General features: G+C 53.8%; 90 protein-coding genes and 1 pseudogene (1 of these 91 only partly in view). 51 read left to right on the top strand and 40 right to left on the bottom strand.

From position 1 onward, the window contains the following. Window positions 1-269 precede the first annotated feature (269 nt). On the top strand, window positions 270-1,673 hold the full coding sequence (gene mdtD, locus ACCW76_RS10530) for a multidrug transporter subunit MdtD (protein WP_436338494.1): 1,404 nt from the start codon (window positions 270-272) through the stop codon (window positions 1,671-1,673). Here the strand turns inward: mdtD and rbsR are convergent. The 7 genes from rbsR to ACCW76_RS10495 all read right to left on the bottom strand — a co-directional run bounded on the left by rbsR (window position 1,670) and on the right by ACCW76_RS10495 (window position 8,031). Then, a complete protein-coding gene (gene rbsR, locus ACCW76_RS10525) occupies window positions 1,670-2,653 on the bottom strand; it encodes a ribose operon transcriptional repressor RbsR (RefSeq protein WP_436338499.1) in 984 nt (327 codons plus the stop codon). The two genes, mdtD and rbsR, sit on opposite strands and share 4 nt — an antisense overlap. A 13-nt stretch (window positions 2,654-2,666) precedes the next feature. Then, complete coding sequence (gene rbsK, locus ACCW76_RS10520) at window positions 2,667-3,596, bottom strand: ribokinase (RefSeq protein ID WP_436338493.1); 930 nt, start codon at window positions 3,594-3,596, stop codon at window positions 2,667-2,669. 64 nt (window positions 3,597-3,660) lie between these two features. After that, window positions 3,661-4,536, bottom strand: a complete 876-nt coding sequence (gene rbsB / locus ACCW76_RS10515; protein ID WP_034830075.1) for a ribose ABC transporter substrate-binding protein RbsB — start codon at window positions 4,534-4,536, stop codon at window positions 3,661-3,663. A gap of 27 nt (window positions 4,537-4,563) precedes the next feature. Further along, window positions 4,564-5,535 carry a ribose ABC transporter permease gene (gene rbsC, locus ACCW76_RS10510; RefSeq protein WP_034830072.1) on the bottom strand — a complete coding sequence of 324 codons (972 nt, stop codon included), beginning with the start codon at window positions 5,533-5,535 and terminating at the stop codon, window positions 4,564-4,566. Further along, window positions 5,532-7,040, bottom strand: coding sequence for a ribose ABC transporter ATP-binding protein RbsA (gene rbsA, locus ACCW76_RS10505; protein WP_436338492.1), 1,509 nt, complete (start codon window positions 7,038-7,040; stop codon window positions 5,532-5,534). Before rbsA ends, rbsC begins: the two co-directional genes overlap by 4 nt. 7 nt (window positions 7,041-7,047) lie before the next feature. Next, window positions 7,048-7,467 carry a D-ribose pyranase gene (gene rbsD, locus ACCW76_RS10500; RefSeq protein ID WP_038643989.1) on the bottom strand — a complete coding sequence of 140 codons (420 nt, stop codon included), beginning with the start codon at window positions 7,465-7,467 and terminating at the stop codon, window positions 7,048-7,050. Window positions 7,468-7,635: 168 nt separating this feature from the next. Next, window positions 7,636-8,031, bottom strand: coding sequence for a YgiW/YdeI family stress tolerance OB fold protein (locus tag ACCW76_RS10495; protein WP_038643988.1), 396 nt, complete (start codon window positions 8,029-8,031; stop codon window positions 7,636-7,638). Window positions 8,032-8,202: 171 nt separating this feature from the next. Here ACCW76_RS10495 and qseB point away from each other — a divergent pair, with 171 nt between their 5' ends. Together qseB and qseC are read left to right on the top strand one after the other, a co-directional pair. Next, complete coding sequence (gene qseB / locus ACCW76_RS10490; protein ID WP_436338491.1) at window positions 8,203-8,865, top strand: quorum sensing response regulator transcription factor QseB; 663 nt, start codon at window positions 8,203-8,205, stop codon at window positions 8,863-8,865. Then, on the top strand, window positions 8,862-10,193 hold the full coding sequence (gene qseC, locus ACCW76_RS10485; protein WP_436338490.1) for a quorum sensing histidine kinase QseC: 1,332 nt from the start codon (window positions 8,862-8,864) through the stop codon (window positions 10,191-10,193). Before qseB ends, qseC begins: the two co-directional genes overlap by 4 nt. Before the next feature lie 12 nt (window positions 10,194-10,205). On the opposite strand, the gene kup is transcribed toward qseC, so the two are convergent. Continuing rightward, entirely contained in the window at window positions 10,206-12,074 is a 1,869-nt protein-coding gene (kup, locus tag ACCW76_RS10480; protein ID WP_038643983.1) for a low affinity potassium transporter Kup, read from the bottom strand. A gap of 299 nt (window positions 12,075-12,373) precedes the next feature. On the opposite strand from kup, the gene ravA reads away from it, so the two are divergent. The 24 genes from ravA (at window position 12,374) to ACCW76_RS10360 (ending at window position 39,192) form a co-directional block, all read left to right on the top strand. Further along, the gene (gene ravA, locus ACCW76_RS10475; protein WP_436338489.1) at window positions 12,374-13,870 is read left to right on the top strand and encodes an ATPase RavA; all 1,497 of its coding nucleotides are present in this window, start codon (window positions 12,374-12,376) and stop codon (window positions 13,868-13,870) included. Next, complete coding sequence (viaA, locus tag ACCW76_RS10470; protein ID WP_436338488.1) at window positions 13,867-15,327, top strand: ATPase RavA stimulator ViaA; 1,461 nt, start codon at window positions 13,867-13,869, stop codon at window positions 15,325-15,327. Before ravA ends, viaA begins: the two co-directional genes overlap by 4 nt. Window positions 15,328-15,393: 66 nt before the next feature. Next, the gene (ovoA, locus tag ACCW76_RS10465; protein ID WP_436338487.1) at window positions 15,394-17,520 is read left to right on the top strand and encodes a 5-histidylcysteine sulfoxide synthase; all 2,127 of its coding nucleotides are present in this window, start codon (window positions 15,394-15,396) and stop codon (window positions 17,518-17,520) included. A gap of 108 nt (window positions 17,521-17,628) precedes the next feature. Then, window positions 17,629-18,090, top strand: a complete 462-nt coding sequence (gene asnC, locus ACCW76_RS10460; RefSeq protein WP_034830053.1) for a transcriptional regulator AsnC — start codon at window positions 17,629-17,631, stop codon at window positions 18,088-18,090. Between the two features lie 155 nt (window positions 18,091-18,245). Further along, window positions 18,246-18,686 (top strand): FMN-binding protein MioC, encoded by a 441-nt coding sequence (gene mioC, locus ACCW76_RS10455; protein WP_045833457.1) that lies wholly within the window; start codon window positions 18,246-18,248, stop codon window positions 18,684-18,686. Between the two features lie 441 nt (window positions 18,687-19,127). After that, window positions 19,128-21,017: a tRNA uridine-5-carboxymethylaminomethyl(34) synthesis enzyme MnmG gene (gene mnmG / locus ACCW76_RS10450; protein ID WP_436338486.1), complete on the top strand. Its 1,890-nt coding sequence runs from the start codon at window positions 19,128-19,130 to the stop codon at window positions 21,015-21,017. Window positions 21,018-21,064: 47 nt separating this feature from the next. Then, window positions 21,065-21,682 carry a 16S rRNA (guanine(527)-N(7))-methyltransferase RsmG gene (gene rsmG, locus ACCW76_RS10445; protein ID WP_038643976.1) on the top strand — a complete coding sequence of 206 codons (618 nt, stop codon included), beginning with the start codon at window positions 21,065-21,067 and terminating at the stop codon, window positions 21,680-21,682. A 713-nt stretch (window positions 21,683-22,395) separates the two neighbouring features. Next, complete coding sequence (atpI, locus tag ACCW76_RS10440) at window positions 22,396-22,776, top strand: F0F1 ATP synthase subunit I (protein WP_034830047.1); 381 nt, start codon at window positions 22,396-22,398, stop codon at window positions 22,774-22,776. A gap of 8 nt (window positions 22,777-22,784) precedes the next feature. Further along, entirely contained in the window at window positions 22,785-23,603 is an 819-nt protein-coding gene (gene atpB, locus ACCW76_RS10435) for a F0F1 ATP synthase subunit A (protein WP_038643975.1), read from the top strand. Between the two features lie 50 nt (window positions 23,604-23,653). Then, entirely contained in the window at window positions 23,654-23,893 is a 240-nt protein-coding gene (gene atpE, locus ACCW76_RS10430; protein ID WP_003849523.1) for a F0F1 ATP synthase subunit C, read from the top strand. 107 nt (window positions 23,894-24,000) lie between these two features. Beyond that, on the top strand, window positions 24,001-24,471 hold the full coding sequence (gene atpF, locus ACCW76_RS10425) for a F0F1 ATP synthase subunit B (protein ID WP_034830044.1): 471 nt from the start codon (window positions 24,001-24,003) through the stop codon (window positions 24,469-24,471). A 14-nt stretch (window positions 24,472-24,485) separates the two neighbouring features. Continuing rightward, complete coding sequence (gene atpH, locus ACCW76_RS10420) at window positions 24,486-25,019, top strand: F0F1 ATP synthase subunit delta (protein WP_436338485.1); 534 nt, start codon at window positions 24,486-24,488, stop codon at window positions 25,017-25,019. 14 nt (window positions 25,020-25,033) lie between these two features. Next, on the top strand, window positions 25,034-26,575 hold the full coding sequence (gene atpA, locus ACCW76_RS10415) for a F0F1 ATP synthase subunit alpha (protein WP_436338484.1): 1,542 nt from the start codon (window positions 25,034-25,036) through the stop codon (window positions 26,573-26,575). 52 nt (window positions 26,576-26,627) lie between these two features. Then, entirely contained in the window at window positions 26,628-27,494 is an 867-nt protein-coding gene (gene atpG, locus ACCW76_RS10410; protein ID WP_034830040.1) for a F0F1 ATP synthase subunit gamma, read from the top strand. A gap of 63 nt (window positions 27,495-27,557) precedes the next feature. Next, window positions 27,558-28,955 (top strand): F0F1 ATP synthase subunit beta, encoded by a 1,398-nt coding sequence (atpD, locus tag ACCW76_RS10405; protein WP_034830039.1) that lies wholly within the window; start codon window positions 27,558-27,560, stop codon window positions 28,953-28,955. 24 nt (window positions 28,956-28,979) lie between these two features. Beyond that, window positions 28,980-29,399, top strand: a complete 420-nt coding sequence (locus ACCW76_RS10400) for a F0F1 ATP synthase subunit epsilon (protein WP_034830038.1) — start codon at window positions 28,980-28,982, stop codon at window positions 29,397-29,399. 267 nt (window positions 29,400-29,666) lie between these two features. After that, entirely contained in the window at window positions 29,667-31,037 is a 1,371-nt protein-coding gene (gene glmU, locus ACCW76_RS10395) for a bifunctional UDP-N-acetylglucosamine diphosphorylase/glucosamine-1-phosphate N-acetyltransferase GlmU (RefSeq protein ID WP_436338483.1), read from the top strand. Window positions 31,038-31,279: 242 nt separating this feature from the next. Beyond that, a complete protein-coding gene (gene glmS, locus ACCW76_RS10390) occupies window positions 31,280-33,109 on the top strand; it encodes a glutamine--fructose-6-phosphate transaminase (isomerizing) (protein ID WP_436338482.1) in 1,830 nt (609 codons plus the stop codon). A 177-nt stretch (window positions 33,110-33,286) separates the two neighbouring features. After that, window positions 33,287-34,330 (top strand): phosphate ABC transporter substrate-binding protein PstS, encoded by a 1,044-nt coding sequence (pstS, locus tag ACCW76_RS10385; RefSeq protein WP_436338481.1) that lies wholly within the window; start codon window positions 33,287-33,289, stop codon window positions 34,328-34,330. 90 nt (window positions 34,331-34,420) lie between these two features. Continuing rightward, window positions 34,421-35,383 (top strand): phosphate ABC transporter permease PstC, encoded by a 963-nt coding sequence (gene pstC, locus ACCW76_RS10380; RefSeq protein ID WP_436338480.1) that lies wholly within the window; start codon window positions 34,421-34,423, stop codon window positions 35,381-35,383. Further along, window positions 35,380-36,267, top strand: coding sequence for a phosphate ABC transporter permease PstA (gene pstA / locus ACCW76_RS10375; protein WP_436338479.1), 888 nt, complete (start codon window positions 35,380-35,382; stop codon window positions 36,265-36,267). Before pstC ends, pstA begins: the two co-directional genes overlap by 4 nt. 44 nt (window positions 36,268-36,311) lie before the next feature. Then, entirely contained in the window at window positions 36,312-37,085 is a 774-nt protein-coding gene (gene pstB / locus ACCW76_RS10370; RefSeq protein WP_034830029.1) for a phosphate ABC transporter ATP-binding protein PstB, read from the top strand. 14 nt (window positions 37,086-37,099) lie between these two features. Continuing rightward, window positions 37,100-37,834: a phosphate signaling complex protein PhoU gene (gene phoU / locus ACCW76_RS10365; RefSeq protein WP_038643963.1), complete on the top strand. Its 735-nt coding sequence runs from the start codon at window positions 37,100-37,102 to the stop codon at window positions 37,832-37,834. Between the two features lie 119 nt (window positions 37,835-37,953). Further along, window positions 37,954-39,192 carry an MFS transporter gene (locus ACCW76_RS10360; RefSeq protein ID WP_436338478.1) on the top strand — a complete coding sequence of 413 codons (1,239 nt, stop codon included), beginning with the start codon at window positions 37,954-37,956 and terminating at the stop codon, window positions 39,190-39,192. A 224-nt stretch (window positions 39,193-39,416) separates the two neighbouring features. On the opposite strand, the gene yieH is transcribed toward ACCW76_RS10360, so the two are convergent. Further along, window positions 39,417-40,076, bottom strand: coding sequence for a 6-phosphogluconate phosphatase (gene yieH, locus ACCW76_RS10355; RefSeq protein WP_436338477.1), 660 nt, complete (start codon window positions 40,074-40,076; stop codon window positions 39,417-39,419). A gap of 150 nt (window positions 40,077-40,226) precedes the next feature. Here yieH and ACCW76_RS10350 point away from each other — a divergent pair, with 150 nt between their 5' ends. Next, on the top strand, window positions 40,227-41,540 hold the full coding sequence (locus tag ACCW76_RS10350; protein WP_038643959.1) for an NCS2 family permease: 1,314 nt from the start codon (window positions 40,227-40,229) through the stop codon (window positions 41,538-41,540). 31 nt (window positions 41,541-41,571) lie between these two features. Here the strand turns inward: ACCW76_RS10350 and ACCW76_RS10345 are convergent, their stop codons facing one another. Further along, entirely contained in the window at window positions 41,572-42,321 is a 750-nt protein-coding gene (locus ACCW76_RS10345; protein ID WP_045815082.1) for a 4'-phosphopantetheinyl transferase family protein, read from the bottom strand. A gap of 291 nt (window positions 42,322-42,612) precedes the next feature. Between ACCW76_RS10345 and ACCW76_RS10340 the strand changes: the two genes are divergently transcribed. Then, window positions 42,613-43,122 carry a flavin reductase family protein gene (locus tag ACCW76_RS10340; protein WP_034830017.1) on the top strand — a complete coding sequence of 170 codons (510 nt, stop codon included), beginning with the start codon at window positions 42,613-42,615 and terminating at the stop codon, window positions 43,120-43,122. A gap of 43 nt (window positions 43,123-43,165) precedes the next feature. Here ACCW76_RS10340 and ACCW76_RS10335 read toward each other — a convergent pair whose 3' ends face one another. From ACCW76_RS10335 to rpmH, 6 genes are all read right to left on the bottom strand, one after another. Further along, complete coding sequence (locus ACCW76_RS10335) at window positions 43,166-43,756, bottom strand: malonic semialdehyde reductase (RefSeq protein ID WP_038643955.1); 591 nt, start codon at window positions 43,754-43,756, stop codon at window positions 43,166-43,168. A 175-nt stretch (window positions 43,757-43,931) separates the two neighbouring features. After that, complete coding sequence (gene mnmE / locus ACCW76_RS10330; RefSeq protein ID WP_436338476.1) at window positions 43,932-45,296, bottom strand: tRNA uridine-5-carboxymethylaminomethyl(34) synthesis GTPase MnmE; 1,365 nt, start codon at window positions 45,294-45,296, stop codon at window positions 43,932-43,934. A gap of 277 nt (window positions 45,297-45,573) precedes the next feature. Further along, the gene (gene yidC / locus ACCW76_RS10325; RefSeq protein ID WP_045833465.1) at window positions 45,574-47,220 is read right to left on the bottom strand and encodes a membrane protein insertase YidC; all 1,647 of its coding nucleotides are present in this window, start codon (window positions 47,218-47,220) and stop codon (window positions 45,574-45,576) included. A gap of 2 nt (window positions 47,221-47,222) precedes the next feature. Next, window positions 47,223-47,480: a membrane protein insertion efficiency factor YidD gene (gene yidD, locus ACCW76_RS10320; RefSeq protein ID WP_007893564.1), complete on the bottom strand. Its 258-nt coding sequence runs from the start codon at window positions 47,478-47,480 to the stop codon at window positions 47,223-47,225. Then, on the bottom strand, window positions 47,444-47,803 hold the full coding sequence (rnpA, locus tag ACCW76_RS10315; protein WP_034830013.1) for a ribonuclease P protein component: 360 nt from the start codon (window positions 47,801-47,803) through the stop codon (window positions 47,444-47,446). Before rnpA ends, yidD begins: the two co-directional genes overlap by 37 nt. A gap of 14 nt (window positions 47,804-47,817) precedes the next feature. After that, complete coding sequence (rpmH, locus tag ACCW76_RS10310; RefSeq protein ID WP_000831330.1) at window positions 47,818-47,958, bottom strand: 50S ribosomal protein L34; 141 nt, start codon at window positions 47,956-47,958, stop codon at window positions 47,818-47,820. Between the two features lie 600 nt (window positions 47,959-48,558). On the opposite strand from rpmH, the gene dnaA reads away from it, so the two are divergent. The 4 genes from dnaA (at window position 48,559) to gyrB (ending at window position 54,756) form a co-directional block, all read left to right on the top strand. Beyond that, entirely contained in the window at window positions 48,559-49,959 is a 1,401-nt protein-coding gene (gene dnaA, locus ACCW76_RS10305; RefSeq protein ID WP_034830012.1) for a chromosomal replication initiator protein DnaA, read from the top strand. Between the two features lie 5 nt (window positions 49,960-49,964). Beyond that, window positions 49,965-51,065, top strand: a complete 1,101-nt coding sequence (dnaN, locus tag ACCW76_RS10300) for a DNA polymerase III subunit beta (protein WP_034830010.1) — start codon at window positions 49,965-49,967, stop codon at window positions 51,063-51,065. 179 nt (window positions 51,066-51,244) lie between these two features. Continuing rightward, a complete protein-coding gene (gene recF, locus ACCW76_RS10295; protein ID WP_034830004.1) occupies window positions 51,245-52,330 on the top strand; it encodes a DNA replication/repair protein RecF in 1,086 nt (361 codons plus the stop codon). A 17-nt stretch (window positions 52,331-52,347) separates the two neighbouring features. Continuing rightward, window positions 52,348-54,756, top strand: a complete 2,409-nt coding sequence (gyrB, locus tag ACCW76_RS10290) for a DNA topoisomerase (ATP-hydrolyzing) subunit B (RefSeq protein WP_034830003.1) — start codon at window positions 52,348-52,350, stop codon at window positions 54,754-54,756. Between the two features lie 47 nt (window positions 54,757-54,803). Here gyrB and ACCW76_RS10285 read toward each other — a convergent pair whose 3' ends face one another. Beyond that, window positions 54,804-55,109, bottom strand: coding sequence for a helix-turn-helix domain-containing protein (locus tag ACCW76_RS10285; protein ID WP_436338475.1), 306 nt, complete (start codon window positions 55,107-55,109; stop codon window positions 54,804-54,806). Then, window positions 55,102-55,458: a type II toxin-antitoxin system RelE/ParE family toxin gene (locus ACCW76_RS10280; protein ID WP_038643949.1), complete on the bottom strand. Its 357-nt coding sequence runs from the start codon at window positions 55,456-55,458 to the stop codon at window positions 55,102-55,104. The genes ACCW76_RS10285 and ACCW76_RS10280 overlap by 8 nt, the downstream gene beginning before the upstream one ends. 204 nt (window positions 55,459-55,662) lie before the next feature. On the opposite strand from ACCW76_RS10280, the gene yidA reads away from it, so the two are divergent. From yidA to ACCW76_RS10245, 7 genes are all read left to right on the top strand, one after another. Continuing rightward, on the top strand, window positions 55,663-56,472 hold the full coding sequence (yidA, locus tag ACCW76_RS10275; protein ID WP_038643948.1) for a sugar-phosphatase: 810 nt from the start codon (window positions 55,663-55,665) through the stop codon (window positions 56,470-56,472). A 287-nt stretch (window positions 56,473-56,759) separates the two neighbouring features. Continuing rightward, complete coding sequence (locus tag ACCW76_RS10270) at window positions 56,760-57,458, top strand: FadR/GntR family transcriptional regulator (protein ID WP_034829999.1); 699 nt, start codon at window positions 56,760-56,762, stop codon at window positions 57,456-57,458. Further along, window positions 57,455-58,330 (top strand): 2-dehydro-3-deoxygalactonokinase, encoded by an 876-nt coding sequence (locus ACCW76_RS10265; protein WP_200681070.1) that lies wholly within the window; start codon window positions 57,455-57,457, stop codon window positions 58,328-58,330. Before ACCW76_RS10270 ends, ACCW76_RS10265 begins: the two co-directional genes overlap by 4 nt. Beyond that, window positions 58,314-58,931 (top strand): 2-dehydro-3-deoxy-6-phosphogalactonate aldolase, encoded by a 618-nt coding sequence (locus tag ACCW76_RS10260; protein WP_045833469.1) that lies wholly within the window; start codon window positions 58,314-58,316, stop codon window positions 58,929-58,931. The genes ACCW76_RS10265 and ACCW76_RS10260 overlap by 17 nt, the downstream gene beginning before the upstream one ends. Continuing rightward, window positions 58,928-60,076, top strand: a complete 1,149-nt coding sequence (gene dgoD, locus ACCW76_RS10255) for a galactonate dehydratase (RefSeq protein ID WP_038643943.1) — start codon at window positions 58,928-58,930, stop codon at window positions 60,074-60,076. The genes ACCW76_RS10260 and dgoD overlap by 4 nt, the downstream gene beginning before the upstream one ends. 296 nt (window positions 60,077-60,372) lie before the next feature. Next, complete coding sequence (locus ACCW76_RS10250; RefSeq protein WP_436338474.1) at window positions 60,373-61,665, top strand: MFS transporter; 1,293 nt, start codon at window positions 60,373-60,375, stop codon at window positions 61,663-61,665. Between the two features lie 248 nt (window positions 61,666-61,913). Beyond that, window positions 61,914-63,176 carry a DUF3748 domain-containing protein gene (locus tag ACCW76_RS10245; protein ID WP_436338473.1) on the top strand — a complete coding sequence of 421 codons (1,263 nt, stop codon included), beginning with the start codon at window positions 61,914-61,916 and terminating at the stop codon, window positions 63,174-63,176. Here ACCW76_RS10245 and ACCW76_RS10240 read toward each other — a convergent pair. Continuing rightward, on the bottom strand, window positions 63,154-63,501 hold the full coding sequence (locus tag ACCW76_RS10240; RefSeq protein WP_045815074.1) for a YceK/YidQ family lipoprotein: 348 nt from the start codon (window positions 63,499-63,501) through the stop codon (window positions 63,154-63,156). The genes ACCW76_RS10245 and ACCW76_RS10240 overlap by 23 nt on opposite strands. Window positions 63,502-63,778: 277 nt before the next feature. Here ACCW76_RS10240 and ibpA point away from each other — a divergent pair, with 277 nt between their 5' ends. Continuing rightward, window positions 63,779-64,195, top strand: coding sequence for a small heat shock chaperone IbpA (gene ibpA / locus ACCW76_RS10235; RefSeq protein WP_034830093.1), 417 nt, complete (start codon window positions 63,779-63,781; stop codon window positions 64,193-64,195). A gap of 56 nt (window positions 64,196-64,251) precedes the next feature. Here the strand turns inward: ibpA and ACCW76_RS10230 are convergent, their stop codons facing one another. Genes ACCW76_RS10230 through ACCW76_RS10205 form a run of 6 tightly spaced genes read right to left on the bottom strand, consistent with a single transcriptional unit; the run spans window position 64,252 to window position 69,974 of the window. After that, window positions 64,252-65,157, bottom strand: a complete 906-nt coding sequence (locus ACCW76_RS10230; RefSeq protein WP_436338472.1) for an EamA family transporter — start codon at window positions 65,155-65,157, stop codon at window positions 64,252-64,254. A 23-nt stretch (window positions 65,158-65,180) separates the two neighbouring features. After that, window positions 65,181-65,681 (bottom strand): YbaK/EbsC family protein, encoded by a 501-nt coding sequence (locus tag ACCW76_RS10225; protein ID WP_038643934.1) that lies wholly within the window; start codon window positions 65,679-65,681, stop codon window positions 65,181-65,183. Between the two features lie 27 nt (window positions 65,682-65,708). Continuing rightward, on the bottom strand, window positions 65,709-66,509 hold the full coding sequence (locus tag ACCW76_RS10220; RefSeq protein WP_045815106.1) for a 2OG-Fe(II)-dependent halogenase WelO5 family protein: 801 nt from the start codon (window positions 66,507-66,509) through the stop codon (window positions 65,709-65,711). Window positions 66,510-66,514: 5 nt separating this feature from the next. Continuing rightward, window positions 66,515-67,225, bottom strand: coding sequence for a class II glutamine amidotransferase (locus tag ACCW76_RS10215; RefSeq protein ID WP_045815072.1), 711 nt, complete (start codon window positions 67,223-67,225; stop codon window positions 66,515-66,517). Further along, entirely contained in the window at window positions 67,213-68,490 is a 1,278-nt protein-coding gene (locus tag ACCW76_RS10210; protein WP_436338471.1) for an ATP-grasp domain-containing protein, read from the bottom strand. Before ACCW76_RS10210 ends, ACCW76_RS10215 begins: the two co-directional genes overlap by 13 nt. 17 nt (window positions 68,491-68,507) lie before the next feature. Continuing rightward, window positions 68,508-69,974 carry a hypothetical protein gene (locus tag ACCW76_RS10205; RefSeq protein WP_436338470.1) on the bottom strand — a complete coding sequence of 489 codons (1,467 nt, stop codon included), beginning with the start codon at window positions 69,972-69,974 and terminating at the stop codon, window positions 68,508-68,510. 182 nt (window positions 69,975-70,156) lie between these two features. On the opposite strand from ACCW76_RS10205, the gene ACCW76_RS10200 reads away from it, so the two are divergent. After that, window positions 70,157-71,605, top strand: a complete 1,449-nt coding sequence (locus ACCW76_RS10200; protein WP_436338469.1) for a PLP-dependent aminotransferase family protein — start codon at window positions 70,157-70,159, stop codon at window positions 71,603-71,605. On the opposite strand, the gene ACCW76_RS10195 is transcribed toward ACCW76_RS10200, so the two are convergent. From ACCW76_RS10195 to ACCW76_RS10155, 9 genes are all read right to left on the bottom strand, one after another. Next, window positions 71,602-72,852, bottom strand: coding sequence for a valine--pyruvate transaminase (locus ACCW76_RS10195; protein WP_038643928.1), 1,251 nt, complete (start codon window positions 72,850-72,852; stop codon window positions 71,602-71,604). The two genes, ACCW76_RS10200 and ACCW76_RS10195, sit on opposite strands and share 4 nt — an antisense overlap. A gap of 82 nt (window positions 72,853-72,934) precedes the next feature. Continuing rightward, window positions 72,935-73,909: a glyoxylate/hydroxypyruvate reductase GhrB gene (gene ghrB, locus ACCW76_RS10190; protein WP_436338498.1), complete on the bottom strand. Its 975-nt coding sequence runs from the start codon at window positions 73,907-73,909 to the stop codon at window positions 72,935-72,937. 66 nt (window positions 73,910-73,975) lie between these two features. Beyond that, entirely contained in the window at window positions 73,976-75,256 is a 1,281-nt protein-coding gene (locus tag ACCW76_RS10185; protein ID WP_436338468.1) for an MFS transporter, read from the bottom strand. A gap of 141 nt (window positions 75,257-75,397) precedes the next feature. Beyond that, window positions 75,398-76,339 carry a sugar kinase gene (locus ACCW76_RS10180; RefSeq protein ID WP_045815065.1) on the bottom strand — a complete coding sequence of 314 codons (942 nt, stop codon included), beginning with the start codon at window positions 76,337-76,339 and terminating at the stop codon, window positions 75,398-75,400. A gap of 7 nt (window positions 76,340-76,346) precedes the next feature. Beyond that, on the bottom strand, window positions 76,347-77,096 hold the full coding sequence (locus tag ACCW76_RS10175) for a sugar phosphate isomerase/epimerase family protein (protein ID WP_436338467.1): 750 nt from the start codon (window positions 77,094-77,096) through the stop codon (window positions 76,347-76,349). 156 nt (window positions 77,097-77,252) lie between these two features. Then, the gene (locus ACCW76_RS10170) at window positions 77,253-78,278 is read right to left on the bottom strand and encodes a LacI family DNA-binding transcriptional regulator (protein ID WP_200538330.1); all 1,026 of its coding nucleotides are present in this window, start codon (window positions 78,276-78,278) and stop codon (window positions 77,253-77,255) included. A 58-nt stretch (window positions 78,279-78,336) separates the two neighbouring features. Then, a complete protein-coding gene (locus ACCW76_RS10165; RefSeq protein WP_436338466.1) occupies window positions 78,337-79,341 on the bottom strand; it encodes a LacI family DNA-binding transcriptional regulator in 1,005 nt (334 codons plus the stop codon). Window positions 79,342-79,502: 161 nt separating this feature from the next. Then, the gene (locus ACCW76_RS10160) at window positions 79,503-80,165 is read right to left on the bottom strand and encodes an OmpA family lipoprotein (protein ID WP_045815063.1); all 663 of its coding nucleotides are present in this window, start codon (window positions 80,163-80,165) and stop codon (window positions 79,503-79,505) included. A 110-nt stretch (window positions 80,166-80,275) separates the two neighbouring features. Next, on the bottom strand, window positions 80,276-80,836 hold the full coding sequence (locus ACCW76_RS10155; protein WP_034829972.1) for a DNA-3-methyladenine glycosylase I: 561 nt from the start codon (window positions 80,834-80,836) through the stop codon (window positions 80,276-80,278). 142 nt (window positions 80,837-80,978) lie between these two features. Between ACCW76_RS10155 and ACCW76_RS10150 the strand changes: the two genes are divergently transcribed. The 4 genes from ACCW76_RS10150 (at window position 80,979) to ACCW76_RS10135 (ending at window position 84,190) form a co-directional block, all read left to right on the top strand. Next, entirely contained in the window at window positions 80,979-81,671 is a 693-nt protein-coding gene (locus ACCW76_RS10150; RefSeq protein ID WP_045815062.1) for an autotransporter outer membrane beta-barrel domain-containing protein, read from the top strand. A 92-nt stretch (window positions 81,672-81,763) separates the two neighbouring features. Continuing rightward, window positions 81,764-82,300, top strand: coding sequence for a primosomal protein DnaT (gene dnaT, locus ACCW76_RS10145; RefSeq protein ID WP_034829970.1), 537 nt, complete (start codon window positions 81,764-81,766; stop codon window positions 82,298-82,300). Next, window positions 82,300-83,040, top strand: coding sequence for a DNA replication protein DnaC (gene dnaC, locus ACCW76_RS10140; RefSeq protein ID WP_436338465.1), 741 nt, complete (start codon window positions 82,300-82,302; stop codon window positions 83,038-83,040). Before dnaT ends, dnaC begins: the two co-directional genes overlap by 1 nt. Before the next feature lie 16 nt (window positions 83,041-83,056). Beyond that, entirely contained in the window at window positions 83,057-84,190 is a 1,134-nt protein-coding gene (locus tag ACCW76_RS10135) for an ROK family protein (RefSeq protein ID WP_436338464.1), read from the top strand. Between the two features lie 21 nt (window positions 84,191-84,211). Here the strand turns inward: ACCW76_RS10135 and ACCW76_RS10130 are convergent, their stop codons facing one another. After that, window positions 84,212-85,675, bottom strand: a complete 1,464-nt coding sequence (locus tag ACCW76_RS10130; protein WP_436338463.1) for a sugar porter family MFS transporter — start codon at window positions 85,673-85,675, stop codon at window positions 84,212-84,214. A gap of 403 nt (window positions 85,676-86,078) precedes the next feature. On the opposite strand from ACCW76_RS10130, the gene ACCW76_RS10125 reads away from it, so the two are divergent. Both ACCW76_RS10125 and ACCW76_RS10120 read left to right on the top strand, forming a co-directional pair. Further along, window positions 86,079-87,071 carry a LacI family DNA-binding transcriptional regulator gene (locus ACCW76_RS10125; RefSeq protein WP_436338462.1) on the top strand — a complete coding sequence of 331 codons (993 nt, stop codon included), beginning with the start codon at window positions 86,079-86,081 and terminating at the stop codon, window positions 87,069-87,071. Window positions 87,072-87,148: 77 nt separating this feature from the next. Continuing rightward, window positions 87,149-87,613 carry an Rrf2 family transcriptional regulator gene (locus ACCW76_RS10120; protein ID WP_038643913.1) on the top strand — a complete coding sequence of 155 codons (465 nt, stop codon included), beginning with the start codon at window positions 87,149-87,151 and terminating at the stop codon, window positions 87,611-87,613. Between the two features lie 2 nt (window positions 87,614-87,615). Here ACCW76_RS10120 and ACCW76_RS10115 read toward each other — a convergent pair whose 3' ends face one another. Further along, on the bottom strand, window positions 87,616-87,993 hold the full coding sequence (locus ACCW76_RS10115; RefSeq protein ID WP_436338461.1) for a DUF1360 domain-containing protein: 378 nt from the start codon (window positions 87,991-87,993) through the stop codon (window positions 87,616-87,618). A 191-nt stretch (window positions 87,994-88,184) separates the two neighbouring features. Here ACCW76_RS10115 and ACCW76_RS10110 point away from each other — a divergent pair, with 191 nt between their 5' ends. Then, window positions 88,185-88,583, top strand: a complete 399-nt coding sequence (locus tag ACCW76_RS10110; protein WP_038643912.1) for a helix-turn-helix domain-containing protein — start codon at window positions 88,185-88,187, stop codon at window positions 88,581-88,583. On the opposite strand, the gene ACCW76_RS10105 is transcribed toward ACCW76_RS10110, so the two are convergent. The 4 genes from ACCW76_RS10105 to ACCW76_RS10090 all read right to left on the bottom strand — a co-directional run bounded on the left by ACCW76_RS10105 (window position 88,537) and on the right by ACCW76_RS10090 (window position 92,487). After that, window positions 88,537-89,388, bottom strand: coding sequence for a helix-turn-helix domain-containing protein (locus ACCW76_RS10105; protein ID WP_436338460.1), 852 nt, complete (start codon window positions 89,386-89,388; stop codon window positions 88,537-88,539). The two genes, ACCW76_RS10110 and ACCW76_RS10105, sit on opposite strands and share 47 nt — an antisense overlap. A gap of 288 nt (window positions 89,389-89,676) precedes the next feature. Further along, window positions 89,677-90,717 (bottom strand): RES domain-containing protein, encoded by a 1,041-nt coding sequence (locus ACCW76_RS10100; protein ID WP_436338459.1) that lies wholly within the window; start codon window positions 90,715-90,717, stop codon window positions 89,677-89,679. Window positions 90,718-90,721: 4 nt separating this feature from the next. Next, a complete protein-coding gene (locus ACCW76_RS10095; RefSeq protein WP_436338458.1) occupies window positions 90,722-91,639 on the bottom strand; it encodes a sce7725 family protein in 918 nt (305 codons plus the stop codon). Continuing rightward, window positions 91,624-92,487: a sce7726 family protein gene (locus ACCW76_RS10090; RefSeq protein WP_436338457.1), complete on the bottom strand. Its 864-nt coding sequence runs from the start codon at window positions 92,485-92,487 to the stop codon at window positions 91,624-91,626. The genes ACCW76_RS10095 and ACCW76_RS10090 overlap by 16 nt, the downstream gene beginning before the upstream one ends. Window positions 92,488-92,977: 490 nt before the next feature. On the opposite strand from ACCW76_RS10090, the pseudogene ACCW76_RS10085 reads away from it, so the two are divergent. Continuing rightward, window positions 92,978-93,148, top strand: a pseudogene (locus tag ACCW76_RS10085) (ogr/Delta-like zinc finger family protein); the annotation flags it as partial. A gap of 325 nt (window positions 93,149-93,473) precedes the next feature. Continuing rightward, on the top strand, window positions 93,474-94,371 hold the 5' portion of the coding sequence (locus ACCW76_RS10080; protein WP_436338456.1) for a hypothetical protein. Its footprint extends 272 nt past the window's final position; 898 of the gene's 1,170 nt are visible here — the first part of the coding sequence; the start codon lies at window positions 93,474-93,476; the stop codon falls past the right edge of the window.

The raw sequence follows: 94,371 nt of genomic DNA, 5'->3' as shown, positions 1-94,371 counted from the left end.
AGCCGTCTGCGTTGCCGCTTTGCCGTCTCAGTGGTGGCGCATTATAGGGAGTTATTCGGAGCTGACAAGGGTTTATTACAAAAAATTGACTGAGCGCTACTTTTTTAACCGAACAGGCTAAAAACAGACATTTCTCGATCAATAATCAGTCAAAAGCCCCCGTTAAGCGGCACAAATCAGCGTCACGCGTATAAGCACCAATGCTATTCTGTTAGTCCAACGCCGTTTTCTTTGTTGCAGACTGAACAATTATTAAAGAAGGACTTTCAATGATTCGCTCCGCGCGCAGTATGGCCGGCTTGCCCTGGATCGCCGCAATGGCGTTTTTCATGCAAGCCCTCGATGCCACCATCCTCAATACTGCGCTTCCTGCTATCGCCACCAGTCTCGACCGTTCCCCTCTTGCCATGCAATCTGCTGTGATCAGTTATACGCTCACTGTCGCCATGCTGATCCCGGTCAGCGGCTGGCTGGCCGATCGCTTCGGCACGCGCAAAGTCTTTATCGTGGCCGTTTCACTGTTTACGTTGGGGTCTTTAGCTTGTGCACTTTCGGGCTCGCTGAGCATGCTGGTTATCTCGCGCATTATTCAGGGTGTTGGCGGCGCGATGATGATGCCGGTCGCGCGCCTGGCATTGTTGCGCGCTTATCCACGCAGTGAATTGCTGCCGGTACTTAACTTTGTGACCATGCCGGGATTAGTTGGACCGATTCTGGGGCCGATGCTCGGTGGCCTGCTGGTCACCTACGCCAGCTGGCACTGGATATTCCTGATCAACATTCCCATCGGCATCGCGGGCATCTTCTATGCACGTAAATATATGCCGGACTTCACCACGCCTAAACGCCGCTTTGATTTTGGCGGCTTCATTCTGTTTGGCTTAGGTCTGGTGCTGATATCCGTCGGTATCGAACTATTCGGAGAGCGTATCGTGTCGCCGTGGCAGGCGGTGCTGGTGCTGTTAGCCGGTGTCGCGCTATTGCTTCTATATATAGTGCATGCACGCCGCCATCCTGCACCACTGATCAACTTACCGATGTTTAAGACCCGAACCTTCTCGGTCGGCATCATTGGTAATATCGCGGCACGTCTGGGCACGGGTTGTATTCCGTTCCTGATGCCATTGATGTTACAGGTGGGCTTTGGTTATCCCGCGCTGATAGCGGGTTGCATGATGGGGCCAACGGCGATTGGCTCGCTGCTGGCCAAATCAACCGTGACACAAGTGCTACGTCGCTTCGGTTATCGTAAAACGCTGGTCGGTATCACCATCATCATCGGCATTCTTGTCGCCAGCTTCTCACTGCAGACACCGGGTGAAAGTGTATTGATGCTGTTAGCCGCACTGTTTGTATTAGGTATGGCGATGTCGACACAATTCACCGCGATGAATACCATCACCCTGGCCGATTTGAATGATGAGAATGCCAGCGGTGGTAACAGCGTGCTGGCGGTAACGCAGCAGGTATCGATCAGCTTTGGCGTGGCCGTCAGTGCGGCGGTACTGCGTTTTTATCAGGATTTCGAGAGCACAACCGTGCAGCAATTCCACGCCACCTTCCTGACGATGGGAATGATTACCGTGCTGTCCGCGTTTGCTTTCCTGATGTTGCGTCCCGGGGATGGCCGCAATCTGATCGCCAATCGTGAGAAAAAGAAGAAAACCGCTTAAACCGAACCCCGTTCCACCAGCTCCGGCGTCAGTACCAGCGTTTGCTGACTGGCGTCGGGATCGCTCATACGGTGAATCAGCGTATCAATCGCCAGTTCACCCAATTCATCTTTAGGCTGATGGACAGTGCTGAGCGGCGGCGTGAGATAACGCGCCAGTTCGATATTGTCATAGCCCATCACCGCAATATCTTGCGGCACGCGTAAACCAGCCTGGAATAGCGCGTGATAAACACCCACAGCCATCGCATCGTTACTGGTGAAAACCGCTTCAGGCAGCAACTCTAACGTCAGCAATTGGTTCATCGCATTGAAGCCGCCCTGAAATTCGAAATCACCGTCAACCACATAACCCGGCAACACCGGCAATCCATTGCTGGTCATCGCTTTATGGAAACCCTCCAGACGCAAGCGCGCCGGGGTCTTATCCTGCGGGCCGGCAATACAGGCAATGCGCGTGTAGCCGCGATCGATGAGATGCTGCGTCGCCAGTTCACCGCCCAACAGCGCGTTGTCCTGAATAATGTCGCCACGCCCTTCAAACGGCGCCCAGTCCATCATCACCATGGGTACGGACGGATAACGATTGAGGATCTCCGCAGAGGGAAGGTGCGTCTCGGTGCACATCATTAATAAGCCATCGACACGCTTTTGCATCAGCGTTTCGAGGCTGCGATTCATGCGCTCTTCATCGCCTTCGGTATTGCACAGAATCAGGCTGTAGCCGCGCTCATAGCAGCTATTTTCTACGCCGCGCACCACTTCTGAATAAAATGGGTTACTGCTGGCCGTCAGTAACATGCCAATAGTGCAGGTTTGGTTGATTTTCAGGCTGCGTGCCAGCGCGGAAGGCGCGTAGTTCAGCTCACGGATTGCCTGCTCCACTTTTTCCCGCACCTGCTCGCTAACAAAGCGATTGTTATTGATGACGTGGGAAACGGTCGATGTTGAGACGCCCGCCAGGCGGGCGACATCTTTCATGGTCGCCAAAGGCTTAACCCTGTTGCTGCAGGAAGTTATCGATCTCAGTGCGCCACGGCACTGAGGGCTGCGCCCCCGGACGCGTCACCGCAATCGCGGCGGCGGCATGGGCAAAACGCACGGCATCATGCATTGCGACACCTTCCAGACGCGCGGTAATAAAGGCACCGTTAAAAGTATCGCCTGCTGCGATGGTGTCGATAGCCTGCACGGTGAAGCCCGGAATACGCACGCCTGCGCCCTGCTCGCTCAACCACACACCACGACGACCTAAGGTAATCAAAACGGTAGAGATGCCTTTATCATGCAACGCCTGCGCCGCACGTGCCGCATCTTCATCACTTTTCACCGCGATGCCGGTCAGAATTTCGGCTTCGGTTTCGTTCGGTGTGATGATATCGATTAAGGCCAGCAGCTCATCAGACAAATGAGTGGCAGGCGCTGGATTCAGAATCACTCGCGTGGCATTGGCACGCGCAATCTTCGCTGCCGCCAACACGCTTTCCAGCGGCGATTCCAACTGCATTAGCAAGGCCTCAGCATCAGCAATCACTTGCTGATGGCGATCGACACAGGCTGGCGTCAGCGCCGCGTTAGCACCGGAATAGATGCCGATATTATTTTCACCTTCGCCATTCACGAAGATCATCGCCACGCCGGTGGCTTCGTCTGCCACGATTTCTACCGGAGCAGTATCAATACGGTCCTGCTGCAGCTGCTGACGGATACGTTCGCCAATGTCATCTGCACCTACACAGGCAATAAAAGCGATATCCGCGCCAGCACGACCGGCCGCCACGGCCTGGTTAGCCCCTTTGCCACCAAAGGCAATCTGATACTGTTTGCCGATCACCGTTTCGCCCGGACGCGGAAAATGGGTGAGGTTCAGAATGTGGTCGGCATTGATGCTGCCAAGTACCGCCAGTTTTGCGCTTGTGTTCATAGGGAGTGATCCAGAAAGTTGCGCCACCAGGACGGTGGCGCGTTGCCATGCTTTTCTTTGTTTTTTATTTGGTGACCAGCTTCAGGTCAACTGGATTAACCGACTGTACTTTTTCGCCTTTCAGCACTTTATCGGCAGTGTCCACACCAATCACGCCAATTTTATCAGGCATCTGCGCCACTGTGGCAGTCAGTTTACCGGCTTCTACTGCTTTCACACCGTCAGCGGTACCGTCAAAGCCCACCACCAGCACATCGGTTTTACCGGCAGTCTGCAGCGCACGCAGTGCGCCCAGCGCCATTTCGTCGTTCTGAGCAAATACCGCCTGTACATCCGGATGCGCCTGCAGCAGGTTCTGCATCACGTTCAGACCTTTAGTACGGTCGAAATCTGCTGGCTGGCTCGCCAGGATATTAAATTTGTGCGCATCAGCAGCCTGCTTGAAGCCTTCGCCACGCTCGCGCGCTGCGGAAGTCCCGGCAATCCCCTGCAGCTCGATGATTTTTGCACCATCGCCCAGTTTCTTCGCAATGAAGTCACCGGCCATTTTGCCGCCGAAGCGGTTGTCAGAAGCCACGTGGCTCACCACGGTGCCCTGTGCCGCCACACGGTCCAGGGTGATCACCGGAATGTTAGCCTGGTTGGCCATCTTCACGGCGTTACCCACGGCATCAGAATCCGTTGGGTTAATCAGCATCAGCTTGGTGCCACGCACAGTCAGGTCCTGTACGTTCGCCAGCTCTTTCGCCGGGTTATTCTGCGAATCCAGCACCACCAGGTTATAACCCAGTTTGTCGGCTTCTTTCTGTGCGCCATCTTTCAGAGACACAAAGAACGGATTATTCAGCGTTGATACAACCAGCGCAATGGTGTCCTTAGCCATCGCGCCAGCACTGAGGGTGGCGCCAAGGATGACGGCCAATGCAGTTAACTTTTTCATTTATAGAGTCCTGTGTGAAGGTCAGAGTTATTTGCTGCTTTTGTTATCCACCAGCACCGCCAGCAGAATGACAACGGCTTTAACAATCATTTGGTAGTAAGAAGATACGCCCATCAGATTCAGGCCGTTGTTCAGGAAACCCAGGATCAGCGCGCCAATCAGCGTGCCCATAATGCGACCTTTGCCGCCCGCCAGGCTGGTTCCGCCTAATACCACCGCCGCAATCGCATCCAGTTCATAACCGGTGCCTGCCGTCGGTTGCGCAGAGGAAAGACGCGCGACTTCGATGGTGCCCGCCAGCGCCGCCAACAGACCACACAGCGAATAGACGATGATTTTGACGCGGTTAACGTTGATACCTGACAGACGTGTCGCCGCTTCATTGCCGCCTAACGCATAGATGTAACGACCGAGGCGCGTGTGATGCAGCATGTACCACGCCAGCGCGAACACCACTGCCATCAGCCACACCGGCGTTGGGATGCCCAGCGGACGACCAATACCAAACCAGCCAAACAGATCGGCGTTATCACTAAAACCGGTATTGATCGGGCTGCCGTTGGTGTACACCATGGTGACGCCGCGCAGCAGCAGCATCATGACCAGCGTGGCGATAAACGCCTGTACCTTGCCGCGCGCCACAATCACGCCGGTAATACCGCCAATTGCCGCACCCAGTGCCAGCGAAGCCGCTACTGCCACCAGCGCATTCACTTCCAAACCGACAATCGAAGCTGCGACCGCACCAGTGAGTGCCAGCAGCGAGCCCACCGACAGATCAATACCCGAAGTCAGAATCACCAGCGTCATGCCGACGGCCATAATGGCGTTAACCGAGGTCTGCTGCAGAATGTTGAACATGTTGGCAACGGTGAAGAAGTTCGGGCTTTGGCTCGCCACCACGGCAATCAGCACGATCAGCGCAATCAGCGATTTCTGCTCCAGCAGCCAGGCTTTGCTAAACCAGCGACGGCTGGCGGGTAAGGTTTGGGTGCTCATACAACTAACTCCTCGCTGTGTTGCTTACCGACTGCCGCCGCCATCAGGGATTCCTGGGTAGCCTGCTCACGGGAAAATTCGCCACTCAGATGGCCTTCATGCATCACCAGGATGCGATCGCTCATGCCCAGCACTTCCGGCATTTCCGATGACACCAAAATGATGCTCAGCCCTTCGGCTTTAAACTGGTTAATTAACTGATAAATCTCTTTTTTCGCACCCACGTCCACGCCACGCGTCGGCTCATCCAGAATCAGTACGTTCGGGCGCGTCATTAATCCGCGCGCAATCGCCACTTTCTGCTGATTACCGCCCGACAGCAGGCCAATCGGCTGCTCCATTGAAGGGGTTTTAACGTTGAACAAACGGATGAAGTCACCGACGGCTAACTGCTCTTCGCTGTGTTTGAGATTACCGGTGGCATGGCTGAAGTAACGCAATGCGGTCAGCGACATGTTCTCTTTCACTGACATGCCGAGCACCAGGCCATCGCGCTTACGGTCTTCGGAGATGTAAACAATGCCGTTGGCGAGGCCATCCTGAGGTGATCGGGTGATGATTTCGCGGCCATTAAGTGTCACCGTGCCTTTGCTGCGCGGCAGTGCGCCGTACAGCACTTTCATCAATTCGGTGCGTCCCGCGCCCATCAAACCGGAAATACCAAGGATTTCCCCTTTGCGCAGAGTAAAGCTGACGTTACCCACGCCCGGCCCGCTGAGATTTTCAACAGTTAAACGAATATCGCCTGGCGCCTGATCGATATGCGGATATTGATCTTCCAGCTTACGACCCACCATCATCTCGATCAGACTCTCTTCGCTGAGATCGCTCACCGCGCGCTCGGCAATAAATTGCCCGTCACGAAACACAGTGACGTCATCGCAAATCTCGAAGATCTCTTTCATGCGGTGAGAGATGTAAACAATGCCGCAGCCCTGCGCTTTCAGTTCATTGATCACGCGGAACAGCGACAGGGTTTCGGTATCGGTCAGCGCATCGGTCGGTTCATCCATAATGATGACCTTCGACTCGAAGCTAAGTACTTTGGCGATCTCAACCATCTGCTGATCGCCAATGGATAAATCGCCCACCAGCTTATGGCTGTTGAAGCGCAGGTTCAGACGATGTAATAAGGCATCCGCCTCGGCGTACATCCGGTTCCATTCGATGCGGCCAAAGCGGTTAACAAATTCGCGACCGAGGAAAATATTCTCCGCAACGGTCAATTGCGGAATCAGGTTAAGTTCCTGATGAATAATGCCAATGCCCGCCTCCTGCGACGCTTTCGGTCCAGAAAAAGCCACATCCTTGCCCAGCCACTGCAGTGAGCCCGCATCCATGCTGTAAATGCCGGTTAGCACTTTCATCATGGTGGATTTCCCCGCGCCGTTTTCACCCACCAGCGCCATCACACGCCCCGGATAAACAGCCAGTGAAGCGCCATTCAGCGCTTTTACGCCGGGAAACGACTTTTCAATCCCTTTGAGTTGCAATAACGGTTGCATAACGACCTCAGAAGGTTACGCCAGCGCTCAGGATGACATTCGCATACGGAGAACACTCTCCGCTGCGAATGACCGCCTGACTACGCTGCGTTTCTTGTTTGAACTGTTCATGGCTGGTGTAACGGATGGTGATGACATTCCCCTGGTGCCGTTGCAAGGCATCGAGCACGGCGAGCAGTGCGCTGTGGAGTTGCGGATTGTGTTGCTTGATCTCCTCCGCCATCAGGGCGCTTTCGACTTGCATCTCCTGAGTGACAACATCAACCACCTGTAAAAATTCGGGCGTTCCCGGCGTCAACGCCAGATCGATTCGCTGTGGTCCGGCCGGAATCGGCAAGCCCGCATCCGCAATCGTCAGCGTATCGGTGTGCCCCAGGCGGGCAATCACATGAGAGAGTTCAGCGTTTAACAAGCGACCTTTTTTCATTTCTTCCACTCCACAGCGAAACGTTTCGCTGAGCGGGAGTGTATTAAATGTGCGCGCCAACTCAATGACGTCATCACGGAAATGTGATCGCCATCGAAACGTTTCGCTTGTGCCGGGGATAATTTGAGTTTGGGGGGATGCGAGCCGCCTGAGCGGCTCTGAAGAGTGTTATGGCAGCTTGCGAACCTGCTTAACGTCCAGCTCGATGGAATTAAAGTCCTTATCCAGCTCGCCGGTCAGTTCAACCTGATCCTTCGGCGTGATGGTCTGTCCATGCCAACGCTTATGGTCGATTTCGACTTTCATGTTGCCACTGCTGTCGCGGAACAGATAATCCTCATCACCGATTTGCTTATCCAGATAACCGCGCACAGTAATCCAGCTATCATCCTTCATCTCTTCTGCCTGCTTCACCGTCACGACACTGGTGTTATCCGCCTGGAAGCCACCTGCGTGAACCTGAGCCTTTGGCGCATTCGGGTCAACAAAGCCACCTTGTTGCGCGGCCAGAACCGGCGTGGAGGCCAACATCACAATTGCGATTAGCGCTGCACTCTTTTTCATTTTTCACCTCTGTTCCATGAATGTGTGGGATACGGAGGCTATTACAGCATAGGGTTCTTAACAGGATCTTAAGGGGTAAAAAAACACGAAAAATAGCCAATCTGCGGCGATTGACGCTGTACAAGCCGGTTTTTGCTTCGTATAACGACTCTTGCACTTAAGGAGAAACGCATGCGCATATTATTGATCGAGGACGACACGCTGATTGGCGATGGCCTGAAAGTCGGGCTAACGAAACTCGGCTTCAGCGTTGACTGGTTCGTGTCAGGCGAAGCGGGATTTCAGGCTCTATCGGCCGCACCGTGGGATGCCGTGGTACTGGATCTTTCGCTGCCCGGGCGCGATGGGTTGGAGATCCTGCTTAAATGGCGTGAGCAGGGCGCAGATGTACCCGTGCTGATCCTCACCGCACGCGATGCGCTCGATCAGCGCGTACAAGGATTACAGTCAGGCGCTGACGACTATTTGTGTAAGCCCTTCGCGCTCGCTGAAGTCGCCGCGCGTTTACAGGCGCTGATTCGCCGCCGTCATGGACAACTACAGCCCGAGTTGAAACACGGCAAGGTGGTGATGTCGCCTGGCAGCCACAGCGTCTGGATTGATGGTGAAGCCATCAGCCTGAAGAGCCGGGAGCTGGCGCTGCTGGAGCTGTTTATGCGCAATCCGGGTCGCGTGCTAACCCGCAGCCAGCTGGAGGAAAAACTCTACAGCTGGGATGACGATGTCTCCAGCAACGCCGTAGAAGTGCATATTCATCATCTGCGCAAAAAGCTCGGCACCGCGTTTATTCGTACCGTGCACGGCGTGGGTTATACCCTCGGTGCGGCAGAATGAGTCTGTTTCTACGACTCGCCATCGGCTTTGTGCTGCTGATTGTGCTGTGCGGCGGCGTGGCCAGTTACAGCGCCTGGCATCAGACCCGCGACACCGTTAATGAGCTATTTGATACCCAGCAAATGCTGTTCGCTAAACGTCTGCTGTCACTCGATCCCACCAGCTTGCACGCCGCCTCACTGCCAGGAACCAAATCCATTTTGCGCCATCACCGCGGCGATCAGGATGATGATGCACTGGCGTTTGCCATTTTCCGTGCGGACGGCCAGCCGTTGCTTAACGATGGCGAGAACGGGCGCGATATGCAGTTTGATGATAAGCGTGACGGTTTTCGCGAGGGTCGTCTGCGCGGCGACGATGACAGTTGGCGGCTGCTTTGGCTGACTTCTGCTGATAAACAATATCGCGTGGTAGTGGGACAGGAGTGGGAATACCGCGACGATATGACGCGCGATCTGGCACTGGCGAGTTTGATGCCGTGGCTTTACGCCATGCCCTTTATGCTGCTGATGCTGCTGGCATTGGTGTGGTTCGAATTGCGCCCGCTGAAGCGCCTGACCGCATCACTCCGGTTGCGAGCACCCGATGACGCCACACCGCTCGATGAAGCACGCTTGCCCAAAGAGGTGCAGCCTTTGGTGGCGGCATTAAACGGGCTGTTTCACCGTATGGCGCAACTGGTGCAGCGCGAGCGCCGTTTTACCTCCGATGCGGCGCACGAACTACGCAGCCCGTTAGCGGCACTGCGCGTGCAGAGTGAAGTGATTCAGCTGGCGGATGATGACGAAGCAATGCGCAAACGGGCATTGCAGCAGCTTGATAGCGGCATCCAGCGCGCCACCCGGCTGGTGGATCAGCTTTTAACGCTTTCAAGAGTAGAAGCAGACGATCTGCGCAGCGAATTTCAGCCGGTGCCACTGGCACCGCTGCTGCAAAATTTGCTGGTGGAACATTTCCCGCAGGCGGAAGCGCAGAAAATGGATCTACAACTGCATGCACAGGCCGAACCGGTGATGAACGGTCATCCTCTGCTGTTGAATTTGCTGATGCGTAACCTGCTGGATAACGCGCTGCGCTATGCGCCGCCGGGCAGCCAGATTCAGTTCACGTTAAACGCGCGGAATGTTGTTCTTGAGGATAACGGAGCGGGCGTTAGCGATGAGCAGCTTGCGCGCCTTGGTGAGCGTTTCTGGCGACCACCGGGGCAGACGCAAACGGGCAGCGGTTTAGGAATATCGATTGTGAAAAACATTGCGCAACTGCACGGTATTCGCATCGCATTCAGCCATGTGCAGCCTCAAGGCTTGCGCGTCACCTTAAGCTGGTGACGCGCTTGATCCCTAGATCTCGACCTGAGTACCCAGTTCGATCACGCGATTAGGCGGGATTTCAAACTGATCCGGCGCACGCAGCGCATTGCGTTGCAGCGCAAGGAACAGTTTGCCGCGCAGACGCAGATACCACGGGCGATCGCCGATAATCAGCGATTCATGGGACATGAAGAATGAGGTTTCCATCATGCGGCAGTTGAGACCTTCCAGCCCGCAGCGGTGGAAAATTTCTTCCACGTTTGGGGTTTCACGCCAGCCGTAACTCGCCACCACGCGCCAGAAAGTGGGCGATAGCTGTTCGATGGTAACGCGACGCACGTTATGCACGTAAGGCGCATCCTCAGTACGTAGCGTCAGCAGTACCACACGCTCATGCAGCACTTTGTTGTGCTTGAGATTATGCAGCATGGCAAAGGGGATCACGTTCAGGGCACGCGACATATAGACTGCGGTGCCCGGCACGCGCACCGGCGGAGATTTCTCCAGCGAGGCGATCATCGCTTCAAGGGAGTTGCCGTGCTCATGCATACGGCGCAACAGGCGGAAGCGCTCGCTTTTCCAGGTGGTCATGACGATAAACATCATCAGCGCCAGAGTCAGCGGCAGCCAACCGCCGGAGAACACTTTGACCAGGTTGGCCGAGAACAAGGACACGTCAATACACAGCATGCCAATCAGAATCAGCACCACCAGATAACGGTTCCAATGCCAGTTCTGAATTGCCACCGTGGAGCAGAGAATCGCGGTCAGTACCATGGTGCCGGTTACCGCGATGCCGTAAGCCGCCGCCAGGTTACTGGAGTGCTCAAAGCCGACAATCACGATCACCACGGAGAAGTAGAGCAGCCAGTTGATCACCGGAATGTAAATCTGCCCCGATTCTTCTTCCGAGGTGTGCACGATGCGCATCGGCGGGAGATAGCCTAAACGCACCGCCTGACGCGTTAAGGAGAACACACCAGAGATCACCGCCTGCGAGGCGATAACCGTGGCCAGCGTCGCCAGAATCAGCATGGGAATCAGCATCCAGTCTGGCGCCAGCAGGAAGAAGGGGTTTTTGATCGCTTCGGGATGTTTAAGCAGCAGCGCGCCCTGACCAAAGTAGTTCAGTACCAGCGAGGGCAGCACCACGATAAACCAGGCGAGACGAATCGGGAATTTGCCGAAGTGGCCCATATCCGCATACAGCGCTTCCACACCGGTAATAGCCAATACCACCGCGCCGAGCGCGAAGAACGACACCGTTTTGTACTGGATAAAGAAGTGCAGCGCCCAGTAAGGATTCATGGCATGCAGCACATCAGGGTTACTGATGATGCTACGCGCGCCCAGCACGGCCAGAATGATAAACCACACCAGCATCACCGGCGCGAACAGCTTCCCCACGATGCCGGTACCGTGCTTCTGGATCACAAACAGCAGCGTCAGCACTGCAATCGCAAGCGGAACGATATACGCATCCAGGCTCGGTGCCGCAATCTCCAGCCCTTCAATCGCCGACAATACCGAGACAGCGGGCGTGATCACCACTTCACCATAGAAGAAGCTGCCACCAATCAGCCCCATGATGACAAGAATCGCCGTCGCGCGTGCACCGGTATTGCGCCCGGCCAGTGACATCAAGGTCAGGATCCCGCCTTCACCGGCGTTATCGGCACGCATCACGTAACTGATGTACTTCAGTGACACCACTAAAATCAGCAGCCAGAAGATCAGCGAGAGAAAGCCAAATACCGCTTCGCGTTCTACGCCAAAGCCGAACTGACCGGAGAGACATTCACGTAAAGTATAGAGCGGGCTGGTACCGATATCGCCATACACTACGCCAATCGCGGCGAGTGTGACTGCGCCAAGGGACTGCTTCTTATCCGAGCTCATAAGTTGTCTTTTGTTGGAGTCGATGAGGCACTTGCCTACCGCTCAGGCCATCAAAAAGCGCACAGTATGCACATATTCCCAAAAAAACCTACTCTTACAACATGTCATCATGACGTCAGCGAGGCGGTTTTTCGCCGAAATTAGGCGCCAAAAACCGCCTGAAGCAGCGAGTTCTCTCGCCTCAACCTTCTGAAACAAAAAAGCTGACGGCTATCAACGCAATCAAGCATGATAACCAGTAGAGTATTGCGCTCGCCAGAATATGACGGCTCCAGGATCAGAAGGACAATGATGTGATTATGGCTCAACCCCATCTTTTGGCAGAAAGAATTTCTCGCCTGAGTAACGCCCTGGAGAAAGGGCTGTATGAACGGCATCATGCGATCCGCCTGTGCTTATTAGCTGCACTGAGTGGCGAGAGCGTATTTTTGCTGGGGCCGCCCGGCATTGCCAAGAGCTTGATTGCCCGCCGCCTGAAATACGCCTTCCAACACGCCCGCGCCTTTGAATACCTGATGACCCGTTTTTCCACCCCTGAAGAAGTGTTTGGCCCGCTGTCGATTCAGGCGTTAAAAGATGAAGGTCGTTATCAGCGATTAACCAAAGGCTATCTGCCTGATGCCGAAATCGTCTTCCTTGATGAAATCTGGAAAGCCGGCCCGGCGATTTTGAACACCTTACTCACCGCCATCAACGAACGCCGCTTTCGCAATGGCGACAGCGAAGAAAAGATTCCGATGCGCCTGCTGGTGACCGCTTCCAACGAATTGCCAGAAGCCGATAGCGGGCTGGAAGCCTTGTATGATCGCATGTTGATTCGCCTATGGCTGGATAACGTGCATGAGAAGCAGAACTTCCGCAGCATGCTCACCCACCAGCAAGATGAAAACGATAATCCGGTGACGGAAGCGCTACGCATCAGTGATGAAGAGTATCACCAGTGGCAGAAAGGCATCAGCCAGGTGAGTTTGCCCGATCATGTGTTTGAGCTGATTTATCAGCTGCGCCAGCAGCTGGAAACGCTGCCTGACGCGCCTTACATCTCCGATCGTCGCTGGAAAAAAGCCATACACCTGCTGCAAGCCAGCGCCTTTTACAGCGGTCGCGTGACCATTGCGCCCATTGATATCATCTTGTTGAAAGATTGCCTGTGGCACGACGTCGCCTCGATGAAGATGTTAGATCGTGAAATCGATGTGCTGATGACGCAACACGCCTGGCAGCAGCAGCCACTGCTGCATAAGCTGCAGCAAATCAAAGCCCGTCGTCTGGCACTGCAACAGCAGCAGAGCGTGGCGCAAGCGCTGACTTTGGAAAAACACAGCGGCATGTTTAGCCGCAAACCGCATTACGAACTGCCTGCTGCCATCACCGACGAGCAACTAACTTTGATGCTGCAACAGCCGCTGACGTTGCACGATATGCAGGTGACGCATGTTCTGATTGGCCATGAGGCGCTTAATCAGTGGTTGCTGAAAGGCGGTGAAATCCGCGGAAAGTTGAACGGTATCGGTTTTGGCCAGACGCTCGATCTGCTGGTGGACGCGCATCATTGCCTGACGCTGCGCGATGTCAGCCTGCAATCCACGCGCTTAACCCTTCCCGGAGCCAGTAGCAGCAGCGACATGCCGCAGGAAATTCTGGATGAGTATGATGCGCTGGATACCCAGCTGCGCGCGCAGCGCACGCTGTTCAGCCAGCATCAGCGCTGCCTGTTTATTAGCGATGACTGGCTGGCACGTATTGAAACCAGCCTGCAGGACGTGGCGGAACAGCTGAAACAGGCGCGTAAATGATCTCACTGGAGACGCTGAGCACGCTGCTATCGATTGGCGAAACGGAGTTAATCGAAGAGTTGATTCTGGCCCTGCTCGCGTCGCCACAGCTGGCGCTGTTTTTTGAAAAGTTTCCGCGCATGAAACAAGCGTTAATGCGCGATTTACCTCGCTGGCGTACCGAGATCGCTGAACAGATGAAAACCACGCCGGTGCCGGAAGCGCTGGCGCAGGAGTTTCAGCTGTTTCAGCAAATGCAATTGATCAGCACGCAGGATTTCAGCCACCAGCTTCCCCACATCATGTCGCAGCTAAATGGCCTGCCGTCGCCATTTCTCGAAGAAGCCAGCAAACTGCTGCTGCACAACGAAACAGAACAACTGAGCAATGCCCAGCACACACTGTTTTTGCAACGCTGGCGACTCAGCCTGACGCTGCAAACGCTCACGCTCAACGAAACCCTTCTTGAGGAGCAGCGCGAACGTCTGATGGCCGAGTTGCAGCAACGGATGGCAATCAGTGGCCAGCTGGCGCCAATCCTTACCGACGATGATGAAGCCGCAGCCGGACGTTTGTGGGATATGAGCAAAGCGTCACTTCAGCACGGTGATTATGAGCTGATTGTGCAATATGGCGATTTCCTCGCACAGCAGCCGGAATTAATGAAACTGGCGCAGCAGTTGGGCCGCAGCCGCGAAGCCAAATCGGTGCCGTCGCAGGATGCACCGCTGGAAGCATTCCACCAGCTGGTGCGCGAGCCTGATCATGTGCCGGAAGAGGTCAGCGGCATTCATCAGAGCGATGACGTACTGCGTCTGTTGCCGCCGGAGCTGGCGGCGTTGAGCATCAGTGAGCTGGAGCTGGAGTTTTATCGCCGTCTGGTGGAAAAGCGCCTGCTGACTTACCAGTTACAAGGCGATGCGTGGCACGAGAAAGTCACACTGCGCCCGGTGAGCCATCAGCAGCATGAAGAGCAACCGCGCGGGCCATTTATCGTCTGCGTCGATACTTCGGGTTCAATGGGAGGATTCAACGAACGCTGCGCCAAAGCCTTCTGCCTTGCGCTGTTAAAGGTGGCATTAGCCGATAAACGTCGTTGCTACATCATGTTGTTCGCCCACGAAGTGATTGGTTACGAACTGACTGCCGATAGCGGTATCGAACAGGCTATCCGTTTCCTTAGCCAGCGTTTTCGCGGCGGCACCGATCTGGCTGCTTGTCTTGCTGCGGTGGTTAAACGTATGGAAGGGAGTATCTGGGATGAGGCCGATGCGGTGATCGTCTCGGACTTCATCGCACAGCGGTTGCCGGATGACACCATCAATGCCATCAAGCAACGTCAACGCCAGCATCAACAACGTTTCCACGCGGTGGCGATGTCGCTCCACGGCAAACCTGGCATTTTGCGTATCTTCGATCATATCTGGCGATTCGACACCGGCCTGAAAAGCCGCCTGCTGCGCCGCTGGAAACGCTAATTCATCTGACAGAAATGCTTATTTGCTATAGTGAATAGTTCGCACACTGAGCATCTGGAGCATCTTGTGAACACCGCCCAACTTCCTGCACCGACCCGCACTTTGCAGCTCTCCGGCCAAAACGCCGAACAAAAACGGAGCGAGCTGCTGGCCTATTTCACCCAAACCTGGGAACTGTACGAAAGCCTGTTTGATTGCCTTGCCGACGAACGCGCGTATTTCAACAAAGCGATCTCGTTGCGCCATCCGCTGATCTTCTACTTTGGCCACACCGCTACGTTCTACATGAATAAGCTGATGGCGGGTCGCTATCTGGATGATCGCGTGGACGATCGTATCGAAGCGATGATGGCAATCGGCGTGGATGAGATGAGCTGGGACGATCTCAACGACAGCCATTACGCCTGGCCGACTGTCGAAGAGGTGCGCGACTACCGCGGCAAAGTCAAAAATCTGGTCAGTGAGTTTATCCGTACTATGCCACTGGAACTGCCGATCACCTGGGAAAGCCCGGCGTGGGTGGTATTGATGGGCATTGAACATGAGCGTATCCATCTGGAAACCTCCAGCGTGCTGATCCGCCAGCTACCGATCGAATGGGTAAAACCGCAAGCGCATTGGCCGGTTTGTCCGCAGGCGCGCCACGATCGCGCATCGGTTCCGGATAACTCGCTGATTGCGATGCCTGGCGGTCGCGTGCAGCAAGGCAAAACAGATGACACCTACGGCTGGGATAACGAATACGGCAGTCAGCTAACCGAGCTTAAACCGTTTAAGGCCAGTAAAATGCTGGTCAGCAACGCTGAGTTTTATCGCTTTATCGCTGCTAACGGCTATCAGGATCAACGCTGGTGGGATGAGGAAGGCTGGGGCTGGCGTGAATTTTCTGGCGCGCAAATGCCCACCTTCTGGGTCGGCGAGATTACGCAACCCGATCAGCTGAAACTGCGCTTAATGGCTGAAGAAGTCGCTCTGCCGTGGGACTGGCCAGCGGAAGTGAATCAGCTTGAAGCCGCCGCGTTTTGTCGCTGGCTGGCGGAAGAGACGGGCAAATCTATTCAACTCCCTTGTGAAGCCGAATGGATGCAGTTACGCGAGCAGGTGAGCGGCGATCAGCCCGACTGGATCGACGCGCCCGGCAATATCAATCTGGCCTATTGGGCTTCATCCAGTCCGGTGGATCGCTTTGCGCAGGGCGAGTTTTTCGACATTGTTGGCAACGTCTGGCAGTGGACCACGACGCCGACCAACGGCTTCGAGGGTTTCAAGGTCCATCCGCTGTATGACGATTTCTCGACGCCGACCTTTGATGGTAAACACGCGCTGATCAAAGGCGGCAGCTGGATTTCCACTGGCAACGAGGCGTTGAAATCGGCTCGTTATGCCTTCCGCCGTCATTTCTTCCAGCACGCCGGTTTCCGCTATGTGGTCTCCTCACATGAAGAGACCATGGCACTCAATCCGTATGAAACGGACAGCATGGTGTCGCAGTATCTCGATTTCCAGTACGGACCGGGCTACTACAACGTGCCGAATTACGCCGTGGCGCTGGTGGAAAAACTGCTGCCGCACTGCAAACAACGTGGTGTGGCACTGGATCTCGGCTGCGCTACCGGCCGTGCCAGTTTTGAACTGGCACGCCATTTCGCGACGGTCACAGGCATGGACTATTCCGCGCGCTTTATTGATGTAGCGCTGCAGCTGACATCCGGAGAGGACTTCCGCTATGTGGTGCCGGAAGAGGGCGAGCTGGTGGAATATCGCCAGGTGCGCCTGAAGGACGTCAATATTAGTGACGAGCAAGCGGCGCGCATTCAGTTTGTGCAGGGCGACGCCTGTAATCTTAAACCGCAGCCGGATCGTTACGATCTGGTGTTGGCTTCAAACCTGATCGATCGTCTGCGTCAGCCAAAACGTTTCCTGCAGGACGTCATCCCAATGATCCGCTCTGGCGGGCTTTTGGTGCTTTCATCGCCTTATACCTGGCTGGAGGAATTCACGCCGAAGGAGAACTGGCTGGGCGGCGTGCGTGAGAACGGTGAAGCTTTGACGACCTATCAGGCATTGCAGCGTTTGCTGCGTGATGCCTTTGAAGAAGTGGTGCCGCCGCAGGATGTACCGTTTGTGATCCGCGAGACGGCGCGCAAGTATCAACATACCGAAGCGCAGCTCACAATCTGGCGTAAGCGATAAAAAAAGCGTGCAGACTGCGGCTACCACGCGGTCTGCACCTTGCCTGTACTGCTAATTTGCTGCACATTCTCCACTGTTCATAGAAGAAGAACTTAAAGAGGATGGATGATGGCAGAACAACTGCAACTGGATAACCTTGATCGCGGCATTCTCAATGCGCTGCTGGAAAACGCGCGCACCGCATATGCCGAGCTGGCCAAACAGTTCAATGTCAGCCCCGGCACCATTCACGTACGCGTAGAAAAAATGCGCCAGGCAGGCATTATCCTGGGCACTCGCGTAGAAATCGATCCTCGTCAGTTGGGTTTTGATGTGTGCTGTTTTATCGGCATCATTCTGAAAAGCGCCCGCGATTATCCCGCAGCACTCAGCAAGCTGGAGGCGTTGGATGAAGTGGTAGAAGCCTGGTACACCACCGGCCACTACAGCATCTTTATTAAGGTGATGTGCCGATCCATCGATGCACTGCAGCAGGTGTTGATCAATAAGATCCAGACCATAGACGAAATCCAGTCCACCGAAACCCTGATCTCGTTGCAAAACCCGATCATGCGTACCATCAAGCCGTAATTCCCTCTCTTTCCTGTGCACAACCTTTTCCCTGGCGGATCACTTGCGTGATGCGCCTTGTCGCCTGATGCTTTCTGTTATTAACCCTGTTTTCCACAGGTGGATCACGGCTTGATCACAGCGTACAATGCTCGCCTTTAGTGCGGGAGAACATCATGGCCGATATTACCTTAATCAGTGGCAGTACCCTTGGCAGCGCCGAATATGTCGCTGAACATCTGGAAGCAAAACTGCAGGAAGCGGGCTTTTCAACCGAGGTGCTGCACGGGCCAGAGCTGGATGAACTGCCTCAGAATGGGATCTGGCTGATTGTGACGTCCACGCACGGTGCGGGCGAACTGCCAGACAATCTGCTTCCTTTATATGAAGCCTTGCAGGAGACGCAGCCGGACCTTTCTGCCGTACGTTATGGCGCAGTGGGTATCGGTAACCATGAATACGACCTTTTCTGCGGGGCCATTAAGCTGCTGGAAGAGCAACTCAACCAATTAGGCGCCAAACGTATTGGCGATCGCCTGGAGATCGATGTTCTCGAACATGAGATTCCTGAAGATCCGGCTGAAGTGTGGGTTGAGACCTGGAAAACGCAGATTTAAGACGATCCAGCATGGTGGGGGATCGGGAAAAGTGAACGATCCCCAGTTTATTTCGCTGTTTTATTGTTTTTTTTACGCCGCTATCTGTGGATAACATAGCCATAATCTTGCGTATAACCGGTAGTTATCCCAATAACAACCCATGCTGCTTTTTTCAGCTGTGCATAAGTGGCCATTTAGATCCCAGCTTATACGGATCAGGAACACCGATCATTCACAGCAAACGATCCTCTCTAATCCTCTGTTAATACTTTGCTTTTCCGGGTTATCAACAGACCAGGGCGATCCTAATAAGAGATCTAACAGAGAGATCATATAAAAGAATAAAGATCCTTTCTTTTAAACCGCAGGATCCCGCGGCTTTCGCAGTCGACAGAATTTCAGTAGAATCCACCGCCCAGGGCAACGATCCCTGTCCGAACATTAACGAGGACCCACTTCATGTTTTATCCAGATCCTTTTGACGTCATCGTAATCGGTGGTGGTCATGCGGGCACAGAAGCCGCGATGGCCGCTGCCCGAATGGGTCAGCAAACGCTGTTACTCACCCATAACATTGATACGCTTGGACAAATGTCCTGCAACCCGGCGATTGGTGGCATTGGGAAAGGACACCTGGTGAAGGAAGTGGATGCCTTAGGCGGTTTGATGGCGACGGCAATTGATCAGGCCGGCATTCAGTTTAGGATACTAAACGCGAGCAAAGGTCCTGCCGTACGGGCAACCCGCGCTCAGGCAGACCGCGTGCTCTATCGCCAGGCCGTGCGTATGGCGTTGGAGAACCAGCCGAACCTGATGATCTTCCAGCAGGCCGTTGACGATCTGATTGTGGAGAACGATCGCGTCGTCGGTGCTGTCACGCAGATGGGCCTGAAATTCCGTGCCAAAAGTGTGGTGCTGACGGTTGGGACATTCCTCGATGGCAAAATCCATATTGGTCTGGATAACTACAGCGGTGGCCGTGCAGGCGATCCGCCATCTATTCCACTGGCGAAGCGCCTGCGTGCTTTGCCGCTGCGCGTAAATCGTCTGAAAACCGGTACGCCGCCGCGTATTGACGCACGCACCATCGATTTTTCGGTGCTGACACCGCAGCATGGCGATACGCTAATGCCAGTGTTCTCGTTCATGGGCAATGTTTCACAGCACCCGCAACAAGTGCCGTGCTGGATCACCCATACCAACGAACAAACGCACGATGTGATCCGCAATAACCTTGATCGCAGCCCGATGTATGCCGGGATCATCGAAGGGATCGGACCACGTTACTGCCCATCGATCGAAGACAAAGTGATGCGCTTTGCCGATCGTAATGCGCATCAGATCTTCCTTGAACCGGAAGGGCTCACCAGCAACGAGATCTACCCGAACGGTATCTCCACCAGCTTGCCATTTGATGTGCAGATGCAGATCGTCCGCTCAATGAAAGGTCTGGAGAACGCGAAGATTGTGCGCCCAGGCTATGCCATCGAGTACGATTTCTTCGATCCGCGCGATCTGAAGCCGACGCTGGAAAGTAAATTTATCCAAGGCCTGTTCTTTGCCGGACAGATCAACGGCACCACCGGTTATGAAGAAGCTGCGGCGCAGGGCTTGCTGGCCGGTTTGAACGCTGCACGTGCCTCAGCAGACAAAGAGGGCTGGGCGCCACGTCGCGACCAGGCTTATCTCGGTGTGCTGGTTGACGATCTCTGCACGCTCGGCACCAAAGAGCCGTACCGCATGTTTACCTCGCGCGCGGAATATCGTTTGATGCTGCGTGAAGACAACGCCGATCTGCGTCTGACAGAAAAAGGCCGCGAGTTGGGTCTGGTCGATGATGCTCGTTGGGCGCGTTATAACCAGAAGCTGGAATTGATTGAGCAAGAGCGCCAGCGTCTGCGCGATCTGTGGGTACATCCGAAATCAGACAATGTGGGCGAAGTGAATAGCGTAATCAGTGCGCCACTGACGAAAGAAGCCAGCGGTGAAGATCTGTTGCGTCGCCCGGAAATGACCTACGAGCTGCTGATGACGTTACCGAGTTATGGCCCGGCATTATCTGACGAGCAATCTGCAGAGCAGGTTGAGATTCAGGTGAAGTATGAAGGGTACATTGCACGCCAGCAGGAAGAAATTGACCGCCAGCAACGCAACGAAAACACCTTGCTGCCTGGCGATCTCGACTATCGTCAGGTTAATGGCTTGTCGAATGAAGTGATCGCCAAACTCAACGATCACAAACCTACCTCCATTGGGCAGGCCTCGCGTATTTCAGGTATTACACCAGCAGCGATCTCCATTTTGCTGATTTACCTGAAAAAACAGGGCCTGCTGCGTAAAAGTGCCTGATCGACCCTGGGGCGAGGTCACTCGCCCCCGTTTATGGAACGTTCCTTGTGATTAACAAACTCTCCCAGCTGCTCGATGCGGCAAATATTTCTCTTACCGATCAACAAAAACAGCAGCTCGTCGGCTATGTAGAATTGCTGCATAAGTGGAACAAGGCGTACAACCTGACATCGGTGCGCGATCCGCAGCAGATGCTGGTGCGCCATATTCTCGACAGCGTGGTCGTCGAACCACATTTACAAGGCGAGCGCTTTATTGATGTGGGCACCGGGCCGGGTCTGCCAGGGATTCCGTTAGCCATTGTCCGTCCACAGGCGCATTTCACGCTACTGGATAGCCTGGGAAAACGCATCCGTTTCCTGCGTCAGGTACAACATGAGTTAGGGCTCACTAACATCACCCCGGTACAAAGTCGTGTGGAAGAGTTCCCTGCAGAGCCACCGTTTGATGGCGTTATCAGCCGTGCCTTTGCTTCGCTGGAAGACATGCTGAACTGGTGCCATCATTTGCCGGGCACCTCAGGCCGCTTCTACGCACTGAAGGGCGTGCGTCCGGATGATGAAATTTCAGCCTTGCCTGCGGGCTTTGTGGTGGAGAAGATTGAATCTCTGCATGTGCCAGAACTGGATGGTGAACGTCATTTAGTGGTGCTGTCTCGCCAATAGCCATAAAAAAGGTGCGGATTTAACACCCGCCGCACCTTTAGTCAGTGAAAACGTCCTGAATAAAAAAACAGCAGTTGAACACTTTTAGTCAAAAGCTTTTATTCGGCAGGGCAGGGTGAGACGGTTAACAAGCGCCACGGAAATTATCCGAAAAGCTCTGTTACATTTAACGAACATTTCACATTTCATTATCACTTAGATCACTTTATTGGCTGTATTTACCTGCGCAAATAGTCACGTCAGAAAATATAACTCTGCAATAAATCGGCGTGCGTAATATCAGTTTTACGTTTTTATTGCGATGTACGATGTCAATAGAGTGTTTTTATCGAAAATCATGAGTTGATGCCGGGTGGATAATTCTATCCTGATGATAAAAAACAGCTTTCATCACTTTTGAAATCTTAAAATTCATGCTTAAAACAAATTCATTCGCTAGCCTATTGCCTATAATGTGATCTGAAGCACGCTTTAAAAGCAAGCCAACAAGGCAATTTCAGCGATTTAGCTGAGCCATAGTGGAAGGTGATGTTTTGAAAAATAGCCCTCCAGAAAGAAATTTAAATAATTGTTCACCTTTTCGCTACTTACCGATTGAAATCGCAGGTGGCGCCCGTATAATTTGCACGGCTTTTGCTGCTTGACTCAAATGAGTAAAGGCAGTCTTATACGACACGCGACATACCCCGTTCGGGGCAGGAGAGTTCAACGCCATGTCAGTGTCTCTTTACAGTGTGAAATTAGCCCGGACCGTGCTGGTGATCCAGTTGGTGACGTTTGTCATCATCGGTGCACTCTTTACTCTGAAAGATGTTATCTGGGGCGCCTCCGCCATCGCGGGTGGAGCGGCAGCCTGGCTGCCGAATGTGTTGTTTATGTTTTTAGCCTGGCGCCTGCAGGATCAAACGCCTGCCAAAGGTCGTGTGGCCTGGAGCTTCGCCCTCGGTGAAGTGTTGAAGGTCTTCACGACAGTCATTCTTCTCATGGTGGCGTTAGGTGTGTTTGGAGCGGTCTTCTGGCCACTCGCAATCACTTGGTTATCGGTGCTGGTGGTGCAGATCGTCGCGCCGGCTGTAATTAACAACAAAGGGTAAGAGGCATCATGGCTGCTGGAGAAATCTCTACTCCGCAAGAATACATAGGTCACCACCTGAATAACCTTCAGCTGGACCTGCGTACTTTCGAGTTGGTGAATCCGCACGACGCTCCTGCGACGTTCTGGGTATTAAATATCGATTCCATGTTTTTCTCTGTGGTACTGGGACTGCTTTTCCTGGTGTTGTTCCGTAAAGTGGCAAAAAGCGCCACCAGCGGTGTGCCAGGGAAACTTCAAGCGGCTATCGAACTGGTTGTCGGTTTCGTTGATAACAACGTTCGCGACATGTACCACGGTAAAAGCAAACTTATCGCCCCGCTGGCTCTGACAATTTTTGTCTGGGTCTTCCTGATGAACTTCATGGATCTGCTGCCTATCGATTTGCTGCCGTTTATCGGTGAGCACTATCTTGGCCTGCCAGCGCTGCGCGTTGTGCCGTCTGCAGATGTGAACATCACGCTATCTATGGCGTTGGGCGTCTTTATTTTGATTCTGTTCTACAGCATCAAAATGAAAGGCATTGGCGGCTTCACCAAAGAACTGACGCTGCAGCCTTTTAATCACCCGATCTTCATCCCAATCAACCTGATTCTTGAAGGTGTTAGCCTGCTGTCTAAACCGGTTTCACTCGGTCTGCGACTGTTCGGCAACATGTATGCGGGTGAACTGATCTTTATCCTGATTGCCGGCTTGCTGCCGTGGTGGTCGCAGTGGTTGTTGAATGTGCCATGGGCCATTTTCCACATCCTGATCATTTCGCTGCAGGCTTTCATTTTCATGGTCCTCACGATTGTCTATCTGTCGATGGCATCTGAAGAACATTGATTTTTTTATCTCAACACTAAGCTTTTAACTGAAACAAACTGGAGACTGTCATGGAAAACCTGAATATGGATCTGCTGTACATGGCTGCCGCTGTGATGATGGGCCTGGCGGCAATCGGTGCTGCGATCGGTATCGGCATCCTCGGAGGCAAATTCCTGGAAGGCGCTGCGCGTCAACCGGATCTGATTCCTCTGCTGCGTACGCAGTTCTTTGTTGTAATGGGTCTGGTGGATGCAATCCCAATGATCGCTGTAGGTCTGGGTCTCTACGTGATGTTTGCGGTCGCCTAAACCTGGTAGCCTTGTTCACTCATGGCACCCGGTGTGATGAGGAACGGATTCTGCCGTTTATCGCTGATAGCGGCAGAGCAAGTTAACTTAATAAGAGGCATTGTGCTGTGAACATTAATGCAACAATCCTCGGCCAGGCCATCGCGTTCATTCTGTTTGTCGCGTTCTGCATGAAGTACGTATGGCCGCCGATCATGGCTGCCATCGAAAAGCGCCAGAAAGAAATTGCTGATGGCCTTGCTTCTGCTGAGCGCGCGAAGAAAGATTTAGATCTCGCGCAGGCCAATGCGACCGACCAGCTGAAAAAAGCGAAAGAAGACGCTCAGGTCATTATCGAGCAGGCGAACAAACGCCGTGCACAGATTCTGGACGAAGCGAAAACCGAAGCTGAGACTGAACGTAACCGCATCGTGGCACAAGCGCAGGCAGAAATCGAAGCCGAGCGTTCACGTGCCCGTGAAGAGCTGCGTAAGCAAGTCGCGTTGCTGGCATTAGCTGGCGCCGAGAAAATCATCGAACGTTCCGTGGATGAAGCTGCTAACAGCGACATCGTTGATAAACTGGTCGCTGAACTGTAAGGAGGGAGGGGCTGATGTCTGATCTGATTACTGTAGCTCGCCCCTACGCCAAAGCAGCTTTTGACTTTGCTGTTGAGCATCAAAGTATCGATCGCTGGCAGACTATGCTGGCGTTTGCCGCTGAAGTGGCTCGCAACGAACAGATGGCAGATCTTCTTTCCGGTGCGCTCGCGCCGGAAGCTTTGTCTGCTTCTTTCAACGCGGTATGTGGCGATCAACTTGATGAACCCGCTCAGAACCTGATTAAGGTAATGGCGGAAAACGGACGTTTGACAGCACTTCCAGCGGTACTGGAACAGTACATCCAACTGCGCGACGCTTATGAAGCGACCGCCGAAGTGGATGTGATTTCTGCCAGTACCCTGAGTGACAGCCAGCTGAATAAAATCAGCGCCGCGATGGAAAAACGTCTGTCACGCAAAGTTAAGCTGAATTGCAAAATTGACAAGTCTGTAATGGCAGGTGTGGTTATCCGTGCGGGTGACCTGGTCATTGATGGTAGCGTACGCGGCCGTCTTGATCGTCTGGCAGACGTCTTGCAGTCTTAAGGGGACTGGAGCATATGCAACTGAATTCCACCGAAATCAGCGAACTGATCAAGCAGCGCATTGCTCAGTTCAATGTGGTGAGCGAAGCTCACAACGAAGGTACTATTGTTTCTGTAAGTGACGGTATCATCCGCGTACACGGCCTGGCCGATGTGATGCAGGGTGAGATGATTGCCCTGCCGGGCAACCGTTACGCTATCGCACTGAACCTCGAGCGTGACTCGGTTGGTGCAGTAGTGATGGGTCCGTACGCTGACCTCGCCGAAGGCATGAAGGTTAAATGTACTGGCCGTATTCTTGAAGTTCCAGTTGGCCGTGGCCTGCTGGGCCGTGTGGTGAACACCCTGGGTGCACCGATCGACGGTAAAGGCGCAATCGAAAACGACGGCTTCTCGCCTGTTGAAGTGATTGCACCGGGCGTTATCGACCGTCAGTCAGTAGACCAGCCTGTTCAGACCGGTTACAAATCTGTCGATGCGATGATTCCAATCGGCCGTGGCCAGCGTGAGCTGATCATCGGTGACCGTCAGACCGGTAAAACCGCAATGGCAATCGACGCCATCATCAACCAGCGCGATTCAGGCATCAAGTGTGTCTACGTTGCGATTGGCCAGAAAGCGTCAACCATTTCTAACGTGGTACGTAAGCTGGAAGAACACGGCGCGTTGGCTAACACCATCGTCGTTGTGGCTTCTGCTTCTGAATCCGCTGCACTGCAATACCTGGCGCCATACGCCGGTTGCGCAATGGGTGAGTACTTCCGTGACCGCGGTGAAGATGCCCTGATCGTATACGATGACCTGTCTAAGCAGGCTGTTGCTTACCGTCAGATTTCACTGCTGCTGCGCCGTCCACCAGGTCGTGAAGCATTCCCTGGCGACGTGTTCTATCTCCACTCTCGTCTGCTGGAGCGTGCATCACGCGTTAGCGCTGACTACGTTGAGCGCTTCACCAACGGTGAAGTGAAAGGCCAGACCGGTTCTCTGACCGCGCTGCCAATCATCGAAACTCAGGCGGGTGACGTTTCTGCGTTCGTTCCGACCAACGTAATCTCGATTACTGATGGTCAGATCTTCCTGGAATCAAACCTGTTCAACTCTGGTATTCGTCCAGCCGTTAACCCGGGTATCTCTGTATCCCGTGTTGGTGGTGCTGCACAGACCAAGATCATCAAGAAACTGTCCGGTGGTATCCGTACCGCGCTGGCACAGTATCGTGAACTGGCTGCGTTCTCTCAGTTCGCATCTGATCTGGATGATGCAACCCGTAAACAGCTGAGCCACGGTCAGAAAGTGACCGAGCTGCTGAAACAGAAACAGTATGCGCCGATGTCTGTCGCGCAACAGGGTCTGGTGCTGTTTGCTGCTGAGCGCGGCTTCCTGAACGACGTTGAACTGGCGAAAATCGGTAGCTTCGAAGCCGCCCTGCTGGCGTTCGCGGATCGCGACCACGCTGAGCTGATGGCTGAAATCAACCAAGCGGGCAACTTTAACAACGACATCGAAGCGAAGCTGAAAGGCCTCCTCGAAACGTTTAAAGCAACCCAGTCCTGGTAATGTCTGGCGGCTTGTCTGAAAAGGCAGGCCGCAAGGCTTTGAGGAGAAGCTAATGGCCGGTGCAAAAGAAATACGTACCAAGATTGGAAGCGTAAAAAATACGCAGAAGATCACCAAAGCGATGGAAATGGTCGCCGCCTCCAAAATGCGTAAAACGCAGGAACGCATGGCGGCCAGCCGTCCGTATGCAGATACCATGCGCAAAGTGATTGGTCACCTTGCTCTCGGTAATCTGGAATACAAGCACCCTTACCTGGATGAGCGTGACGTTAAGCGCGTCGGCTACCTGGTCGTTTCGACTGACCGCGGGCTTTGTGGTGGTTTGAACATTAACCTGTTCAAAAAATTGCTGGCAGATATGAAGGGCTGGGCTGATAAAGGTGTACAGAGCGATCTGGCCGTTATTGGTTCTAAAGGCAATTCATTCTTCGGCTCTGTCGGTGGCAACATCGTGGCACAGGTCACTGGTATGGGCGACAAGCCTGCACTGTCTGATCTTATCGGCCCGGTAAAAGTGATGTTGCAGGCCTATGATGAAGGTCGCATCGACAAGCTGTATATCGTCAGCAACAAGTTTAATAACACCATGTCTCAGACTCCGACCATTACCCAACTGCTGCCGTTACCGCCAGCGGAAGGTGAAGAAGAGATGAAGGCGAAGACCTGGGATTACCTGTACGAACCCGATCCGAAAGCGCTGCTGGATACCCTGCTGCGCCGTTATGTCGAATCGCAGGTTTATCAGGGTGTGGTGGAAAACCTGGCCAGTGAGCAGGCTGCACGTATGGTGGCAATGAAAGCTGCAACCGATAACGGCGGAAACCTGATCAAAGAGCTGCAGTTGGTTTACAACAAAGCTCGTCAGGCCAGCATCACCCAGGAACTTACCGAGATCGTCTCGGGAGCCTCCGCGGTTTAACCAGGCATATATCCTGTCGCGCGAGCGCGGCCGGATATTCTCGTATTAGGTAGAGGATTCAAGATGGCAGCTGGAAAGATTGTCCAGATTATCGGCGCCGTAGTTGACGTCGAATTCCCTCAGGACGCGGTACCGCAGGTATATAGCGCGCTTGAGGTTCAAAATGGTGACGCTCGTCTGGTGCTGGAAGTTCAGCAGCAGCTGGGTGGTGGCGTGGTTCGTACCATCGCCATGGGTACTTCTGACGGCCTGAAGCGCGGTCTGCAAGTTACCGACCTGAAAAAACCGATCCAGGTACCGGTTGGTAAAGCAACCCTCGGCCGTATCATGAACGTATTGGGCGAACCAATCGACATGAAAGGCGACCTGCAGAATGACGACGGCACCACCGTAGAGGTTTCCTCTATTCACCGTGCTGCGCCTTCTTATGAAGATCAGTCTAACTCGCAAGAGCTGCTGGAAACCGGCATCAAGGTTATCGACCTGATGTGTCCGTTCGCTAAGGGCGGTAAAGTCGGTCTGTTCGGTGGTGCGGGTGTAGGTAAAACCGTAAACATGATGGAGCTGATCCGTAACATCGCGGCTGAGCACTCAGGTTACTCGGTATTTGCTGGTGTGGGTGAGCGTACTCGTGAGGGTAACGACTTCTACCACGAAATGACTGACTCCAACGTTATCGATAAAGTAGCGCTGGTGTATGGCCAGATGAACGAGCCGCCGGGTAACCGTCTGCGCGTAGCACTGACCGGTCTGACCATGGCGGAGAAATTCCGTGATGAAGGCCGTGACGTTCTGCTGTTCATCGACAACATCTACCGTTACACCCTGGCCGGTACTGAAGTATCAGCACTGCTGGGTCGTATGCCATCTGCGGTAGGCTACCAGCCAACGCTGGCAGAAGAGATGGGTGTGTTGCAGGAGCGTATTACCTCCACTAAGACCGGTTCAATCACCTCTGTACAGGCCGTTTACGTTCCTGCGGATGACTTGACTGACCCGTCACCAGCAACCACCTTTGCTCACTTAGACTCAACCGTTACGCTGAGCCGTCAGATCGCCTCTCTGGGTATCTACCCAGCCGTTGACCCGCTGGATTCTACCAGCCGTCAGCTGGATCCACTGATCGTGGGTCAGGAGCACTACGACGTTGCGCGTGGCGTGCAGTCTCTGCTGCAGCGTTACCAGGAACTGAAAGACATCATCGCCATCCTCGGTATGGACGAGCTGTCTGAAGAAGACAAACTGTTGGTGGCACGTGCGCGTAAGATTCAGCGCTTCCTGTCTCAGCCGTTCTTCGTTGCTGAAGTCTTCACCGGTTCTCCAGGTAAGTACGTGACCCTGAAAGACACTATTCGTGGCTTCAAAGGCATCATGGAAGGCGAATTCGACCACCTGCCAGAGCAGGCGTTCTACATGGTCGGCGCTATCGAAGAAGCTGTAGAAAAAGCGAAGAAACTGTAATAACGGTTTCCCAGGAGGAATAGTATGGCTATGACTTATCATCTGGACGTTGTCAGCGCGGAGCAGCAAATGTTCTCCGGTCTGGTTGAGCGTATCCAGGTGTCAGGTAGCGAAGGTGAGCTGGGTATTTACCCTGGCCACGCCCCGCTGCTGACAGCCATCAAGCCTGGTATGATTCGCATCGTGAAGCAGCACGGCGAAGAGGAGTATATCTACCTCTCTGGCGGCGTGCTGGAAGTACAGCCGGGCAGCACGACCGTTCTGGCCGACACCGCGATTCGCGGTGAAGACCTCGACGAAGCGCGCGCGCTGGAAGCGAAACGTAAAGCAGAAGAGCACATGAACAGCAGCCACGGTGACGTGGACTATGCTCAGGCCTCTGCGGAACTGGCGAAAGCTATCGCGAAACTGCGTGTAATCGAGCTGACCAAGAAAGCGATGTAATCAGGCTTTATGCGTCACGAAATGCCAGCCCATAGGGTTGGCATTTTTTTTATCTGCGATAAGTCCCCCCGCTTTGGGTGAGTGCGATGTTATCGTGCTCAGCCGACCGATTGCATCGGCAAAATGCATCGTGTGATGCCCTGGCCGGAACTGGTTTTATCCACGATCATCCTTTCATCTTTATCCGCTAATTTCGCCCCGAGAAAAATGTAGTAATCTCAGGGGTAAACCTTACACTTTCGAAAGTTAAATTGAGTCTGGATAGTTATGTCTACAAGCGCGATGAGTGTGGTGATCCTGGCCGCTGGCAAAGGCACCCGAATGTATTCCGATCTGCCGAAAGTTCTGCATACCCTGGCAGGCAAACCAATGGTTCAGCATGTGATCGATGCCGCGACCGGCCTCGGTGCCCAGCAGGTGCATCTGGTGTACGGTCACGGCGGCGGTTTACTGCAAGAGAAACTGGCCCACAACACCTTGAACTGGGTATTGCAGGCTGAACAGCTGGGTACCGGCCATGCGATGCAGCAGGCGGCACCTTTCTTTGCTGATGACGAAGATATTTTGATGCTGTACGGCGACGTACCGCTGATCTCCCAACCGACATTGCAACGCCTGCGTGATGCCAAACCTGAAGGCGGCATCGGTTTGCTCACGGTGGTGCTGGATAATCCGACCGGTTATGGGCGCATTGTGCGTGAAAATGGCACGGTGACGGGCATTGTTGAGCAGAAAGATGCCTCAGCCGAACAGCTGAAAATCCCTGAGATCAACACCGGCATTCTGATTGCTAACGGCGGGGACTTGAAACGCTGGCTAGCACAGCTGAATAACAACAATGCGCAGGGTGAATTCTATATCACTGACATCATTGCCATGGCGCATCATGAAGGCCGCGTGATCAATGCGGTGCACCCGGCCCGTATCAGCGAAACCGATGGCGTGAACAATCGTCTGCAGCTGGCCACGCTTGAGCGCGCATATCAGAGCGAGCGGGCAGAACAACTGCTGCTGGCGGGCGTCATGCTGCGCGATCCTGCTCGTTTCGACCTGCGCGGAACGCTGCAACATGGACGTGACGTCGAAATCGATACCAACGTTATCATCGAAGGCACGGTGACATTGGGCAACCGCGTCAGGATAGGCGCTGGGTGCATCATCAAAAACAGCGTGATTGGCGATGATTGCGAAATCAGCCCTTATTCAGTCATCGAAGATGCCTCTTTAGCCGTTGCCTGCACCGTAGGCCCGTTCGCGCGTCTGCGCCCTGGCAGCGAGTTGGCAGAAGAGGCGCACGTTGGCAATTTCGTTGAGATGAAAAAAGCCACCTTGGGCAAAGGCTCTAAAGCTGGCCATCTCTCTTATCTCGGTGACGCCGAAATTGGCGCGGGTGTGAATATCGGTGCAGGCACCATTACCTGTAACTACGATGGCGCGAATAAATCGAAGACCATTATCGGCGACAACGTGTTTGTCGGCTCCGATACCCAGCTGGTGGCTCCGGTCACCGTCGCGGCTGGCGCGACCATCGCAGCAGGCACTACGGTAATGAAAGATGTCACCGCAGCCGATTTGGTCTACAACCGTAAAGAACAGAATCAGAAGTCTGGCTGGCAGCGTCCGGTTAAGAAAAAATAAATTTTAAGGGTCGGCAAAGATCGGCCCGTGAAAAAAAACTACCCGAAATCATTCGAGTTTCAGAAAGGTGGCAAGCGCGAATCCTCAGGAGCTGACTGAAGTCAGTGACTGAGGTGAATGCGCCTGGCCAACGCACCTGAAATTTGAAGTATGAAGGGTAAATCCCCACTCTCTACAAGGCTCGGGGAAATCAGGTCAGAAGACAACGCAATGGCCGAAAGCCATGAAGTCAGGAAACTATTATGTGTGGAATTGTTGGTGCAGTAGCGCAGCGTGATATCGCAGAAATTCTGCTGGAAGGTCTGCGTCGTCTTGAGTATCGCGGTTATGACTCTGCGGGTCTGGCCGTTGTCGATCGCCAGGGACATATGACGCGTCTGCGTCGTCTTGGCAAAGTGGCTAATCTGGCAGAAGCGGCAGAGCAGCAACCACTGGTGGGCGGAACGGGTATTGCTCATACGCGTTGGGCCACTCATGGTGAGCCGTCAGAAGCCAATGCGCACCCGCATGTCTCTGAGCACATCATTATTGTGCACAACGGTATTATCGAAAACCATGAGCCATTGCGTGCTCAGATGATCGAACGTGGCTACCACTTTGCCTCAGAAACCGACACCGAAGTGGTGGCGCACCTGGTGCATTGGGAGCAGAAGCAGGGCGGCACGCTGCGCGAAGTGGTGCTGCGTGTGATCCCGCAACTGCGTGGTGCTTATGGCATGGTGATCATGGACAGCCGCGATCCCTCCGTGCTGGTGGCCGCCCGTTCTGGTAGCCCCTTGGTGATTGGCCGTGGCGTGGGTGAAAACTTTATCGCTTCTGACCAACTGGCGCTGCTGCCGGTGACCCGCCGCTTTATGTACCTGGAAGAGGGCGATATCGCTGAGATTACGCGCCGTGAAGTCACCATCATCGATCGTGATGGCAAGCCAGCCAAACGCGCGGAAATCGAATCCACCGCGCAGTACGATGCCGGTGATAAAGGTGCCTATCGTCACTACATGCAGAAAGAGATCTACGAGCAGCCGAACGCGATTAAAAACACCATCACCGGTCGCTTTAATCATGGGCAAATCGATCTCAGCGAACTGGGTGCCAATGCCGAAGCCTTGCTGAGCAAGGTTGAGCACATCCAGATTATCGCCTGCGGTACCTCGTATAACTCCGGGATGGTGTCGCGCTACTGGTTTGAGTCGCTGGCCAACATTCCTTGCGATGTGGAAATCGCCTCCGAATTCCGCTATCGCAAATCCGCTGTGCGTAAAAACAGCCTGCTAATCACCCTGTCGCAATCGGGTGAAACCGCCGATACGCTGGCCGCACTGCGTCTGTCAAAAGAACTGGGTTATCTTGGATCGCTGGCCATTTGTAACGTTGCCGGCTCTTCACTGGTGCGTGAATCCGATCTGGCGCTGATGACCAAAGCCGGCACCGAAATTGGTGTGGCCTCGACCAAAGCCTTCACCACGCAATTGGCGGTGTTGCTGATGCTGGTGGCGAAACTGGGTCGTCTGCACGGTATGAAGCCGGAAACTGAACACGAGATCGTGCATGCGCTGCAGGCCTTACCGAGCCGTATTGAGCAGATGCTGGCACAAGACAAAGTGATTGAAAGCCTGGCCGAAGGTTTCTCGGATAAGCATCATGCGTTGTTCCTGGGTCGTGGCGATCAGTATCCGATCGCGATGGAAGGGGCGCTGAAGCTGAAAGAGATCTCCTATATCCATGCTGAAGCCTACGCCGCCGGAGAGCTGAAACACGGCCCGCTGGCGCTGATTGATGCCGATATGCCGGTCATCGTCGTCGCGCCGAATAACGAGCTGCTGGAGAAGCTGAAATCGAACATTGAAGAGGTGCGCGCGCGCGGCGGTCTGCTGTATGTGTTTGCCGATCAGGATGCGGGTTTCAGCGACAGCGAGGGCATGAAAATCATCTCACTGCCACACGTCGAAGAGGTGATTGCACCGATCTTCTACACCGTGCCGTTGCAGCTGCTTTCGTATCATGTTGCGCTGATTAAAGGCACCGACGTTGACCAGCCACGTAACCTGGCAAAATCGGTTACCGTTGAATAATCTATAAAAAGGGCGGGCCTGCAACGGGTCCGCTTGCTTTTTAAACGGTGTCATATAACTGTCATATTTCGTACATTTCACTGTCATCAAACTGTCCTATTTTCCCTCCAGCAGCAATCACTGACTCCAACTAAAATGGCATTGAGCCTGATTTTTTTTAAATCCCCTGGAGGGAACATGACACTGATGCGTACATCCGTAGCCCGAATCCTCGCCGCCACCTTCGCAGTAAGCGCGGTATCTGCTTTTGCAGCCACCGACCTGACTGGCGCTGGCGGTACATTCCCGGCACCGGTTTATGCCAAGTGGGCAGCAGAATACCAGCAAGCCACCGGTAGCAAAATCAACTATCAGGGTATTGGTTCTTCAGGCGGCGTTAAGCAGATCATCGCTAAAACCGTTGATTTCGGTGCGTCTGATGCGCCGATGGCTGATGCCGATTTGGAAAAAAATGGTCTGTTCCAGTTCCCTACCGTTATCGGTGGCGTGGTACTGGCCGTTAACATCCCAGGCGTGAAATCAGGTGAACTGACGCTGGACGGCAAAACCGTTGGCGATATCTACCTGGGCAACATCAAAAAGTGGAACGACCCGGCGATCACTAAGCTGAACCCAGGCGTGAAACTGCCAGACACCAACATCAACGTGGTTCGCCGCGCAGATGGTTCAGGTACCTCTTTCGTGTTCACCAGCTACCTGTCTAAAGTCAACGCAGACTGGAACAGCAAAATTGGTAAAGGTAACACCGTTAACTGGCCAACCGGTCTGGGCGGTAAAGGTAACGACGGCGTAGCTGCATTCGTACAGCGTCTGCCGGGTTCAATCGGCTACGTAGAATATGCGTACGCTAAGCAGAACAACCTGACCTACACCAAACTGATGGATGCAGATGGCAAGCCAGTTGCTCCGAGCGAAACGACCTTCTCTAACTCTGCTAAAGGCGCAGACTGGAGCAAATCTTTCGCTCAAGACCTGACCTTCCAGAAAGGTGCAGATGCATGGCCAATCTCTTCTACCACCTTCATCCTGATCTACAAAGAGCAGGCTGACGCAGCTAAAGGTGCAGAAGTGATGAAGTTCTTCGACTGGGCTTACAAAGGCGGCAGCAAAACTGCAACCGCACTGGATTACGCTGCGCTGCCAGAAAGCGTTGCTAACCAGATTCGTACTGCCTGGAAAGCGAACATCAAGGACAGCTCAGGCAAAGCGATTTACAAGTAAGCGAATGACCCGGTCAGTCTCCCCTGACTGACCAACCCGATGGGCGGCATGGTATGCCGCCCTGAACTTCCTCTGAGAACCGAGAAACTTATGGCTGCCACTAAGCCGACGTTCAAAGCCCCAGGTAAACAAGGTGACATGATTTTCGGCGCGCTGGTGAAACTTTCCGCGCTTATCGTGTTGTTGTTGATGGGTGGCATTATCGTCTCCCTGATTTTCTCTTCCTGGCCAAGCATCCAAAAATTTGGTTTTTCCTTCTTATGGACCAAAACCTGGGATGCGCCAAACGAACAATTTGGTGCGCTGGTACCGATCTACGGCACCCTCGTCACCTCCATCATTGCCTTGATCATCGCTGTGCCGGTGAGCTTTGGCATTGCGCTATTCCTGACGGAACTGGCACCTAACTGGTTGCGTCGCCCGCTGGGTACCGCAATTGAGTTGCTGGCAGCGATCCCGAGTATCGTTTACGGCATGTGGGGCCTGTTTATCTTCGCCCCGCTGTTTGCTGAGTACTTCCAGACACCGGTCGGCAACATCATGTCGAACATTCCGATTGTGGGCACCCTGTTCTCAGGCCCGGCATTCGGTATCGGTATTCTGGCCGCTGGCGTGATCCTCGCCATCATGATCATTCCGTACATTGCATCGGTCATGCGTGATGTGTTTGAGCAGACGCCAGTGATGATGAAAGAGTCCGCCTACGGTATTGGTTGCACCACGTGGGAAGTGATCTGGCGTATCGTGCTGCCGTTCACCAAAAACGGTGTAATCGGTGGTGTGATGCTGGGCCTGGGTCGTGCACTGGGTGAAACCATGGCGGTGACCTTCATCATCGGTAACACCTACCAGCTCGACAGCGCCTCGCTGTTTATGCCGGGCAACAGTATCACCTCCGCGCTGGCGAACGAATTCGCTGAAGCTGAATCCGGTGTGCATGTGGCGGCATTGATGGAACTGGGTCTGATTCTGTTCGTGATTACCTTTATCGTACTGGCCATCTCCAAACTGATGATCCTGCGCCTGGCGAAGAGTGAAGGAGCCCGTTCATGACCGCTATCGAAATGCATGCTCGTGCTGAGCTGGAAGCCTCGCGCCGTAAAATGCAGGCACGTCGCAGCGCTAAAAATAAAGTGGCACTGACGATGTCGATGCTGACCATGGCCTTTGGCCTGTTCTGGCTGGTGTGGATTCTGTTCACTACCGTCACCAAAGGCATCGATGGCCTGAGCTGGTCACTGTTCACCGAATCAACCCCGCCACCGAACACCGCAGGCGGTGGTTTAGCCAACGCCCTGGCGGGCAGTGGGTTACTCATTCTGTGGTCAACGGTGTTCGGTACACCGCTGGGCATCATGGCCGGTATTTATCTTGCCGAATATGGCCGTAAGCACTGGCTGGCGGAAGTGATTCGCTTCATCAACGACATCCTGTTGTCAGCACCGTCGATTGTGGTGGGCCTGTTCGTCTACACCATCGTGGTAGCACAGATGCAGCACTTCTCTGGCTGGGCGGGTGTGGTGGCGCTGGCGCTGTTGCAGATTCCTATCGTGATTCGTACCTCGGAAAACATGCTGCGACTGGTACCAGACAGCATGCGTGAAGCGGCTTATGCACTGGGTACGCCGAAGTGGAAGATGATTTCTGCCATCACCTTGAAAGCCTCAGTCTCCGGGATTATCACCGGTGTGCTGCTGGCCGTGGCACGCATCGCGGGCGAAACCGCACCGCTGCTGTTTACTGCGCTGTCGAACCAGTTCTGGAGCACCGACATGATGCAGCCGATCGCCAACCTGCCGGTGACGATTTTCAAATTCGCCATGAGCCCGTTTGCCGAGTGGCAAAGCCTGGCATGGGCGGGTGTGTTGATCATTACCCTGTGCGTGCTGCTGCTGAACATTGTCGCGCGAGTGGTTTTCGCCAAGGGCAAACATTAATTTCCCGGCGCGGCTTCGGCGGCGCTGCACATGAGAGATGAGCAATGAGTATGGCAACGACTTCTGCCGGTAAAATTCAGGTTCGCAATCTGAACTTCTATTACGGAAAGTTTCACGCTCTGAAGAACATTAACCTGGATATCGCGAAGAACCAGGTCACCGCCTTCATCGGACCATCAGGTTGTGGTAAATCCACCCTGCTGCGCACCTTCAACAAAATGTACTCGCTCTACCCTGAGCAGCGTGCTGAAGGTGACATTCTGCTGGATGGCGACAATATTCTGGCTTCGCATCAGGATATCGCCCTGCTGCGCGCACGCGTGGGCATGGTGTTCCAGAAGCCAACGCCGTTCCCGATGTCGATTTATGACAACATCGCGTTTGGCGTGCGTCTGTTTGAAAAGCTGTCACGTGCCGATATGGACGAGCGTGTGCAGTGGGCGCTGACCAAAGCAGCGCTGTGGAATGAAACCAAAGACAAGCTGCATCAGAGCGGTTACAGTCTCTCCGGCGGTCAGCAGCAGCGTCTGTGTATCGCACGCGGCATCGCGATTCGCCCGGAAGTGCTGTTGCTGGATGAGCCATGCTCAGCCCTCGACCCGATCTCTACCGGTCGTATTGAAGAGCTGATCACCGAGCTGAAGCAGGATTACACCGTGGTGATCGTGACGCACAACATGCAGCAGGCCGCGCGTTGTTCTGACCATACCGCTTTCATGTATCTGGGCGAGCTGATCGAATTCAGCGACACCGATACACTGTTTACCAAGCCCGCGCAGAAGCAGACCGAAGATTACATCACCGGTCGTTACGGCTGATTCAGGAGACGCACATGGACAATTTGAATCTGAACAAACACATCTCCGGTCAGTTCAACGCGGAGCTGGAACACATTCGCACTCAGGTGATGATCATGGGTGGCATGGTGGAGCAGCAGCTTACCGATGCCATTACCGCGATGCACAACCAGGATGGCGAGCTGGCACGTCGCGTGATCGACGGTGACCAGAAGGTCAACATGATGGAAGTGGAGATTGATGAAGCCTGCGTGCGCATCATCGCCAAACGTCAGCCTACCGCCAGCGACTTGCGCCTGGTGATGGCAATCATCAAGACCATCTCTGAGCTGGAACGTATCGGTGACGTCGCGGAGAAAATCAGCCGCACGGCGCTGGAGAAGTTCAGCCAGCAGCACCTGCCGCTGCTGGTGAGCCTGGAGTCTCTGGGTCGCCACACCGTGCAGATGCTGCACGACGTGCTGGATGCCTTTGCGCGTATGGATCTGAATGAAGCCATTAAGATCTATCGTGAAGATAAGAAGGTCGACAAAGAGTACGAAGGCATTGTGCGTCAGCTGATGACCTACATGATGGAAGATCCACGCACCATCCCAAGTGTACTGACGGCGCTGTTCTGTGCCCGCGCTATCGAGCGTATCGGTGACCGTTGCCAGAACATCTGCGAAATTATCTTCTATTTCGTTAAAGGTCAGGATTTCCGTCACGTTGGCGGCGACAAGCTGGATGAACTGCTGTCAGGTGATGACGGCAGCAATAAACCCTCTTAATTGCCGTTTCGGCTGCCTGTTGCCACTGTGGCAAACAGGCAGCCATCTTCATTTCTGATTGGTCTCCGCGATTCCCTCTCTTTATACTTGGCGCACTTTTTTCTGCCAGGTGCTGTTAAATGTCTTCCCCAATAACGAAAAAAAACGCCGTGACGCCGGCAAAAGCGATGGTTGCTGCCATTAGTGGCTATGCGTTGGACGGCTTCGATCTGTTAATTCTGGGCTTTATGTTACCGGCGATCAGCGTCTCGCTGGCTCTTGATCCCTCTCAGGCCGGTTCGCTGGTCACCTGGACGCTGATCGGCGCGGTGATCGGTGGCATTGTGTTTGGTCATCTCAGCGATCGCTATGGTCGTATCCGTATTCTTACCGTGACGATCCTGATGTTTTCAATCTTCACCGGGCTGTGCGCGGTGGCGCAGGGCTACTGGGATCTATTGGCCTACCGCACGCTGGCGGGCGTGGGCTTAGGCGGTGAGTTTGGTATTGGCATGGCGCTGATTGCGGAAGCCTGGCCGAAGGAGAAGCGTAATCGCGCCTCGGCGTGGGTCGGCATTGGCTGGCAGCTCGGTGTGCTGCTGGCGGCGTTTATTACACCGCCGCTACTGAGTGTGATTGGCTGGCGCGGCATGTTCCTGGTGGGCTTACTGCCTGCGCTGGTGTCGTTTGTGATTCGTCGCAGTATGGGCGAGCCGGAAGGCTTCACGCGTCACGTGGAAAAAACACCGCAGCTATCATTCGCCACGCGCATCAAATTGCTATTTGCCGATCGCGCCACTAGCAAAGCCAGCCTTGGAATTTTCATCCTCTGCTCGGTGCAGAACTTCGGTTATTACGGTCTGATGATCTGGATGCCAAGTTACCTCTCATCCAGTTTTGGTTTTAGCCTGACCAAATCCGGCTTGTGGACGGCGGTGACTGTAGTGGGCATGACCTTTGGTATCTGGCTGTTTGGCGTATTGGCCGATCGCTTCGCGCGCTGGAAAATCTTCCTGCTGTACCAGTTTGGCGCGGTCGCCATGGTGGTGGTGTATGCGCAGTTGCGCGATCCTACCGTCATGCTGTTTACCGGCGCGATCATGGGGATGTTTGTGAACGGCATGATTGGCGGTTACGGCGCGCTGATCTCGGACACCTTCCCACCTCAGGCGCGCGCAACCGCGCAGAATGTGTTGTTCAACCTTGGACGCGGTGTCGGCGGCTTTGGTCCACTGGTGATTGGTCTGCTGGCGGCGCAAATCTCGTTTACCGCGGCGATCACGCTGCTGGCGCTGATTTACCTGCTGGATATCGTGGCGACGTTGTTCCTGCTGCCGAAGAAGCAGAGTAACGAGGATTCGCTGGGCGCGATTGGCTAAGGCGTTTAGGTTACCTGGTGCGCACCCGATTAGATCTTACCTGCGAACTGTTCAACATCGCACACCGGCCTCTGTAGGGGCAGCACCAGGTTCCACCGGGCACACAGGTAACAGATCAGACCGACCACAGAGGTAACACTTTTGTGGTCAGTCGATTTGAATCATGCATTGCCCGGACATCCTGCGCCGGTTTCTGCAGGGGCGACATTCATGCCGCCCTGGGTTTACACCAAATCCCAGCCCCTTGCGCGCCACAGCGCTGGCAATTGCGCCATATCGTCAAAGCGCGTCACCAGCGGATGATCCAACTCCGGATTGTGCGCATCAGCGCAGTAGTAAAATACCGGAATGCCCGCCGCGATCCCCGCACGCGCACCGGCCTCTGAATCATCCACCAGAATGCACTTCTCAATCGGCACCTGCATTTGCTCCGCCGCGTGATACATCAACTCGGGATCGGGCTTCCAGTGGTTGATGTCATAACCGCTGTACAGCCGACCTTCGAGGTATGGCAGCATGCCGGTTAAACCCAGCGAGTGCTGCATCTTCTTCACAGTCCCGTTCGAGACCACGCACATCGGCACTTTCACGCTTTCCACCAGCGCTTTGGCACCGGCAATCGGCTTCAGGTCGAGGTCAAACAGGCGGGCGACATCAGCGCGATAGACGGTTTCGAATTCTTCGATGGGAACGTCGATTTGATGCTTCGCCAGTACATCCCGCACGATGTCATAGAGCTTAACCCCTTTGTACTGCTCAAACATCTGCTGCAAAGAGAGCTCAATACCGTATTGGGCAAAGGTGTTGACGTAAGATTGCGTACAGATCACTTCACTGTCGACCAGCGTACCGTCGCAATCGAAAAACACACATTCAACTGACATCGCACATCATCCTTTTATTAAACAACCAGCTGACACTCTAGCGCACTCAGCGCAGAAAGCGACCCCGGCAACCGTTTGCGAATAATCAGTGTTTTGCCCGACTAAAATCTATAGGATACGCGGCGATAAATTTTTTTCCGGGACAGTTGAATGAACAATCAGGGCTTGTTGCAGCGCATCTTTAAGCTGCAGGAACACGGCACAACCGCGCGCACCGAAGTGATCGCCGGTTTCACGACTTTCCTGACGATGGTGTACATCGTCTTTGTAAATCCGCAAATTTTGGGCGCGGCAGGCATGGATACCCAGGCGGTGTTTGTCACCACCTGTTTGATAGCGGCCTTTGGCAGCATTCTGATGGGGCTGGTGGCGAACTTGCCGGTGGCACTGGCACCGGCGATGGGGCTGAACGCTTTCTTCGCGTTTGTGGTGGTTGGCGCCATGGGTTACTCATGGCAGGTTGGCATGGGGGCGATCTTCTGGGGGGCGCTCGGTCTGCTGATCCTCACGCTGCTGCGCGTACGTTACTGGATGATTGCCAACATCCCAATGAGCCTGCGCGTCGGCATCACCGCCGGTATCGGCCTGTTTATCGCTATGATGGGGCTGAAAAACGCCGGTATCATCGTGCCGAATGCCGACACCATTGTGACGGTCGGGAACCTGACCTCGCATAGCGTACTGCTGGGGGCGCTGGGCTTCTTCATTATCGCGATTCTGGCCTCACGCAATATCCACGCGGCGGTGCTGGTATCAATTGTGGTCACTACGGCGATTGGCTTAGCCATTGGCGATGTGAAATTCAGCGGTGTGTTTGCCGCGCCGCCGGCAGTGACATCGGTGGTGGGTCAGGTCGATATTAAAGGGGCGTTCAACATCGGTATGGCGGGAGTGATCTTCTCCTTTATGCTGGTCAACCTGTTCGACTCTTCCGGCACGCTGATCGGTGTCACCGATAAGGCCGGACTGACCGATGAAAAGGGCACTTTCCCGCGCATGAAGCAGGCGCTGTATGTCGATAGCATCAGCTCGGTGACCGGTTCGCTGATCGGCACTTCTTCGGTGACGGCGTATATCGAAAGCTCTTCAGGTGTGGCGATTGGTGGCCGCACCGGTTTGATGGCGGTGATCACCGGCATTCTGTTCTTGCTGGTGATGTTCCTGTCGCCGCTGGCTGCGATGGTGCCGGCCTATGCGGCCGCTGGAGCACTGATTTACGTTGGTGTATTGATGACGGCATCGCTGTCACGCGTGCGCTGGGACGATCTTACCGAAGCGGTCCCGGCGTTTGTCACGGCGGCGATGATGCCTTTCAGCTTCTCGATCACCGAAGGTATCGCGCTGGGCTTCATCTCGTACTGTGTGATGAAGCTTGGCACAGGACGCTGGCGTGAAATCAGCCCGTGCGTGGTGATTGTTGCCCTGTTGTTTGTGCTAAAAATCGCGTTTATCGACGCGCACTAAAAATAACAGGCCGCGATTGCGGCCTGTTTTGTTAGAGATGTCCGATTTCTTGCGGTGTGGGAGTGAGGCTGGTCAGACGCAGCGAGCGCGGGCCAATATTCGGTTTGCTCATTTCAACGTCGCGCAATGGCTGCCATTGCTGCTGTGCATCAATCTCCCACAGGCATAAGCGCTCAGTGCCCGGAGAGAGTGCGCACGACCACACCAGCATCGGCTCGGCATCACATACCGCCTGAATATCCGGAAACACGCTGGAGCGCAGACGGCCGGCAGCAGGGTGCAACTGCAGCGAACCGGCACCGTTCTCACTTTCACCCGTTAATTTGAGGATGCTCTGGCGCAGCGTCCAGATTTGCGTCACCGCTTCCATGAAATCCTGCTGCGCGTTGATCCACGCCTTTTCACCGGATGAGAGATCCTGCGTGAGCGTGTCCTGCGTCTGACGGCTGTGGGCGCGGACAATCTCCATATCCAATCCCGCCCGCCCGCCTTCTTCCGCCAGCAGCACACCAACCATATTACCGGCGTACGCAATACTAAAGTCAGGGAGGTTTGGATCGGCAAAGCAAGGACGTCCGCTGCTGGTGGTCACAAGCGGCGGGAGTTCACGAATGCCATAGACACGCAGCATGAGCTGAGCCAGCAATTCGCGTGCGGCAAGAAAACGGCTACGGCGCTTGTCAGGGAAGCGCTCGGCGCTGTTAATCACATCCTGTGGAACCCGCAACTGCTCTGAAGAGAGCGGCGAGTTACCCATCCAACGTACAAAATGACTAGCCATCTGTCGCTCCGTGAAAATGGTCAGATAATCATCAGGGCTATTGTAGGAATTTTCTCAGAGGTTTGCATCCGGCATAACATGGAATGACCAAAAATCAGATAAGACCGAAGCGGCGGCTAATCCCATCCGATGAATTTGCATATAACGCTTTTGCTGATTTTGCGCGGATAGGGTGCCGTAAAGTCTGAGGTAGTGTAGGATTTGGGCAACCAAAAGCACATCGAAGTGCGTGAACAATCCACCTCAAGATAATCGTGCCCATCGCAGCAGCATGCACGTCGGAGTTTTTTTATGTCAGTAACTTCACTTACTCGCCAGGAATCAATCTCACTTGATGAATTTCGTCATGGTATGCGCCGCCTGACCGCAGGCGTTTCTTTAGTAACCACCGAGTTTCAGGGCGAAAAGCTGGGTCTGATTGCGACCTCCGTTAGCTCACTGGCTGCCGAGCCGCCAAGCCTGCTGGTGTGTGTTAACCGTAGTGCATCCAGCCACGACGCATTTGTGAATGCTGGCCATTTCGCTGTGAACGTCTTGCGTGAACAGCATGACGATTTATGCGCGCAGTTCAGTCAGTCTGCACGTCGCGCAGAACGCTTCCAAAGCGGTGAGTGGCAAACGCTGAACACCGGTGCACCGGTGCTGGCTGATGCATTGGTGAGTTTTGACTGCCAGCTGGAGAAAGTGGTGGAGTGGAATACGCACAGCGTGCTGCTGGCGCGCATCGTTGGCATTTCACTGCCAGGTGAAGCGGCGGAGCCGATGGTGTACTTCAATAGCGGTTTTCACTCGCTGGGCTAATGTGAGTGACAGGCGTCGCGCAATGCCCGACGCCTGGAATCAATCAGGCAAATTTGCTGGCTTCATCAAAGCCAAGGCGCGGTAAACGCGCATGCAGTTTGCTGGCTTCACCGTAGCCAAGGTTAATCAGTAAATTCACCTGCCATTTGCTTTCGCTAAAGAAGGCTTCATTGACTTTTGATGGGTCAAAACCGGACATAGGGCCGGCATCCAGCCCCAGCGAACGCGCCGCCAGAATTAAATATCCTGCCTGCAGGCTGCTATTGCGGAAGGCCGTCTCTTTCGCCAGATCCGGGCTGCTGGTGAACCAGCTGCGTGCATCACCGTGCGGGAAGAGTTTGGGCAGCGCTTCATAGAACTCAGGATCCCACGCCACGATCACCGTTGCCGGTGCTGCCATGGTTTTGTCCACGTTGCCGGAGGAGAGTGCAGGTTTCAGCTTCTCTTTGCCTTCCTGCGAAGTGACAAACACGAACCGTCCTGGTGAACAGTTGGCTGAAGTCGGGCCGAGCGCGGTCAGGCTATAGAGTTGCTGCAGCACATCATGAGAAATCGGTTTGTCCTGCCAGTAGCTGTGGGTGCGAGCGTCATTGAACAGCGCGTTCAGCGCCACGCTGTCGAGCGGTGTACTCATGTTTCTCTCCTGTTCAGGCAGCAACTTGCGCCTAATGTTTAGCATGAATCGTGGGTGAGGCCGATACGCTTTAGCACGGGCCAGCGATCGTTATACTGCAAAGGAGAGGGGGTGCCAAATAACAAAGACGCATGTTTCCCCCAACCAAACAGTGATGGGGGAAACAGGGGGAGGATTACTTCCCAATACAGAAGCTGGAGAAAATCCTGCCGAGCAGATCGTCGGAGGTAAACTCACCGGTGATCTCGCTCAGTGCCTGCTGCGCCAGACGCAGCTCTTCCGCCAGCAGTTCACCGGCCCATGCACCCAGCAGCTGGTCTTTACCCTGCTGTAAGTGAGTGGCTGCTAACTCCAATGCCTGCAGATGGCGGCGGCGTGCCAGGAAGCCACCTTCCATATTGCCAGAGAAGCCCATGCTCTGTTTTAGATGGTCGCGCAGTGCATCCACGCCTTCCCCCGTCCGCGCAGAGAGACGAATCAGTGAGTGGTCATTCACTTCTGTCAGACCCAGCACTTCGCCGGTCATATCGGCTTTGTTACGCACCACGGTAATCGGCAGTTGTGCCGGTAAACGTGCGACGAAATCAGGCCAGATTGCGGCCGCTTCTGTGGCGTCGGTGGTGGTGCCATCCACCATAAACAGCACGCGATCGGCTTGCTCGATTTCCTGCCAGGCGCGTTCAATTCCAATGCGCTCAACTTCATCATTGGCTTCACGCAGCCCCGCAGTATCGATGATGTGCAGCGGCATGCCGTCGATATGAATATGCTCACGCAGTACGTCACGCGTGGTGCCAGCGATATCGGTGACAATCGCGGCTTCACGACCGGCGAGAGCATTCAGCAAGCTGGATTTACCGGCATTAGGACGACCAGCAATCACCACTTTCATTCCTTCACGCAGCAGGCTGCCCTGACGCGCTTCGGCACGCACGTTATCAAGATCGCCGATCACCGCATTTAGCTGACCTTCGATTTTGCCGTCAGACAGAAAATCGATCTCCTCATCCGGGAAGTCGATAGCGGCCTCCACGTAGATGCGCAGGTGAGTGAGTGCTTCCACGAGTGTATTGATGCGCAGGGAAAATGCGCCTTGCAGTGAGTTCACGGCGGAACGCGCGGCCTGCTCTGAACTGGCGTCGATCAGGTCGGCGATCGCTTCCGCCTGCGCCAGATCGAGTTTGTCGTTGAGGAACGCACGTTCGGAGAATTCACCCGGCTGAGCGATGCGTACACCCGGCAGCGCCACGATGCGTTTCAGCAGCAGATCCAGAATCACCGGGCCGCCGTGACCCTGCAGCTCCAGCACATCTTCGCCGGTGAAAGAGTTGGGGCCAGGAAACCACAGCGCAATTCCCTGATCCAGCACGCTGCCATCCGCATCGTTGAACGGCAAGTAGTCGGCATAGCGCGGTTTCGGCAATTTGCCGAGCACGGCTTGCGCGACGTCAGCGGCTTTAGCGCCGGAAATACGCAGAATGCCGACGCCGCCACGGCCGGGAGGTGTCGCCTGGGCAACGATGGTGTCGCTGTGGCTCATGATTCTCTCTCTTACCCGTCATACTTCAAGCCGCAGCGGCGTTGGCTGTGCTCATTCACCTCAGTCACTGACTTGAGTAAGCTCCTGAGGATTCTTTCGCTTGCCACGTGATTCGGCCATTGGCCTCACCCTGCGGGCCAGCGCAAGCGCTGTTCAAAAGCGCCTCACGACGCTTTTGTGCTGCAGCTCGAATTATTTAGGGTACAAATTTTGAAAAAAAACAGGGCGACATAAATGCCGCCCCTTGAGTATACGCTGCTGCTGTTGCAGTCAGACGTTACGCTTTCTTCTTGTCGCGGCTGTGCAGACCACGTTTTTCCAGCCCGCGATAAATCAGCTGCTGCTGGAGGATGGTCACCAGGTTACTGACGATGTAGTACAGCACCAGACCCGCAGGGAACCACAGGAAGAACACGGTAAAGATAACCGGCATATAGGTCATGATCTTCTGCTGCATCGGATCGGTCACGGTGGTCGGTGACATCTTCTGGATGAAGAACATGGTGATACCCATGATTACCGGCAGAATGTAGTACGGATCCTGCGCGGACAGGTCATGAATCCACAGAATGAACGGTGCATGACGCAGTTCAATCGAACCTGACAGCATGTAGTACAAGGCCAGGAAGATTGGCATCTGGATAACCAGAGGTAAGCAGCCGCCCAGCGGGTTCACTTTCTCTGCTTTATACAGCGCCATCATTTCCTGGCTCTGCTTCTGCTTGTCATCGCCCAGACGCTCACGCATGGCCTGAATCTTCGGCTGCAGCATGCGCATCTTCGCCATGGAGGTGTACTGTGCTTTGGTCAGCGGGTACATGATGCCACGAACGATGAAGGTGATAACGATAATCGAGAAGCCCCAGTTACCGATAAAGCTGTGCAGGAACTTCAGCAGCTTAAACAGTGGCTGAGAGATGAACCACAACCAACCGTAATCTACGGTCAGATCCAGGTGAGGCGCGATAGCGGCCATCTTGTCCTGGATTTCTGGCCCCAACCACAGGGTCGCGCCCAGGTCTTGCTGTGCGCCAGCTGCTACGGTAACCGGTGCAGATTTATAACCGATAGCCGCAATGCCATTGCCGAGGTTGCTGGTGTACAGCGTATTGTTACCCTGAGTGCGCGGCACCCATGCTGTGGCGAAGTACTGCTGCAGCATCGCCACCCAACCATTGCTGGTGGTCGCGTTCAGGTTCTCGTTATCCGCGATGGTATCGAATTTGTATTTTTCGTATTTCGCTTCGCTGGTCGAGTACGCTGCGCCACGGAAGGTGTGCAGGGCAAAGTTATTGCTGCCGGTATCACGGTGCTTCGGCAGATCAATGGTCTGCTTCAGCTGACCGAACATCGACACTTCCAGCGGCTGCTGCGAGGCGTTATTGATGTTGTAGTCAACGTTAACCGCGAAGTCGCCACGCTTGAACACGAAGGTTTTGGTATAAACCACACCTTTTTCATCGGTCCAGGTCAGTGGTACACGCAGCTCGGTCTGGCCATCGGCCATCTCGAAGTGATCCTGAGTGGTGGTGAACAGTGGGCGAGCGCCATTGTTCGGGTTATCCGGGCCATTACGACCGGTTAAGCCACTCTGCGCCTGATAAACGAAGGCAGGGGTGGTTTCCAGCAACTGGAACGGTGCGTCTGAACCCAGTTTGTCTGGGTAAGTCAGCAGCTGTGCCTGCTCAATATCGCCACCGCGAGTATTGATGCTGAGTGACAGGACATCAGTCTTAACGGTGATCGTTTGGCCCTGACCGCTAGCCGGCACGCCGGAAGAGGCGGCATCACCCGCTGCGCTGCTTGTGTTCTGCGTGGTCTGAGTCTGCTGTGGCTGCGGAGCGTGGTCCGTCTGCCAGGCTTGCCAGATCATAAAAGACACGAACAGAAAAGCGATGAGAAAGAGATTGCGTTGCGAATCCATCGTTAATGTTCTCTGGTATCAAAGGTTTTTGGCGGCACAGGATCGTCACCACCCGGGTTCAAAGGGTGGCATTTTAATACGCGTTTTATCGTCAACCAACTACCTTTTACGACGCCGAAACGACGTAATGCCTCAATCCCATACTGCGAGCAGGTGGGATGGAACCGACAATGAGGTCCAAGTAGTGGGCTGATGGCGCGTTGATAAACGCGTATCAGGGCGATCAGGAGCCGCGAGCCAGGCGACAGTGACGACGCCATAATTTCTCCAACGCTTCCGTTAACGCACGGTTATCGAGGTCAGCAATCCCCTTTTTCGCCACGATGACAAAATCCATCGCAGGCAGCTCGTGTTGGCGCAGACGAAAGCTTTCACGGGTCAATCGCTTGATCCGGTTGCGTTCATGGGCGCGTTTCACATGCTTTTTGGCGACGGTAAGACCGATGCGGGGATGCCCCAGCGAGTTAAGGCGGCCGAGGATGGTGATTTGCGGCGTACCGGCTCTTTGTGGCTGCTGGAAGACGAAAGTGAAATGAGTGGGAGTTAACAAACGTAACTCCCTGGGAAATGCGAGCTTAACCACGAGGGTTAGCTTTATTACTTAGAAACGGTCAAACGAGCACGGCCTTTAGCACGACGACGTGCCAGAACCTGACGACCATTTTTTGTTGCCATACGAGCACGGAAACCGTGTGAACGGTTGCGCTTCAGTACGGACGGTTGAAAAGTGCGTTTCATGGCGATTTCTACCTAAACTTGAAAATTTTCACTGGGTGACGCGTTTTCGGGCCAGTAAATCGACCTACGCCTCAATGTGTCTTTAATAAAGAGGCGGGATTGTAATAATTGTACAGTCCAGAGTCAATTTACTTCGCAGTTCGCGGCACCTGGAAACCAGATACAGCCCGCTGATTCCGGGCATCAAGGCTTCACGCAATAATGCCGGGTGGGGAATTATACGGGCTATAGGGTAAAGCGCAAGGATCGCGCAGGATCTTCTTGCGATCAATTTGCAGATTTATTGCGCGGAAACGAGAGGCGACCAGAAAAATTGCCTCTTTCAGCAAGATCCCCGCTCGCTTTTTCCACAGAAAGCGTAAACTCATTAGCGCTTCACTAGCCTGTGGATAAATTGGATCAAAACTGTGTAGAAAGGGAAGATCTCTGTGCCGCTTTGCGCTATGATCCGCCCTTCCGCTGACGATCCTCACTGCGATCGCCAGGGATGACTACCGCGGATAGCGGTCGCAGGCGCTTTCTGATCGCCTGTGTCAAAAAAGACAGTTTCTATTATTAGCGCCTGAAATTCTTATCGATTTTGTACGAGTGGAGTCCGCCGTGTCACTTACGCTTTGGCAACAGTGTCTTGCCCGTTTGCAGGATGAGCTTCCTGCCACCGAATTCAGCATGTGGATTCGTCCGCTGCAAGCTGAATTAAACGACAATACGCTGACCTTGTATGCACCAAATCGGTTTGTACTCGACTGGGTTCGGGATAAATATCTCAATAGTATTAATGGGCTGCTGAATGAATTCTGCGGTCCGAATGTGCCTTTGCTGCGTTTTGAAGTAGGCACGCGCCCGGCTGCGCAGGTTGCAGCCAGCCAGCCTGCCATGGCGGCTTACAGCACCCCTGCTCCTGTTGAAAACCGTCCTGCTCCGGCGCAAATCTTGCGTCCAAGCTGGGACTCAGTGCCCGCTCCGGCGGATGTCACCTACCGCTCAAATGTGAATAACCGCCATAACTTCGATAACTTCGTTGAAGGTAAATCTAACCAGCTGGCGCGCGCGGCGGCACGTCAGGTGGCGGATAATCCTGGTGGTGCTTACAACCCGCTCTTCCTTTATGGCGGAACCGGTTTAGGTAAAACCCACCTGTTACATGCGGTGGGAAATGGCATTATTGCGCGCAAGCCGAATGCCAAAGTGGTTTACATGCACTCAGAACGTTTTGTGCAGGACATGGTAAAAGCGCTGCAGAACAACGCCATTGAAGAATTTAAGCGTTATTACCGCTCCGTCGATGCACTGTTGATCGATGACATTCAGTTCTTTGCCAATAAAGAGCGCTCGCAGGAAGAGTTTTTCCATACCTTTAACGCCCTGCTGGAAGGCAATCAGCAGATCATTTTGACCTCGGATCGCTATCCAAAAGAGATCAATGGTGTTGAAGATCGCCTGAAGTCGCGCTTTGGCTGGGGATTAACCGTCGCGATCGAGCCGCCTGAGCTGGAAACGCGTGTGGCGATCCTGATGAAGAAAGCGGATGAAAACGATATTCGCCTGCCGGGCGAAGTCGCCTTCTTTATTGCCAAGCGTCTGCGCTCCAATGTGCGTGAGCTGGAAGGGGCGCTGAACCGCGTCATCGCCAATGCCAACTTTACCGGCCGCGCGATCACCATCGATTTCGTGCGCGAAGCGCTGCGCGATTTGCTGGCGCTGCAGGAAAAGCTGGTCACCATCGATAACATCCAGAAAACGGTGGCCGAATACTACAAGATCAAAGTCGCGGATTTACTGTCGAAGCGCCGTTCGCGCTCGGTGGCACGTCCGCGTCAGATGGCAATGGCAATGGCGAAAGAGTTGACCAACCATAGCCTGCCGGAAATTGGCGATGCGTTTGGTGGCCGCGATCATACCACCGTGCTCCATGCCTGCCGTAAAATTGAGCAGTTGCGTGAAGAGAGCCACGACATCAAAGAAGATTTCTCTAACCTCATTCGAACATTATCTTCCTGACGCATATGAAATTTATTGTAGAACGTGAGCAGTTGCTGAAACCACTGCAACAGGTTAGCGGCCCGCTTGGTGGACGTCCGACCTTACCGATCCTCGGAAATTTACTGTTGCAGGTGAGTGAAGGCGTACTGCGTCTGACCGGCACCGATTTGGAAATGGAGATGGTGGCCCGCGTTGCATTAACGCAGCCCCACGAGCCCGGTGCGACCACCGTGCCCGCGCGTAAATTCCTCGATATCTGCCGCGGTTTGCCAGAGGGCGCGGAAATTAGCCTGACGCTGGAAGGTGACAGAATGCTGGTGCGTTCTGGCCGCAGCCGTTTTTCCTTATCGACGCTGCCCGCCACTGACTTCCCTAATCTGGATGACTGGCAGAGCGAGGTGGAGTTCACCTTGCCACAGGCCACGCTGAAACGTCTGATTGAAGCGACCCAGTTCTCGATGGCGCATCAGGATGTGCGTTACTACCTCAACGGCATGCTGTTTGAGACCGAAGGTGAAGAGCTGCGCACTGTCGCCACCGATGGTCACCGTCTGGCGGTATGCTCCATGCCGATTGGCCAGGCGTTGCCTAACCATTCGGTGATCGTGCCACGTAAAGGTGTGATTGAATTAGTCCGTTTACTTGATGGCGGCGAGACTCCGCTGCAGGTACAGATCGGCAGCAGCAACATTCGCGCCCACGTTGGTGACTTTATCTTTACCTCTAAGCTGGTTGATGGCCGTTTCCCGGATTATCGCCGCGTATTGCCGAAAAACCCGGACAAAGCGCTGGAAGCGGGATGCGATCTGCTGAAACAGGCGTTTGCCCGTGCAGCGATTCTCTCCAATGAGAAATTCCGCGGTGTTCGCATCTATATCACCGAGAATCAGCTCAAGATCACCGCCAATAACCCTGAACAGGAAGAAGCGGAAGAGATGCTGGATGTGTCGTACAGCGGCACTGAACTGGAGATTGGCTTTAACGTGAGTTACGTGCTGGATGTGCTGAATGCGCTGAAGTGCGAAAACGTGCGGTTGCTGCTGACCGATTCGGTTTCGAGTGTGCAGATTGAAGACGTTGCCAGCCCAGCGGCGGCATACGTCGTCATGCCCATGCGCTTGTGATCTTATAGCGGGCTAACTTACTCGCTATTTTGCTCCCGGGCAGTGCTCGTCCCTGGTCACATACTTCAGTATGCTCCCAGGGCCTGCGCGCTGGCCGTGAGCAAACTAGCTTCGCCGCTAACGCCCTCGATTGCAGGGTTAGGTGAAAACCACTTCTTAATGCGCAGCTGGATTCGTTCATGGCTTTAACCCGCCTCCTGATTAAAGATTTCCGCAACATCGAGCAGGCCGATCTCACGCTGGCACCAGGCTTTAATTTCCTCGTGGGTGCTAACGGCAGCGGTAAAACCAGCGTGCTGGAGGCTATCTACACCCTCGGACATGGCCGCGCATTTCGCAGTTTGCAGGCTGGACGCGTCATTCGTCACGATCAGGATGCGTTTGTCCTGCACGGACGAATTGAAGGCAGTGAGCGCGAATTGGCCGTGGGGCTGACCAAAAATCGCGCCGGTGATAGCAAAGTGCGCATCGACGGCAGTGACGGTCATAAAGTGGCGGAGCTGGCGCAGTTGCTGCCGATGCAGTTGATCACGCCGGAAGGGTTTACTTTGCTCAACGGCGGCCCCAAATATCGTAGAGCTTATATTGATTGGGGCTGTTTCCACTCCGCACCCGGTTTCTTCAATGCCTGGAATAATCTACGGCGTCTGATGAAACAGCGTAACGCCGCGCTGAGACAAGTTTCGCGTTACAGCCAAATTCGCCCGTGGGATCAGGAACTGGTGCCGCTGGCCGAACAGATTAGCCAGTGGCGCGCCGAATACAGTGCGGCGATCTCGAAAGAGATCATCGCTACCTGCAGTCAATTTTTACCAGAGTTTGAGTTGTCGTTTTCGTTTCAGCGCGGCTGGGATAAAGAGAGCGACTTTGCCGAACTGCTGGAACGTAATTTCGAGCGCGATCGCGCGCTCACCTATACCGCCAGCGGCCCGCACAAAGCGGATTTTCGTATCCGTGCGGAAGGCACGCCGGTGGAAGATTTACTCTCACGCGGTCAATTAAAGCTGCTGATGTGTGCACTGCGTTTAGCGCAGGGCGAATATCTGACGCGTAGCAGCGGACGTCGCTGTTTGTACCTGATTGATGACTTTGCCTCGGAGCTGGACGATTCGCGTCGTCGGTTGCTTGCCGAGCGCCTGAAAGCCACGCAGGCTCAGGTATTTGTCAGCGCCATTGGTGTCGAACATGTAATCGACATGAGTGACGAAAAGGGCAAGATGTTCCGCGTGGAACAGGGTAAAATAGCGGTTCAACCTGAAGATTAAATGAGCGAGAAACGTTGATGTCGAATTCTTATGACTCCTCAAGTATCAAAGTCCTTAAAGGGCTTGATGCGGTACGCAAACGCCCGGGTATGTATATCGGTGATACCGATGACGGCACCGGTCTGCATCACATGGTATTCGAGGTCGTGGATAACGCAATCGACGAAGCGCTCGCGGGTCACTGTAGTGACATCGTCGTCACCATCCATGCGGACAATTCTGTGTCTGTTCAGGATGATGGCCGTGGTATTCCGACCGGCATTCACCCGGAAGAGGGTGTGTCTGCGGCAGAAGTGATCATGACCGTGCTGCACGCCGGCGGTAAATTCGACGATAACTCGTATAAAGTGTCCGGTGGTCTGCACGGCGTGGGCGTGTCAGTGGTTAACGCCCTGTCGCAGAAGCTGGAACTGACCATTCGCCGCGAAGGTAAAGTGCATCAGCAGATTTATCAGCACGGTGTGCCGCAGGCACCGCTGGCGGTATCCGGTGATACTGAAACCACCGGTACACGCGTCCGTTTCTGGCCGAGCTACGAAACCTTCACCAATGTGGTGGAGTTCGAGTATGACATTTTGGCGAAACGCCTGCGTGAACTCTCCTTCCTGAACTCGGGTGTTTCTATCCGTCTGGAAGACAAGCGTGACGGCAAGAGCGACCACTTCCACTACGAAGGCGGCATCAAGGCGTTTGTTGAGTACCTCAACAAGAACAAAACCCCGATTCACCCAACCGTGTTCTATTTCTCTAACGAGAAAGACGGTATTGGTGTGGAAGTGGCGCTGCAGTGGAACGATGGTTTCCAGGAAAACATCTACTGCTTCACCAACAACATTCCACAGCGCGATGGCGGTACGCACCTTGCGGGCTTCCGTGCGGCAATGACGCGTACGCTGAACGCTTATATGGACAAAGAAGGCTACAGCAAAAAAGCCAAAGTCAGCGCCACCGGTGATGATGCGCGTGAAGGCCTGATTGCTGTCGTCTCGGTGAAAGTACCGGATCCGAAGTTCTCCTCACAGACCAAAGACAAGCTGGTCTCTTCTGAGGTGAAATCTGCGGTTGAGCAGCAGATGAACGAACTGCTGAGCGAATACCTGCTGGAAAACCCGTCAGACGCGAAAATCGTGGTTGGCAAAATCATCGATGCCGCGCGTGCACGTGAAGCTGCACGCCGCGCCCGTGAAATGACCCGTCGTAAAGGCGCGCTGGACTTAGCGGGTCTGCCAGGCAAGCTGGCGGATTGCCAGGAACGTGACCCTGCACTGTCTGAAATCTACTTAGTGGAAGGGGACTCAGCGGGCGGCTCTGCCAAGCAGGGACGTAACCGTAAGAACCAGGCGATCCTGCCGTTGAAAGGTAAAATCCTCAACGTAGAGAAAGCGCGTTTCGACAAGATGCTCTCTTCTCAGGAAGTGGCGACACTGATCACCGCACTCGGTTGTGGTATCGGACGCGACGAATACAACCCGGACAAACTGCGTTATCACAGCATCATCATCATGACCGATGCCGACGTCGACGGCTCGCACATCCGTACGCTGCTGTTGACCTTCTTCTATCGTCAGATGCCGGAAATCGTCGAGCGTGGTCATGTTTATATTGCGCAGCCGCCACTGTACAAAGTGAAGAAAGGCAAGCAAGAACAGTACATTAAAGATGACGAAGCGATGGATCAGTACCAGATCGCTATCGCGCTTGATGGTGCAACACTGCACACCAACGCCAGCGCACCGGCGCTCGGCGGCCAGCCGCTGGAAAATCTGGTGGGCGATTTCAACAGCACCCAGCGCATGATCAAGCGTATGGAACGCCGCTTCCCAACGGCAATGCTGCGTGGCCTGATCTACCATCCAACCCTCAGCGATCTCAGCAATGAAGCCGCAGTTAAAGGCTGGATTGAAGGTTTAGTCGCATACCTGAGCGAGCGCGAAGCGCACGGCAGCAGCTACATGGCTCACGTACGCACCAACAGCGAACTGAACGTGTTCGAACCGGTATTGCGTGTGCGTACGCACGGCGTTGATACCGACTATCCGATGGACAGCGAGTTCATTGATGGACCGGAATACCGTAAAATCTGTGGTCTGGGCGAGCAGCTGCGCGGTCTGATTGAAGAAGATGCGTTTATCGAACGTGGCGATCGCCGTCAGCCAGTGACCAGCTTCGAGCAGGCAATTGAGTGGCTGGTGAAAGAGTCGCGCCGTGGTCTGTCAGTCCAGCGCTATAAAGGTCTGGGCGAGATGAACCCAGAGCAGCTGTGGGAAACCACCATGGATCCAGATAGCCGCCGCATGCTGCGCGTCACCATCAAAGACGCCATCGCGGCTGACCAGCTGTTCACCACGCTGATGGGCGATGCGGTTGAACCGCGCCGCGCCTTCATCGAAGAGAATGCGCTGAAAGCCGCTAACATCGATATCTGATGTGAACAAAAAACCCTTCCATACCTGGAAGGGTTTTTTTTAGCTGTTTAAACCCGAATCGTCCTGCCTACGGATCCATCCGGCATTTCAATCAACAAGCTGAGTTTTCCACCCATCGCCTCAATATAACGTTTAATAGTAATCAGGCGCTGATCGGCTCCCGCTTGTTCAATCTGTGTGATACGAGGTTGCTTCACCCCCATCGCTTCAGCCACTGTTTTTTGTGACAGCTCCAACTCCTCGCGCAATAGCTGCAATCCGGTTTCCAGGATCAGCTCATCAGCCATTTGCTGAATGTCAGCACGTTCAGAGGCAGAAAAGGTGTCATTCAAAAAGTCTTTAAGGTCAGTCATTTGCTTTACCCTCCAGATCAGCCAGGTGGCAGGAAAAAATTTCATCTGCAGATTCAATCATGCGCTGATAAAAATGCTTATCACCCGTTTTATCTCCAGCACACAACACGATAGCTTTACGCTGAATATCGAACGCATAAAACGCGCGAATAGGGTGACCCGCATATTGCACCCTGAGCTCTTTCATATTGTGAAAGCGCGATCCGCTCACCGTGTCAGCGTAGGGGCGGGGGAGCAATGGGCCATAATGCTGAAGGTTTAATAACGCTGCCGCGACGCGTTTTCTTAAGCCACTATCTTGCTGGAGCAACCACTCCTCAAACGGCTCGGTTAATTGGACCTGCCACATAACGCAATCTCCATATAAGTGATTGCTTATACAAATTTATAAGCAATAGCTTATATAGTCAAGTCGCCTCCCGATTGTAAAAGGTCAACGTGCTGACGTGGAAGCGACAACACAAACTAACCTCCCCCTCCGTTGCCGATTAACTGGTCAATGTGAGCTGAATCGCGCTAGCATTAAACAAACTCTGACTTAACCGAGGATGTTATGGCGATAAAATTGATTGCGATCGATATGGACGGCACGCTGCTTAACCCGCAGCACGAAGTGACGGCGGCGGTGAAATCGGCCATTGGTCGTGCACGCGATAAAGGTGTCTCTATCGTGCTGGCGACTGGCCGTCCATTTGTAGGTGTCGAGCGCTACCTGATGGAACTGGATATGCAGCAGCCCGGCCAGTATTGCATCAGTAACAATGGTGCGCTGGTGCACAGCGCGGATAGCGGCGACGTGGTGGCTGAACAGACGCTCAGTTTTGATGACTATCTCTACCTTGAGCAGCTGGCGCGCGACCTCGGTGTACATTTCCAGGCGTTCGACAAATCTTTCCTCTACACGCCAAATAAAGACATCAGCGAATACACCATCCATGAAGCCAGCCTGACCGGCATTCCGGTACGCTACCGCGCGGTGGAAGAGATGGACCCGGCCACTCGTTTCCCTAAACTGATGATGATCGACAAGCCACATCTGCTGGATAAAGCGATTGCTGGCCTGCCTGCGCGTGCGCGTGACAGCTACACCATCCTGAAAAGTGCACCGTACTACCTCGAAATTCTCAATCCACTGGTCAACAAAGGCTACGGCGTGAAAATGCTGGCGGACAAACTCGGCCTGCATCAGTCGGAAGTCATGGCAATTGGCGATCAGGAAAACGACCTGGCGATGATTGAGTACGCGGGAACGGGCGTCGCGATGGGCAATGCCATTGATTCAGTCAAAAACATTGCGCAGTTCGTGACCAAAACCAATATGGAAGATGGCGTCGCGCATGCCATTGAAGAGCTGGTGCTGTAATCCTTTCTTTTGCGGGCAGCGCGCAGCTGTCCGCCTCTCTGAACTCATCCTGCAAATGCCCATCGGTCGCCATCAATGCCGACACGACGAATGATCGCTCCGGTTTCCGCTCGATTTCGTCAGGTGCGCATTCCCGCGCATCTGGATTGTCTGTTATGTGATCCAGATTGTAGTACAACCAATATTTTTAGTACTACAATCGGCATCGCAGATTAAGGTGTCAGTTGGGTTTCACCACACGAAAGCAGTAATCTGATGGGCTACCGTCTTTCACTGAATGGAACATCATGACGCAAGAACAATTAAGCAAAACCGAGCGCATCATCCTGACGCTGGGTGAAGAAATTGTAGCAGGGAAGTATGTGCCGGGCGCTGCGTTGCCCGCCGAAGCCGAGTTGTGTGAACGGTTTGGCACCTCGCGCAACATCATCCGCGAAGTATTTCGCTCGCTGATGGCAAAGCGGTTGATGGAGATGAAGCGTTACCGTGGCGCCTTTGTCACGCCGCGCAATCAGTGGAATTACCTCGACAGCGATGTCCTGCAATGGGCACTGGCGCACGATCAAGATCCCAGACTGATTGCCGCCATGAGTGAAGTGCGCGTGCTGGTGGAGCCGCAGATTGCGCGCTGGTCGGCGGAACGCGCGACCTCCAACGATTTGGCGGCGATTGAGCAGGCTTATAACGACATGGTTGCTCATCATCTCGATCGGGAAGCATTCAATGAGGCGGATATCCGCTACCACGAAGCGGTGCTAGCTTCGGTGCACAATCCGGTATTGCAGCAGCTTAACGTGGCAATCAGCCAGTTACAGAAAGCGGTGTTTGCGAAAACCTACATGGCGGATTCCGGCAACATGCCGCGCACCTTAGCCGAACACAAAGCGCTATTTGATGCTATCCGACACCAGGATGGCGATGCGGCGGAACAGGCGGCGAAAGCGATGATCGCCAGCTCCACTGCCCGACTCAAGGAGATTATGTGACCAGCTATATCGCGATTGATTGGGGCTCAACTAATCTGCGTGCCTGGCATTATCAGCAGGGCAACTGCGTTGATGAGCGCCGGTCAGAAGCGGGCGTCACGCGTCTTGGCGGACGCACACCCGCAGAGGTATTTGCCAGTGTGACAGATGGCTGGCCAGTGAATGACGTGCCGGTAGTGATGGCGGGCATGGTCGGTAGCAATGCAGGCTGGCTTGCAGTGCCTTATCTGGCCTGTCCGGTGGCGTTGGACCAACTCAGCAGCCGCCTGACCCGCGTTGAAGATAAAGCATGGATCGTGCCGGGATTGAGTGTCGAACGTGCTGACAACTACAACGTGATGCGCGGTGAAGAAACGCAATTGCTAGGCGCCTTAGCGCTGCAACCCGCCACGCAGTATGTGATGCCTGGCACGCATGCCAAATGGGTGCAGGTGGAGCAGCAGCGTGTGCAGGACTTTCGCACGGTGATGACGGGTGAACTGCATCATCTGCTGCTGAAACAGTCGCTAATCGGCGCGGGTTTACCCGAACAGGAAGAGAATCCTGCCGCTTTCCGTGAGGGCTTAGCGGTCGGCAGCCACGACGCATCGATCCTTTCCCGGCTGTTCGAAGTGCGTGCTTCTCATGTATTGGGCGCACGCGATCGTCGCCATATCAGCGATTTCCTATCCGGCCTGCTGATTGGCCATGAAGTGGCGTTGATGACGCAACACGCGGATCGCAGCCAACCGATCATCATTATTGCTGGAAATGCGCTGGCGCAGCGTTATCAGCAGGCGCTGCAATTTATCGGCATGGATTCAGTTACCCTGGAAGGCGACCGCGCGTTCCAGCATGGAATAAGGAGTATTGCAGATGACCTGGCACACTAAATTGCCATTGATCGCCATCCTGCGTGGCATCACGCCAGATGAGGCCGAAGCGCACGTGGGTGCCCTGATTGAAGCGGGTTTCGATGCCATCGAGATCCCGCTGAATTCACCGGAATGGGCCAAAAGCATCGGCGCGATGGTGCAGACTTTCGGCGATAAAGCGTTGATCGGTGCGGGCACCGTGTTGCATCCGGCGCAGGTCGATGAGCTGGCCACGCTTAACAGTAAGCTGGTGGTGACGCCGAATACCGATGCGGCCGTGATCCGTCAGGCCGTGGCGAAAGGGATGATTGTTGCTGCAGGTTGCGCCACTGCTACCGAAGCCTTCACCGCACTGCAGGCGGGTGCCCAGGCGCTGAAAATCTTCCCATCATCGGCGTTTGGTCCGGGCTATATCAAGGCCTTGAAAGCGGTGCTGCCGCCGGAAGTGCCGGTGTTTGCGGTGGGCGGCGTGACGCCAGAAAACCTGCATGAATTTTTGGCCGCGGGCTGCATTGGCGCAGGTTTGGGCAGCGATCTCTATCGCGCCGGCCAGCCGCTGTCGCGCACTGTGGAGAAAGCTCGCGCATTTATTGCTGCTTATAAGGATGCTGTACGATGAAAATTACCAAACTGACCACTTATCGCCTGCCGCCGCGCTGGATGTTCCTGAAAATCGAAACCGATGAAGGCATCGTTGGCTGGGGCGAACCGGTGATTGAAGGGCGCGCGCGCAGCGTCGAAGCGGCCGTGCATGAGCTGTCGGAATATCTGATTGGTCAGGACCCGGCACGCATCAACGATTTGTGGCAGGTGATGTATCGCGGTGGATTCTATCGCGGCGGTCCAATTTTGATGAGCGCCATCGCCGGTATCGACCAGGCATTGTGGGATATCAAAGGCAAAGCGCTGGGTGTGCCGGTGTATCAGCTGCTTGGTGGTCTGGTGCGTGACAGCATCAAGGCGTATAGCTGGGTAGGCGGCGATCGTCCGGAAGAAGTGGTCGATGGCATCAAGAAATTGCGCAAGATTGGCTTCGACACCTTCAAGCTGAATGGATGCGAAGAGATGGGCATTATCGACAACTCGCGCAAAGTGGATGCAGCGGTGAATACCGTGGCACAGATTCGCGAAGCCTTTGGCAAAGAGATTGAGTTCGGTCTCGATTTCCACGGCCGCGTCAGTGCGCCAATGGCGAAAGTGCTAATCAAAGAGCTGGAGCCGTATCGTCCGCTGTTTATCGAAGAGCCGGTGCTGGCGGAACAGGCGGAATATTATCCGCGTCTGGCGGCACAAACCCATATTCCGATTGCCGCAGGCGAACGTATGTTCTCGCGCTTCGAGTTCAAACGCGTGCTGGAAGCGGGCGGCCTGGCGATTCTGCAACCGGATCTGTCGCATGCGGGCGGTATCACCGAGTGCTACAAAATTGCCGCGATGGCGGAGTCTTACGATGTGGCGCTGGCACCACACTGCCCGCTCGGCCCCATCGCGCTGGCTGCCTGCCTGCACGTCGATTTCGTGTCACGCAACGCGGTGTTCCAGGAGCAAAGCATGGGCATTCACTATAATCAGGGTGCTGAACTGCTGGATTACGTCATCAATAAAGATGATTTCAAAATGGATGATGGTCACTTCTATCCACTGAATAAACCGGGTCTCGGCGTGGAAATTAACGAAGAGCTGGTGATTGAAAGAAGTAAGAATGCACCGGACTGGCGTAATCCATTATGGCGTTTCCCAGACGGATCGGTCGCTGAGTGGTAATACCCGTCATAATTTAAGCTACAGATGCGTTGGCTGTGCTTACTCACCTTAAGTAAGCTGCTGGGAATGTATTCCCTTGCCACCTTTCTGCACGTCGAATTATTTAGGGTATAAGAATTTATAAAATCTTTTAGATAAAGATATGCCGGTGAAATAAGGCATAGGGCCTCGCTCAGCCTTATCCCGGCAGATGACATTTACCGCCTGTGCGGTTTTACCTTCACTATCCTTACCCTGCATTTGTAGCGGCGGGCATCGTCACGCCTGAACTACAAATATGATTACGGAGACACACCATGGATCTCTCTGCTGTTCAGGCCAAACCAACCCGGCGTCGTTATATTACGCTGCTGATGATCTTTATTACGGTGGTGATTTGCTATGTCGACCGCGCTAATTTAGCGGTGGCCTCTGCGCATATTCAGGAAGAGTTCGGCATCAGTAAAGCGGAGATGGGATATGTCTTCTCTGCCTTTGCCTGGTTATATACGCTGTGCCAGATCCCCGGCGGCTGGTTCCTCGATCGCGTCGGTTCCCGCCTGACCTATTTTATTGCCATCTTCGGCTGGTCGGTCGCCACGTTATTCCAGGGTTTTGCCAGCGGATTATTATCGCTGATTGGCTTGCGTGCCATTACCGGCATCTTTGAAGCGCCCGCGTTCCCGACCAACAATCGCCTAGTCACCAGCTGGTTCCCGGAGCAGGAGCGCGCCTCTGCCGTGGGCTTTTATACCTCTGGTCAGTTTGTCGGTCTCGCTTTTCTCACACCGTTGCTGATCTGGATTCAGGAACTGTTGAGCTGGCACTGGGTGTTCATCATCACAGGCGCTATTGGCATCATCTGGTCGCTGGTGTGGATCAAGTTCTATCAAGCCCCAAGCCAGAGCAAAGGCATCAACCAGGCGGAACTGGACTATATCCGTGAAGGGGGTGCGATGGTGGACGGCGATGCATCTGCGGCGAAAAAAACGCGCACCAAACTCACCGCTGCCGACTGGAAACTGGTGTTCCATCGCAAACTGTGCGGCGTGTATCTTGGGCAATTCGCTGTTACCTCCACGCTGTGGTTCTTCCTGACCTGGTTCCCGAACTATCTGACGCAGGAAAAACACATCTCTGCGCTCACGGCCGGTTTTATGACGACCGTGCCGTTCCTGGCCGCCTTCTTTGGTGTGATTCTTTCTGGCATCGTGGCTGATCGTCTGGTGCGCAGCGGGCGTTCCCTTGGTTTTGCGCGTAAAACGCCGATTATCTGCGGATTGCTGATCTCTACCTGCATCATGGGGGCTAACTACACCAACGATCCGGTGTGGATTATGACGCTGATGGCCATCGCGTTCTTCGGCAACGGCTTCGCCTCTATAACCTGGTCGCTGGTGTCGTCGCTGGCGCCGGTGCGCCTGATTGGTTTGACCGGTGGGATGTTCAACTTTATCGGTGGATTAGGTGGCATCACGGTGCCGCTGGTGGTGGGCTACCTGGCGCAGGACTACGGCTTTGCCCCGGCGCTGGTGTATATCTCTGCCGTGGCGTTGGTCGGTGCGTTGTCATATATCCTGTTGGTCGGGGATGTGAAGCGCGTAGGATGATCGATAACGCGCGATAAAACCCGCCGCTACGGACATACATGATGCGTAGCGGCGTCATTTATGGCGCGTCTGCCGGCGTTTAGTCGCGCAATCCGTTAGTGCTTTATTCTGCAATCGCTCACTCATTTCTAACGCATCGATGCGTATTGCATCGCGCCAACCGCTCGCAAATTATTGCGCCACGCCTGCTGCACCTCACCCGATAATCGCGTACTTTGTTCGGCAACTGTTGGATGTAAGGTTGCCTCATGTCAGAAAAACAACTCACCTTTGCACAGCGTCATCATCAGCTCACCAATATCAACGTCTGGACCGCTGACAGCCAGTGGCTGGCGTTTGATGTCCGTCCGTCGGGCGCGTCCTTTACCAGTCTGACCATCGAACGCGTCAACGTCGAAAGCGGTGCGGTCGAGGTGCTCTATCAGGCACGCGACGGCGCGCATGTCGGCGTGGTCACCGTCAGCCCGGATCTGCCGCCGCGCTATGTGTGTATTCATGGCCCGGAGCATCCCGATGCGCACTGGCATTACGATTTCCATCATCGCCGCGGCGTCATCGTGCAGCAGGGCAATGCGGAAAATCTCGATGCCTGCGACATCACCGCACCTTATACGCCCGGCGCATTGCGTGGCGGCTCGCATGTCCATGTATTCAGTCCAGATGGATCGCGTCTCAGCTTTACGTATAACGACCATGTGATGCATGAGAAAGATGCGCGTGAGGATTTGCGTAATGTCGGCGTGGCCGTACCGCTGCATCCGGTGTGTCCGCCTAAACAGCATCCCCGTGAATACGATGGCAGCCATTACTGCGTGCTGGTGAGCCAGACCACGCGTGATCCGCAACCGGGTAGCGATCAGATTGACCGCGCTTATGAAGAGGGCTGGATCGGCGATCGTGGCTATCAGAAAACCGATGGCAGCTGGCAGCGCTGGTCGCTAGCGTTTATCGGCGATACACGTGCTGCCAACGGCGAGAAAGTGCCGGAAGTGTTTGTGGTGGATTTGCCCGAGGCGCTGAGTGATTACGCTAAACCCGGCGCAATACCCTTGCAGGGCACGACGGAAAAACTGCCTGCACCGCCAGCTGGCGTGCAGCAGCGCCGCATCACTCACAGTAAAGGATTAGCATTGCAGCCCCGCCACTGGTTGCGCGCATCGCCGGACGGTAGCGCCATCGCCTTCCTGATGGGGGATGAACAGGGTGTTGTGCAGCTGTGGAGTGTGTCGCCCAACGGGGGCGAAGCGCGCCAGATTACGCAGCTCAGCAGCAGTATTCAGTCGGCATTCAGCTGGCAACCATCAGGCGAGGCGATCGCTTTTATTTGCGATAACAGCGTGATGCGTTGTGAGGTAGCGACCGGGCACTGTACGCGCTTAACAGAACGCAGCGAGCAGCCGCCTTCCGGTGATGCGGTGGTATGGTCACCGGACGGCAAGCAGGTAGCCTATATGCGAGATGTGGATGGCTGGCGTCAGCTGTTCCGCGTCAGTGCGACGTCGGTGGCATAGCCGCTGCGGTTGCCAGGCTGGCGTCAGTGCCAGCCAATTTTTCGCTTTGCAGCACACGGTCATGCGCCGAATCTTTGTCAGTGCGGAAGTAATCCCACGGCAACAGAATCGTATCCAGTACGGCGGAGAAGGGCAGATCGATCACCGCCAGCGGCTTAATCGCCCAACTGGTATTGTCATCGGCGATCATATCTGCGCTGGCGCGTGTGCCGGGATAATAACCCTGGCTGGCGCCAGTGTGAGACATGACGCTGGAGCAACCCGAAGTAGTCAAGACGCTACAGACCAGCAGGCCGGTGAGCGGAAAGCTTTTCATCATTTTCATTTCATCATCCCTACAGCCATCACTTCTGGCTGGAGTGTGTCTCCTGCTGCAGCAAAGCTCTGTGGCGATGTCATGCGATGCAGGCGAAGAATTTCTGAGTGTATGCTATTTCGTCAAAATTGCCGCAAGAAAATACGTATTGCCCTTGAAAGCGATCAAAGTGCACCCATTTTTACTACAGGGTCGCCTTGCTGTCGCCGACAGGGACAGCAGCGGGCCGCACAACCTGTCCATGGTGGAAGGTTGCCAAAACTTGCTGATTTTCAGGAGTCTTTTTATGCGTAACTTTGATCTCACTCCGCTTTATCGTTCTGCTATTGGTTTCGACCGTCTGTTTAGTCTGCTTGAGTCCAATCAGAACCAGGCCAATGGTGGCTATCCTCCGTACAACGTTGAGCTGGTGGATGAAAACCACTATCGCATCACCATTGCCGTTGCGGGCTTTGCCCAGAGCGAGTTAGATATCACCTCACACGACAATGTGCTGATTATTCGCGGTGCGCACCCCGAAGAGCAACCGGAGCGCAAATACCTGTATCAGGGTATCGCCGAACGTAACTTTGAGCGCAAATTCCAGCTGGCCGATCACATCGTGGTGCGCGATGCGCGTCTCGAACTGGGCCTGCTGAGCATCGATCTGGAACGCATCGTTCCTGAAGAAGCGAAACCGCGTCGCATTGAAATCCTGAATTAAGGATATTGTCTTGAGAAGAAAACGCCGCAGAAATGCGGCGTTTTTGTTTCTGTCGATCAGGTGCGCACCCATAATCGCTGGCTTACCATCCCGCCAAACACGTTTACCAGCAGGCCGAGAATAATCACCGATGCACCGAGAATTTCCTGCGCTGACAAGGTCTCGTCGAGCACCAGCGCGGCACTGAGAATGCCCACCACCGGCACCAGCAGTGACAGCGGCGCAACACGCCAGGTCTCATAGCGACCGAGCAGATTTCCCCAGATCGCATAGCCGACAATGGTGGCAATAAACGCGAGATAAATCAGCGCCAGTAGGGTCTGCAATGAGATATGCAGCAGACTGGTGACGATCGCTGCCTCGCCATCGAACCACCATGAGCAGGCGAAAAAGGGCACGATCGGCACCAGTGCACTCCACACCACCAGCGACATTACCGGCACCTTACGGTTACGCAGTATGATCTTGTTGGTGATATTGCCCAGTCCCCACGACAGCGCCGCCGCCAGCGTCAGCATCATGGTGGTCAGCGTAATCCCAGCGGTGGTTTGCCCCTCCATGCCCGCTGTTGCCAGCATAAACATGCCAAGTGTCGCCACCAAAATCCCGGCGATGTGGTTCCAGCGCAGTTTTTCCGCCAGCAATAAAGCTCCCAGCAGCAGCGTAAAGAACGCCTGCGCCTGTAACACCAGTGATGCCAGTCCTGCTGGCATGCCGAGTTTGATCGCCAGAAACAAGAAAGCGAACTGACCAAAGCTGATGGTCATGCCGTACACAATCAGCCAGTGCAAAGGGATCTGCGGCCGCTTCACAAAGAAGATCGCCGGAAACGCCACTAACGCAAAACGTAATCCCGCCAGCAGAAACGGCGGCATATCGTGCAGGCCCAGCTTGATCACCACGAAATTCACGCCCCACACCACCACCACGCACAGGGCTAACATCATATCTTTTACTGACATACTCGTTCCTTACTGCAGCCGTTTCAGGCAGTCGCCGTCATCGGAGTGGCAATGTCTGCACAACAGTCATCGCCGACAACACGAAAAAAATCATCCACATTCAGCGCCACGGAACGCTCCAGCGCACCGGCGTTAAACCACAGCGTGCCGACATCACGCAGGCGCGTATCAACGCGCAACGCCAGTCGGTCATCAAAACTAAAGGGCGGCACCGCGCCCATCACACACTGCGTCAGATCCTGCGCTTTCTCTGGCGCGGCAAAGCTCGACTTCTTGCCGCCTATGGCGCGCGCGGCACTTTTGAAGTTGATCTTGCAATCACCCGGTACAATCGCCAGCAGGTAGCGCGCATCGGCGCCGTCTGGCATCGTGACTTCCAGCACCATCGCTTTAGCCGCCTGATTGAGATCGTTGCCGCGAATGCTGCTGATCACATCGGTCTGGCCGATGGCCTCATGCTCCACCACGCGATAGTCCGCGTGGTGTTGATCAAGCAGGGCGGTGATTTTTTCAAAGGTATTCATCTTCATCTCCTCGTCGAAGGCCCGGCATTAACTCCAGGCAATGGCGTGCTTCATTTTTTTGTCGGTCAGGCCAAAGAAAAAGCCCATGGTGATGCGCGTGTCGCCTTCCACGCGATCAATCTCGTGATAAAACGCAGGATTAAACAGATAGATGTCGCCGCTGCGTGGTGAGAACTCACATGCCTCGCTTTGCTCAATGACGCCAGTCTGATAGCCGAGTTCACCTGGCGTTTTGAAGCGCTCATCCACGGGATGCCACTTCTTGTTGAATATCCGCAGTTCCCCGCCCGCGTGACACTCCTGCAAACAGACCACACAGCTCAGTTGATGCAGGATGTTGGTGACGGCCAAACCACTGCCCGCGGCATCGCGTACGATGTTGTCGTTATGCAGTGGATTGGCGACGCCGTTGGCATGAAAGCGCACAATCGAACCCGCGTAATCGCCCAACTCCGGCTCGCGGGCAGTGTGCAGACTCTCCAGACGCAATGAGTGTTTCACCCAGTTGTAAACCTGATCGCGCAGGCAGTGCAGTGACGGTGGCAGAGCAGGCTGGATGTCGCGCAGCTCGGTGAAGTAATTTTCTGGTGCGCGAGTGTGTTTAGCCAGATAGGGGCCGAGCGTGGTCAGTGCGCCATTCGGATAGCGCGAGACGCGCACCTGATCGCGGCACTGTTGCAGATCGTCCACCACCGCTTCACGCACTTCAGGCGTCAGGAAATTGCGCAGCACCAACAGCGGCACGCGCGCGGTCACGATGTCATCCAGCCAGGTGCTTTCGACGAACATTTTGGGATGGATAACGCGTATCTGATTGAAAATGGCCATGCTGATCACTCCCCAAGTGGAAATTCATGAAGTTCATGGTTGTTCATGCGACGCCAGTCAGACGCCGTGCCCAGTGCAGCAATAGGTTCAGAAGAGATAAAAGTGGTGCTGTTGTTTTGATAATGGTGCAACGTGAAATAGTCAGGATAAGGGGTGTCATCGGGATGCCACTGCCACGCCCAGGCTTTATCCCGGGTGACAAAAATCGCATTAGCCGCGCTGCCGCCCGGTGCCACGCGCGCCATCTTGCTGCGCAGGTAGTCACGGGTAAAATCGGCAGGCGTCACCTGATCGACGATATATTCAAGATATTCGGCGGAGTCAAAGCGCGATTCCGCCATGCCCAGTTGCGCATAAACCGTGGGTAAAAAGCCGTTGTGCATCATGTACCACTGTGTTGCGCCGCTGGTACGCCAGAGTGGGTGAGAAAATTCAATGCCCTGGTTTTTGCTCAGCGTGGCATGGCGCACATGTACCGCCAGAAAACGGCTGTGACGCAGTGCATCAACATCAATACCGGGCAGCGCATCAGCAAAGGTGCCAGTGCCATGCAGGGTGCGAATCTTTCCCTGATCCAGCCATAAACAGCCCCAGCCATTCGGGTGCTGTTTGATCGGGCCCTCATGGGTTGCCGTTTCGCCGCAGCTCATCGCGCGAGCGGCGTCCAGTACCGCAGCTGCATTAAACTGGCCGTATGCCAGAATCATTCTGCACATAGAAGATCTCTCCGGGGGGCTAAGGACGGAACATCGAGAATCTGCTGGAACACCGCCAGCACGTCGTCCCGGCTGTCTGCCGCGAGGCGGAAGGTGGCGAGAATACCGGCATGGCGAGTGAGATCGGCATACAACGAGGATCGCGGTGAGACGGCCAGCGCGGGCAGATTGAGCGGTGGCAGTAGCTGACCGCGCTGATGTTCAGCGATCCAGCGCTCCGCAGCGTCAAATTGCAGGCGCTGACGCAGGCGCAGGCGGCCAATAGCCTGGGGTTGCTCCGGGAAGTGCAGCACAGACAAACCGCGCCCGGCTTCAATCTGAAACGCCACCTCTGCCCAGTTGATACCGGTGACTTCCTCGACCAGATTCACCACGCCCATGCCCGACAAACGGAAACCCATTTCCAGGAAGTGCGGTTCACCGTTCACCATAATGAAATCGATGTGGAAGGCACCCTGGCGATAGCCAAAGGTCTCACAGCAAAAGCTCATCAAACTGGCAAAGGCCGCAGGCAGCTGTTGCGCGGCCATCGCCACATGGCCGGATTCGTAAAAGCTGATACAGCCTTCGGCATCGATGTGGTGCTCGATCACCTTCTGGCAGCAGGTCAGCGCCACTGCGTGTCCGTTATCCACCACACCCTGTAGTGAATATTCGTCGCCCGGCAGCCAGCTTTCGACGATAAAACCGCTGAAGCCGCGTCCGCCGTAGTTCATGGTCTCCACCAGCTTGCCGATCACCGCATCGAGCTGGCTGGCCTCTTCCACCAGCCAGATCCCTAATCCGCCGCCGCCATCCACCGGTTTGATCACGCAGGGATAGAGCAGCGCATCACGCGCGTCACGAATGCTCAGTGGTGAGGCAAAGAAGCGAAACTCTGGCTGTGGGAAGCGCGGCCAGGCTTTACGCAGAGCCATGCGCTGTGCGTATTTATCCGGCGGAATAAAGCTCGGGCCGGCATCCGGCCCGGCCAACAGTTCACGCACGCGACCGGCGCTGGTGTTGTAGGCTTCAAAGCCCGCCAGCACCACCTGAGGATGTTCCAGTAAGCCCGCTCGCAGGCAGGCTTGTAACACATCCCACGGATTTTCCGGGCGATCGAGACGCACAATCAGATCGAACGGCAGCTGAATGCTTAAGCTTTGATAGTCGACAAAGTCGCCCATCTCCGCCAGCACGGTAAAATAGCCCTCGCGTTTTGCCACCGCACAATACGGATTTTGCCCGTCACGCGTGGCACCAATCTGCAGGAAAATCTTTCTCATCGCGTCGCCTTACCGGGTTATCGCCCGGAGATCACTTCAGTGACGATGTCTTGCAAGGCACCGTTGTTGACCTGAATCACTGCTTTGTGCGGATCGAAACGCAGCACGCGTGAGAGCGCATCGCCGCGCGTGCCATCCAGCAATGTATTAACCTGCGCACTGCGCCAGCACTGGCGCATCTGCGCAATGGTCAGGCCGGAGAGGTGCTCAAGCTGCTGAGCCAGCAGCAGGTCATCGCTATCGCCACACAGCAGCGCCCGCACCGCCTGCTCATTGGGTGCCTGGTTGAGCTGTTGCAGCCAGACGTTGAGCTGGTGGCCCTGCGCGATAAACGGCGAATAGATCATGCACACCAGCTGGATTTCGTTGAGGCCAAAGGCCTGTTCGGCAAACTGTGCTGCACGCTGGCGAGCACGTTCAATCGCCGCATCGTCCTGATAACGCGCCGCCATTTCCGCAATCAGTTGCGGCGGGAAATCTTTCTTCTCCATCAGGCCGAGCGCAAAGCGCACATATTCGCGAATGCCTTCGGCGTAGCTACGCTGCATCAGCGTCTCCGCTCGCAGACCGCGAATATGTGCCATTAACGTCGGGTTGCCGCAGTCCGATTCAGAGAAGCTGAACATCAGCTCATCAAAGCGGAAGTGCATAAATTCAGTGAGCAGTGACCAGTGCGCACCGGCTTCATAGGCGGTGTCCTGATAGATGTTGAAGAACAGCGGATCGCGCGCCAGCTGCCAGGTGATGCGATGGGCTGGGGTAACCTGATCGGCGCCGTAAATGTCGGCGAAATAACGTTCTGCCACGCCATCGAGGGTTTGCAGGAAGCCGCTAAAGCCGCGCGATTTGTCGGCAACGGGCGCATCAAACAGGCGTGAAAGATGACGAGCCCAGGCGAGGTAAGCGGTTTGCTCCTGCGGCGAATCACCGGTGATGATCACATCCACGCCGCCCTCGTAGTGCGCGGCAAGGCCAAACGAGTTCACCATGCTGAGGTTGCAGGCGTTACAGAAAGTGGAACGCGCATCGGCACGGAAGCGATGGCCATTCATCAGCACATCGTTGCGATTCTGCTGGCGCACGCTATCGGGCATCGGCAAATGGCGTTCGAAGTGGCGGATTTGCAGGCCATCGGTCACCAGGCATTCGGTAAAGTCATCCCCCGGAATGTGCAGTGCACGATATACCCGGTCGATATTCTCCATCACGCTGTCGTTCATCGCCGCGTGACGATTGGTGCTGATGCGTAGCTGGAAGGTGCTGCCCTGCTGCTGCCAGATCAACCCCTGAATGTAGCGCACATACGCCACCATATAGCTGCTGTCTTTCCCGCCGCCATAGGCAAGCAGCACGCGATTGTTCGCGGGGTTTTTGCTATCGGGCAGGGCGGCAAGTAAGCGTTGAGAACAGCGTTGAGCAGAATCGATAATCGCGGGCGTGAGATAACCTTCAATTTCTCTCATCATGGTGGACAGATTATTCATTTTTCACTTCATCCTTTGGCTAATAAAATCGCCGTTACCGTGCTGGCGGCAACGGGCAGGAAAAGGGGCCACGAAGTTGCAACGGAATGAATGTCTGAGGCTGAATAAACAGATGCAGCCTAAAGTACTTTGAATGTAATCTGATGGATACGCACAGATCAGCACGATATAGGGTGGAACAGATGGCGGATGGAACGGGTGAACAGGAGAGTCAGAGTAGTCGTTACCGTCAGATTGCAGAGCAGATAAAGCAGGCGATTCACAGCGGATCGTTGCCGCCCGATAGCCGTTTACCGTCGGTACGTACGCTGGCAACACAGTACAGCGTCAGCATGACCACCGCCCTGAAAACATTACGGACGCTGGAGGATGAACACTATGCGGTGGCGCGTCCTAAGTCCGGCTTTTTTGTTGCACCCCGTCAGGTTCCCAGGGCGTTACCCGCAGCCATCCACAGCGAACAGCCGCGTGAAGTCGCCCCGCTGGATGAGCAAACCGAGCTGCATCTGGCGATGCTGGGCTCCGATTGTCGTGTGCGGCTGGATCTGGCCAATGGCGATATCTCGCTCTATCCGGTCAAGAAAATTGGATTGCTGATGCGCCAGATGGGCTACAGCAAACCGGCGCTGCTCGGAAACACGGTAAAAGGCACCGGCTATGCGCCGCTCAAAGCCGAGATTGCACGCCGCGCGGTGGATTATGGCTGCAATATCAGCGCTGATGACATCCTGATCACCAACGGCTGCATCGAAGCTATCTCACTGGCTCTGCGCGCCACGACCCGCCCCGGCGATATCGTGGCAGTGGAATCGCCGTGCTACTTCGTGCTGTTGCAGATGCTGCATAACCTCAATCTGCGCGTGATTGAAGTGGAAGCCGGGCCGGAAGGTTATGTTAACGTCAGCAAACTCACCGCGCTGTTTCAGCGTAAAGCGGTGCAGGCCTATCTCACCATCAACAACATCAATAATCCGCTGGGGAAAAGCATTCCCAACGAGCAGAAGGCCTATATTGCGCGTCAGGCCGATGAAAACGATGTGGTGATCATTGAGGACGATATCTTTGGTGATACGGCCTTTGGCGATCGCCGTCCGTTCCCGATGCGCGCCTTCAGCCCGAATGCCATTCTGTGCAGCGGCTTCTCGAAAACGGTGGCGCCCGGTATCCGCATTGGCTGGGTGCACAGCAGTAATTACATGCGCAAAATCGCCTCGCTGAAATACACCACCAGCATGGGCACCTCGGTGTTGTCACAGGCAGCGATTGCCGAACTGCTGCGCAGCGGCGGCTACGATGCGCATCTGCGCAAATTGCGTCGTGAGCTGAGGAATCAAATCCACCATATGCGTCAGGCGGTGTTGCGTTATTTCCCTACGGGTACGCGTGTATCTGATCCGGAAGGCGGCTATGTGTTGTGGGTGGAAATGCCAATTCAGTCGTTAAACGTGCGTGCGCTGTTTCTTAAAGCGCGCAACGCGGGTATCGGTATCGCGCCGGGACATATCTTCGCCACCGATCATCGCTACGATCACTGTTTCCGGCTGAACGCCGGTTTTGGCTGGAATGCGGAAGTGGAGCAGGCGATAAAACAGCTGGCAGAGTGGTGCCAGCTGTCATTAACGGCGGATTAAGCCTCGTTAGCTATCATTTCCAGTTCTTCCGCCAGAATCTGCACCGCACGTTCAATTTTCTCCGCGTCCGGCACATAGTTCATGCGCATGCACTGATGCGTATGTGGCCATTCCTGTTCCAGACCGGGGAAGAAGAAGTGGCCCGGCACCATTAGCACGCCGCGCGCTTTCAGGCGCTGATACAACGCTTCGGTGCTGATCGGCAGGTCGCGGAACCACAACCAAAGGAAAATCGCGCCTTCGGGTTTGTGGATCAGGCAGCGATCTTCCGGCAGATAGCGGCGCAGAATGGCAATCGTCTCGCTTACCTTGGCCTGATAGAACGGCTTGATCACCTCTTCCGACAGACGCAGCAAATCACCGCGCACAATCATTTCAGTGGCAATCGCCGGGCCGATGCTGCCTGGCGCTAAACTGATGATGCCGTTCATGTTACCAATGGCGCTAATCGTGCTTTCATCGGCAACGATAATGCCGCAACGTGCACCCGGCAGGCCAAGTTTCGACAGGCTCATACACAGAATGGTATTCGGGTTCCACAGCGGACGGGCTTCGCTGAAGATAATGCCGGGGAAGGGCACACCGTAGGCGTTATCGATCAGGAGAGGCACGCCATGCTGCTGTGCCAGCGCATCCAACTGCATCAGCTCGTCATCGGTGATCACGTTGCCGGTCGGGTTGGTCGGGCGCGATACGCAAATCAGGCCCACGTCCTCATTCAGCGGCAGATGGTCGAAATCAACGTGATACTTGAACTGGCCCTCGGGCAGCAGCTCAATGTTGGGCCTGGCGGAAACAAACAGATCTTCTTCCAGCCCGGCATCGGCGTAACCGAGGTACTCCGGCGCCAGCGGGAACAACACGCGCTTTTTACTGCCGTCGGCGCGACGGCCAGCAAACAGGTTGAACAGATAGAAGAACGCGCTCTGGCTGCCGTTGGTCAGCGCAATATTTTGCGCGGTGATCGGCCAGCCCAGCTCTTCACGCAGCATGTTCGCCAGCGCATCCAGCAGCAGCGTTTTACCGCGCGGACCATCATAGTTGCACAGTGCTTCGCTCAGTTTGCCGTCCTGATGCATCTGCAGCAGCAGCTGGTTGAAATAGTCATTGATGGCCGGGATCTGTGCCGGGTTGCCGCCGCCGAGCATAATGGTGCCAGGCGTGCGCAGGCCTTCACCCATGTCTTCCATCAGACGTGAGATGCCGGAATGTTGAGTAAATTTGTCGCCGAACTGAGAAAAGGACATAGGAAGTTAAAACATTGTAATCGGGAATGGGCAACCACCATAGCGCCCGCCACGGGCAGGCGCAATGGCTAAAGCAGCAAGCTTAGGCCAGGATTTGCGGGTTAACGCAGTTTTTCTCGACTTTGCCGCTCAGCGCAGCAATCAGATTGTCCACCGCATCACGCGCCATGCCGTAACGCGTTTCATGAGTGGCTGAACCGATGTGCGGCAGCGCCACGACGTTCGGCAGCTTGAGGATCTCCGCATCAGCGGGCACCGGCTCCACTTCAAACACATCCAGACCCGCAGCGTGAATCGTGCCGTCTTTCAATGCCGCCGTCAGCGCTTGCTCATCAACCACCGGGCCACGACCGGCATTAATCAGGATGGCGCTGGGTTTCATCATCTTGAGCTGTGCAGCGCCAATCATATGATGTGTCTGCTCGGTCAGCGGCAGGCTGATGCAAACAAAATCACTCTCTTTCAGCAGCGTTTCAAGATCGCAGGCGCGTGCACCGAAGCGGGTTTCCGCCTCTTCATGCTGACGTCGTGCGTTGTAGAGAATATTCATGCCGAAGCCGAAGTGCGCACGCTGCGCCAGCGCCAGGCCGATACGGCCCATGCCGAGAATACCCAGCGTTTTGTGATGCACATCGATACCAAAATGCTCTGGCCCGATGCTTTTCTTCCACTCGCCCCCTTTAACCCATTGATCCAATTCGGTGACGCGACGGGCGGTGCTCAGCACCAGTGCCATCATGGTATCGGCCACGGTTTCGGTCAGAACAGTTGGCGTGTGCATCAGCAGTACATTGCGCTGATTCAGTGCTTCAACATCGAAATTGTCATAGCCCACGGAAACGGTAGAGCAGGCGCGCAATGCGGGCATCTTTGCCAGCAGATCACCATTGACTTTACCGCCTGAGCCGAGCAAACCCTCGGCTTGCGCAAACTGTGCGGCATGCTGCTGCACGGTTTCGGGGGAGACGTCATGCACTTCGGTGACGGTAAAATGGGCATCCAGTTTAGCGCGCAGATCGTCTGGCAGGCTCTTATAAAGAATCACAGCAGGTTTCATCATTTGCTCCCTGTAGAACGTGTGACGGGCGACCTGAGTCGCCCGGAAAAGTCATTTCTTACGCTTTCAGGCGTGCTTCGCCCCATGAATCGGTGCTGTCTTGTTCTCGGCGGGCTTGACGATTAACGTCAGCCACACCGACACCAGCAGCGCGGCACCCATAAAGATGTAAGAGGCGGCAGGACTGCCGGTCGCGCCATTAAGATAGCCTACAATCCACGATCCGATGAAGGAACCGAGTGCGCCCATGCTGTTAATGAGTGCCATGGCACCGCCGGCAACATTGCGTGGCAGCATTTCAGTAATCAAGGCAAAGAACGGGCCGTAAGGGGCATACATCGCGCCACCGGCAATCACCAGCAAGGCATACGACAGCCAGAAGTGGCTGGAGCCGACCAGATAGGAGCCGATGAACGCCAACGCCCCAATCAGCAGCAGTGGCCAGACAAACCGCTTACGGTTCTGCATTTTGTCAGATGCCCACGACACCACGACCATCGCAATGGTCGCCACCAAATAAGGCACCGCCGACAGCCAACCCGCTTCTACCATGCCCATCTGTGTGCCGTTGCGCAGAATCGAAGGCAGCCACAGTACGAAGCCGTACACGCCAATGCTCCAGGCAAAATATTGCATGCACAGAATGATCACGTTGCGATTACGGAAGGCTTCGCCATAGTTGCGCACCGCTTTGATGCCTTCCTGCTCTTTCTGCAACTGCGCCTGCAGGGCAGATTTCTCTTCGTCGCTCATCCATTTGGCCTGTGCTGGCTTGTCCTGCACCAGGAACCACCAGGCCACGGCCCAGATCACCGCCGGGATACCTTCGAAGATAAACATTTCACGCCAGCCGAAAGCATTAATCAGATAGCCGGAAACCACCGACATCCACAACACTGTGACCGGATTACCAAGGATCAGGAAGGTATTGGCGCGCGAGCGTTCCGATTTGGTGAACCAGTTGCTGATGTAAATCAGCATTGCCGGCATCACCGCCGCTTCCACCACGCCGAGCACAAACCGAATCGCGGCCAGCATTGGAATGTTGCTCACCACGCCGGTTAACGAGGCACAGCCGCCCCACAAAATCAGGCACCAGAAAATCAGCTTCTTCACGCTGCGGCGTTCGGCATACACCGCGCCGGGGATCTGGAAGAAGAAATAGCCAAGGAAGAACAGGGCACCCAGCAGCGATGACATGCCTTTAGTGATGCCGAGATCGTCATTAATCCCTGCGGCAGAGGCGAAGCTAAAGTTCGCCCGGTCCAGATACGCCAGACTGTAGGTGATAAACACGATGGGCATGATAAACCACCAGCGTTTTGGCGCGATTGTCTGCGATTTCATGGGTGACTCCTCTGTTTTGAGGCGGGCACATTCAATGGATGCGCCTCGAAATATTCGGGTTGTGTAGAGACAGACTGTTTCACCAGGTACACATCAATGCGTACCCTAACTGCTGGGTTGCCAATGAAGGCAACCGCTTGATTAAAAATCGCCAAGCGCCGCGCGCGTCGGCAGCCCTTCACTGTCGCCCGCGACCTGAATCGCCAGCGAACCAATCTTGTTACCGCGCAGAATCGCCTGCGGCAGCGATTTGCCTTCCAGCAGTGCGCTGATCAGGCCCACGGCAAAACCATCGCCCGCGCCCACGGTATCCACCACGTTATCGACGAGAATCGGTGCGACATTGCCCTTTTCACCGTCGGCGGTTTTGTACCAGGCGCCGTCGCAGCCGGTTTTGATCACCACCGCCCGTACACCTTTATCCAGATAGAAATCGGCGATGGCTTCTGGCTGACGATAGCCGGTCAGAATGAACCCTTCTTTCTCACCCGGCAGCACCCAGTCTGCGTACTCTGCCAGCAGATTCAGCTGCTTACGCATCTCCTCCTCGCTGCGCCATAACACCGGGCGCAAATTCGGATCGAAGGAGATGGTTTTGCCGCGCGAACGCATCTCTTTGGCCGCATGTTTGGTCAACTCAAGCGAACTGTCGGAGAGGGCGGCGGCCACGCCGCTCAGGTGCAGGTGACGCGCGCCGCCGAAGTAATCCGCATCAAAATCCTGCGGCGAGAGATGGCTGGCAGCGGAGCCTGCGCGGAAATATTCCACTTCAGGATCGGAACCGTCATCAACGCGCGACTTGAGCTGAAAACCGGTGCGATAGCGGCTATCCGTGGTCACACAGTGGTGATCGACCTTCTCTTTCTCCAGCTGTTGCAGCGTAAAACGGCCGAAACTGTCATCGCCGACACGGCTGACCCAACCGACCTGTAAACCGAGACGCGCCAGTCCGATGGCCACATTCAGTTCGGCACCAGCAATACGTTTGACGAAGCCCTCTGCGGCGGCGAGATCCCCACTTTGCTGAGCGATAAACATCGCCATCGCTTCGCCAATCGTGACCACATCCAGTTGCTTCATCATCGGCTCCTTACACTGCACGCAGCAGATCAACGTAATGGCGTGTCACGGCCAGCAGGTCTTCACCTTCGAGCGGGAACTCGATGCCGCGCGGCGCATCAGCAGGCAGTGCTTTCAGCAATGCACGCCAGCTGCCGTCGGTGTCATCCAGCGCCACGGCACGGAAGCTCTCGCCATGCGGCACTGCGGCTTTAACGTGAATGTAGCTGACGTAACGACTGAGCTGTGCTGCAGCCTGTAAAGCGTCTTCGCCGGTCCACTGCCAGTTGCCCATGTCGAAGGTCATATCCAGCGGCAAGGCGGCATCGCAGGTACGATGGAAGAAGGTTTGCATCGGGGCCAGTTTGCTGTCTGGCGTTTGATCATTTTCCACCACTACGGTCACTGGCGATGCGGCCAGTACCTCAACCAGCGAAGCATCGCTGAGATCGACAAAGTGCCCGAGGGCGATTTTCAAACGCTTAGCGCCCATCTGCTCCGCTTCCAGCAGGAACTGTCCCAGACGAGGGTTAAGCGAGCCGTCCTCCAGCCACAGGGCTTCCGGCACCGAGTAGCTGGCGCTGAGCTGCTGCTGGGCAATGGCTTTATTCAGCGAATGCAACTGCAGCAGGTCGTCTTCACTGAATAGCTCACGACGGATTTCCACACCATCCGCGCCAGCGGCTTTGATCAGCGGCAGCAGGGCGGTCTGGCCACCTAACTCAGCGACTTTGTGCGTGCCGTAGGCGGCGGTGACCACGATGATTTCCGGATGTGCCATGTTGTCTCTCCATTGAACAGGGAAGGATGCGGTCAGAGCCGCCCGTTGTCTTAAAATCGATGTCTTAAAAAAAACCTAAATGGAACCGGTTCCAAATGAAAGGAAGAGAGTGTGGAATTATGATCCTGCTCACGAAGTGAGCCAGAGAAAGGGGAATTAGCGCAGCGGCTGGCTGGAGCCGCGCACAATCAACTCGCCGGGGAAAACCTGCTCGCTAATCGGCTGTTCGTTGCCGTCAATGCGAGCGATCACCTGTTCCAGCGCCGCATAGCCAATTTGCCAGGTGGGCTGTTTCAGGGTGGTGATGCCCACGCCTGCCAGTGCGGCCCACTCCAGCTCATCAAAACCGAGCAGGCCGATGGTTTCCCCCCAGCGCTGTTCGAGCCGCTGCAAGGCGCGCGCCACCTGCAAGGTCAGGGCACCGTTGGCGGCCATCACCGCGCAGCGTTTGTCACTGTGGCGTTGCTGGAATGTCCGCAGTACCTGCTCAAGCTGCTCTGGCTGGTGCAAGGGCACTTCGGCGTTTTCCGCCATCACCCCGGCATGGGCTTTGCTGGTGTCATAGAAGGCGCCAAGGCGTTCACGGCGGGTGTTGACGCTGCCCAACGGTTCGCTGAGGAACAGCAGCGCATCGTAACCATTATCCAGCAGGTGCTGGGTGGCAATTTGCGCGGCTTCGGGATTATTCAGGCCAACCACATCGCAGGCGAAGTCAGGAATTTTGCGGTCGATCAACACCATCGGCAACATCGACTGCTGCAGGCGTTTCAGCACCTCTTCGTGCATCCCCACCGCATTGACCACGATGCCCTCGACCTGATAACTGCTGAGCAATTGCAGATAATACTGTTCACGATCGACTTCGTTATTGGTGTTACACATCAGCAGCGTAAACCCCTGCGCGCGACAGGCCGCTTCAATACCGCTCAGAACATCCACTGAATAGGGATTGGTAATATCCGCGATAATCAGGCCAATCAGCCGCGTGCGGCCACGCTTCAGTCCGCGCGCCATCTGGCTGGGACGATAATCAAGATCGGCAATCGCCTGTTCAATACGGGCTTTGAGATCGGGCGAAAGCAGATTCACTTCGCCATTGAGGTAGCGGGAAACGCTGGTTTTACCGGTTTTTGCCGTACGGGCAACGTCACTGATTGTGGCTCGTGGCGGCCTGGTTTTCATTGCGTACACCTGAATAATAAAATCAGGCGAAGACTACCACAGCACGGCGCACACGCAATCATTGTGCATCAGAAGTGAGGCGCAACATCGGTTGCCACAGCGTCTGGAGTTCATCAAGCGGTGCACCTTCCAGCAGTTGCAGCACCATTTCGGCCACGCGTTCGCCAATGCGCTGCTGCGACAGTTGCAGAATCGCGTTCACTGGCTGATCGATAATGGAGTCATGCGGTAAGCCATCATAGACGTACAGTGGGATCGCCCGCGCACCGCTTAAACGGTCGGCCTGCTGCAGCGCGATGGCCGCGCCTTCACCCAGCGGCGCACAATCGGTGATGATGGCTTGAGGCGCGATATCCTGCGCCAGCCAGCGCTGTGTTTGCTGATAACCGGCACGACGTGTCATCGGTAGCGCGGCCAGCATCGTCGGCGCGATAGGCGGTTGATGCTGTGTGAGGGCATCGATAAAGCCGTGGCGACGATCGAGGATATACGTGCAGGGCTCGTTGCCGCCAAGATAGGCAAGCCGCGTCAGCCCTTGTTGCAGGCAGTGTTCAGCGGCCAGCAGGGTGCCTGCATGATTATCGTAATCAAACCAGGCATAAGGTTGCGGCAGCTGGCTGCGGCCCAGCGTGAGAAAGCGATAGCCTTTCTGCTGCAAACGCTGCAGACGGATATCATGCGGTTGGGTATGGGTGAGAATCAGCGCATCCAGCGCGCCACTGCGCAGCAAGCGCATCAGCGTGCGGTGCTTATCCTGCGGTTTATCCGGCAGAATCATCAGATCAATGTCATGCTGAGCAAGGCGCTGATCCAGCGTCAACAGCATTTCACTGTAGTAACTGTCATTCAAAGAGGCGGTGCTGACCGGGAAAACCAGCCCGACGGCATTGGCGCGGCCGGTCTTCAGACGGCGCGCGGCATCATTCGGACGATAGCCGCGTGAAGTGGCTTCTTCTTCAATACGTTTACGCGTGGCGGCCGCAACATCGTCATAGCCATTTAGCGCACGACTCACGGTGGTAACAGAGAGGCCGAGGGCAGCGGCAATGGCTTTGAGCGACATGATGACGTTTTCCACTGATCAAATTTTGATCACGCTAGCATAAAGTATTTCACGGCTCTATTGGTTGACGATTATAGAGCGTTATCTGATACAAAAAGCGTCAATTGCGGTGTAAAAACGTGCGGAAAAGCCGATCTGCAGAAACAGATCGGCGAGCGGGATTAACCCAGTGGACTCAGCGTGATCTCGACGCGGCGGTTTTGTGCTTTACCCGCTTCGGTGCTGTTGCTGGCCACCGGATTATCCGGGCCCATGCCCTGCGTGCGCAGACGGTTCTGGGCTACGCCTTGCAGAATCAGGCCGCTGGCCACGCTATCCGCACGTTGTTGCGACAGACGCATATTCAGCGCGCGTGTACCGGTGCTGTCGGTGAAGCCCACAACATTGACAGCAGTTTTAGGATACTCTTTCAGCACCATCGCGACACCTGTTAACGTATTGGCGCCTGCCGGTTTCAGGTTGCTGCTGTTGGAGTCAAAGGTAACGTTATTCGGCATATTCAGCACGATGTTATCGCCCTGACGCGTCACGCTAACACCAGTCCCGCGCATTTTGTCGCGCAGCTTCGCTTCCTGCACATCCATGTAATACCCGACGCCGCCGCCCAGTGCAGCACCGGATGCGGCGCCAATCAGCGCGCCTTTGCCGCGGTCTTTCTTCGACGATGACAACACGCCAACGCCTGCACCCAGCACGGCACCTAAGCCCGCGCCGATGCCGGATTTCCCGGCCTGCGATTCGCCGGTATAAGGATTGGTGGTACAACCGGACAGCACAACGCTGCCGCTAAGTAACAAGGCCAGCGTCAAACTACGCTTTTTCATTGAAAATCCCTCACAAAGTCACACGGGGAAAATGCCCCAAAACGGCACTATTATGCCGTTCAATAATGGGGAAATGCGTGAGGGTCAGTCTTAAAGTGTAAAGATTTGCTTTAAAGATTATCGGGATGGCAGAAACAGCTGGTTTGATGATCGTTAATCAGCCCGCACGCCTGCAAAAATGAATGGCAGGTTGTCGGACCGACGAATTTAAAACCACGCTTCTTTAACGCTTTAGAGAGCGCAATGGCAGGCTCGGAGGTGGTGGGCGCCAGCTTGTAATCGGCGAAACGGTGCAAAATCGGCTGATTATCGACAAATGACCAGACAAAGCGTGAAAAGTCTTCGCCTTCCGCTTCCAGCGCCAGCATGGCTTTGGCGTTATTGATGATCGCCTCCAGCTTACCGCGATGACGGATTAATCCGCTGTCCTGCAGCAAGCGCAGCATGTCTGCCTCATCCATCAACGCCACGGCCTGAGGATCAAATTCGTGGAACGCGCGACGATAGTTCTCACGTTTCTTGAGCACGGTGATCCACGATAAACCCGCCTGTTGCCCCTCAAGGCAGATCATTTCAAATAAGGCTCGCTTATCAGTTTGCGGCACGCCCCACTCATTATCGTGGTACGCCAGATAGAGCGGATCCTGTGTTACCCAGCCACAACGTTGCATATTACTCTCCCTAAGCATGAGGAAAATACAGTTAATCCCTTGACGTATTACAGAATCGATTAATAGTTAATCAATGGGTGCCGATAATCAATAAACCTGAATCTTAACGCCCGTTTCCTTTCTGGCTCGTCAGGAGTCTTTCATGTTGCAGAAAAGTCAGCGGACAGGCCAGCACAATCTCATGCTGGCTTTTGGCAGTGTGTGGCTGTTATTTACGGCGGTGCCGGCTTACGCCTGGGATGAATCGGGCGCGGATTATGTGCCGGATTACAACGCGATACTTGCTGAAAAGATTTCCAGTAATCACCTGATGTTGACAGAAGATCGTGACATCAGCCTGATGGATGCCGCGCTGAATTCACCGGATGAGAGCGCCATGGTGTTGCACAGTGAAAAAGCCAGCGTGGGGAATGCCCCCTTTGCTAACCGCTATTCGGCAGGCTGGCAGATGCCGATGAGTGCGACGCTGCGCACCGGTCCGGTGGCGCAATTCGCGGTGGATGATTCGCGAGTGAGTTGCCCGAAGTGTGAATTTGTCGATGGCAATCGCGCCGGGCATATTGCCTCACTGGGCTGGCGCGTTGATTCCACCCTTGACTGGATTTCACCCTGGGCACAGGTTAGCTACAGCCATCAATTGAGTGATGAAAACGCGTCATCGCTGCGCGATCGCCCCGAGGAGATCGGCCATGAAAGCAACTGGGTCGATGTCAGCGTGGGGGCCAATGTGCCGTTTGGGCAAAATATGGCGGCTTTCGCCTCCTTCTCGCAAACCGGTGCGGTGATCAGCGGCGAACAGTTTATTTACAGCCTTGGCGTCAGCGCCAGTTTCTAAATCCTGCGCGATCCATCGCGTTAAAACAGGTACACTGACCGCTTAGCGCTAAACCTATAGGCGCTCCGGGTTGGTCAACGTCAGGTTTCTTCATGTCAGTTAAAATCTTATCTTCAACGCTGGTGGGGCTGGATGGCTTTTGCCAGGATCCGCTTGCCGTGTTGCAGCAGGCCGATAACGGCGTGCTGGCGGTGCTGCACAACAATGCGCCCGCTTTTTATGCGCTGACACCGCAGCGTCTGGCACAGTTGCTGGCGCTGGAAGCCGCAGCGCAGCAGCCAAATGATGTCACGCTGGATGACAGCCTGTTCCATACCGATGCGGCACCGATCGCCACACCGGTGGGCAAGTTTGCCATGTACGCGGGCTGGCAGCCGGATCACGATTTTCAGCGGCAGGCCGCCATCTGGGGTGTAGCGCTGAGTGAACCGGTAACGGCGGCCGAACTGGCCACCTTTGTGGCTTACTGGCAGGCCGAAGGCCGACTGTTCCATCATGTGCAGTGGCAGCAGAAACTGGCGCGCAGCGTACAAATGAACCGCGCTGCCAACGGCGGTCAGCCCAAGCGCGATATCACCCAGATCAGCAATACTCAATATGATATTCCCGATGGATTCCGAGGTGAGTGATGAAAACGCCGAACGATCTTTTCAGTCGCCTGAAAAAATTTATGCCTGCGGATGTGCAGCCGAAATTTAAAAACGGTGAAGAGCTGCTGGCGTGGAATCAGGAGCAGGGCCGTCTGCGCTCTGAAGCCATCGTGCGCGAAAACCGCGCCATGAAAATGCAGCGCATCATGGGGCGTTCTGGTATCCGTGAGCTGCATATGAACTGCTCGTTTGATAACTATCGTGTCGAGAATGATGGTCAGCGCAAAGCACTCGCGCTGGCGCGGGAGTATGCCGCCGGGTTCGACAGCAGCATTGCCAGCTTCGTGTTTTCTGGCCGCCCTGGCACCGGAAAAAACCATCTGGCCGCCGCCATTGGTAACGACCTCATTCTGCGTGGCAAAAGCGTATTGATTGTCACCGTGGCCGATTTGATGTCGAGCATGAAAGGCACCTTCAGCGGTGGCAGCGACATCACCGAAGAGCGCTTGCTGCAGGATCTCAGCCATGTGGACCTGCTGGTGATCGATGAGATCGGCATGCAGAGCGAATCCCGCTACGAAAAAGTGATCATCAATCAGATTGTCGATCGTCGCTCATCGTCAAAACGCCCAACCGGCATGTTGTCGAATCTGGACCCGGCGGGAATGAACGGCTTATTAGGCGAGCGCGTGATGGATCGTATGCGTCTCGGCACCAGTTTGTGGGTGCGCTTCGATTGGGAAAGCTATCGCAGCCGTGTACGCGGTGATGAGTATTGAGTCAGGTGGGCGCGCGATGAAAGCAGCCGGTAAAGGCCCCGCATTACTTCGATTAAACAACCTTAAGCGCGTGATGACGCAACTGCGTAGCACGCGTATTACTTCCCGCCAGGATATCGCGCTGGCGCTGCAGCTGAGTAAAAACACCGTTTCCCTGATTGTGGATGATTTGCTGGCGCAGGGCCTGATTCACGAACTCGGCCCGGTGAGCGTGGCAGCGGCCGGACGCCCAAAAATCGAAATTTCGCTACGCGCGGAAAAGCTAAAAAGCGCCGGCATCATGGTGGAGCGCAACGCCATTCACTGGCGCGTCTGTGATTATTTCTCGCAGGTGATTGCGGAACAAACCTGGCAAACGGCTACCTCCGATCCTGCGCAGTTGCTGCATGAGCTGGGGGAAGTGTGCCAGACCTTGCACGCCGCGCATCCTGAACTGCTGGGCATCGCCGTAGGCTTTCCCGGTATCATCGATCCACAGCGTGGCCGGGTGCACTTTTCCGCCCATCTTGGCTGGCAGGATGTCGATGTTTTGACGCCGCTGGTCAGCGCCTGCCGTTTGCCGCTGCGCATTATGCATAACGTCAAAGCCGCTGCGCTGCTCTCGGTGGAGCAACTCGATCTGGATAGAGCACAGAGCCATTTTTATCTGCGTATCGGTGAAGGGGTTGGCGGCTCGCTGGTAGAGCAGGGTGAAGTGTTTGTCGGCAGCAGCTGGACCGCAGGGGAGATTGGTCATTTGCAGGTGCAACCCAAAGGGTTGCGTTGTAGCTGTGGACGTTCAGGCTGCCTGGAAACACTGATCAGTCAGCCCGCGATTCAACAGCAGTTGGGGCAGCGTAAAACAGGACTGCGCTGGCAGAACGCCGCCAGTGAACCGCAGATCGCGAGTGAGGTGATGGCGTTAACCGGTCAACATCTGGGCCACGCCCTGAGCCATGTGATGCAGCTGGTGAACCCGGCGAGCATCATTATTGATGGGCCGTGGAATACACATCCTGCCTTTATCCAGGCGGTTGAAGAAACGGCGCAGGCCAGCACGCTGGCCTTTACCTTCTCCCACACGCAGCTGCATTTCCTGCCGCAGCGTATTGATCCTGCCAACGGTTTGGCGCTGGCGGTGATTGAGCAATATGAGCGCGCCATCTCTTAGGCGCGCCCTCATCACACCCTCTTAATGCCGTGGAATATCAAACGACTCGCTGGACTTGGCCGGCGAGGTGCTCTGCGGCAGTTCCGCTTCGACGTTAAACTTCTCCAGCACCAGCCCATGAATTTTCTCCAGCGACACGCCCGCGGTCTCTGGCAGGTAGCGGAAGGTAAAGAAGTACATTCCCAGAGAGAAAATCGCGAACAGCAACAGAGGGAAGCCACCGTGGAACAGATCCAGCAGCATTGGGCTGCTGTTCATGATCGGGAAAGTACTGCTGATCACAAAGTTCGCCAGCGACATGGCACAGATGGAAATCCCGACGCAAATCGAACGAATTTCGGTAGGGAAGATTTCGCCCAGCACGGTCCAGACGATCTGGCCCCAGGTCATGCCGAAGAAAATCATATAGGCAAACAGACCCACCACCGCCAGCATACCCGGCAGGTGATAATAGAAGGCGATGAACGAGTAAGCGAGGCAGATGCAGGAGGTGATGGCCCCCAGCAGCAGCAGCTTACGACGGCCAATTTTATCAATCACCATCATGCCCGCCAGCACGCCAATAAACTGACAAATCGACAGCCAGAAGGTCTGCAGCAACGCTGAATCGGTGCTGCCCGCCACGTTCTTCAGCAATGTCGGGCCGAAGTATTGAATCACGTTAATGCCGCTGATTTGGTTACCGACCGCCAGACCGATACCGATCACCAGCAGCGGAATGGTGGTTTTATCCAGACGCAGGCGCGATTTATGTTGATGTGCGGTTTTGTCTGAGAACGAGTGTTTGATTTCATTGAACACGCTCTCGGCATGCTCGCGATTGGAAATTTTGGTCAGCGTATCCAGCGCTTCATCGTATTTGCCCTTGAGCACGTTCCAGCGCGGAGATTCCGGGATAAAGGCGATGAAGAAGATGAACAGCGCACAGGGCACCAGTGCAGTAGCCAGAATGTAACGCCAGCCCATGTTGATCATCACCTCGGGCAGCGTCGATTTGGTGATGAAGTAGTTGGTCAGTAACACCACCGATTGTCCACCGACACAGCATACCGCATAGAGTGCAGTGGTACGGCCGCGAAACTTCGACGGCGACAGTTCCGCGAGGTAAATCGGCGAAATCACCGAGGCGAGGCCAATCGCCAGTCCACCAATGATACGGAACAGCACAAACACCGTGAAGTTGTGGGCGATCGCCGTTCCGATCACCGAAGCGGTGAACAGCAGCGCGGTAATGGCGAGCGATTTTTTGCGTCCGAGTTTGTCACTCAGGCGGGGGGCGATAAAGCATCCCACTAAGCTACCCAGCAGAATGTTGGAAACAGCCCAGCCGGTTTCAGCCGGGGTTAACTGGAAATATTCACTTAAAGGTTCGATTGCACCGGAGATAATAGAAGAGTCATAGCCCATCAGCAGTCCGCCAAATGCCGCGACGGTACAGCAGAGAATGACATACTTCATGTTGTAGCGTTTTTGCCTGGTATCCATTGTTATAGCCCCTTGTCTCTACGGCCTGAACGTTACGTGTTCAGAAAGAGGAGTGGTGTAGGTTATCGATGTTCAGCGTTGTTCACTCAAGGTCATCGCTTTGGAATATATGTTCTAAATGATGGTTTTTGGATCATTTTTTCCAGGAAGTGTGAAGGGTGTTGCGAAAATTGCTGATGGCAACATTCACGGCAGGGCCATATTTGGCTGAAATGATAGGTTTTTTATCAGGCGTGATTGGCGCAACATGACGTTTCTTGTTTTTTCTTGCAACGGTGTGAAATTTTTATTCTGTAATGCAACCCTGATTTCTCTTTCTGAGAGCGGTTAAGCGTGGGTTTCATTTTTTGTCGGGCAACGGGCATAATACGTTGATTGACAGGCCATCTTTGCGGACGTCGCAATGAAAACGCAGCGCATCACTCTGGACGATATTGCTACCCTGGCGGGCGTCACCAAAATGACGGTGAGCCGTTATTTACGTACTCCGCAAAAGGTTAAAACGGAAACGGCGGAGAAAATCGCCAGCGTCATGGCTGAAATCGGCTACGTCCCCGATAGCGACAACACCAGCTCAACCAAACAAAACCCGCCGCGCATCGGCGTGCTGGTGCCCTCGTTTAATAACCAAATTTTTGCCGATCTGCTGGCGGGCATCGAGTCAGTCACCAGTGCACACGGCTATCAGACGCTGGTGGTCAACTACGACTACAATGCCCAGCGTGAAGAGGAGCAGATCGCCACGGTGCTGGCGTTTAACATCAAAGGGCTGATCCTCACCGAATCAGTGCACACGGTGCGCGCCGAGAAATACCTCAATGCCGCCAATATTCCGGTGGCGGAAGTGATGGGGCTAACGGAAGCCAGCGGGCGGATCAACGTCGGTTTTGACAACTATCGCGCCGGTTACGATATGACCTCGATGCTGCTGGCCAGCGGCAAACAGCGCGTCATCTATTTTGGTTCGATGTCCGATCGCCGCGATGAACAGCGCTATGCGGGTTATCGTGATGCGGTGGAAGCGGCGGGCTTCCCGGCGGGAAGAATTGTGCCGAACAAGGTCTCTTCAGTCTCGATTGGTACGGGCATGATGACGCTGGCACGCCAGCTCTATCCGGAAATGGACGCGATTCTCTGCACCAATGATGATTTAGCTGTCGGCGTATTGCAGGAGTGTCAGGCCGCCGGAATTGCCGTGCCACAGACGATGGCGATTGCCGGTTTTCACGGGCTGGAGATTGGTCAGGCCACCACGCCGCGTTTAGCCAGCGTGATCACGCCACGTTTTGAGATGGGTAAAGTCGCCACCGAGATTGTGCTGAAAAAGATTAACCTGCAGCCGACTATCGAACAGGTCAATCTGCATTATCGACTCTCGATGGGAGCGACTATCTAGGCGGACCATTCAGACAGGATAAATTGTTGCTACCGGGCGGCTTTGCTAAAGTGTCGTGAACTTTAGAGGAATGATCCATGCCCCGCGACAACCGAATGTCCCGCTCACTGCACGCCTTAATTCATCTTGATCGGCACGTTAAACGCGCCACCTCGGAAGCGATGGCGAAGATGTTGGGCACCAATCCGGTGGTGGTACGCCGCATGATGTCTGGCCTGCGCGAAAAAGGCTATGTGGTGTCGGAGAAGGGGCACGGCGGCGGTTGGGAGCTGCGGGTGGAACTCAGCGCGATTACGCTACTGGATGTGTATCAGGCAATTGGGTCGCCTGCGCTGTTCAGCATCGGGCCTGCTGCCGATCCTTCGCCGTGTTTAGTTGAACATGCGGTCGATGAGCGTCTGGATCAGGCGCTCAATGAAGCGGAAGTGCTGCTGCTTCAACGTTTTAGCCACATTACCGTGGCTGATATTGCCGATGATTACCTCAAGAAAATGGCAAAACTGGGGCTGGAATCTGAGCCCCATCCGCTGTGCAGTGAATAACCTCAATCCTGCTTCTGCAAAGTGATCTGCGCATTGTGCTTCATCACATGCGTGGTGACTGCTGCCTGGAACACCTTGAACATCAGACCGTTGATAAAGGTGGTCAGAGTTAAGGTAATGAACGCCGTCATCACCCAATCAACGAGTGCCATATCGCTGTGCAATAGCGCAGGGCGATAAATCACCATGCCCGCCAGCACCGTCCAATGGCTCATGCAGTAAAAGCAGTGGAACAGATGGCCGAGTAGCGCGTGCTTTTTGGCGGTCCATGCGCGCAGGCCGGCAAACAACTCGGTTTGGGTGAGGGTCATCGCGATACTGGCCGCTGCCAGGGCTATCGCGACACAAATTCCCACTTCTGAAGTGATCCAACTATTCATACATTCTCCTGTCAGGCATTTATCATGTAACTTACAATATTACATGATAGTGTCAGCTGCAAGCGCTGAGCTCGAATGATACGTGGGCAAGTTTGGCGAGATATCGTTATTTATTGGCTTTAACGCTAAACATAGCCAGCTGAGGCTTTTTTATAATGCTGATGATTGTTAATCCGCCATCAGGAGGAAAGATGGATATTCAGGCAGCCTGTATGCATCAACTGATGCTCTGGATCGAAGACAACATTGAACAGCGACTGACGCTGGAGACCGTGGCGCGTCGGGCTGGTTACTCGCAGTGGCATCTGCAACGTATGTTCCGCCACCATACTGGTATTGCGCTGGGCAGTTATATTCGTGAACGAAAACTCACGGCATCGGCGATTGCCTTGATGAACGGCCATATGCCGCTGATGGAGATTGCGATTAAGTATGGTTTTGAGTCTCAACAGACATGGTGCCGCACTTTCCGTCGCATGTACGATCTGCCGCCCGGGGCGTTTCGTCGCAAATATCATCACAGCCTGCCAGCGATCGATGGGCCTACGAGTCTTCTGATACTGCAACCGCAGACGCGTCAGGCGGCGTAAAGTATTTGCCGGGCGTGGAACCAAAGGCGCTGCGAAACGCGCTGATGTAACTGCTCACGCTATCAAAGCCGACCTGCCACGCCACCTGCTGCACACTTTTGCCGTCGGCCAGCCCTTCCAATGATTTCAACAGTCGCGAGACCTGGCGATAGCGCGACAAGCTCATGCCCACTGCACTGGCCCAATGACGACTCAGACTGCGTGGACTAAGTCCCGCCCACTGTGCCAGTTCGGGTCCGGTGCGCGTGTCCGCGGGATTGTCCATCAGCAGGCGCGCAATCTGCCGCAGACGCGGCTCTTCGGGGAGCGGCAGCGTCAGGGCATGCTCGGTGGACTCATATAACTCATCAAGAAAAACATCGCATAATCGGTTGTAGCGATCGCTGCCCCAGCTATCCGGCGACAAACTTGCCAGCCGCTCAGCCAGCGGTTCCAGCACCGAAGGGCAGGAGAGCAGTACGGGATGTTTAGGCAAGGGTGCGCTGAGCGCTTCATCCACTAACACCGTCCAGCCAAGTACACGGCCTGGCCCGATAATCGCGTGTTCGAAGTGCGGCGGAATCCAACCCACCAGGCGCGGTGGATTGGCGAAGATGCCCGACGGCGTGTTGACCGTCATCATGCCCTGCTTCAGGCAATAAAGCTGCCCGGCGGCATGGCTGTGAGTGCGGCTTTCGTGATCCAACTGCTTGGACAACGCCGCCGCGATCACTTTGGGGGCATTGGGTTGCAGCAGTTTTTTGCGCAGCTCATCCGCACGCGGATCGCCAGAGAAGGTGAGGTTGTCGGTGGGATGGATGAGCATGGGGGGTTCCGAAAATTTATCTTAGTGCAAAGTGGCGGAGAACCGTGCAGAAGTAAAGTGCCAGCCTTGCTGTGCCGCTTTTGGCTTAATCTTTCCAACTTGTAATGAAGACTTACAGGTTGCCTAAGTCACTTTTTATGCATTGGTGTGAGATGGGAGAACTAGTGGCGGAAGATCACAGGAGTGAGTTATGTGTAGCAAGCCTATGATTATATTATATTTATCATGGACTTGCTTGAGTTTATATATACTTTTTTATACATGCTGAAATAATATTGTTTCTAACAGTTATTCCAACTGTTGCTTTGAAAACTCATGAGTGGTGCGCGTTACGCTGAACAGTTCAGGCTGTGTTATTGTAAAGTGCTCCTGACTATAAAATACAAAATTATTGCCTTCGCCAAATGAGCTTTTGAATATTATTCCATCATACTTGCCTACCGACTTTATAAATTCACAGATGAACTGAGTTGGAAGGTAATCAATGCTCGATTTGTCCGGAAGAATAGGTTTAGACAACTCTGTCGATAAGTTTTCTAGTAAATTTACATAATTTATTATCTCTTCAACACTGTCACCTTCGAAAGAGGTTACTGTCACGGACTTTTTAGGAGATGTTAAATCTAGTACATTTAAATCTTTATTTAGTTCAAATGATGATATCCATATTGAACTGCTGTTGCTGGGGCGAACTTCAGCGATACAAGTTTTTATATTCTCCGCTAGATAAAGATAAGATATTCCTACGGGATTAGCCCTTCCACCACTTGCTGACCCTGGCGGAGGCATATGTAAATCCTTAGCTTCCAGTCTTTTATCACTAATTCTCGCTCTAAATAGTTCGCTTCTTCCAGCATACAAAGGCCTAGTGAGTTGGCCTAATAACTCAAGAAAAATTGCGTCAGACCCTTTGGAATAGTTGAATATGGTTGAATATAATGAGTTGTTAGGAAAGAACCTATTTCTAAATTTAAGCTCATCTTTAAAGTCTGTCCATAGTTCTAAATGCTTATTGTAATCATGCTTAAACTTAAACGTCGGGGTCGAGTATTCTCTGCCTAAAATGTCAGTTATAAGATCGTTTAAATTCCTAATGTTATTATTGAAAAGGTGAAATTGTTCTTGAATTAAATTTGCATAACTTTCACTGGCATTTTCATTTTTCTCAATACAATAACTGAAAAATTCAAATTTGTCGCTTATTTTATCAGGGCTTACACACGGAACCCTTTCTCCTCCACAATATGAACAGTAGCCTATGTTACCTAAATCTTTAATTTTTTGTTTTATCTCTGTGTCATTAAAACAATCAGTGCAACATAAAGGCATATTATTATCCCTTTGAAATATAATTGCATAATGTTTCTATGTGATGTTTTATGGCTATTTTCTTGACAATTCCTAATCCAGAAAATTGCTTGTTTTTAAATAACTTATGTAGTTCTTCCTTACCATCTGTATCATCAAAAATATTGGGATTTTCATGATCAAATATGACGAATTTCTGCAGTGCTTCCAAGAATTTTCCGCCAGGATCGACTAGGCTTCCGTTATCCTCTGACGAGAAATGTTTAACGGACATTGCATCAAAATTCTCTTCATCAATATACGACATGTGTATTGTCACTACATAGGCAGGGCCACCAGACTCACTGAATTCACTACCAACAATCGTATAATCTCCAAAGCCTAATACATCAATTCCTTTATTCTTATAAGACGTATGGATGTCTGAAAAATATGACTCGTTAAGATAATCTGCGTTTTTCCTTTTTTTCTGAAAAGGATCGTCCATTAATATTATATTTTTTAATTTTCGCAATGCACCAATTGGTGCATCAACAGGAACGATTGAGTATTCACATTCATTCAAAATGGGTACTATTCTAGAATCTATTTTGTCATAAACATATGCAGCTTTACGACCTTGTTTTTTATTCAATGATTCATATATATGATCATCGTGTTCTTTTATGCCATAGCAGGGGGTGTATTTTATATTTGGGTTAAGCTTTAATAGGATGTCATCAATTATAAGAGGTTCTTTTTTAAAATCACCCAAGCAGGGATTGATGATTACAATCGGTTCAATGTTCCTATTATTCAGACATTCGATAGTCTTTAACAAAGGTGAGTAATTGTCTCGCACTGGCTCAATTATCGGTTTAAAGTATTGTGGTGATAATAAATCCGCCAGCTCCCGTAAAGCAATTAGCTCAAACTGCTTACCTCTCACTAATGGGCAGTACATGTGTCCTCCGTTACAATCTCTTTTTTTAACATCTCAGAAATTGAAAGTTGAATAGATTTTGTAAGATTATAAGAAATAAATGAAGAGACCAAGGAAAATGGAAGGCTCCTCACTAAATCATAATTTATCATCCTATGTTTTTTTATTACTTCTCTAAAGTGCTCTCTTAATATTTGGGGATCTCCACTTTTTATAATATCTAAGCAGTGCTTGTAAATTTCCATGTTGTTTACATTAATATTTACTCCCTTAATTAGTGAAGCAATTTCTACGTACTCACTTCTTCTAAGTGATTGAGTCATTAATACAGGATCAATTGGAGTATTAATTAATGATGCTGTCCTGAAGTCTCTTAAAAATCCTTTTTCTGTAAGCTCAATTATTCCAATGTGGCTAGGTGTTATATCAACAATTCTATCAATATGATTCCTTGAAGCAACGATATATATCTCATCAAATAGCTTGGCATACTCCGATATTTGCTCGGGTAATCTTTTTAATGTATCAAATTCTGTTTTTATTTCGTAACACGTTGTTTTTCCATTAAAAATTGCACAATCAGCTTTGGCATTTCCTACTCTAAATTCGCTAACCATAGTAGCAGTGTTCTTTTTATGTTTCTTCAAAAAAAGCTCGTTTGCTATTTTATTCTTATAATAATACTCATTTTTATATTCCTTTGAGGCTTTTTTCATCGTTAAGTCAAATGCTTGAGACAATGTTAGCGAGGATGGTTCATATTTCAGATATTTAGTAATGACATCAATAACAAAGTCATGGTTACCCTTAGCTATGTTTTGGATAGATTGACTGGTAAACAGTTGGATGGCTTCTCTACTTTCTAACATGATCTTAGGCAACTCTTGTGTAATTTGGACTTATGTAAGCTTGAGCTAAAATCTTATCATCAAGAAAAATATCTAGCCTAAAAATTTTTCTTTTACACTCGCCATACTGTTCATGATGGAATTTTTCATTTAAATTCATTCGGTTAAGCCGATCCCCCCATCCTTTGCACTATACATTAGTAGTCATTAAACCGCGAAAGAAAAAATCTGGCATCCCAAGATGATGGATTTGATTGGCTCGTTCGGTTGTTCTTTGAGTCTTAAAACAAACCTCCGTATGTTCTTTAGGTTTAAATCCAACGTCAATAAGGCCTAGGCAAGATCTGCTGCTGCCTATGCCTTCCGCAGAACCAGATTTAATTTTGCATAAAAAAACCGGCCAAAGCCGGTTAGTAGAGTTATGGACTAATACCTAGGTAACCAATCACTTTCACATTTATCGTTATGCATTAGGTTCGTTTGTATGTCCGAACAGGTGTAAGAGCGCTATCACCGGTGCACAAACCTTGACTGTTCCTGCACCTTCAAGACGAATGAGAGCATCACCAAAGTCATCATCGCCCCACCACAGCCGGAAATAAAACTGGTAGCATCGCCTGAGCCGGTAAAGGAACGCCAGACGCTGGGCCGTTACGGCTCTTCATTCCGCCAGGTGCATTAATCCCCTCACTGCCGCTGCCCGACCAGCGGCTTTTTTGTATCTTCGCTTTGCCTTTCTGAAGCCCTTTTTCTGGCCAGCCGCTTTGTAAAGAGTGATGCATGCATAGCGCGCATGGATTTGCATGAAAAAACATGCACCGCTTTCACCCGTTCAGGCCATACCGGGCGCGGTCCGGCCCGCTTTATGCAACTGCATGAAAAGGGATGCATAAAGCGGGCAGGCGTGGCGGGGATAGCATTGCGCGCGAATGGAAAATGTAGTTTGATAACCTGAGCATTGGGTACTTGATGCTAGGATTGCATAAAATGTAGAGATTGGGGATTAAATGAAAGTAGAATATTTGGTCACTATTGAATTAAAAAATTCTTTTTGTAAAACGAAAAAGTCTTTTCTGAATTTCCTTCAATCAGATTCTGATATAAGTCTTTCTGGTAAAAAAGCAAAATATAAAGGGAATGATTTCGATATTGATGTGGTTGAGGAAAGCACACCTTCTGAAAAACATAAAATATTTCACCTTAGGTTGGCAAACTCTTCTGATGATTTAGAATTGTTTGCAGCTTTTTTAAAAGTTATTAGAGGTTTGCTTAATCTGGCATCGAACAATAATATTCAAACGTTATGGGATGATGTCAGTTATAGCTATTCTCGTAAAGCATACCCAATCATTCATGAGTTAGAAAATCTCATGAGAAAGTTAATCACTAAATTTATGCTGACTAACGTGGGTTTGGGATGGTCTGAGACGGCAATTCCAGATGAATTGAAAAAAATCAGAAGAGATAAGAAGCAGCAAGGTTCAAATAACTACTTATATGATGCTGATTTTATACAGTTATCTACATTTCTCTTTGATTCGTATAGAACTCAAGATCTAGATGCACTTATACGTAAAATTAAAAATTTTGATGGAGATTCTATACCAATAGATGATGTTAGAGACTTTATACCAAAGTCAAACTGGCAACGTTATTTTCAGAAGCATGTGGATTGTGAAGAGAGCCTACTCAAATCGAGATGGGATAAGTTATATTTAATTAGATGTAAGGTTGCACACAATAACTTCTTCGAAAAAAATGATTTCGAAATGCTAATGGAAATGAGCAGTGAGATTAAGCCTATCATTGAAGGCGCAATATCTTCTTTAGAGAAAATCACAGTGCCTGAAGAAGAAAGGGAAGAGCTAGCAGAGAACGCAGCCGTAAGTACGAATTACAAAGTTG

This window comes from Pantoea sp. C8B4 (genome assembly GCF_051336905.1).
Taxonomy (GTDB): domain Bacteria; phylum Pseudomonadota; class Gammaproteobacteria; order Enterobacterales; family Enterobacteriaceae; genus Pantoea; species Pantoea rwandensis_B.
Note: the sequence above shows the minus strand (reverse complement) of the source record. Positions and strands in the feature narration are given on the sequence as shown.

Excerpts from the sequence above, each read along its gene's own strand:
- mdtD (WP_436338494.1), top strand. The coding sequence starts at position 270 with ATGATTCGCTCCGCGCGCAGTATGGCCGGCTTGCCCTGGATCGCCGCA.
- rbsR (WP_436338499.1), bottom strand. The coding sequence starts at position 2,653 with ATGAAAGATGTCGCCCGCCTGGCGGGCGTCTCAACATCGACCGTTTCC.
- rbsK (WP_436338493.1), bottom strand. The coding sequence starts at position 3,596 with ATGAACACAAGCGCAAAACTGGCGGTACTTGGCAGCATCAATGCCGAC.
- rbsB (WP_034830075.1), bottom strand. The coding sequence starts at position 4,536 with ATGAAAAAGTTAACTGCATTGGCCGTCATCCTTGGCGCCACCCTCAGT.
- rbsC (WP_034830072.1), bottom strand. The coding sequence starts at position 5,535 with ATGAGCACCCAAACCTTACCCGCCAGCCGTCGCTGGTTTAGCAAAGCC.
- rbsA (WP_436338492.1), bottom strand. The coding sequence starts at position 7,040 with ATGCAACCGTTATTGCAACTCAAAGGGATTGAAAAGTCGTTTCCCGGC.
- rbsD (WP_038643989.1), bottom strand. The coding sequence starts at position 7,467 with ATGAAAAAAGGTCGCTTGTTAAACGCTGAACTCTCTCATGTGATTGCC.
- ACCW76_RS10495 (WP_038643988.1), bottom strand. The coding sequence starts at position 8,031 with ATGAAAAAGAGTGCAGCGCTAATCGCAATTGTGATGTTGGCCTCCACG.
- qseB (WP_436338491.1), top strand. The coding sequence starts at position 8,203 with ATGCGCATATTATTGATCGAGGACGACACGCTGATTGGCGATGGCCTG.
- qseC (WP_436338490.1), top strand. The coding sequence starts at position 8,862 with ATGAGTCTGTTTCTACGACTCGCCATCGGCTTTGTGCTGCTGATTGTG.
- kup (WP_038643983.1), bottom strand. The coding sequence starts at position 12,074 with ATGAGCTCGGATAAGAAGCAGTCCCTTGGCGCAGTCACACTCGCCGCG.
- ravA (WP_436338489.1), top strand. The coding sequence starts at position 12,374 with ATGGCTCAACCCCATCTTTTGGCAGAAAGAATTTCTCGCCTGAGTAAC.
- viaA (WP_436338488.1), top strand. The coding sequence starts at position 13,867 with ATGATCTCACTGGAGACGCTGAGCACGCTGCTATCGATTGGCGAAACG.
- asnC (WP_034830053.1), top strand. The coding sequence starts at position 17,629 with ATGGCAGAACAACTGCAACTGGATAACCTTGATCGCGGCATTCTCAAT.
- mioC (WP_045833457.1), top strand. The coding sequence starts at position 18,246 with ATGGCCGATATTACCTTAATCAGTGGCAGTACCCTTGGCAGCGCCGAA.
- mnmG (WP_436338486.1), top strand. The coding sequence starts at position 19,128 with ATGTTTTATCCAGATCCTTTTGACGTCATCGTAATCGGTGGTGGTCAT.
- atpI (WP_034830047.1), top strand. The coding sequence starts at position 22,396 with ATGTCAGTGTCTCTTTACAGTGTGAAATTAGCCCGGACCGTGCTGGTG.
- atpB (WP_038643975.1), top strand. The coding sequence starts at position 22,785 with ATGGCTGCTGGAGAAATCTCTACTCCGCAAGAATACATAGGTCACCAC.
- atpE (WP_003849523.1), top strand. The coding sequence starts at position 23,654 with ATGGAAAACCTGAATATGGATCTGCTGTACATGGCTGCCGCTGTGATG.
- atpH (WP_436338485.1), top strand. The coding sequence starts at position 24,486 with ATGTCTGATCTGATTACTGTAGCTCGCCCCTACGCCAAAGCAGCTTTT.
- atpA (WP_436338484.1), top strand. The coding sequence starts at position 25,034 with ATGCAACTGAATTCCACCGAAATCAGCGAACTGATCAAGCAGCGCATT.
- atpG (WP_034830040.1), top strand. The coding sequence starts at position 26,628 with ATGGCCGGTGCAAAAGAAATACGTACCAAGATTGGAAGCGTAAAAAAT.
- atpD (WP_034830039.1), top strand. The coding sequence starts at position 27,558 with ATGGCAGCTGGAAAGATTGTCCAGATTATCGGCGCCGTAGTTGACGTC.
- ACCW76_RS10400 (WP_034830038.1), top strand. The coding sequence starts at position 28,980 with ATGGCTATGACTTATCATCTGGACGTTGTCAGCGCGGAGCAGCAAATG.
- glmU (WP_436338483.1), top strand. The coding sequence starts at position 29,667 with ATGTCTACAAGCGCGATGAGTGTGGTGATCCTGGCCGCTGGCAAAGGC.
- glmS (WP_436338482.1), top strand. The coding sequence starts at position 31,280 with ATGTGTGGAATTGTTGGTGCAGTAGCGCAGCGTGATATCGCAGAAATT.
- pstS (WP_436338481.1), top strand. The coding sequence starts at position 33,287 with ATGACACTGATGCGTACATCCGTAGCCCGAATCCTCGCCGCCACCTTC.
- pstC (WP_436338480.1), top strand. The coding sequence starts at position 34,421 with ATGGCTGCCACTAAGCCGACGTTCAAAGCCCCAGGTAAACAAGGTGAC.
- pstA (WP_436338479.1), top strand. The coding sequence starts at position 35,380 with ATGACCGCTATCGAAATGCATGCTCGTGCTGAGCTGGAAGCCTCGCGC.
- pstB (WP_034830029.1), top strand. The coding sequence starts at position 36,312 with ATGAGTATGGCAACGACTTCTGCCGGTAAAATTCAGGTTCGCAATCTG.
- phoU (WP_038643963.1), top strand. The coding sequence starts at position 37,100 with ATGGACAATTTGAATCTGAACAAACACATCTCCGGTCAGTTCAACGCG.
- ACCW76_RS10360 (WP_436338478.1), top strand. The coding sequence starts at position 37,954 with ATGTCTTCCCCAATAACGAAAAAAAACGCCGTGACGCCGGCAAAAGCG.
- yieH (WP_436338477.1), bottom strand. The coding sequence starts at position 40,076 with ATGTCAGTTGAATGTGTGTTTTTCGATTGCGACGGTACGCTGGTCGAC.
- ACCW76_RS10350 (WP_038643959.1), top strand. The coding sequence starts at position 40,227 with ATGAACAATCAGGGCTTGTTGCAGCGCATCTTTAAGCTGCAGGAACAC.
- ACCW76_RS10345 (WP_045815082.1), bottom strand. The coding sequence starts at position 42,321 with ATGGCTAGTCATTTTGTACGTTGGATGGGTAACTCGCCGCTCTCTTCA.
- ACCW76_RS10340 (WP_034830017.1), top strand. The coding sequence starts at position 42,613 with ATGTCAGTAACTTCACTTACTCGCCAGGAATCAATCTCACTTGATGAA.
- ACCW76_RS10335 (WP_038643955.1), bottom strand. The coding sequence starts at position 43,756 with ATGAGTACACCGCTCGACAGCGTGGCGCTGAACGCGCTGTTCAATGAC.
- mnmE (WP_436338476.1), bottom strand. The coding sequence starts at position 45,296 with ATGAGCCACAGCGACACCATCGTTGCCCAGGCGACACCTCCCGGCCGT.
- yidC (WP_045833465.1), bottom strand. The coding sequence starts at position 47,220 with ATGGATTCGCAACGCAATCTCTTTCTCATCGCTTTTCTGTTCGTGTCT.
- yidD (WP_007893564.1), bottom strand. The coding sequence starts at position 47,480 with ATGGCGTCGTCACTGTCGCCTGGCTCGCGGCTCCTGATCGCCCTGATA.
- rpmH (WP_000831330.1), bottom strand. The coding sequence starts at position 47,958 with ATGAAACGCACTTTTCAACCGTCCGTACTGAAGCGCAACCGTTCACAC.
- dnaN (WP_034830010.1), top strand. The coding sequence starts at position 49,965 with ATGAAATTTATTGTAGAACGTGAGCAGTTGCTGAAACCACTGCAACAG.
- recF (WP_034830004.1), top strand. The coding sequence starts at position 51,245 with ATGGCTTTAACCCGCCTCCTGATTAAAGATTTCCGCAACATCGAGCAG.
- gyrB (WP_034830003.1), top strand. The coding sequence starts at position 52,348 with ATGTCGAATTCTTATGACTCCTCAAGTATCAAAGTCCTTAAAGGGCTT.
- ACCW76_RS10285 (WP_436338475.1), bottom strand. The coding sequence starts at position 55,109 with ATGACTGACCTTAAAGACTTTTTGAATGACACCTTTTCTGCCTCTGAA.
- ACCW76_RS10280 (WP_038643949.1), bottom strand. The coding sequence starts at position 55,458 with ATGTGGCAGGTCCAATTAACCGAGCCGTTTGAGGAGTGGTTGCTCCAG.
- yidA (WP_038643948.1), top strand. The coding sequence starts at position 55,663 with ATGGCGATAAAATTGATTGCGATCGATATGGACGGCACGCTGCTTAAC.
- ACCW76_RS10270 (WP_034829999.1), top strand. The coding sequence starts at position 56,760 with ATGACGCAAGAACAATTAAGCAAAACCGAGCGCATCATCCTGACGCTG.
- ACCW76_RS10260 (WP_045833469.1), top strand. The coding sequence starts at position 58,314 with ATGACCTGGCACACTAAATTGCCATTGATCGCCATCCTGCGTGGCATC.
- dgoD (WP_038643943.1), top strand. The coding sequence starts at position 58,928 with ATGAAAATTACCAAACTGACCACTTATCGCCTGCCGCCGCGCTGGATG.
- ACCW76_RS10250 (WP_436338474.1), top strand. The coding sequence starts at position 60,373 with ATGGATCTCTCTGCTGTTCAGGCCAAACCAACCCGGCGTCGTTATATT.
- ACCW76_RS10245 (WP_436338473.1), top strand. The coding sequence starts at position 61,914 with ATGTCAGAAAAACAACTCACCTTTGCACAGCGTCATCATCAGCTCACC.
- ACCW76_RS10240 (WP_045815074.1), bottom strand. The coding sequence starts at position 63,501 with ATGAAAATGATGAAAAGCTTTCCGCTCACCGGCCTGCTGGTCTGTAGC.
- ibpA (WP_034830093.1), top strand. The coding sequence starts at position 63,779 with ATGCGTAACTTTGATCTCACTCCGCTTTATCGTTCTGCTATTGGTTTC.
- ACCW76_RS10230 (WP_436338472.1), bottom strand. The coding sequence starts at position 65,157 with ATGTCAGTAAAAGATATGATGTTAGCCCTGTGCGTGGTGGTGGTGTGG.
- ACCW76_RS10225 (WP_038643934.1), bottom strand. The coding sequence starts at position 65,681 with ATGAATACCTTTGAAAAAATCACCGCCCTGCTTGATCAACACCACGCG.
- ACCW76_RS10220 (WP_045815106.1), bottom strand. The coding sequence starts at position 66,509 with ATGGCCATTTTCAATCAGATACGCGTTATCCATCCCAAAATGTTCGTC.
- ACCW76_RS10215 (WP_045815072.1), bottom strand. The coding sequence starts at position 67,225 with ATGTGCAGAATGATTCTGGCATACGGCCAGTTTAATGCAGCTGCGGTA.
- ACCW76_RS10210 (WP_436338471.1), bottom strand. The coding sequence starts at position 68,490 with ATGAGAAAGATTTTCCTGCAGATTGGTGCCACGCGTGACGGGCAAAAT.
- ACCW76_RS10205 (WP_436338470.1), bottom strand. The coding sequence starts at position 69,974 with ATGAATAATCTGTCCACCATGATGAGAGAAATTGAAGGTTATCTCACG.
- ACCW76_RS10200 (WP_436338469.1), top strand. The coding sequence starts at position 70,157 with ATGGCGGATGGAACGGGTGAACAGGAGAGTCAGAGTAGTCGTTACCGT.
- ACCW76_RS10195 (WP_038643928.1), bottom strand. The coding sequence starts at position 72,852 with ATGTCCTTTTCTCAGTTCGGCGACAAATTTACTCAACATTCCGGCATC.
- ghrB (WP_436338498.1), bottom strand. The coding sequence starts at position 73,909 with ATGAAACCTGCTGTGATTCTTTATAAGAGCCTGCCAGACGATCTGCGC.
- ACCW76_RS10185 (WP_436338468.1), bottom strand. The coding sequence starts at position 75,256 with ATGAAATCGCAGACAATCGCGCCAAAACGCTGGTGGTTTATCATGCCC.
- ACCW76_RS10180 (WP_045815065.1), bottom strand. The coding sequence starts at position 76,339 with ATGATGAAGCAACTGGATGTGGTCACGATTGGCGAAGCGATGGCGATG.
- ACCW76_RS10175 (WP_436338467.1), bottom strand. The coding sequence starts at position 77,096 with ATGGCACATCCGGAAATCATCGTGGTCACCGCCGCCTACGGCACGCAC.
- ACCW76_RS10170 (WP_200538330.1), bottom strand. The coding sequence starts at position 78,278 with ATGAAAACCAGGCCGCCACGAGCCACAATCAGTGACGTTGCCCGTACG.
- ACCW76_RS10165 (WP_436338466.1), bottom strand. The coding sequence starts at position 79,341 with ATGTCGCTCAAAGCCATTGCCGCTGCCCTCGGCCTCTCTGTTACCACC.
- ACCW76_RS10160 (WP_045815063.1), bottom strand. The coding sequence starts at position 80,165 with ATGAAAAAGCGTAGTTTGACGCTGGCCTTGTTACTTAGCGGCAGCGTT.
- ACCW76_RS10155 (WP_034829972.1), bottom strand. The coding sequence starts at position 80,836 with ATGCAACGTTGTGGCTGGGTAACACAGGATCCGCTCTATCTGGCGTAC.
- ACCW76_RS10150 (WP_045815062.1), top strand. The coding sequence starts at position 80,979 with ATGTTGCAGAAAAGTCAGCGGACAGGCCAGCACAATCTCATGCTGGCT.
- dnaT (WP_034829970.1), top strand. The coding sequence starts at position 81,764 with ATGTCAGTTAAAATCTTATCTTCAACGCTGGTGGGGCTGGATGGCTTT.
- dnaC (WP_436338465.1), top strand. The coding sequence starts at position 82,300 with ATGAAAACGCCGAACGATCTTTTCAGTCGCCTGAAAAAATTTATGCCT.
- ACCW76_RS10135 (WP_436338464.1), top strand. The coding sequence starts at position 83,057 with ATGAAAGCAGCCGGTAAAGGCCCCGCATTACTTCGATTAAACAACCTT.
- ACCW76_RS10130 (WP_436338463.1), bottom strand. The coding sequence starts at position 85,675 with ATGGATACCAGGCAAAAACGCTACAACATGAAGTATGTCATTCTCTGC.
- ACCW76_RS10125 (WP_436338462.1), top strand. The coding sequence starts at position 86,079 with ATGAAAACGCAGCGCATCACTCTGGACGATATTGCTACCCTGGCGGGC.
- ACCW76_RS10120 (WP_038643913.1), top strand. The coding sequence starts at position 87,149 with ATGCCCCGCGACAACCGAATGTCCCGCTCACTGCACGCCTTAATTCAT.
- ACCW76_RS10115 (WP_436338461.1), bottom strand. The coding sequence starts at position 87,993 with ATGAATAGTTGGATCACTTCAGAAGTGGGAATTTGTGTCGCGATAGCC.
- ACCW76_RS10110 (WP_038643912.1), top strand. The coding sequence starts at position 88,185 with ATGGATATTCAGGCAGCCTGTATGCATCAACTGATGCTCTGGATCGAA.
- ACCW76_RS10105 (WP_436338460.1), bottom strand. The coding sequence starts at position 89,388 with ATGCTCATCCATCCCACCGACAACCTCACCTTCTCTGGCGATCCGCGT.
- ACCW76_RS10100 (WP_436338459.1), bottom strand. The coding sequence starts at position 90,717 with ATGCCTTTATGTTGCACTGATTGTTTTAATGACACAGAGATAAAACAA.
- ACCW76_RS10095 (WP_436338458.1), bottom strand. The coding sequence starts at position 91,639 with ATGTACTGCCCATTAGTGAGAGGTAAGCAGTTTGAGCTAATTGCTTTA.
- ACCW76_RS10090 (WP_436338457.1), bottom strand. The coding sequence starts at position 92,487 with ATGTTAGAAAGTAGAGAAGCCATCCAACTGTTTACCAGTCAATCTATC.